Origin of the sequence: Streptomyces sp. NWU339 (assembly GCF_003143855.1) — a bacterium.
In the GTDB taxonomy this organism is placed as follows: domain Bacteria; phylum Actinomycetota; class Actinomycetes; order Streptomycetales; family Streptomycetaceae; genus Streptomyces.
This window is the reverse complement of record NZ_QFRK01000026.1, coordinates 1-115,011: the sequence shown is the minus strand read 5'-3', so window position 1 is coordinate 115,011 and position 115,011 is coordinate 1. Positions and strand designations below refer to the sequence as shown.

98 protein-coding genes, 1 rRNA gene and 2 pseudogenes (1 of these 101 only partly in view) are annotated in these 115,011 nt (G+C 71.2%); 66 read left to right on the top strand and 35 right to left on the bottom strand.

The features are described from left to right. Positions 1–587: the 5' portion of an undecaprenyl-diphosphate phosphatase gene (locus DIZ27_RS27050; protein ID WP_109381067.1), read on the bottom strand. It extends 289 nt beyond the left edge of the window; only the first 587 of its 876 coding nucleotides appear in the window; the start codon lies at positions 585–587; its stop codon lies beyond the left edge, outside the window. A 217-nt stretch (positions 588–804) separates the two neighbouring features. After that, entirely contained in the window at positions 805–1,605 is an 801-nt protein-coding gene (locus tag DIZ27_RS27045; RefSeq protein ID WP_109381066.1) for a TVP38/TMEM64 family protein, read from the bottom strand. Between the two features lie 49 nt (positions 1,606–1,654). Here DIZ27_RS27045 and DIZ27_RS27040 point away from each other — a divergent pair. The 3 genes and pseudogenes from DIZ27_RS27040 (at position 1,655) to DIZ27_RS27030 (ending at position 4,829) form a co-directional block, all read left to right on the top strand. After that, positions 1,655–2,385 (top strand): annotated as a pseudogene (locus tag DIZ27_RS27040) (DNA alkylation repair protein). Between the two features lie 307 nt (positions 2,386–2,692). Further along, positions 2,693–3,874, top strand: coding sequence for an elongation factor Tu (gene tuf / locus DIZ27_RS27035; RefSeq protein WP_109381065.1), 1,182 nt, complete (start codon positions 2,693–2,695; stop codon positions 3,872–3,874). A gap of 109 nt (positions 3,875–3,983) precedes the next feature. Continuing rightward, positions 3,984–4,829, top strand: a complete 846-nt coding sequence (locus tag DIZ27_RS27030; protein ID WP_109381064.1) for a spermidine synthase — start codon at positions 3,984–3,986, stop codon at positions 4,827–4,829. Here the strand turns inward: DIZ27_RS27030 and DIZ27_RS27025 are convergent. Both DIZ27_RS27025 and DIZ27_RS27020 read right to left on the bottom strand, forming a co-directional pair. Continuing rightward, positions 4,791–6,083 carry an MFS transporter gene (locus DIZ27_RS27025; RefSeq protein ID WP_109381063.1) on the bottom strand — a complete coding sequence of 431 codons (1,293 nt, stop codon included), beginning with the start codon at positions 6,081–6,083 and terminating at the stop codon, positions 4,791–4,793. The genes DIZ27_RS27030 and DIZ27_RS27025 overlap by 39 nt on opposite strands. A 92-nt stretch (positions 6,084–6,175) precedes the next feature. Continuing rightward, positions 6,176–7,174 carry a hypothetical protein gene (locus tag DIZ27_RS27020; RefSeq protein WP_109381062.1) on the bottom strand — a complete coding sequence of 333 codons (999 nt, stop codon included), beginning with the start codon at positions 7,172–7,174 and terminating at the stop codon, positions 6,176–6,178. Between the two features lie 179 nt (positions 7,175–7,353). Here DIZ27_RS27020 and DIZ27_RS27015 point away from each other — a divergent pair, with 179 nt between their 5' ends. Continuing rightward, positions 7,354–7,791, top strand: a complete 438-nt coding sequence (locus DIZ27_RS27015) for a DUF4442 domain-containing protein (protein WP_109381061.1) — start codon at positions 7,354–7,356, stop codon at positions 7,789–7,791. Between the two features lie 32 nt (positions 7,792–7,823). Here the strand turns inward: DIZ27_RS27015 and DIZ27_RS27010 are convergent, their stop codons facing one another. Continuing rightward, positions 7,824–8,288 (bottom strand): cyclic nucleotide-binding domain-containing protein, encoded by a 465-nt coding sequence (locus tag DIZ27_RS27010; RefSeq protein WP_109381060.1) that lies wholly within the window; start codon positions 8,286–8,288, stop codon positions 7,824–7,826. A 271-nt stretch (positions 8,289–8,559) separates the two neighbouring features. Here DIZ27_RS27010 and DIZ27_RS27005 point away from each other — a divergent pair, with 271 nt between their 5' ends. Then, positions 8,560–9,468 (top strand): universal stress protein, encoded by a 909-nt coding sequence (locus DIZ27_RS27005; protein WP_109381059.1) that lies wholly within the window; start codon positions 8,560–8,562, stop codon positions 9,466–9,468. Positions 9,469–9,542: 74 nt separating this feature from the next. Here the strand turns inward: DIZ27_RS27005 and DIZ27_RS27000 are convergent, their stop codons facing one another. After that, on the bottom strand, positions 9,543–10,076 hold the full coding sequence (locus DIZ27_RS27000; RefSeq protein ID WP_109381058.1) for a gamma carbonic anhydrase family protein: 534 nt from the start codon (positions 10,074–10,076) through the stop codon (positions 9,543–9,545). Positions 10,077–10,185: 109 nt separating this feature from the next. On the opposite strand from DIZ27_RS27000, the gene DIZ27_RS26995 reads away from it, so the two are divergent. From DIZ27_RS26995 to DIZ27_RS26985, 3 genes are all read left to right on the top strand, one after another. Continuing rightward, positions 10,186–10,959 carry an acyltransferase gene (locus DIZ27_RS26995; RefSeq protein WP_109381057.1) on the top strand — a complete coding sequence of 258 codons (774 nt, stop codon included), beginning with the start codon at positions 10,186–10,188 and terminating at the stop codon, positions 10,957–10,959. Between the two features lie 139 nt (positions 10,960–11,098). Beyond that, complete coding sequence (locus tag DIZ27_RS26990) at positions 11,099–11,671, top strand: helix-turn-helix domain-containing protein (protein WP_109381056.1); 573 nt, start codon at positions 11,099–11,101, stop codon at positions 11,669–11,671. Between the two features lie 43 nt (positions 11,672–11,714). Continuing rightward, positions 11,715–12,272, top strand: a complete 558-nt coding sequence (locus DIZ27_RS26985; RefSeq protein WP_109381055.1) for a YbaK/EbsC family protein — start codon at positions 11,715–11,717, stop codon at positions 12,270–12,272. A gap of 43 nt (positions 12,273–12,315) precedes the next feature. On the opposite strand, the gene DIZ27_RS26980 is transcribed toward DIZ27_RS26985, so the two are convergent. Continuing rightward, positions 12,316–13,341, bottom strand: a complete 1,026-nt coding sequence (locus DIZ27_RS26980; RefSeq protein WP_181383710.1) for a cation diffusion facilitator family transporter — start codon at positions 13,339–13,341, stop codon at positions 12,316–12,318. Between the two features lie 61 nt (positions 13,342–13,402). Here DIZ27_RS26980 and DIZ27_RS26975 point away from each other — a divergent pair, with 61 nt between their 5' ends. From DIZ27_RS26975 to DIZ27_RS26965, 3 genes are all read left to right on the top strand, one after another. Continuing rightward, positions 13,403–13,762 (top strand): metalloregulator ArsR/SmtB family transcription factor, encoded by a 360-nt coding sequence (locus DIZ27_RS26975; protein WP_181383709.1) that lies wholly within the window; start codon positions 13,403–13,405, stop codon positions 13,760–13,762. A 147-nt stretch (positions 13,763–13,909) separates the two neighbouring features. Then, positions 13,910–14,824 carry a zinc metalloprotease HtpX gene (htpX, locus tag DIZ27_RS26970; RefSeq protein WP_109381052.1) on the top strand — a complete coding sequence of 305 codons (915 nt, stop codon included), beginning with the start codon at positions 13,910–13,912 and terminating at the stop codon, positions 14,822–14,824. Between the two features lie 22 nt (positions 14,825–14,846). Then, positions 14,847–15,449 carry a hypothetical protein gene (locus tag DIZ27_RS26965; RefSeq protein ID WP_109381051.1) on the top strand — a complete coding sequence of 201 codons (603 nt, stop codon included), beginning with the start codon at positions 14,847–14,849 and terminating at the stop codon, positions 15,447–15,449. Positions 15,450–15,473: 24 nt separating this feature from the next. Here the strand turns inward: DIZ27_RS26965 and DIZ27_RS26960 are convergent, their stop codons facing one another. Further along, entirely contained in the window at positions 15,474–15,881 is a 408-nt protein-coding gene (locus tag DIZ27_RS26960; RefSeq protein ID WP_109381050.1) for a CoA-binding protein, read from the bottom strand. Between the two features lie 273 nt (positions 15,882–16,154). Here DIZ27_RS26960 and DIZ27_RS26955 point away from each other — a divergent pair, with 273 nt between their 5' ends. The 6 genes from DIZ27_RS26955 (at position 16,155) to DIZ27_RS26930 (ending at position 20,992) form a co-directional block, all read left to right on the top strand. Then, positions 16,155–16,868, top strand: a complete 714-nt coding sequence (locus DIZ27_RS26955; RefSeq protein ID WP_109381049.1) for a DUF998 domain-containing protein — start codon at positions 16,155–16,157, stop codon at positions 16,866–16,868. A 44-nt stretch (positions 16,869–16,912) separates the two neighbouring features. Further along, on the top strand, positions 16,913–18,187 hold the full coding sequence (locus DIZ27_RS26950; RefSeq protein WP_258308556.1) for a sensor histidine kinase: 1,275 nt from the start codon (positions 16,913–16,915) through the stop codon (positions 18,185–18,187). Continuing rightward, a complete protein-coding gene (locus DIZ27_RS26945) occupies positions 18,184–18,879 on the top strand; it encodes a response regulator transcription factor (RefSeq protein ID WP_109381047.1) in 696 nt (231 codons plus the stop codon). Before DIZ27_RS26950 ends, DIZ27_RS26945 begins: the two co-directional genes overlap by 4 nt. Before the next feature lie 188 nt (positions 18,880–19,067). Beyond that, positions 19,068–19,793, top strand: a complete 726-nt coding sequence (locus DIZ27_RS26940; RefSeq protein WP_181383707.1) for a hypothetical protein — start codon at positions 19,068–19,070, stop codon at positions 19,791–19,793. After that, positions 19,790–20,356 carry a histidine phosphatase family protein gene (locus DIZ27_RS26935; protein WP_109381045.1) on the top strand — a complete coding sequence of 189 codons (567 nt, stop codon included), beginning with the start codon at positions 19,790–19,792 and terminating at the stop codon, positions 20,354–20,356. Before DIZ27_RS26940 ends, DIZ27_RS26935 begins: the two co-directional genes overlap by 4 nt. A 9-nt stretch (positions 20,357–20,365) precedes the next feature. Continuing rightward, entirely contained in the window at positions 20,366–20,992 is a 627-nt protein-coding gene (locus DIZ27_RS26930) for a YigZ family protein (protein WP_109381044.1), read from the top strand. An 837-nt stretch (positions 20,993–21,829) separates the two neighbouring features. Here DIZ27_RS26930 and DIZ27_RS26925 read toward each other — a convergent pair. The 3 genes from DIZ27_RS26925 to DIZ27_RS26915 are packed head-to-tail and all read right to left on the bottom strand — an operon-like array spanning position 21,830 to position 25,561. Beyond that, positions 21,830–23,239, bottom strand: a complete 1,410-nt coding sequence (locus DIZ27_RS26925) for an amidohydrolase family protein (protein ID WP_258308555.1) — start codon at positions 23,237–23,239, stop codon at positions 21,830–21,832. Then, on the bottom strand, positions 23,236–24,495 hold the full coding sequence (locus tag DIZ27_RS26920) for a CoA transferase (protein ID WP_109381042.1): 1,260 nt from the start codon (positions 24,493–24,495) through the stop codon (positions 23,236–23,238). Before DIZ27_RS26920 ends, DIZ27_RS26925 begins: the two co-directional genes overlap by 4 nt. Beyond that, positions 24,482–25,561 (bottom strand): enoyl-CoA hydratase/isomerase family protein, encoded by a 1,080-nt coding sequence (locus DIZ27_RS26915; protein WP_109381041.1) that lies wholly within the window; start codon positions 25,559–25,561, stop codon positions 24,482–24,484. The genes DIZ27_RS26920 and DIZ27_RS26915 overlap by 14 nt, the downstream gene beginning before the upstream one ends. A gap of 198 nt (positions 25,562–25,759) precedes the next feature. Here DIZ27_RS26915 and DIZ27_RS26910 point away from each other — a divergent pair, with 198 nt between their 5' ends. Genes DIZ27_RS26910 through DIZ27_RS26875 form a run of 8 tightly spaced genes read left to right on the top strand, consistent with a single transcriptional unit; the run spans position 25,760 to position 34,869 of the window. After that, positions 25,760–27,709 (top strand): ABC transporter permease, encoded by a 1,950-nt coding sequence (locus DIZ27_RS26910; RefSeq protein ID WP_146228994.1) that lies wholly within the window; start codon positions 25,760–25,762, stop codon positions 27,707–27,709. Further along, positions 27,706–28,956: an ABC transporter substrate-binding protein gene (locus DIZ27_RS26905; RefSeq protein ID WP_109381039.1), complete on the top strand. Its 1,251-nt coding sequence runs from the start codon at positions 27,706–27,708 to the stop codon at positions 28,954–28,956. The genes DIZ27_RS26910 and DIZ27_RS26905 overlap by 4 nt, the downstream gene beginning before the upstream one ends. A gap of 42 nt (positions 28,957–28,998) precedes the next feature. Beyond that, entirely contained in the window at positions 28,999–29,772 is a 774-nt protein-coding gene (locus tag DIZ27_RS26900; RefSeq protein ID WP_109381095.1) for an ABC transporter ATP-binding protein, read from the top strand. Further along, positions 29,769–30,473 carry an ABC transporter ATP-binding protein gene (locus DIZ27_RS26895; RefSeq protein WP_109381038.1) on the top strand — a complete coding sequence of 235 codons (705 nt, stop codon included), beginning with the start codon at positions 29,769–29,771 and terminating at the stop codon, positions 30,471–30,473. The genes DIZ27_RS26900 and DIZ27_RS26895 overlap by 4 nt, the downstream gene beginning before the upstream one ends. 13 nt (positions 30,474–30,486) lie before the next feature. Continuing rightward, positions 30,487–30,879: a nuclear transport factor 2 family protein gene (locus DIZ27_RS26890; RefSeq protein WP_109381037.1), complete on the top strand. Its 393-nt coding sequence runs from the start codon at positions 30,487–30,489 to the stop codon at positions 30,877–30,879. A 17-nt stretch (positions 30,880–30,896) separates the two neighbouring features. Then, positions 30,897–32,405: an aldehyde dehydrogenase gene (locus tag DIZ27_RS26885; protein WP_219933652.1), complete on the top strand. Its 1,509-nt coding sequence runs from the start codon at positions 30,897–30,899 to the stop codon at positions 32,403–32,405. Between the two features lie 29 nt (positions 32,406–32,434). After that, positions 32,435–33,220 (top strand): SDR family NAD(P)-dependent oxidoreductase, encoded by a 786-nt coding sequence (locus tag DIZ27_RS26880; protein WP_258308554.1) that lies wholly within the window; start codon positions 32,435–32,437, stop codon positions 33,218–33,220. Between the two features lie 38 nt (positions 33,221–33,258). Further along, positions 33,259–34,869, top strand: coding sequence for a thiamine pyrophosphate-binding protein (locus tag DIZ27_RS26875; RefSeq protein WP_109381035.1), 1,611 nt, complete (start codon positions 33,259–33,261; stop codon positions 34,867–34,869). A gap of 921 nt (positions 34,870–35,790) precedes the next feature. Here the strand turns inward: DIZ27_RS26875 and DIZ27_RS26865 are convergent. The 5 genes from DIZ27_RS26865 to DIZ27_RS26845 all read right to left on the bottom strand — a co-directional run bounded on the left by DIZ27_RS26865 (position 35,791) and on the right by DIZ27_RS26845 (position 41,602). Then, positions 35,791–37,008, bottom strand: coding sequence for an acetyl-CoA C-acetyltransferase (locus tag DIZ27_RS26865; RefSeq protein WP_109381034.1), 1,218 nt, complete (start codon positions 37,006–37,008; stop codon positions 35,791–35,793). A gap of 32 nt (positions 37,009–37,040) precedes the next feature. Next, positions 37,041–37,517, bottom strand: coding sequence for a MaoC family dehydratase (locus tag DIZ27_RS26860; protein WP_375232007.1), 477 nt, complete (start codon positions 37,515–37,517; stop codon positions 37,041–37,043). Next, on the bottom strand, positions 37,514–38,407 hold the full coding sequence (locus tag DIZ27_RS26855) for an SDR family NAD(P)-dependent oxidoreductase (RefSeq protein WP_109381033.1): 894 nt from the start codon (positions 38,405–38,407) through the stop codon (positions 37,514–37,516). Before DIZ27_RS26855 ends, DIZ27_RS26860 begins: the two co-directional genes overlap by 4 nt. 462 nt (positions 38,408–38,869) lie before the next feature. Continuing rightward, positions 38,870–39,631, bottom strand: a complete 762-nt coding sequence (locus DIZ27_RS26850; protein ID WP_109381032.1) for an SDR family NAD(P)-dependent oxidoreductase — start codon at positions 39,629–39,631, stop codon at positions 38,870–38,872. A 150-nt stretch (positions 39,632–39,781) separates the two neighbouring features. Further along, a complete protein-coding gene (locus tag DIZ27_RS26845; protein WP_109381031.1) occupies positions 39,782–41,602 on the bottom strand; it encodes an FAD-dependent oxidoreductase in 1,821 nt (606 codons plus the stop codon). Between the two features lie 367 nt (positions 41,603–41,969). On the opposite strand from DIZ27_RS26845, the gene DIZ27_RS26840 reads away from it, so the two are divergent. From DIZ27_RS26840 to DIZ27_RS26750, 19 genes are all read left to right on the top strand, one after another. Further along, positions 41,970–42,464, top strand: a complete 495-nt coding sequence (locus DIZ27_RS26840) for a nuclear transport factor 2 family protein (protein WP_181383706.1) — start codon at positions 41,970–41,972, stop codon at positions 42,462–42,464. Between the two features lie 26 nt (positions 42,465–42,490). Beyond that, positions 42,491–43,756, top strand: a complete 1,266-nt coding sequence (locus DIZ27_RS26835; RefSeq protein WP_109381029.1) for a cytochrome P450 — start codon at positions 42,491–42,493, stop codon at positions 43,754–43,756. Between the two features lies 1 nt (position 43,757). Next, on the top strand, positions 43,758–43,964 hold the full coding sequence (locus tag DIZ27_RS26830; RefSeq protein ID WP_109381028.1) for a ferredoxin: 207 nt from the start codon (positions 43,758–43,760) through the stop codon (positions 43,962–43,964). 14 nt (positions 43,965–43,978) lie between these two features. Beyond that, positions 43,979–45,208: an acyl-CoA dehydrogenase family protein gene (locus tag DIZ27_RS26825; RefSeq protein ID WP_109381092.1), complete on the top strand. Its 1,230-nt coding sequence runs from the start codon at positions 43,979–43,981 to the stop codon at positions 45,206–45,208. After that, the gene (locus DIZ27_RS26820; protein ID WP_109381027.1) at positions 45,205–45,960 is read left to right on the top strand and encodes an SDR family NAD(P)-dependent oxidoreductase; all 756 of its coding nucleotides are present in this window, start codon (positions 45,205–45,207) and stop codon (positions 45,958–45,960) included. Before DIZ27_RS26825 ends, DIZ27_RS26820 begins: the two co-directional genes overlap by 4 nt. 38 nt (positions 45,961–45,998) lie before the next feature. Next, a complete protein-coding gene (locus tag DIZ27_RS26815; RefSeq protein WP_109381026.1) occupies positions 45,999–47,309 on the top strand; it encodes a CaiB/BaiF CoA-transferase family protein in 1,311 nt (436 codons plus the stop codon). 1 nt (position 47,310) lies between these two features. After that, positions 47,311–48,528: a CaiB/BaiF CoA-transferase family protein gene (locus DIZ27_RS26810; RefSeq protein WP_109381025.1), complete on the top strand. Its 1,218-nt coding sequence runs from the start codon at positions 47,311–47,313 to the stop codon at positions 48,526–48,528. Then, a complete protein-coding gene (locus DIZ27_RS26805; RefSeq protein ID WP_109381024.1) occupies positions 48,525–49,706 on the top strand; it encodes a lipid-transfer protein in 1,182 nt (393 codons plus the stop codon). Before DIZ27_RS26810 ends, DIZ27_RS26805 begins: the two co-directional genes overlap by 4 nt. After that, positions 49,703–50,146 (top strand): Zn-ribbon domain-containing OB-fold protein, encoded by a 444-nt coding sequence (locus DIZ27_RS26800; protein ID WP_109381023.1) that lies wholly within the window; start codon positions 49,703–49,705, stop codon positions 50,144–50,146. Before DIZ27_RS26805 ends, DIZ27_RS26800 begins: the two co-directional genes overlap by 4 nt. A gap of 11 nt (positions 50,147–50,157) precedes the next feature. Further along, the gene (locus DIZ27_RS26795; RefSeq protein WP_109381022.1) at positions 50,158–51,474 is read left to right on the top strand and encodes an acyl-CoA dehydrogenase family protein; all 1,317 of its coding nucleotides are present in this window, start codon (positions 50,158–50,160) and stop codon (positions 51,472–51,474) included. A 3-nt stretch (positions 51,475–51,477) separates the two neighbouring features. After that, the gene (locus DIZ27_RS26790) at positions 51,478–52,572 is read left to right on the top strand and encodes an acyl-CoA dehydrogenase family protein (protein ID WP_109381021.1); all 1,095 of its coding nucleotides are present in this window, start codon (positions 51,478–51,480) and stop codon (positions 52,570–52,572) included. Beyond that, a complete protein-coding gene (locus DIZ27_RS26785) occupies positions 52,569–53,747 on the top strand; it encodes an NAD(P)/FAD-dependent oxidoreductase (RefSeq protein WP_109381020.1) in 1,179 nt (392 codons plus the stop codon). The genes DIZ27_RS26790 and DIZ27_RS26785 overlap by 4 nt, the downstream gene beginning before the upstream one ends. Positions 53,748–53,793: 46 nt before the next feature. Next, entirely contained in the window at positions 53,794–54,822 is a 1,029-nt protein-coding gene (locus DIZ27_RS26780) for an LLM class flavin-dependent oxidoreductase (protein WP_109381019.1), read from the top strand. Further along, complete coding sequence (locus tag DIZ27_RS26775; RefSeq protein WP_109381018.1) at positions 54,819–55,613, top strand: FadR/GntR family transcriptional regulator; 795 nt, start codon at positions 54,819–54,821, stop codon at positions 55,611–55,613. Before DIZ27_RS26780 ends, DIZ27_RS26775 begins: the two co-directional genes overlap by 4 nt. Positions 55,614–55,737: 124 nt before the next feature. Further along, positions 55,738–56,847 carry a phosphotransferase family protein gene (locus DIZ27_RS26770; RefSeq protein ID WP_109381017.1) on the top strand — a complete coding sequence of 370 codons (1,110 nt, stop codon included), beginning with the start codon at positions 55,738–55,740 and terminating at the stop codon, positions 56,845–56,847. Positions 56,848–56,911: 64 nt separating this feature from the next. Beyond that, the gene (locus DIZ27_RS26765) at positions 56,912–57,202 is read left to right on the top strand and encodes a hypothetical protein (RefSeq protein ID WP_109381016.1); all 291 of its coding nucleotides are present in this window, start codon (positions 56,912–56,914) and stop codon (positions 57,200–57,202) included. 8 nt (positions 57,203–57,210) lie between these two features. Beyond that, positions 57,211–58,698 carry a class I adenylate-forming enzyme family protein gene (locus tag DIZ27_RS26760; RefSeq protein ID WP_109381015.1) on the top strand — a complete coding sequence of 496 codons (1,488 nt, stop codon included), beginning with the start codon at positions 57,211–57,213 and terminating at the stop codon, positions 58,696–58,698. Between the two features lie 136 nt (positions 58,699–58,834). Then, positions 58,835–60,493 (top strand): FAD-dependent oxidoreductase, encoded by a 1,659-nt coding sequence (locus DIZ27_RS26755; protein ID WP_109381014.1) that lies wholly within the window; start codon positions 58,835–58,837, stop codon positions 60,491–60,493. Positions 60,494–60,511: 18 nt separating this feature from the next. Further along, the gene (locus DIZ27_RS26750; RefSeq protein ID WP_109381013.1) at positions 60,512–61,693 is read left to right on the top strand and encodes a thiolase family protein; all 1,182 of its coding nucleotides are present in this window, start codon (positions 60,512–60,514) and stop codon (positions 61,691–61,693) included. A 357-nt stretch (positions 61,694–62,050) separates the two neighbouring features. Here the strand turns inward: DIZ27_RS26750 and DIZ27_RS26745 are convergent, their stop codons facing one another. From DIZ27_RS26745 to DIZ27_RS26735, 3 genes are all read right to left on the bottom strand, one after another. After that, on the bottom strand, positions 62,051–62,911 hold the full coding sequence (locus DIZ27_RS26745; RefSeq protein ID WP_109381012.1) for a 3-hydroxybutyryl-CoA dehydrogenase: 861 nt from the start codon (positions 62,909–62,911) through the stop codon (positions 62,051–62,053). A gap of 284 nt (positions 62,912–63,195) precedes the next feature. Then, on the bottom strand, positions 63,196–66,423 hold the full coding sequence (gene icmF / locus DIZ27_RS26740) for a fused isobutyryl-CoA mutase/GTPase IcmF (protein WP_109381011.1): 3,228 nt from the start codon (positions 66,421–66,423) through the stop codon (positions 63,196–63,198). Positions 66,424–66,614: 191 nt separating this feature from the next. Continuing rightward, complete coding sequence (locus DIZ27_RS26735; RefSeq protein ID WP_109381010.1) at positions 66,615–67,463, bottom strand: enoyl-CoA hydratase; 849 nt, start codon at positions 67,461–67,463, stop codon at positions 66,615–66,617. 136 nt (positions 67,464–67,599) lie between these two features. Between DIZ27_RS26735 and DIZ27_RS26730 the strand changes: the two genes are divergently transcribed. Continuing rightward, a complete protein-coding gene (locus DIZ27_RS26730) occupies positions 67,600–68,394 on the top strand; it encodes a FadR/GntR family transcriptional regulator (RefSeq protein WP_109381009.1) in 795 nt (264 codons plus the stop codon). A 49-nt stretch (positions 68,395–68,443) separates the two neighbouring features. Here DIZ27_RS26730 and DIZ27_RS26725 read toward each other — a convergent pair whose 3' ends face one another. Continuing rightward, positions 68,444–69,220 (bottom strand): enoyl-CoA hydratase/isomerase family protein, encoded by a 777-nt coding sequence (locus tag DIZ27_RS26725; RefSeq protein WP_109381008.1) that lies wholly within the window; start codon positions 69,218–69,220, stop codon positions 68,444–68,446. 384 nt (positions 69,221–69,604) lie between these two features. Further along, positions 69,605–70,348, bottom strand: coding sequence for a TetR family transcriptional regulator (locus DIZ27_RS26720; protein ID WP_109381091.1), 744 nt, complete (start codon positions 70,346–70,348; stop codon positions 69,605–69,607). A 192-nt stretch (positions 70,349–70,540) separates the two neighbouring features. Between DIZ27_RS26720 and DIZ27_RS26715 the strand changes: the two genes are divergently transcribed. Then, positions 70,541–71,707, top strand: coding sequence for an acyl-CoA dehydrogenase family protein (locus DIZ27_RS26715; RefSeq protein WP_109381007.1), 1,167 nt, complete (start codon positions 70,541–70,543; stop codon positions 71,705–71,707). A gap of 241 nt (positions 71,708–71,948) precedes the next feature. Then, positions 71,949–72,314, top strand: coding sequence for a four-helix bundle copper-binding protein (locus tag DIZ27_RS26710; RefSeq protein WP_109381006.1), 366 nt, complete (start codon positions 71,949–71,951; stop codon positions 72,312–72,314). 75 nt (positions 72,315–72,389) lie between these two features. Here DIZ27_RS26710 and DIZ27_RS26705 read toward each other — a convergent pair whose 3' ends face one another. Next, positions 72,390–73,664: an LCP family protein gene (locus DIZ27_RS26705; protein ID WP_109381005.1), complete on the bottom strand. Its 1,275-nt coding sequence runs from the start codon at positions 73,662–73,664 to the stop codon at positions 72,390–72,392. A gap of 117 nt (positions 73,665–73,781) precedes the next feature. Between DIZ27_RS26705 and DIZ27_RS26700 the strand changes: the two genes are divergently transcribed. Then, complete coding sequence (locus DIZ27_RS26700; RefSeq protein WP_258308553.1) at positions 73,782–74,339, top strand: acyl-CoA thioesterase; 558 nt, start codon at positions 73,782–73,784, stop codon at positions 74,337–74,339. A 171-nt stretch (positions 74,340–74,510) separates the two neighbouring features. Here the strand turns inward: DIZ27_RS26700 and tnpA are convergent. Next, positions 74,511–74,955, bottom strand: a pseudogene (tnpA, locus tag DIZ27_RS26695) (IS200/IS605 family transposase); the annotation flags it as partial. A 23-nt stretch (positions 74,956–74,978) separates the two neighbouring features. Between tnpA and DIZ27_RS26690 the strand changes: the two are divergent. After that, entirely contained in the window at positions 74,979–76,259 is a 1,281-nt protein-coding gene (locus DIZ27_RS26690) for an RNA-guided endonuclease TnpB family protein (RefSeq protein ID WP_109381090.1), read from the top strand. Positions 76,260–76,293: 34 nt separating this feature from the next. Here the strand turns inward: DIZ27_RS26690 and DIZ27_RS26685 are convergent, their stop codons facing one another. Continuing rightward, positions 76,294–77,655: an LCP family protein gene (locus tag DIZ27_RS26685; RefSeq protein ID WP_109381003.1), complete on the bottom strand. Its 1,362-nt coding sequence runs from the start codon at positions 77,653–77,655 to the stop codon at positions 76,294–76,296. Between the two features lie 293 nt (positions 77,656–77,948). On the opposite strand from DIZ27_RS26685, the gene DIZ27_RS26680 reads away from it, so the two are divergent. Continuing rightward, positions 77,949–78,986, top strand: coding sequence for a glycosyltransferase family 2 protein (locus DIZ27_RS26680; RefSeq protein ID WP_109381002.1), 1,038 nt, complete (start codon positions 77,949–77,951; stop codon positions 78,984–78,986). 61 nt (positions 78,987–79,047) lie between these two features. Here the strand turns inward: DIZ27_RS26680 and DIZ27_RS26675 are convergent, their stop codons facing one another. From DIZ27_RS26675 to DIZ27_RS26655, 5 genes are all read right to left on the bottom strand, one after another. Further along, complete coding sequence (locus tag DIZ27_RS26675; RefSeq protein WP_109381001.1) at positions 79,048–80,670, bottom strand: LCP family protein; 1,623 nt, start codon at positions 80,668–80,670, stop codon at positions 79,048–79,050. 152 nt (positions 80,671–80,822) lie between these two features. Then, positions 80,823–82,535 carry an LCP family protein gene (locus DIZ27_RS26670; RefSeq protein ID WP_109381000.1) on the bottom strand — a complete coding sequence of 571 codons (1,713 nt, stop codon included), beginning with the start codon at positions 82,533–82,535 and terminating at the stop codon, positions 80,823–80,825. A 281-nt stretch (positions 82,536–82,816) separates the two neighbouring features. After that, positions 82,817–84,631, bottom strand: coding sequence for an LCP family protein (locus DIZ27_RS26665; protein WP_109380999.1), 1,815 nt, complete (start codon positions 84,629–84,631; stop codon positions 82,817–82,819). A 239-nt stretch (positions 84,632–84,870) separates the two neighbouring features. After that, positions 84,871–86,160: an LCP family protein gene (locus tag DIZ27_RS26660; protein WP_109380998.1), complete on the bottom strand. Its 1,290-nt coding sequence runs from the start codon at positions 86,158–86,160 to the stop codon at positions 84,871–84,873. A gap of 219 nt (positions 86,161–86,379) precedes the next feature. Continuing rightward, positions 86,380–87,135: a TIGR03089 family protein gene (locus DIZ27_RS26655; RefSeq protein WP_109380997.1), complete on the bottom strand. Its 756-nt coding sequence runs from the start codon at positions 87,133–87,135 to the stop codon at positions 86,380–86,382. Positions 87,136–87,264: 129 nt separating this feature from the next. Here DIZ27_RS26655 and DIZ27_RS26650 point away from each other — a divergent pair, with 129 nt between their 5' ends. Next, on the top strand, positions 87,265–88,575 hold the full coding sequence (locus tag DIZ27_RS26650) for a peptidoglycan recognition protein (protein ID WP_109381089.1): 1,311 nt from the start codon (positions 87,265–87,267) through the stop codon (positions 88,573–88,575). 130 nt (positions 88,576–88,705) lie between these two features. Beyond that, positions 88,706–89,788, top strand: a complete 1,083-nt coding sequence (locus tag DIZ27_RS26645; RefSeq protein WP_109380996.1) for an NDP-sugar synthase — start codon at positions 88,706–88,708, stop codon at positions 89,786–89,788. A gap of 99 nt (positions 89,789–89,887) precedes the next feature. Here DIZ27_RS26645 and DIZ27_RS26640 read toward each other — a convergent pair whose 3' ends face one another. The 4 genes from DIZ27_RS26640 to DIZ27_RS26625 form a co-directional block, all read right to left on the bottom strand. Beyond that, positions 89,888–90,889, bottom strand: coding sequence for a DNA-3-methyladenine glycosylase (locus DIZ27_RS26640; RefSeq protein WP_109380995.1), 1,002 nt, complete (start codon positions 90,887–90,889; stop codon positions 89,888–89,890). Between the two features lie 154 nt (positions 90,890–91,043). Next, positions 91,044–92,378, bottom strand: a complete 1,335-nt coding sequence (locus tag DIZ27_RS26635) for a coenzyme F420-0:L-glutamate ligase (RefSeq protein ID WP_109381088.1) — start codon at positions 92,376–92,378, stop codon at positions 91,044–91,046. Positions 92,379–92,437: 59 nt separating this feature from the next. Then, complete coding sequence (locus DIZ27_RS26630; protein ID WP_109380994.1) at positions 92,438–93,481, bottom strand: 2-phospho-L-lactate transferase; 1,044 nt, start codon at positions 93,479–93,481, stop codon at positions 92,438–92,440. Between the two features lie 42 nt (positions 93,482–93,523). After that, a complete protein-coding gene (locus tag DIZ27_RS26625) occupies positions 93,524–94,072 on the bottom strand; it encodes a cysteine dioxygenase family protein (RefSeq protein WP_109380993.1) in 549 nt (182 codons plus the stop codon). 782 nt (positions 94,073–94,854) lie between these two features. On the opposite strand from DIZ27_RS26625, the gene DIZ27_RS26620 reads away from it, so the two are divergent. The 3 genes from DIZ27_RS26620 (at position 94,855) to DIZ27_RS26610 (ending at position 100,732) form a co-directional block, all read left to right on the top strand. Continuing rightward, complete coding sequence (locus DIZ27_RS26620) at positions 94,855–95,118, top strand: WhiB family transcriptional regulator (RefSeq protein WP_109380992.1); 264 nt, start codon at positions 94,855–94,857, stop codon at positions 95,116–95,118. Positions 95,119–95,387: 269 nt separating this feature from the next. Beyond that, positions 95,388–99,134 (top strand): glycosyltransferase family 2 protein, encoded by a 3,747-nt coding sequence (locus DIZ27_RS26615; RefSeq protein WP_109380991.1) that lies wholly within the window; start codon positions 95,388–95,390, stop codon positions 99,132–99,134. Then, entirely contained in the window at positions 99,131–100,732 is a 1,602-nt protein-coding gene (locus tag DIZ27_RS26610) for a DUF5719 family protein (protein WP_109380990.1), read from the top strand. Before DIZ27_RS26615 ends, DIZ27_RS26610 begins: the two co-directional genes overlap by 4 nt. Positions 100,733–100,766: 34 nt before the next feature. On the opposite strand, the gene DIZ27_RS26605 is transcribed toward DIZ27_RS26610, so the two are convergent. Then, positions 100,767–101,216 carry a metallopeptidase family protein gene (locus DIZ27_RS26605; RefSeq protein WP_109380989.1) on the bottom strand — a complete coding sequence of 150 codons (450 nt, stop codon included), beginning with the start codon at positions 101,214–101,216 and terminating at the stop codon, positions 100,767–100,769. 369 nt (positions 101,217–101,585) lie between these two features. On the opposite strand from DIZ27_RS26605, the gene DIZ27_RS26600 reads away from it, so the two are divergent. The 9 genes from DIZ27_RS26600 (at position 101,586) to DIZ27_RS26560 (ending at position 111,867) form a co-directional block, all read left to right on the top strand. Next, the gene (locus tag DIZ27_RS26600; protein ID WP_181383704.1) at positions 101,586–101,954 is read left to right on the top strand and encodes a DUF3499 domain-containing protein; all 369 of its coding nucleotides are present in this window, start codon (positions 101,586–101,588) and stop codon (positions 101,952–101,954) included. Positions 101,955–102,188: 234 nt separating this feature from the next. Continuing rightward, positions 102,189–103,805, top strand: a complete 1,617-nt coding sequence (locus tag DIZ27_RS26595; protein ID WP_109380988.1) for an L-lactate permease — start codon at positions 102,189–102,191, stop codon at positions 103,803–103,805. Positions 103,806–103,987: 182 nt separating this feature from the next. Continuing rightward, the gene (locus DIZ27_RS26590) at positions 103,988–105,352 is read left to right on the top strand and encodes a phosphomannomutase/phosphoglucomutase (protein ID WP_109381086.1); all 1,365 of its coding nucleotides are present in this window, start codon (positions 103,988–103,990) and stop codon (positions 105,350–105,352) included. A gap of 160 nt (positions 105,353–105,512) precedes the next feature. Beyond that, positions 105,513–105,683: a Trm112 family protein gene (locus DIZ27_RS26585; RefSeq protein WP_109380987.1), complete on the top strand. Its 171-nt coding sequence runs from the start codon at positions 105,513–105,515 to the stop codon at positions 105,681–105,683. Positions 105,684–105,761: 78 nt separating this feature from the next. Next, positions 105,762–106,898: an SIS domain-containing protein gene (locus DIZ27_RS26580; protein WP_109380986.1), complete on the top strand. Its 1,137-nt coding sequence runs from the start codon at positions 105,762–105,764 to the stop codon at positions 106,896–106,898. Between the two features lie 187 nt (positions 106,899–107,085). Continuing rightward, complete coding sequence (gene manA / locus DIZ27_RS26575; RefSeq protein WP_109380985.1) at positions 107,086–108,237, top strand: mannose-6-phosphate isomerase, class I; 1,152 nt, start codon at positions 107,086–107,088, stop codon at positions 108,235–108,237. A 145-nt stretch (positions 108,238–108,382) separates the two neighbouring features. Further along, positions 108,383–109,357 carry a cation diffusion facilitator family transporter gene (locus DIZ27_RS26570; RefSeq protein ID WP_109380984.1) on the top strand — a complete coding sequence of 325 codons (975 nt, stop codon included), beginning with the start codon at positions 108,383–108,385 and terminating at the stop codon, positions 109,355–109,357. Positions 109,358–109,643: 286 nt separating this feature from the next. Beyond that, the gene (gene ahcY, locus DIZ27_RS26565; RefSeq protein WP_109380983.1) at positions 109,644–111,101 is read left to right on the top strand and encodes an adenosylhomocysteinase; all 1,458 of its coding nucleotides are present in this window, start codon (positions 109,644–109,646) and stop codon (positions 111,099–111,101) included. Between the two features lie 151 nt (positions 111,102–111,252). Continuing rightward, positions 111,253–111,867 (top strand): hypothetical protein, encoded by a 615-nt coding sequence (locus tag DIZ27_RS26560; protein WP_109380982.1) that lies wholly within the window; start codon positions 111,253–111,255, stop codon positions 111,865–111,867. A 32-nt stretch (positions 111,868–111,899) separates the two neighbouring features. Here DIZ27_RS26560 and DIZ27_RS26555 read toward each other — a convergent pair whose 3' ends face one another. Then, on the bottom strand, positions 111,900–112,856 hold the full coding sequence (locus tag DIZ27_RS26555; protein WP_109380981.1) for an RDD family protein: 957 nt from the start codon (positions 112,854–112,856) through the stop codon (positions 111,900–111,902). A gap of 188 nt (positions 112,857–113,044) precedes the next feature. Between DIZ27_RS26555 and DIZ27_RS26550 the strand changes: the two genes are divergently transcribed. Both DIZ27_RS26550 and DIZ27_RS26540 read left to right on the top strand, forming a co-directional pair. Next, on the top strand, positions 113,045–114,052 hold the full coding sequence (locus DIZ27_RS26550) for a stage II sporulation protein M (RefSeq protein WP_109380980.1): 1,008 nt from the start codon (positions 113,045–113,047) through the stop codon (positions 114,050–114,052). 566 nt (positions 114,053–114,618) lie between these two features. Next, a 16S ribosomal RNA gene (locus tag DIZ27_RS26540) occupies positions 114,619–115,011 on the top strand; the annotation flags it as partial.

Here is a 115,011-nt window from a genome sequence, read left to right as displayed (position 1 = left end):
TCACGCCGGTATCCCATGAACAGGCCGCCGCTGATGGTGGCGCCGGATCGGGAGACACCCGGGATGAGCGCCAGGGCCTGGCAGAACCCGTAGATCAGGCCGTCCTTGACGGTCAGGTCCTTGAGTTCCTTGCCCTGCTTGGGAGTGCGGTGCCGGCCGCCGCTCTCGTCCCGCGCCGCCAGCCGGTCGGCGACACCGAGGACGATGCCCATGACGATGAGCATGGTCGCGGTGAGCCGCAGGTCGCGGAACGGCCCTTCGATCTGGTCCTTCAGCGTCAGGCCGAGAACACCGATCGGGAGCGAGCCGACGATGACCAGCCAGCCCATCCGCGCGTCGTGGTCCCGACGCATCTCCTTGTCGGTGAGCGAGCGGGTCCAAGCCGACAGGATCCGCCCGATGTCCTTGCGGAAGTAGATGAGCACGGCTGCTTCCGTACCGATCTGGGTGATCGCGGTGAAGGCCGCGCCCGGGTCCTCCCAGCCGGAGAAGGCCGCGGTCAGCCGCAGATGCGCGCTGGAGGAGATGGGGAGGAACTCGGTCAGCCCCTGGACGAGTCCGAGGATGAGAGATTCAAACCAAGACATGAGGCAGCGGTGTCCAAGTGCCGATCGTGGGAAGGGACGACAGGCACGCCGAAGCACGGTGTGCGGTGATCAGGCGTGCCGGGGTCGAAGCGTAGCGCCCCAAGATGACGAACCCGACGCCAGGTGCCGCACGGGCCTTCGACCCCTGAAGCCGACGCGATGGTGCCGAAACGGCCATGGCGTGGTGGCGGCGGATCCTCCCGGAGCGCCGGAGGCGTCAACGGCCGCGCAGTTGGCGCCGCTTGCGCCACGCGATCACCACGCCCAGCAGGCCCGGCACGGTGATGCAGGCCAGCGCGATCAGGAAGGCGGGGGACGTCGGTGCCGAGGCGCGGGCGCCGGCGACGGCGTAGGCGGCGGTGTTCGGGATCGAGCCGAGCCCCGTCGCCAGCAGGAACGGCAGCAGGCCCATCCGGGAGACGGCGGCGCAGTAGTTCGAGGCGGCGAACGGCAGCCCCGGGAAGAGCCGAGCCGCCAGCATCGAGCGGAAGCCGTGCCGGCTCAGCTGGTCGTCGGCCGCCTTCAGCCAGCGCCCCCGCAGGAGCGGGCGCAGTGCGTCCTGGCCGAGTGCACGGCCGAGGCAGAAGGCCAGCCCGGCGCCGAGCACCGTGCCGGACAGGGCGGCACCGAGCCCCAACTGGCTGCCGAACAGCGCGCCCGCGGCGAGGTTCAGCAGCGGGCGCGGCACGAACGCCACCGTGCACACCCCGTAGGCCACCGCGTACGCCACGACCGCCGCGGCTCCGCCGAGCTGCGGCGGCCAGCCGTCGGTCAGCAGCTTCTGCGGCTCCAGGAGCAGCATCGCCGAGGCCGCGGAGGCGAGCAGCACGACCAGCAGGGACAGCCGTGACCAGGGCGACAGCAGGGCTCTGGCGCAGCGGGCGGTGAGACCCGTGGCGGGCACGGGCGGGAGCACGGACGCCGACGCGGGGACGGAGACGGCGGCGGTGAGTTCCGTGGCGACGGCCCGGGGAGAGGCCGTCGCGGTGCCCCCAGAGCGGTTGGTGGCATCGAGCATTCGGTGACAGTAACCGACGAATATGTCCGGTCGCCGTAGTGTGCGTCTCATGAGCGTCACAGCGGCCGGAACGCCGGGGGTGCCGGGCAGCGGGCTCGCCGGCACCGTGCTGGACCGGCTCACCGCCACCTACGGGGCGGCGGCCGATCCGGAACGGGCCGTCGCCATGCGGGCGTACATGAAGGACGTGGCTCCCTTCCTGGGCCTGGCCACCCCGGTCCGCCGCGCCCTGTCCCGCACCGTGCTGGAGGGCCTGCCCCGACCCGACGAGGCCGACTGCGCCGCGATCGCCCTGCGCTGCTGGGAACTGCCCGAGCGCGAGTACGGTACTTCGCCGTGGACCTGCTGCGCCGCCACGCGCGCCACTGCTCCTCCGGGTTCCTGCCCGTCGTCCGGCACCTCGTCACCACCGTCCCGTGGTGGGACACCGTCGACCTGCTCGCCGCCCACGTCGTCGGCACGCTGGTCGCGGCCGACCCCGCACTCACGACGGACATGGACGACTGGATCGGCGGCGACGACCTGTGGCTCGTCCGTACCGCCCTGCTCCACCAGCTGCGCTTCAAGGAGCGCACCGACACCGGGCGCCTCTTCGGGTACTGCCTGCGCCACTCCGGCCACCAGGACTTCTTCGTCCGCAAGGCGATCGGCTGGTGCCTGCGCGAGTACGCCAAGACCGACCCGGACGCCGTACGGGCCTTCCTGGCGCGCGAGCAGGAGCGGTTCGCGCCGCTGTCCGTACGCGAGGCACTGAGGACTCCGAACAACACCGCCGTGTGACCGCCCGGCTTCCGTGACCTCGCGGAAAACCATTCGACGCGGGGCGGGTCGTCGGCAATGATCGACGCCATGTTCCGGTACGCCTTCCACCTCGCAGCATCCGCGGTCGCGGATGCCCCGGAGGCTGCCGTTCCCGCTTTCCCCGCCGCTGTCGACGGCGCCCGAAGCTGACCCTCCCCGGATCGTCCGGCGGACCCCCAGGGGGAGGGTCGGCCAGGTTTCCGGGGTCCCGTACCGGCCGCGCGCCGATCCGCCGCGCGGCCGGGGCCGATCACGCATCACCATCGAGAGGCTTCGAGGTACCGCCATGTCCAAGACGGCGTACGTCCGCACCAAACCGCATCTGAACATCGGCACGATGGGCCATGTCGACCACGGCAAGACCACCCTGACCGCCGCCATCACCAAGGTCCTCGCCGAGCGCGGCTCCGGCGGTTTCGTCCCGTTCGACCGCATCGACCGGGCGCCGGAGGAGGCCGCGCGGGGCATCACCATCAACATCGCGCACGTCGAGTACGAGACCGACACCCGGCACTACGCGCACGTCGACATGCCCGGCCACGCCGACTACGTCAAGAACATGGTCACCGGAGCCGCGCAGCTCGACGGGGCGATCCTCGTCGTCTCCGCGCTCGACGGGATCATGCCGCAGACCGCCGAACACGTCCTGCTCGCCCGCCAGGTGGGCGTCGACCACATCGTGGTCGCGATCAACAAGGCCGACGCCGTCGAGGACGGCGAGGACACCGTGCTGACCGACCTGGTCGAGCTGGAGGTCCGCGAACTGCTCTCCGCGCACGGCTACGGCGGTGACTCCGCGCCCGTCGTACGGGTTTCGGGACTCAGGGCGCTGGAGGGCGACCCGCGCTGGACGGCGTCGATCGACGCGCTGCTCGACGCGGTGGACACCTATGTGCCCATGCCCGAGCGGTACGTGGACGCGCCGTTCCTGCTGCCGGTGGAGAACGTGCTCACCATCACCGGCCGGGGGACCGTGGTCACCGGCGCGGTGGAGCGCGGCACGATCCGCCTCGGCGACCGCGTCGAGGTGCTCGGCGCCGGGCTGGAGTCGGTGGTCACCGGCCTGGAGACCTTCGGCAAGCCGATGGAGGAGGCGCAGGCCGGGGACAACGTGGCGTTGCTGCTGCGCGGGGTGCCGCGGGACGCGGTGCGACGCGGGCACGTGGTGGCCGCCCCGGGCAGCGTGGTGCCCGGCGGGAGCTTCACGGCGCGGGTGTACGTGCTGTCGGCCCGGGAGGGCGGCCGTACGACACCGGTGGCGACCGGGTACCGGCCGCAGTTCTACATCCGCACCGCGGACGTCGTCGGCGACGTCGACCTCGGCGAGGTGGCGGTCGCCCGGCCCGGCGACACGGTGACGATGACCGTGCGGCTGGGGCGCGAGGTGCCGCTGGAGCCGGGGCTCGGCTTCGCGATCCGCGAGGGCGGTCGCACGGTCGGCGCCGGGACGGTGACGACCGTCGGCTGAACGACGGGCGGCGACGGCCGTTCGAGAGGCGGTGCCGGGTGCCCGCCCCACCCCGCGCACGGGGTGGGGCGGGCACCCGACCGGTGTCACGACGGCACAATGGGGGACTGTGAACGAGCCGATACCCGTGACCCGTGCCGTCGGTCACGGCACCGCGAAGCTGATGCCCGACATCGACCGTGAGCGGGCCTGGCTGCTGACGGTCGACGGGGCGCCGCAGTCGTACGTCGACCTGGACGATCCGGCTCATCTGGAGTTCGAGTACGTCCGGCGGCTCGGGCACGTCCTGGACACCCTCGCCGAGCCGGGGCACCCGCTGGACGCGATCCACCTCGGTGGCGGCGGGCTCACCCTGCCCCGTTACCTGGCCGCGACCCGCCCCGGCTCCCGGCAGGACGTCGTCGAGTTCGACGGGGAACTGCTGGACCTGGTCGCCGAGCAGTTGCCGCTGCCCGAGGGGGCGGACGTCACGCTGCACGCGGCGGACGCCCGCGTCTGGCTGGAGGCCGCTCCCGACGCCTCCGCGGACGTCCTCGTCGCCGACGTCTTCGGCGGTTCACGGGTCCCGGCGCACCTGACCTCCGTCGCCTACGCCCGGGAGGCAGCGCGCGTCCTGCGGGACGGCGGCGTCTACCTCGGCAACCTCGCCGACGCGGCCCCGTTCGCCTTTCTGCGCTCTCAACTGGCCACGCTCGGCACGGTCTTCGAGGAGCTGGTGCTGATCGCCGAGCCGGGAGTCCTGCGCGGGCGCCGCTTCGGCAACGCCGTACTGGCCGCCGCGCACCGCCCCCTCGACATCGCCGCCCTGGCCCGGCGCACCGCCGCCGACGTCTTCCCCGCCCGCGTCGAGCACGGCGCGGCCCTGCGGGACTTCACCGGCGGAGCGAGGCCGGTGCGGGACGAGGACGCCGTACCGTCACCCGAGCCCCCCGACGGCGCTTTCGGCATCGGCTGACTCGGTGCCCCGGACCGCCCCGGCGACGGGCACGGTCCGGCGGCGCAGGTTGCGCACGTCCGGCACGCACAGCACCGCCGCCGTGACCACGACGACCAGCGCCGCGCAGCCCCACAGCGCCTCCGTGCGGCCGAACGCCGACTCGGCGGGGCCCGCCAGCGCCATCGTGGCCGGCACCAGCGCCACCGAGCCGAACCAGTCGTAGGCCGACACCCGGGAGAGTTTCTCCTCCGGTATCTCCTGGTGCAGGGCCGTCATCCAGGAGACGCCGAACACCTCCACGGTCACCCCGGTCACGCACATCACCGCACACAGCACCGCCACCGGTACCGGAACGGCGAGCGCGGCGGACGGCAGGGCCAGCGGGAACACGCACAGGGTGCCGACGAACAGCAGGCGGCGCGGTTTCCAACGCGTCATCAGCAGCGCGCCCAGCACCGTGCCCCCGCCGAAGAAGGCCAGGGCCAGGCCCCACGGCGCGGCACCGCCCAGGTGGTCCCGGGCCACGAGCGGACCGTAGACCGCGTCGGCGGCACCGACGACCGCGTTGGCGATGGAGAACTGGACGACGATGCCCCACAGCCAGGGTCGGCCGGAGAACTCCCGCCACCCGTCCCGGAGGTCGGCGAGCAGACCGCCGCCCGGCGCACGCGGCGGGATGTGCTTCACGTCGAGGAAGGTGCGCAGCGCCGCCGCGACCGCGAAGGCGGCCGCGTCCGCCGCGAGCACCCAGCCCGGCCCCATCGCGGCGATCATGAGGCCGCCCAGAGCGGCGCCGCCGAGCGTCGCGCCCTGCATCGCCATCCGGAACACCGCGAACGCCCGGCCGGCCTGTTCGCCCTCGACCGAGGAGAGCAGCATGCCCTCGGCGGCGGGGCCGAAGAACGCCTGGCCGACTCCGCCCAGGCCGCTGAGCAGCATCATCTGCCACAGCTGGGCCTCACCGGCCAGGACGAGGGCCGCGAACGCGGCCTGCGAGAGGCAATTCAGGACATTGGCCGCGACCATCACATGGTGGCGCGGCAGCCGGTCCGCGACGGCACCGCCGATCAGCAGGAACAGCACCAGCGGCAGGGTGCGGGCGGCGGCCACCAGGCCCACGTCGCCGGCGTCCCCGCCCGCGGCCAGCACCGCGAACGCGGAGGCGATCAGCGCACCGTGACTGCCCAGGCTCGTCACCACCGCGGACGCGGTCAGCAGCGTGTAGTTGCGGCCCGCCCAGGCGGGACGGCGACGGGAATCGATGGTCGGCACACCGTGACTATCGCCGGGGGGCAGCCGACTTGCCAAATGTGCCGAGGGCCGCTCCGCCCGTTTCCCGCCGTCCGCCGTCCGCTACGACCCCGTCACGACTCGGTCGGCGGCTCCTCGGTGAGCCGCACCGTGCTGAGGATCTTCTGCACGGTCTCTTCCGGGATCTCGTCCTTGACGCCCTTGGCGCCGTACAGGTTCCAGGTGACGAAGTCCCCGGCACCGTTCTTGAACGCGAAGGTGATCGCCTTGCCCTCGCTGTCGCACTTGCCGTTCTGCGGCGTGCCCTCCGAGTGCGCGGTGGCGACGCTGCCCTTGAGGCCCGAGGCGGTCGTGTACGCCTTCGGCTTCTCCGTCTTCACGCTCTTCTTGTCGGGCTGGGTGTAACCGCCGAAGATCCACCACGGCACACGGGTCTCCGCCGCCATGTCAGTGGTCTTGGCGCCGTTCTCACCACGGGTTCCGGCGGTGACGAGGGAGGTGTCCTCCTTGCGGCCGTCCTTGTCGTCGTCGCTCGTGCACCACTTGGACTTCAGATAGGCCGGGGCGGTGACGGTGGTGCGGTCCGTCTCACCGTCCTCCTCCTCCCATTCGAAGCCCACGCTGGTGTCGGGGTTCTCTATCTCCCAGTCGGCCGGAACGTCGAACTTGGTGCCGAAACGGGTGTTCGTGACGACCTGCCAGCCCGGAACGGTCGCCTTCTCCGCCTCACCGCCCCGCGGGTTGTCCTCGGAGCCGGATTCGGATGTGCTCGGCTCCGCGGACGCGCTCACGGACGGCTTCTCGTCCTTCTTGTCGGCCGTGTCGTCCTTGTCGCCGCCCAGCACCAGGAAACCGGTGACGCCGGCGGCCACGACGACAGCCGTCGCCGCCACGACGGCCACCAGCTTCGTCCGGTTCCCGCCGCCCCCGCCCTGCGGCGGCCGGGGCATGCCCACAGTGGCCGGCGTCCCCCACTGCTGCTGTGCGTAGGGGTTGGGTTGCTGGACACCGGGCTGCTGATACGGATTCGGCTGCTGGTATCCCGGCTGCTGATACGGATTGTTCGACTGCGGGTTCTGCTCGCCCCCGGGCGGCTGGTTTCCTGGCCACATGGTCAGCCACCCTAGTCCTGCCAGGGAAACGATCAGGTCACTGTCCTTTGGCAGGGACGTAGCAGCCAGGGGGTGAGCGCCGCGCGGCGGGCCGCCGGTGCGGGCCGTCGGAGAGCGGGGGCAGAGCCTGGTCAGCATGTTCTACTCGTGGGTAACATGCGGCCATGAGCCAAGACCAGATGACCATCGGCGAGATGCTCGCCGCCACGGTGCCCATGGCCCGGACCCTCAACCTCGAGTTCCTGGAGACCACTTCGGAACGGGCCGTGGTGTCCCTGCCGGACCAGGGCGACTACCACAACCACGTGGGCGGCCCGCACGCCGGTGCCATGTTCACCCTCGGTGAGTCGGCGAGCGGCGCCATCGTGCTCGCCGCCTTCGGGGACCAGCTCGCGCGAGCCGTACCACTGGCGGTCCGCGCCGAGATCGCCTACAAGAAGCTGGCGATGGGCCCGGTCACCGCCACCGCGACCCTCGGCCGCCCGGCCGCCGAGGTCGTGGCGGAACTGGACGAGGGCCGGCGTCCCGAGTTCCCGGTGTCGGTCGCCATCCGGCGCGAGGACGGCGCCGTGACCGGGGAGATGACGGTCGTCTGGACCCTCCGGCCCAACGGCTGACCAAGGTGGCGGGCGGCGGTGGCGGGTTCGGTTCAGACGCCGCTGCCCGCCCCGTAAGGGCCGTACAGGTCCAGCAGCCGGATCCGGGCGGCGTGCAGCCGGTGGGCGACCACGTTGCCCACCCACCGGGAGAGGTCCCGCCCGAGGGCCGGCTCCTCCTCGCTCAGCGCGTGGACCGCCGCGGCGTCGAACTCGTAGGCCCGCACCGGAGTGGCCGCCTCGGCGCCCAGATGCCAGACGTGCGGGCTGTACAGCCAGGACCAGCCGACGAGTTCGTTGTGGCCGAGACGTTCGATGACGGCGGCCCGGCGGCCGGGCACGTGCATGTCGAGTTCGACGGTGCCGGTACGGACCACCCAGAACCGGTCCGCGTGGCCACCCTCCTCGAACAGCCGGGCCCCTTGCGGGAAGGACACCTCCCGAGCGGTCTGCAGGAGTTTCACCCGGTGCTCGGCGGGCAGAGCGCGCGGCATGCTGGGGGACGGGGGAGCGAACATCGCGGGCCTCCCATACGGGGTGCGGGAACTGCCGTTGTGATCCCAGCCTCCTGCGGAACCCCGTCCGTGGCCATGGGCCGTACGGCCCTGATGCTTCACGTCCGTCCCGTGCGAGGCCGCTCCCGCACGCCGATGGGATCCGGTGGCCCGGCCGCTCGCTTCTCCGTGGGACGGGACCTTCGGCACCCGTGGGGGACCTGCGGTCCCTGTCGTCGGGCTATTCTCCCGCCCGACGCTGTGGATGATCCACCGACAACAGGAGGCGCACGTCATGTCCCGCACCATCACGGTCGGCTTCGACGGTTCGGCCGAGAGCCGGGCCGCGGCCGAATGGGCGGCCCGCGAGGCGAAGCTCCGTGGTCTGCCGCTGCGGCTGCTCGAGGTCCGCGAGCCCCTTCCGGAGCCTGTGGCCCGGGCACCGTTCCTCGGTGCGGAGAGTTCCTCCGCCGCCGACTGGGACAGTGCGCGGCGTGAGGCCGCCGAGGGGTTGCGGCTGCGCCACCCCGGCATCGAGGTCGCCGCGGAGCAGGCCGCCGGCCGGCCCCACGAGGTGCTCGCCGAGGCGGCCGAGGACGCCGAACTGCTCGTGCTGGGCTCCCGGGGGATGGGCGCCCTCGCCGGATTCCTGGTCGGCTCCGTCGGTCTCGCCGTCGTGGCCCGTGCCGAGCGGCCCGTCGTCCTGGTCCGCGCCGGGGAGCAGGCCGCCGACGAGCACGAGCCGGACCCCACGGGCATCCCGTCCGCCGCGACCCGCTACCGGCCGGTCCTCCTCGGCGTGGACGCCGACCGGCCCGACGACGCGGTGATCCGGTTCGCGTTCGCCGAGGCGGCCCGCCGGGGCACCGGCCTGCGCGTCGTGCACGGCTGGAACCTGCCGTCGTACTACGTCCACGGGCTGCCGGCCGACCCGGACACGTACCAGAAGGTCAGCGCGGAGCAGGCCGCGACGCTGACGAAGGCGCTCGTCCCCTGGCGAGCGGAGTTCGGGGACGTCGAGGTGACGGAGGAGTCCTTCGGCGGCAGCCCGTCCATCCGGCTGATCGAGGCGTCCCGGGAGTCCTCGCTCGTCGTGGTCGGGCGCCGCGTCCGCCGGAACCCGTTCGGCATCCGCGTCGGACCCATCGCGCACGCCGTGCTGCACCACTCCGCGGCGCCCGTCGCCGTCGTCGCGCACGACTGATCCGGCAGAAGGCGGGATCGGGGAGGGCACACCGTCCGACGCGCACGGGCGCCGGACGGTGCCCCGGTCCCGCCCTAGGGCGTGCCGTGCGCGTCGCGGTGCGCCTTCGCCAGTTCCGCGTACCTCGTCCCGTTGAGCGTCAGTCCCGCACGCTCCTCCTCCGTGAGCTCCCGCCGGACCTTCGCCGGGACCCCCGCGACGAGGGAGCCCGGCGGCACCTCCATGCCCTGCGGCACCAGCGCCTGTGCGGCCACCAGGGAACCGGCGCCGATCACCGCGCCGTTGAGCACCGTGGCGCCCATGCCGATCAGGCAGTCGTCCCCGACCGTCGCCCCGTGCACCACGGCGTTGTGCCCGATGGAGACCCGCTCGCCGACGGTGACGGGGAAGCCGGGGTCGGCGTGCAGCGTGCAGTTGTCCTGGACGTTGCTGCTCGCGCCGACGGAGACGCTCTCCACGTCACCGCGCAGGACCGCGCCGTACCAGACACTGGTGCCCGCCCGCAGTGTCACGTCCCCGATCACCGTGGCGGTGGGTGCCACGAAGGCCTCCTGGTCCACCTGCGGCTCCCTGCCGCCGATACCGGTGATCAGTGCCCTGTGCGTCATCGTCGCCTCCTGGTCGGGTTGATGTCAGGCACCGTACGCCGGCACGGTGGGGTGAAGATCACAGGGCGTCCGGCTCTTCGGCGGCGCGCCCGCCGACTACGGTGAGCGGGTGCCGAAGAGCAGGAACACGTTCTCGTCCTGGCTGCGCCGCCTCGCGCAGCGCGCCGTCCACGCCGGCTGGGCGTGGGCGCAGCGCACGGGCTCGGTGACCGCCGAACACCCCGGCCGCTTCCGGTTCGGCGCGATGGGAACGGGCACCAGGCTGGCCTTCCCGCTCGGCACCGTCTTCGGTGAGCCCTGGATCCATCTCGGCGCCCACTGCATCATCGGCGAACAGGTCACCCTCACCGCCGGCCTGATGCCCGGTCTGGAGCTGGGCCCCGCCCCGATCCTGCGCCTCGGTGACGGCGTCGTCCTGGGCCGCGGCAGCCATGTCATCGCCGACACCACCGTCACCATCGGCAGCGACTGCTACTTCGGGCCGTACGTCTACATCACGTCCACCAACCACTCCTACGACGACCCCCACGAGCCCATCGGCAAGCAGTGGCCGCGGATGGACCCGGTGGAGATCGGTCCCGGCTGCTGGGTCGGCACCGGGGCGGTGATCCTGCCGGGCGCGCGGATCGGGCGGAACGTGGTGGTGGCCGCGGGCGCGGTGGTCCGGGGCACGGTGCCCGACCACGCCGTGGTCGCGGGCGCCCCGGCCCGCGTCGTACGCCGCTGGACTCCGGCCGACGGATGGCAGCCGCCGCTGCGCACTCCGGCGCCGGTGCCGATCCCGGAGGGCATCACCCCGGAGCAACTGCGGGCGCTGGCGACACTGGACGCCGAGGACGCCGAGGATCCAGCCCGGCTGGTCGAGCTGGAGCCCGAGAGCTGACCCCCGCCCCCAGCGGGCCGGTGGCCAGGGCGAAGGCCGCTGCCGCGGCGAGGCGCGCAGTACAGTTCGGTGGACGATCGGGTGCACCGCACCGCAGTCGAACGAGTGGAACGCTGTCATCCGGAATATTGGACGGAACGTGTCGGATCTCGACCTGCTGACCCAGTCGCTGGCGCGCAACGTCAAGCGCTGGCGCACCGAGCGGGCCTTCACCCTGGACGCGCTCGCGGCGCGGGCCGGAGTGAGCCGCGGCATGCTCATCCAGATCGAACAGGCCCGCACCAACCCGAGCATCGGCACCGTCGTCAAGATCGGCGACGCGCTCGGCGTCAGCATCACCACCCTGCTCGACTACGAGCGGGGCCCCAGGGTCCGCATCGTCCCCGCCGACCGGGCCGTACGGCTCTGGCACACCGAGGCCGGCAGCTGGAACCGGCTGCTCGCGGGCACCGAGGCCCCCGGACCGGTGGAGATGTGGGACTGGCGTCTCATGCCGGGCGAGAGCAGCGACTCCGACCCGCACCCGGTCGGCACGGTCGAGCTGATCCACGTCACGGCCGGGCAGCTGACGCTCACCGTCGACGGCACGGAGCACCGCGTCCCGGCCGGTGCCAGCGCCTCCTTCGAGGCCGACACCCCGCACACCTACGGCAACCAGGGCGACGAACCCATGGAGATGGTCATGGCGGTCTCGGTCCCGCCCGTGCGCTGAGACGCCCCACCGACGCCCGCCGAGCGGCTGTTACGGTGCCGCCATGCGCGCACCCATCGGCTCCTTCGGCCACGCCACCCCCGCCCCCGACTGCCTCGACCAGCTCACCGCGCCGGTCGCCGCGGCCGTCCGTGCCTGGAACGGCAGCGTCCCCGCCGAGCAGATCCTCTACGTCGACACGGACCCGCGCTGGGCCGACACCGCCGTCTTCGTGGAGCACTACGGCCAGGACCTGCTGGAGCGGTCGGCGAACTGCGTGGTGGTGGCGGGCAAGCGCGGCGGCGAAACCATCCTCGCCGCGTGCCTCGTCCTGTCCACCACCCGGGCCGACGTCAACGGAGTCGTGCGCCGCCGACTCGGCGCCCGCAAGGTGTCGTTCGCCCCGATGGACACGGCCACGGGGGAGAGCGGCATGGAGTACGGGGGCATCACCCCGATCGGGCTCCCGGCCGACTGGCCGGTGCTGGTGGACGCGGCCGTCGTCGACCTGCCGTACGTGCTGGTCGGCAGCGGGCGCCGCCAGGGCAAACTGCTCGTGCCGGGCAAGGCCTTCGCCGAACTGCCGGGTGCGGTCGTGCTGGAAGGCCTGGGAGTGGCCTGAGCGGGGCGCCGTGCCCGGCTCAGGCGGAGCAGGGGCGTGCCGGTCACGCCGTCGCGTGGTGGGCCAGGGGCAGGTGCGGGTCCCGCTCGCCGGGGACGGGTTGCGGGTCGGTGTGGACCAGGGCCGCGGTCAGCCGGGGCACGGCGTGCAGCAGGGCGTGCTCGGCGTCGACCGCGATGCGATGGGCCTCCCGTACCGGCGCCCCGCCGTCCACCACGACCGCCACCTCGGCGCGCAGCCGGTGCCCGATCCAGCGCAGCCTCAGCTCGCCCACGCCGCGTACCCCGGGGACCCGGGTCAGTGCCTGCTCCGCCCGGTCCACGAGCGTCGGGTCGACGGCGTCCATCACCCGCCGGAACACCTCCCGCGAGGCGTCCCGCAGCACCAGGGTGATCGCCGCGGTGATCGCCAGTCCCACGACGGGGTCCGCGAGCTGCCACCCCAGAGCCGATCCGGCGGCCCCCAGCAGCACGGCGAGTGAGGTGAACCCGTCCGTCCGGGCATGCAGTCCGTCGGCGACCAACGCGGCCGAGCCGATGGCACGGCCGACCCGGATGCGGTAGCGGGCCACCCACTCGTTGCCCGCGAATCCGACGAGTGCGGCCACGGCGACCGCCGGGACATGGTCCACGGGACGCGGTTCGAGCAGCCGGCCCACCGCCGTCCAGCCGGCGAACGCCGCGGAGGCGGCGATCGTCAGCACGATCGCGATGCCGGCCAGGTCCTCGGCCCGGCCGTAGCCGTAGGTGAAACGGCGGGTGGCGGCGCGCCGGCCCAGCACGAAGGCGAGGGCGAGCGGTACGGCGGTCAGCGCGTCCGCGGTGTTGTGCACCGTGTCGCCGAGCAGCGCGACCGAGCCCGAGGCGACCACCACGACCGCCTGGGCCAGCGCCGTCACGCCGAGCACCGCCAGCGAGATCCACAGTGCCCGCAGGCCGCGGGCCGAGGACTCGAGGGCGGAGTCGACCTTGTCGGCGGTCTCGTGGGAGTGCGGGGCGAGCAGGTGGCGGAGGCGACGGCGCGGGGACGTTCCGGGGTGCGGGTGCGGGTGCTCGTGCCGGAGGCTCACGTGGATCCCCTTCCGGTGGGCGGGGTGGACGGGGTGCCGCCCGGGGGACCATTATGTGCGTATGAGTGCACGCATGCACCTCTCACCTGCGCACGATGCGCACCCACGCACTCCCGGCGACCAGCAGTTCGCGCTCGCGGCGGAACTCCTCGCCCTGCTCGGTGACCGGACCCGGCTGACCCTGCTGCACGCCCTGGCCGGCGGCGAGGCCGACGTCAGCACGCTCACCGAGGTGTGCGGGGCGGCGCGCCCCGCGGTCAGCCAGCACCTGGCACGGCTGCGCCTCGCGGGGCTGGTGGGCACGCGGAAGGAGGGCCGCAGGGTGATCTACTCACTGCGTGACGGACATCTGCGCCGGCTGGTGGACGAGGCGCTGAACCTGGCCGACCACCGGACCGGCGACCCTCCCTCGCACGCCTGACGGCAGCAGCGGGTGCAGACGCCTCGTGCCGTGCACATCGGTCCGGGTCGGCGGGTTCCGCACCGGGCCCCGTCGTGCGGGGAAGGGGCACACTGGCAGGAGAGGGATGTGCATTGTGGCAGTGCATGTTCACTGGAGGTGATCCGGATGCCCAAGACCCGGTCGCATTCGCGGTACGCCCCGGACCGGGGCCTCACCACCCGCATGGTGACGACGATGTTCCTGATCGGACTGCTCTATGTCGTCTTCGTCGGAGTTCTGCTGGCCCTCCTGAAGAACGCGTGGCCCGTCATCCTGCTGATCGCGGGCATCCTGTTCGTCGCGCAGTTCTGGTTCAGTGACCGGATCGCGGCCTTCAGCATGGGCGCGCGCGAGGTCACCCCCGAGCAGGCTCCCGGGCTGCACGGCTCCGTGGACCGCATCTGCGCCCTCGCCGACATACCCAAGCCGCGGGTGGCTATCGCCGACAGCGACATACCGAACGCCTTCGCCACCGGCCGCAACGAGAGAACGGCCCTGGTATGCGTCACCACGGGTCTGCTCCGTCGCCTGGAACCGGAGGAACTGGAGGGCGTCCTCGCCCATGAGCTGTCGCACGTCGCCCATCGGGACGTCGCCGTGATGACCATCGCCTCGTTCCTCGGTGTCCTGGCCGGTGTCATGACGCGTACCGCGCTCTACACCGGGCTCGGCCGCACCAGCCGCGACAGCACCACCGCCCTCGTGGCACTCCTGATCCCCCTGGTCAGTGCCGTCGTGTACGTGATCAGCTTCCTGCTGACCCGGCTGCTGTCCCGCTACCGCGAACTGTCCGCCGACCGCTCCGCCGCGTTGCTCACCGGCCGCCCGTCCGTACTCGCGTCCGCGCTCACCAAGGTGACCGGCGAGATGGCGAGGATCCCGACGAAGGACCTTCGCCGGGCAGAGCCGTTCAACGCCTTCTGGTTCGCACCGGCCTTCTCCTCCCGGGAGAGCCTGAGCCGGCTGCTCTCCTCCCACCCCACCCTCGAACAGCGCCTCGACCAGCTCGGCCGGATCTCGGCCCAGCTCGGCCGGGCATGACGATGCATGGAGGTGCCGCGCCGTGGGACTCCTCGACGCCATCCTCGGCCGCAGCAAACCGGTGCGCCCGGACCTCGACCAGCTCTTCAGCCTGCCCGCGGCCGCGATCACCGTGCAGGCGGGGGCGGGGTTCACCCCGACCGGGACCGGATCGGTCTGCTTCGCGAGCGTGGAGGGCGGCGCCTTCGACCGGCTCCAGCAGGAGGTACGGGACCTGCTCGACGCCGACACCGGCCGGGGCGGCACGCCCGTCGAGTGCACCAAGGACGCGTACGGGTACACGTGGCTCCTCGTCCGTCAACCCGCCGACGACACTGCCTCACTGGTCAACGATCTGCACGCCGTCAACACGCTCCTCCAGGACGCGGGCTTCGGCCCGCAACTCCTCTGCTCCCTGATCGGGTTCCAGGCCACGCCGGACCACCGGGCCCTGGCGCTGGTCTATCTCTACAAGCGCGGCACCTTCTACCCGTTCGCGCCGCTCCCCGACGGCACGGAGCGGCGCGACAACGCGTTGGAACTCCAGATCAGGGCGCTCCTCGCGGACGACCTGCGCATCGAGGGCGATCTGGCCCGCTGGTTCCCGGTGTGGGGCGCCCCGGGGCTCGCGGGGCCCCGGCCCTGAAGTCTGCCGCCGGCCCGGCCCCGGCTAGCCCAGGCGCGGTATCTCGATCGCCGGGCAGCGGTCCATCACCATGTCCAGGCCCGCCGCGCGGGTCCGCTCGTAGGCCGCCTCGTCGATGACGTCCAGCTGGAACCACACCGCCTTGGCGCCCTTGGCGACGGCCTCGTCCGCGACCGCTCCGGCCAGGTCGCCGTTCACGAACACGTCGACGACGTCCACCTCGAAGGGGATGTCCGCGAGCGCGGCGTACCCCTGCTGGCCGTGCACCGTCTCGGCCTTCGGGTGCACCGGCACCACCCGCTTGCCGAAGCGCTGCAGCACCTGGGCGACGCCGTACGCCGCGCGCTGCCGGTTCGACGACAGGCCCACCACGGCCCAGGTGTCGCCCGTCTCGGACAGGATTCTGCGGACCGTGGCACTGTCACCGTACATGGACGCCTCCTGCGGATACGTGATCTCGATGCTGTGACAACCCCATGAGTGCCGCGGCTATTTCGCTTCGGCGAGCAGCGACCGGTGCCCTCCGCCGGGTGGTGGAGGCCGCCTGCCCGAAGCGACGTCCGTACCACGAACGATGTACGGCGTGCTCATGCGGAGTACGAGCAGGTGACTGCGTGGGCGGGATGTCGTCGCGGCCCCCGGTTCCTAGCGTGAGCGGCCTCGGACGGAGGTGCCGTCCGGGGGAGCGCTGAAGAGGAGTCGCCTGTGCGGACCGAGATCTTTCCCGAGGTGAAGGACCGAGAGGCCGACGGCGGCGGTGCGGCGCATCCGACGGCTCCGCCGCGTATGTCTTTCCGGTGGCTGCCGGCCGGGATCGGCGGCGCGGTGGCCGCGATCGGCGCCGCCGACCTGCTGAACCCGCAGTACAGCTGGGTGAGCGAGGTGATCAGCCGGTATGTGAACGGCACCGCGGGCTGGCTGATCACGGTGGCGCTGCTGCTCATCGCGGGCGTGTCGGCCGTGCTCGCCGTACGGCTGCGGCGGGCGGGTGCGCCGCGGGCGGGACGGTGGGCGCTGAGGGTGTGGACCGCCGGGGTCCTGGTGGCCGGAGTGTTCCCGGCCGATCCGCCCGGGCAGTGGGGCCGGCCGTCGACCGCGGACATCGTGCACGGCACGGCGGCCGTCTGGGCCTTCCTCGCGCTGCCTGTGGCGGCGCTGGTGCTGCACCGGTGGCTGGTCGGCCGATGGGCGCGGGGCGCCGCCGTACCGCGGGTCGTGCTCGGCACACTGCTGGTCTCCACGGCCGTGCTCCTGGTCTGCCTGGTGGACGTGATGGACGGGCCGTCGCTGGGCGTCGGCGGTGTGCCGACCGTGGTCGGACTGGTCGAGCGGGTCGCGTTCGGCGCCGATCTCGTCTGGCTGGCGCTGGCCACCGTCGCGGCCTCCCGGCCTGCGGTTCGGCCCGCGGCCCGCTCATGAACCCGTGGAACAGCCGTACGACTGTGCAGAATTGGTCGGTGACCATGGATCGCACCGACGTGCCGGGAAATGAAACGGGGTTCGTGCCGGGCCTGTTGACCACGAGAGCCAAGGACATCGCGGTGGCCGTGTCGGTCGTGGTGACGGTGGTCGCCCTCGTCACCGCGGAGGCCCTGGTGGGCAAGGGACCCACGTTCGGCGGAACGCTGCCGCTCGTCACCGGGCTCGCGGTGGCGCTGCTCGCCGGCGGCCGGTGGCCGCGTGCCGCGTTGCTGGTCAGCGTGGGGTCGGTGATCGCGTTCCGGGCCGCCGGGTTGTCGGACACCGGCTGGATCTGGCCGGCCTCTGCCGCGTACTTCCTGGTGGCCGCCGGGAGCCGGTCGTCGCGTGACCGGGGGCGCGCGGGGGCCGGGCGGACGGCTGCCGGACCCGCGTTCGCGGTCGCTGTCGGCCTGCTCCAGGTCGCGTTCGCCGCCAACTGGGAGCTGTTCGTGGCCGGGACGGCGGGCCGGGAGGCGGTCGCCGAGCTGGGGGCGGAGAGCCTGTGGCTGGCGCTGGTGCTTGCCGCGGCGACCGCCTGCCGGAACTGGGTCGGCTGGCGCGGCGAGGTCGCCGCAGGGCTGGAACGTGCCGCGCGGGAACGGGAACTGGAGGGGCGTCGACGGGCCGAGGCGGAGCGTCTGCAGATCGCGCGCGAGCTGCACGACGTGGTCGCGCACACCCTGACCGTGGTCGGCGTGCAGCTGCGCGTGGCCGTCGAGGCCCTGGAGGACGAGCCGGTGGAGGCGCGGGCCGCGCTGGAGACCGCTCAGGAGGTCCGCGCGACGGCAGTCGCCGATCTGCGCTCGCTCCTCGGCGTCCTGCGCGATCCGGGCGAGCGGGGCACGGGTGGCCCGGCCATGGAGCTGGCGCCCGAGCGCGGACTGGACGGGGTCGGCGAGCTGGTGGCGCGGGTACGGGCAGCCGGGCTCGCGGCGGATGTCGAGACCGCGGGGGATCCGGCCGCCGTGCCCGCGCCCGTTGCCCTCGCCGTCTACCGGATCGTCCAGGAGTCGTTGACCAACGCCGTCCGGCACTCCGGGGGCACCCGGGTCGCAGTCCGGCTGGGGTACGGCGCCGAGCAGGTGAGCGTGGAGGTCGTCGACGACGGCCCGGGGGAGGCCGGTGACGGCGGGGAAGCGGCGGGCGGGTCCGGACACGGCGTCGACGGGATGCGCGAGCGGGTCTCGGTGCTCGGCGGGGAATTCGCCGCGGGGCCCGAAAAGGAGGGCGGCTACGCCGTCCGGGCCCTGATTCCTGTGCCAGGCTGGCGATCATGACGATCTCGGTTCTGCTCGCCGACGACCAGTCCCTGGTGCGGGCCGGCTTCCGCAGCCTGCTCCGCCGGACACGCGACATCGAGGTGGTGGGCGAGGCGGCCTCCGGCGACGAGGCCGTACGCGCCGTTCGCGCCCTGCGCCCCGACGTCGTACTGATGGACATCCGGATGCCGGGGACCGACGGGCTGACGGCCACCGAGTCCGTCACCCGCGACCCGGAGCTGATCGGCTGCCGGGTGATCGTACTGACGACGTTCGAGACCGACGAGTACGTGTTCGCGGCGCTGCGGGCGGGTGCGAGCGGCTTCCTCACCAAGGAGATCGAGCCGGACGACCTGCGGCAGGCGATCCGGGCGGTGGCGGCGGGCGACGCGCTGCTGTCACCGAGTGCGACGCGCCGGGTGGTCGAGGAGTACGCGCACCGACCGGTCGCCCCGGCGGTGACCCCGGCCCGGCTCGCGGCCCTCACCACCCGTGAGCGCGAGGTGGTGGCACTGGTCGCGGCCGGGCTGTCGAACGACCGGATCGCCGCGCGGCTGGTGATCTCCCCGCTCACGGCCAAGACGCACATCGCCCGGGCGATCACGAAAATGGGCGTCCGCGACCGCGTCCAGCTCGTCGTCCTGGCCTACGAGACCGGGCTGATCCAGCCCGGCCACACTGCCGGTGACGCCCTGCCGGAAGACCGCTGACCTCCACAAGCTCTCGGCTCGGCACCACGGTCACGGATTCCTGCCCGGCCCTGCCTCCGGACGGTTCGACCGGCAGGGCACGGGAGTGCGGTGCTTCCCGGGGGCGAGGGTACGTCCCCGGAGCCACGGCGGGCCCGAAAAGCGTGCTAGAGCCTGCGCGGGCCCGCTTGTGCGCCTACGCTCGCCTCGTGCTGCGCATCACCGACGCCCGGACCGGCGAACCCGTGGACGCCACCCCCGCCCGGCGGGGCCTCACCCGCGTCGAGGCCCACACGCGCGGATTCGACCCGACGAACCTGCGGGTGCTGCTCGTCGCCGACCTGCTCGTGCGTGCCCTGGAACTCGGCGGCACCCCGGTGTGGGCGCTGCTCGTGGGCGAACGGGACCTGCCCGAACTGCACGCGGCGGGCGCGGCCCTCGGCGTACGGCCCTTCGAGGACAGCCGGGACGCCGGCACGGGGCTGGGCGAGGCCCAGGTCCTGCACGTGGTGGGCGAGGGCGGCGAGACACCCGACGGAGTCCGGGTCGCCGTCGCGCCCGTCCGTCCGGAAGCCCCCGGCGCACCGGGCGGCACCGACCCGACCGTTCTGCGCCTCGCCCTGCTCGCGCACCCCAGGAGCAGCCCGCTGCGGCTCGGCCCGGCCGCCCTGGACGACGCCACCGGCACCCTCGCGCGCTGGCGCGGCGCGGTCGCCGCCTGGGCGCACCGGCCCTCACGGCCCATCCCCGACGAGGTGCGCGCGGACCTGCGCACCGCCTGGGAGGACGACCTGGACGCGGTCGGCGTCCTCCGCGTGCTGCGGGACGTGGAGACCGCACCGGACCTGCCGGACGGCGCCCGCTTCGAGACGTACGTCTACGCGGACCGGCTGCTCGGCCTCGACCTCGCCCGAGACCTGGGAGCCCCGGCGTGAGCGGGGCGGCGGGGACCACCGGGGCGACCGGGCGCACCGGTGCGGGACGGACGCGACGGCTGGTCGTCCTGCGGCACGCCAAGTCCGCCTGGCCCGACGGCGTCGCCGACCGGGACCGCCCGCTGGCCGCGCGCGGCCGCCGGGACGCGCCCGCAGCCGGACGCGCGATCGCCGAGACCGTCGGCCTGCCCGGTCTCGTGCTGTGCTCCACCGCCGTCCGCACCCGCGAGACCTGGGAGCTGGCGGCGGCGCAGTGGGACACGTCCGTGCCGGTCCGGCACGAACCGAGGCTGTACGCCGCCGACGTCCCCGCGCTCCTGGCCGTGCTGCACGAGGTGCCCACCGATGTCGGCACCCTGCTGCTGATCGGCCACAACCCGGGTTTGGCGGACCTCGTCGTGGCACTGGCGGGCGAGGGCGTGGACGACACGCTCGACCGGGTCCGCACCAAGTTCCCGACCTCCGCGATCGCCGTACTGTCCTGGCGCGGCGCCGGGTGGCCGGACCTCGTCCCCGGCACCGCCCTGCTGACCGCCATGACCGTGCCCCGGGGCGCCGCATAGGCTGGCCGGATGCAGGACGAGTACCGCACCGTCGCCCGCGCGGGTGTGCACGAGACCGAGATCAACCGCTCCCGCTTCCTGTGCGCCCTCGCCCCGGCGGCCACCGAGCAGGAGGCGCAGGAGTTCATCGCCGGCGTCCGCAAGGAGCACGCCGCCGCCACCCACAACTGCTGGGCGTACGTCATCGGCGCGGACGCCTCCGTCCAGAAGGCCAGCGACGACGGGGAACCCGGCGGCACCGCGGGCGTCCCCATGCTCCAGATGCTGCTGCGCCGCGACATGCGGTACGTCGTCGCGGTCGTCACCCGTTACTACGGCGGTGTCAAGCTCGGCGCGGGCGGGCTGATCCGCGCGTACGGCGGCGCCGTCGGCGAGGCACTGGACACCGTCGGCACGCTCACCCGCCGCCGGTTCCGGCTGGCCACGGTGACGGTCGACCACCAGCGGGCCGGCAAGATCCAGAACGACCTGCGCTCCACGGGGCGCGTGGTGCGGGACGTGCGCTACGCCGAGGCGGTCACGATCGAGATCGGCCTTCCCGACTCCGACGTGGACGCCTTCCGGTCCTGGCTCGCGGACGCGACCGCCGGGACCGCCCGCTTCGAGCTGGGCGGCGAGGCATACGGGGACGCGTGACCACCACCGAGTCACACTGCGGTCATCGGGCTCATGGCGGGCGCACGGGTCCCGGGTCGTGCCGGGTGATACAGGAGTTATCCGCCGTGATGTCGGACCCGGCCGATACTCTCGGGGGTCATGAGACTGCTGCACAAATTTTCGAGGCGCTGCGTCCCGTAAGTGCACTGATTCGGCAAAGGGGTGGGTCGGAAGGGCGTCGCTCCGTCAAGGAGGGGCTCGTCGGTGGTGCCGGTGCCGGTGCCGGTGCCGGTTCGGTGCTGACCTGTGGGCACCCCTCGTCGTCCCTGGTGACCTGTTCCGTGCTGCTTCCGTGCTGGGCGGGGAGGGCTTCGGGTTTCGGGCGGTGGAGCGGGGTCCGGCAGCCGCCCGGTTCGCGGTCGCCGAGTTGGGGGCGAGGCGGCTTCTGATGGACCGGTTTTCATGGGCCTGCGCCGGTGACGCCCCCATCAGGACAGTTGTCCCCGGCAGGCGGAGTTGTGAGCGGCGTTCCGATCCGCGCCGGTCGTGCCGGACATGATGCGTCGGACGACGCGTTGCCGGGCTCGGGGAGGGGTGAGGAGCGTGTGCGGGCTTGTGCCGTCCTGGTCTGGAGTGGTGTGCGGAGAGCTTTGCCCGATTCCGTCGTTCTGAGGTCCGTCGGGAGTGGTCATGCCTGAGGCCGGTCTTCTGTGTGCCGGTCGAGACGGTGATCAGTTCCACTGTCACGGGGCGGCTCGGCAGGTGCTGAAGCTGCTGCTGCCAAGTGCGGCTCTCACCGCGATCGCCATCGAGGGCGACGTCTCCGACCAGGCCGGACAGCGAAACGCTGCCGGAGTGCCAGTCGGCGCAGTGAACTCAGCGGGACCAGGCGGGACGACCGTCGACCACGGTCATCCGCACTGCCTCCGAGCAAGGCGCGGCGAGCTGCTCGCGGTAGGACACCGAGAGCAGGCAGAGGTCGGCCGGTGCGCCCGGCGCCACGCGGCGCGGTGCACCGCCCGGGTTTTCGAGGGGGGTGAGCAGCGTATCCAGGGCCGGCGCCGAGGCGATTCGCTCGCCGGCGCCGATCGCCGCTCCGGAGCGGGTGGTGCGGTCCCGTGCCGACCTGATGACCTGCCATGGGTCCGGGTCGCCGAAGGGCGCGTCGGAGGAGCCGGCCACGCGGATGCCGGCCCGGCACAGGCTCGCCCAGCGGTAGAGGTGCGGCAGATCGTCGACGTCGACCTCGGCGAGGTAGGTGTCGCCGCGGCTGCGCAGGAAGTCGGGCTGCGTCACGACGGTGAGCCCGAGCCGCCGTAGGTCGCCGTCGAGCTCCGGCGGGATGATCGCACCGTGCTCGATGCGATCGCCGGGGCAGGCGCCCAGGTCGGCGAGTACCGCAACGGTCAGGACGAGCGACTCCCGCGAGACGCAGTGGACGGCGACGGCGCGCCGCCGACCGTCGGCGCCTACCTGGTCGATGAGGGCGCGCAGTGTGTCGTAGTCGGGCAGATCGTGGTCTCGCAGCAGCAACTTACGTGGTCCGCGGCTCACGTTCGCCGGAAGGTCGAGCGTGTCACCGACACCGAGCGCCTGTACGTGGAGTGGTGCCACCAGGGCCAGTTCGCGGACGCCCGCCTCGTCCAGGTCCGGCGTCGCGTCGGTGACGCCGGTGATGCCGGACCCGAGCAGCTGGTCGCGGACCTCGCGCAGCGCCACGCGGTGGGAGTCGTCGACGCCTGCGAGGTGCCCTCGCAGGCGGCGGTCGTAGCGCCACAGCCGGCCGTTGGGACGCCCCTGCGCGTCTCGCTCGATGTCGGGGGAGCCGAGGTCGAGCGCCCCGGCGACCAGGTCGAGCGCCTTCGAGTTCAGCATCCACAGCGCCCCGCTTCGGTGCTGAACCCGCAACGGTCGGCCCGGAAGCAGCCGGTCGAGCACGTGGCGGTCCAGCTCGCCGGCGACGGACTCGTGGTAGCCGACGGCGCGAAGCCAGCCGTCGCCCTGCGGAGCGGTCTGCAGCGCGCGGGCCAGACCTGGCAGGCCGCTCACCCGATCGGGTCCGACATCGAGCGAGTGCCGCGCGGCGGCGAGGGCGTGCAGATGGAGATGGTGGTCGTGGAGCCCGGGGAGCAGTGCACCCCCTCGGCCGGCGATCACCAGCTCGCCGGCGGGCCGCAGCCCGGGAGCGACCTCGATGATCCGCGGACCACGGGTGCGTACGTCGACGAGCGTCCCGCCCAGGTCCACCTCGGTGAGGAGCAGGCCGAGGGCTTCCGGGCCCGTCACCGGAGCACCTCTTGGGTGTGCGCACCGGCTGCGGCGGCCGGTGCGGCAGGCCGGCGGGCTTGAGGAGGGGCGACCTCCACGATGTCTTCGCCGGTGTCGAGCCGCCATCGGCCCGACCTGTCCATCGTGACGCGCAGCCGGTGCCGGTCGTCGGCACCCGCGGCGGCGACGTGGCGGCAGACATCGTGCATGGAGACGTCGACGAGCACCGCCCGCTCCTGCTCCAGGGCTTCTGCGGCGGCCCTGGACGCGACCACGCCGGTGAGCGGATCCGCGAGGGCGTCGCCGCAGGGGAGGACGTCGTCCCGGTCGAGGAGGTACAGCCCTGCGCCGACGGACACGTCGTCACCGAAGCCGACGCGCTGGCTGCCCCTGCCCCGAGCCGAGATGGAGAGCCAGCTGACGCCGTCCGCGACGAGCTCGTCGGCGTGCAGGCCCCAGGAGGCGAGTGCGCGCGGGCGTGAGGACTCCAGTACGAGGTCCGCGGATCGGACCAGTCGGAGCAGGGCGTCCCGCGAGGCCGGGTCGTTCTGGTCGATCACGACGGAGCGGTGCCCGCCGTGCAGCAGGTCGAAGAAGGCGCGAGGACCGTGACGGGCACCGTCGAGGCGGGTGCTGCTCTCGACCTTGACGACCTCCGCGCCCGTCAGCCCGAGCAGGTGCGCGCACAGCGGGCCCGCCCACAGCGCCGTGAAGTCGATGATCAGCGGGCGCTCACGGACGTGTGGGCGGGTTCCGCCCGGAGTCAGCTCGACAGGGTCCCGGTCACCCGGTGGAGGCTCATGGCGGGGCACGGCCGTACCGGGCAGACCCAGCAGCTCCATCCGGTCGGCGGCGTCCGAGGTCGAGGTGCCGCGCGCCCAAGCCGACACCGCTTCCCACGGGTCGGTGATCTCGTCGGTCATCACCAGGGCGGGCACCATGTCGAGGTCGCTGTCGCGCGCGAGGGACAGTCCGATGCGGCCGTCGAGGGTGGGCAGGGTCCGGAACGTGCCGGAGCACGAGAGCGGGCCGCGACGCCCCAGGCCGGCGATGGCGGCGCGTTCGGAGAGCAGGCGGACGTCGGGGAGTGTCGGGGCGCGGCCGGTGCGCCTGCGCGCGGACCGTGACAGCCGGGCCAGCTCCTCGGCGACGGTGGCCGCGGGGAGACCCGGCGCCGGCCGGGGCGGCCCGCCGGCCCGCCCGGTCAGCGACATCGCTCCCGACGCGGCCCAAAGGCGTGCCTCCGCGGAGGCCGCGTCCTCAGTACCGTTCATCGACCAGGCCCCAGTCCAAGGCCGTGGCCACGTCGATCCGCTGCCCGGTGAGGGCCAGGAACGCCGTGCGCCAGCGGCCGATGCGCCGCGGGATGCCGACGGTTCCGCCGGCCCCCGGGACAAGTCCCATCGACAGCTCGGGGAGCTGGAACCAGCTCCCCTCGACCGCGCGCACACGGCTCGCGAACGCCGGGATCTCGATGCCCGCCCCGATGCAGGCACCGTGGAGCGTCGGCACGACCCGCTCCCGGAGGAGATGGACGGCGTGCCCCACGCTCTGCTCCAGCCTGACCAGATGGGCGGCCGCGGGGGAGTCGCACGAGCCGAACTCGTCGAGGTCGCCGCCGCTGCAGTACGAGGGTCCGCGACCGCGCAGAAGGATCTCGGCGATGGAGTCGTCGGCCAGCGCGATCGAGAGCGCCTCCAGCACTCCGTCGCGCATCGCGCGGTTGAAGGCGTTGTGACGAGCGGGTCGGTTCAGCTCGACCACGAGCGACGACCCGTCGCGCTCGACGACGACGGCCGCGGGCTCGGAGCTCGGTGTTCCGCGCGGGGTTCGCCGCCGCCAGTCGGCGAACTCGGTGGAGGCCAGCAGCATCGAGTAGGCGGAGGACTCCAGCTCGAGTGCGGCGACGACCGAGAGGTCCTCGCTCGCGCGCAGGATCCGGTCCAGCACACCCGACGCGACCGGTGCGCGCGAGAAGGTGGACACGACCGCCTCGACGGTCTCGTCGACCGGGGCGTCGACCCAGGAGCGCCCGACCCCTCCCGGCGCGATGGTGAAGGCCAGCGACCTCGACAGCGGAGCGACGGCCGGCCCCAGGACCGAGGTGGAGACGCCCACCAGGATCGGGTCGAGGCCAGGGCGGACCGGCGGTAGCCCGGGGGTCCCTTCGCGTACGACGTCGTCGAGGTCGACGAGCACGGGACGACGCGGCATCGGGCCGTCGGCGTACCGCAGCGACGTCAGGAACTCGGCGAGTTCACCGGCGCCGACCCGCTGCACGGTGCACACCCGCGACGGGCGTGCTGCGGCCTTGGCGGCGCGACGGGGTTCGGCGGTCATGACTCTCCTGCCTCCTGTGACGCACCGCACAGTATTTGTCATGAGGAATGGGTGCGTCAAGGGTTCGATCGGGAGCCTCAATGCTCATGAGAAATATTCATCATGAGTATTGACGCACGGCTCCGGTGCTGGTGAGACTCCTCGCGGCGCCAGTCACACCGCGAATCGCCTTCGCGGCGGACAGACGGGAGTGAGAACGTGGAATTGCTGCGCATGGCGGTGCTGGGCCTGGGCTTGGGAGGCGCGTACGCCCTCCTGGCCCTGGGGGTGGTCGCGATCTACCGCGGAACCGGCGTGCCGAACTTCGCCCAAGGGGCCGTCGGCATGTTCAGCGCCTATGTCTTCTTCGGGCTCCGCGATGACGGAGGGGTCCCGGCCGCGTTGGCGGTCGTCATCACCGTCGCGACCGCCTCTCTGGCGGGCGTGGCGTTCTACCTCCTCGTGATGCGCCAGCTCCGGAACGCACCGATCCTGGCCCGGATCACCGCGACGCTGGGACTGCTGCTGGCCCTGCGCGGACTGGCGATGGCGCTGTTCGACGTCGCCTCCCGCACACCCAGGGGCGAGCTGCCCTCCCACGTGCTCCAGTTGGGCAGTGTCGCCCTGCCGGTCGACCGCCTGCTGATCGCGTGCCTGGCGGTCCTGCTCGGGATCGTGCTCAGCGTGGTGTCCGTGCGGACTCGGCTCGGTCTCGCCGTCCGCGCCGTGGCCGACAACGAGAAGGGCGTCCAGCTCGTCGGGCTGTCCCCCCAGTTGCTGGGGGCCCTGACCTGGGCGATCGGATTCGCGCTCGCCGCCGTGGCGGGCATCGTCCTCAGCCCGATCTCCGGCCTCGACGCGGACGCGCTGACCATGCTCATCGTCCCGGTGTTCGGAGCGGCGCTCCTGGCGAGGTTCAACTCGTTCATGCTCGCCGTCGCGGGCGGCCTCGGCATCGGCATCGCCCAGTCGATGCTCGCCCTCGTCCAGGACCACCAGGGCTGGTACTCCATCCTGTGGGCCGGGATCGGCCGCTCCCAGGCATTCCCGGCCCTCGTGGTCATCCTCCTCATCGTCGCGTCGGGCCGGCTGCTCCCCGCACGGGGCGATGCCGCCACGGGCCGGCTGCCGGTCGCCCCCCTTCCGCGCTACCGGAAGTCGGGCCCTGTCATCGCACTCGCGGTGGGGCTGCTCCTCATCTACACGTCGTCGACCCCGTGGCTGTCGGCCGGCATCGTGACCCTCTGCGGCATCCTCATCGGCCTCTCGGTGGTCGTGGTCACGGGATATCTGGGCCAGATCTCGCTCGCGCAGTGCGCGACCGCGGGCATCGGTGGGCTGGTCACGGCGCGCCTCGCCGCCGGCCTGCCGCTGCCCCTGGTCATGCTGATCGCCGCCGCCGTGGCGGGTGTCATCGGGATCATCCTGGGGCTGCCGTCGGTGCGGGTGCGCGGACAGAGCCTCGCTCTTGTCACCCTCAGCGCCGCGTACATCTGCGAGCAGGTGGTCTTCCAGGACCCGCGGTTCACCGATGCGGAGTACGGCTACCCGCTGATCCCCGCTGCGGCGCTGTTCGGCAGACAGCTGGACATGACCTCGTTCGCCGTGCTGGTCCTCGTCGTCGTGATCGCCGTGGCCTCCGTCGTCGGAGCCCTGCGGGCGTCGAGCCTGGGCCGACGTGCCCTGGCGATCCGCGAGAACGAGGCGGCGGCGATCGCGGCGGGCACCAACGTCCCTCGCTACAAGCTGGCGGGCTTCGCACTGGCCTCGGCGATCGCCGGCCTCGCGGGATGCCTCCTCGGCTACCACGCCATGGTCTTCGCTCCGAACGGCTTCACCACGTTCGCCTCGCTGAACGTCGTGGTCATGGCCTACATCGGCGGCATCGCGATGATCGGAGGCGCGATCTTCGCCGGTATCGGCGCCGCCGGCGGCCTCTTCGCCCAACTCCTCGCCGTCAACGGCTGGGCCAGCTATCACGACCTGATCGGTGGACTCGGCTTGCTGATCGCGATCCAGCTCCACCCCAACGGGATCGCATCTCTTGGACATGATCTGCGCCACCGTCTGCGATCGCGTTCAGGCAACTCGAAGGTGCCTCCGCCACCCCCGGCGGAACGCAGCACCAGTGTCGCTACCGATTCAGAAATCGAAGGGCTCGTCCGATGAAGCACAAGACTTTCAGAACCCGTGTCGCCCTCGCCGCGGCGGGACTGCTGACCATGAGCGCGCTCACCGCCTGCGGAGGCGGCGCGGCCTCCGCGAGCGGCTCCGGACCGATCGTCCTCGGATCGCTGCTGACGATCGACAACCCGTTCTGGAGCAACGCGGACGTCAAGGCGACGAGCGAGGCGTGGGAGAAGTACATCAACAAGGAGCTCGGCGGGATCAACGGCCGCGAGGTCAAGGTCGTCACCTGTGACGACAAGGGTGACAGCGCCGCCGGAACCACCTGCGCCAACAACCTCCTGGCGGAGGAGCCCGTCGCCTTCGTGAACAACGCCTCCCTCGTGGTCGGCCAGGTGGTCCTTCCCCAGTTCACGCAGGCGAAGGTCGCCACGCTCGGCGCCTGGCCGATCTCGCAGCAGGAGAACGAGAACCCGCTGCTCTTCCCGACCACCTCCGGAGCCTCCGGAACCTACCCCGGGCTCGCGGTCTACCTCCGCTCGATCGGCGTCGAGAACGTGGCGCTGGTGTTCGAGGACAACGGTGCCGCGAACGCGGTCGCCAAGTCGCTGGCGGACCTGTGGGAGACGCTCGGCGGCAAGAAGTCGAGCATTTTCTCCTACGGTCTGCGCACGCCGGACTTCACGCCGCTCGCCTCGCAGGTGGCCGCGTCGAAGCCGGAGGCCGTGATCGCGGGAATCGGGGCGGGGGACGCGGTCCGTGTGCTCAAGGCGTTCAAGGCCGCGGGCGTCGACGTCCCGATCACGACCACCCAGACTCCCGCGGTGAAGACAGTGCTGGAGAGCTCCGGAGGGGCCGCCGAAGGGGTCTACTTCTCGTTCGTCTGCTCGCCCACCAGCGGCAACGGCAAGGACGCCGAGCTGTACGAGCACGTGATGAAGACGTACGCGCCGGACAGGGAGCTGACCGGTCAGACCTGTGCCGCGTCCTCGGGGATGCAGTACGCCCTGTCGGTGCTCCAGGGCATCAAGGGCGACATCACCAAGGAGTCCGTCCTCGCCCAGGCCCAGAAGTCGACCGACTGGCCCGGCTTCATGACTCACCCGATGGAATCGGGCGCGGCGGCGAAGGAGGCCCCGGCGATCCGTAACCCCTACGTCACGGTCGCGCAGTACAAGAAGGGCGAGTTCGTGCCGGTCACCGTCGACGGCGTCCCCGCGAATCTGAAGCCCTACGTGAACGTCCGCGACGGCATCCCGTGGTTCCGCGGCACGCTGCCGGCGTCCTGAGCACCGTGCGGCAGTCTGTCGGAACGAGAATCGGAGTTGACGATGGCGATCATCGAGCTTGACCAGGTCGGTGTCCGGTACGGCGGTGTACAGGCGCTCACGGACGTCTCCTTCACGGTCGAGGAGGGCAGCATCACCGGCCTGATCGGCCCGAACGGAGCCGGCAAGACGACACTGATCGACACACTCACGGGCATGACCTCGTACACCGGCTCGATCAGGTACGAGGGTGAGGCCATCGACAGGTGGGCGGCGCACAAGCGCAGCCGGCACGGCTTGGTCCGCAGCTTCCAGTCGGTGGAGCTCTTCCACGACCTCACCGTCCGCGAGAACATGCAGGTCTACGCCGACCGGCATGGGATCCGCAACCGGATCCGGAACTTCCGCAAGGGCGCGGGGACGGACGAGTCGATCGAGGAGGCACTCGATCTGTTCGGCGTGGGCTGGACCGTCGATCGCTTTCCCGGCGACCTGCCGCACGGAATCCAGCGCGTGGTCTCGATCGCCCGCGCGCTGGTCTCCCGGCCGAAGGTGCTGCTGCTCGACGAGCCCGCCGCCGGCCTCGAGGCCGGTGAGACGCGTGAGTTGGCGGAGCACCTCCGGGCCGCCGTCGAGAAACTGGGCGTCACCGTGTTCCTGATCGACCACGACATGGACCTCGTCCTCGGGCACTGCGAAACGGTCCATGTCATCAACTTCGGCCGCTGGATCGCGTCCGGCACCCCCCAGATGATTCGGGAGGATCCGGCCGTTCTGCAGGCTTACCTGGGCGCGCCGGCGACTGTTCCGGCGGGCAGCGAGGAGGGTGCACGATGACCGGAAAGAGCCTGACCGTGAGCGGACTCAGCGCTGGGTACGGCGGTGTTCCGGTCGTGCACGGCGTCGACCTCTCCGTCGCCCCCGGCGAAGTCGTGGCGCTGGTCGGTCCCAACGGCGGCGGCAAGTCGACGATCATGCTGACCTGCTCCGGACTGGTGAAGCCCCTCGGCGGGCAGATCCGGCTGGGCGACGAGGTCCTCAACGGGAAGTCGCCGAACGAACTCGTGGGCAAGGGCGTCGTGCAGGTGCCCGAGGACCGGTCGCTGTTCTACAGCCTCACCGTCGAGGAGAACCTCCGTGTGGCGTCGTCGGCACCTCCTCGGGTCGACGCCTACGACCTGTTCCCCGAGCTGAAACGTTTGCGCAGGCGTCGCAGCGCGCTGCTCTCCGGCGGAGAGCAGCAGATGCTGGTGATGGCCCGGGCGCTCTACTGCAATCCCTCGATCCTGCTGGTGGACGAGATGTCACTGGGGCTGGCGCCGCTGATCGTCGAGCGGTTGTTCGACGCCCTGCGGTCGCTGTCAGCCGAGTTCGGCATCGGTGTGCTGGTGGTCGAGCAGCACGTCCACCTGGCGTTGAAGCACGTGGAACGCGGCTACGTCATGTCCGGCGGCCGGATCACGGCTGAGGGCGGTGCCGCGGACCTCGAGCGTCGCTGGCCGGAGATCGAGGCGTCCTACCTGGGCGTCAGTGCCTGAGAGAGGAGCCGACATGACGGCGGCGGACACGACGAGTGTCACAGAGGAAGTACTGGCGTTCGAGGACCGGCGATGGCAGGCGCTGATCGCGCAGGACATCGGCACGCTTCGATCGCTCTTCGACGAGGAACTGTCGTACACCCACTCCAACGGGCTGGTCGACACGGCGGCGTCGTACCTCGGATCGCTGGAGGCTGGCACGGTCCGCTACGTCGCCGTGGACCGCAGCGACACCCGGGTCACGGTCTACGGGCCGACCTCCATCGTGACCGGCGAGGCGAGGATCTCCGCCGAGCTCAACGGCGACGTGATCGAGATCCGTTCGAGGTACTCGGCGGTCTGGACGACGGCGAACGGCACCTGGCGATTCATCTGCTGGCACGCGTCGCCGGTGCTCGCCTCGTAAGAAGAAAGGGACGGAAAGTGACCACCACCCCGTATTCCGGCGAGGTCGAGTTCGGCAGCGCCAGGATCTCCGCAGAGGCACACCGGCTCATCTCCGCGGGAACCGTGCCTCATCTCATCGGGGGGCGCGAGGTGCTCTCCGAGTCCGGGGCGACGCGTGACATCGTCAACCCGTCGACGGGGAGCGTGCTGGGACACGTGGCCGCGGGCGGTGCGGCCGAGCTGGATCGCGCGGTCCTCGCCGCACGCGAAGCCTTCGACGACGGCCGGTGGCGCAACCTCGTCCCGCGCGAGCGGGAGCGTCGGCTCGTGCGGCTGGCCGAGCTCATCGAGCAGAACGCGAGCGTCATCGGAGACCTCGACACGCTGGACGCGGGCATTCTCCGGCGCTACGCGGACTACATCGCGACCTACTCGGCGAACGCGCTGCGCTACTTCGCCGGTTGGCCGACCAAGATGGCGGGCTCGCTTCCGCCGGTCGGTCCGGACTACGTCGTCCAGGAGCGGATCGAGCCGGTCGGCGTCATGGGCGTCATCAAGCCGTGGAACGGGCCGGCCGCCGTCTTCGCGCAGTGCGCCCCCGCGCTGGCGGCGGGTAACTCCGTGGTGCTCAAGCCGGCCGAGCACACGCCGCTCAGCGCTGCGTATCTCGGGACGCTCGCGCTCGAGGCGGGCATCCCCGACGGGGTCTTCAACATCGTGCACGGCGATGCGGCCGTCGGCCGCGCGATGGTCGAGCACCCGGGCGTGAACCGGATCTCGTTCACGGGATCGGTCGGGACCGGACGGGCGATCGCCGCGAGTGCGGCGCACACCTTCAAGAAGGTCAACCTCGAACTGGGCGGCAAGAGTCCCGTCCTGGTGTTCGCTGACGCCGAGCTCGCCACCGCGGCGCAGATGGCGACGCACTCGGTGTGGAACAACTCGGGACAGGTCTGCACGGCCGGAACCCGCACCTTCGTGCAACGGTCGATCTACGAGGAGTTCCTCGACGAGGCCGTCCGCTACTCGAGCGACAAGAAGGTGGGCAACGCCTTCGATCCGCAGACCGATCTGGGGCCGCTGATCACGCCCGAGCAGCAGGCCAAGGTACAGCGCTACATCCAGGTCGGACAGGAGGAGGGTGCCAGCCTGAGGTACCTCGGCGCGGTCGGCTCCGCGACCGGAGGCAACTACGTGCCTCCGGTGATCTTCGCGGACGTCCGCAACGACATGACGATCGCCCGCGAGGAGATCTTCGGGCCGGTGATGTCGGTGATCCCCTTCGAGGACGAGGCCGAGGCCTACCGGCTGGCCAACGACAGTCAGTTCGGTCTCGCCGCCGGTGTCTTCACCCGGGACATCGCCAGGGCACACCGAGCAGCCGATGCCCTCGACGTCGGCACCGTGTGGATCAACTGCTACCAGGTCACGGACGCCGCCGTGTCGTACGGCGGCGCCAAGAGCTCCGGCTACGGGCGGAGTCTGGGCCGGCCGGCGCTCGACGAGTACACGCGGTGCAAGAGCGTCTGGTCGCGGAACTACTGAGCCCGACTCCTTGCGTGAGGAGTGGCGGAATGGAGAGCAGGTCATTGGAACGCTTTGCGGACCGTGTGGTCCTGGTCATTGGTGCAGGGTCGGGCATGGGGCGCTCGGCCGCTCTTCGGATCGCCTCCGAAGGCGGCCATGTGTGGGTCGCGGATATCGACGAGGACAGCGCGAAGAAGGTGGCAGCAGAGATCGATGAGGCGGGCGGCCGTGCGGTGGGCGTCCGGCTCGACGCGGCAGACGTCCAAGCGCTCACCGACCTCTACGCCAGGATCGACAGGGAGCACGGAGTCCTCCATGCCGTGCACTACCAGGTGGGCATCCCCGGTCCGGCCGGCCTCGCGGTGTCCGAGGACGAGTGGCAGCGGACCATGGACGTCAACATGAAGTCGGCGTACTACGCGACCACCCTCTGCTTCGACCTGCTCGAGAGGGCGGGAGGCAAGGGCAGCATCACGATGACCAGCACCGCTGCCGCGATCATCGGCTCACCGCGCAGCCCCATCTACTCCATGACCAAGGGGGCGATCCTGCCGTTCGCCCGTTCCTTGGCCCTGATCGGAGCCAAGCGCGGGATCCGCGTCAACGTCGTCGCGCCGGGAATGGTCGAAACGCCCATGCTGTCCTCGTTCTTCCCGGGTGCGCGGGACAAGGACCCCGCCGAGCTGATGGCATCGTTCCGGTCCTCGGTGCCGCTCGGTCGCGGGGCGCAGCCGGAGGAGATCGGCAACGTCATCGCGTTCCTCAACAGCGACGACGCCAGCTACCTGACCGGCGTGACGATCCCGGTCGATGGTGGCGCAACCATCGCCTGAGCCGCGTCGAACCGAACTAGAGAAGGATCCCAGTCGCAATGCTCTTCCACGAAGCAATCGCCCGGTCGCTCGCCGACCAGGGTGTCACCGAGATCTTCGGTCTGCTCGGTGACGCGAACCTGTACATGATGGACAGTTTCGTCAAGGTGACCGGTGGCACGTTCTACTCGGTCTCGAACGAGGCCGGCGGCGTTCTCGCGGCCAACGGCTACGCCCGCGCCACAGGCGGACTCGGCGTCGCCACGGTCACGCACGGGCCCGCGCTGACCAACACCGTGACGGCACTGGTCGAGTCCGTGCGCGAGCGGACGCCGCTCCTGCTGGTGGCGGGCGACACGGCAGTCGTGGACAACGAGAACTTCCAGAACATCTCCCAACGCGACGTCGTCCTCCCGACGGGCGCCGGATTCGAGCAGGTCCGTTCGGTCGACACGGCGTGCGAGGACGTCGCCGTCGCGGTGCGTCGTGCGTTCACCGAGCAACGGCCCATCGTTCTCAACGTCCCGGTGGAATTCCAGTGGCAGGAGACGACGTACACCCCGGCGTCCGGCCGGCGTTGGCACGCACCGCAGCCGTTCGTGCCTTCTCTGGGGTCGCTCGACGCGGCCCTCGGGATCGTGGCTTCGGCGAAGCGGCCGGTGGTGCTGGCCGGTCGCGGTGTCTGGGACGAGGAGGCCCGCGCCGCAGTGCTGCGCTTCGCGCGTCGCATCGGCGCCCCGGTGGCGACGACGCTTCGCGCTCGTGACCTCTTCCGCGGCGACCCCCACAACCTCGGCGTGCACGGAACCCTGTCCCACCAGATCGCTCTCGACACGATCGACAAGGCCGACTGTCTGGTCGCCTTCGGCGCGTCGTTGAACAAGTGGACGACGGCCGAGGGTGCGCTGCTCGACGGCAAGGCGGTCGTGCAGGTCGACTCCGACCCGGCGGCCCTCGGGCGCCACCAGACGGTCGATGCGGTCGTCCACGGAGACAGCGGGGCCGTCGCCGACCTCCTGATCGAGCAACTGGACGAAGCGGAGATCAAGCCGACGGGCTTCGCCACTCCTGAGCTCGCCCAGCGGCTCAGTGAGCGGAGCGATGCGGATTTCAAGGACCTCGGCACCGACACCACGGTCGACATCCGGTCCGCGATCCTCCGGATCGATGCGGCCTTCCCCCAGGACCGTTCGCTCGTGTTCGACGCGGGCCGCTTCATCTTCAACTGCTTCACGATGTTCCACGTGGAGCATCCGCGCGACTACCACCACACCATCAACTTCGGTTCGATCGGCCTCGGCATGGGCAACGCGATCGGAGCCGCGGCCGGAGGCGGCAAGCCGACGCTGCTGGTCACCGGCGACGGCGGATTCATGCTGGGCGGCCTCGCGGAGTTCAACACCGCTGTGCGCCACGGCCTGGACCTCGTCGTGGTGATGTTCAACGACAGTGCCTACGGCGCCGAGCACATCCAGTTCCGCAACAAGGAGATGGACCCCACCCCGTCGATGTTCGACTGGCCGGAGTTCGCCCCGGTGGCCGACGCGCTCGGCGGCAAGGGCTACACCGTCCGCAACCTGGCGGAGCTCGACGCAGTCCTGGCGGAGCTCCCCCACCGTGACCGGCCGGTGCTGATCGACATCAAGGTCGACCCCGACCGGGTCGCCTGAGGCGTAGCCGGCAGGCCCGGGAAACATCCCGGGCCTGCCGGCTGCCGTGGGCGGTCACCCGCGGCCGCCGCAGCACGGTGGTGCTGATCAGGCTGCGAGCAGTGTGTGCAGGCGCTCGGCCGGGTTTTCCCGGCCGAGCGTTCTGCGTGGGCGGTCGTTGAGTCCGGTGGCGGAGGCTGGATGCCCGGGGCTGTGGACGGACGGGTCGGTTCCCTGGGGGAAGCAACGCCGCAGCAGGCTGCTGGAGCATGACGTGGCGAGTGGCGCGCTCGACCGGTGTGCCGATGGCCGGCTTCCCGTCCTCGCCGATGACGAGGTCGTCCTGCCGGTGGCCGGGAAGGCACGGTCCGGAGGCTGCCGCGGTCGTTCACTGATCACGATCACGGGCGTCTGGTGAACCGTGGCCGGCGGGAGGCGGCCTGACAGTGGGGTGTGCGGTGTGCGCGGCCTGAGCGCAGAGCCCGGGCGTGCCGGTCGGCGAGGTGGACACGGTCCGCCTCGCACGGATACCGGGACGGCACAGAAGGCGCCGCCACCGCGTCGAGCGGTGCCGGCGCCTTCCTCTGTGTGCCAGTGGGCTGACGTCCGTGGAGCCACTTCCCGCCCGTGCGGGGGTCGATGCCGAAGGTGCGGCTCTCTTCCCGAGAGCCGTGGCCCTGCCGCATGGGCCGGGAGTGTGCCTCCCGCTCTTCGGCCCGACTTTCCGGGCCCTTGAGGGGCCCGGTCCCGCCGGATCCCGAAGTCCGTCGCCACCCCTGAACCGCGGGGTGTTGCGCCGACCACCGGAACCCGGGCGGGCCGGGCGGCGGCCCCTCGGAGCGGGGCAAAGAGCTGCGTCACCGCAGGGACGCGTCCGGCCTCGGCCTTGGTGCCGGGTGGTTCGCATCCGGCTGTCCCCGGTGGGAGACAGCGCGCCGGCCGTCAGTTGAGGCGCTGAACGATCATCGCCATGCCCTGCCCGCCTCCGACGCACATGCTGATCATCCCGATCTCGCGGTCCTCCCACCGCAGCGCGTTGAGCAGCGTCGTGGTGAGTCGCGCTCCGGTCATGCCGAACGGATGCCCGACGGCGATCGCCCCGCCGTGCACGTTGACCCGTTCCTCGTCGAGGCCGAGCTCCCGGACCGAGGGCACGACCTGGGCCGCGAAAGCCTCGTTGAGCTCGACCAGGTCGACGTCGGAGACCTTCATGCCGGCCCGTCCCAGGGCCTGGTGGCACGACTCCACGGGGCCGAGCCCCATGATCTCGGGCGACAGGGCGCTCAGCCCCGTGCTGACGATCCTGGCCAGCGGGGTGATGCCCAGGTCGCGCGCTCGCTGCGCGGACATGAGCACGAGCGCGGCGGCGCCGTCGTTGAGGGCACAGCAGTTGCCGGCCGTCACGGTGCCGTCCGGACGGAATACCGGCTCCAGTGCGGCCAGGGACTCGGTGGTGACGCCGGACCGGGGTCCGTCGTCGGCCGACACCACCACGCCGTCGGGGCGAGTGACGGGGGTGATGTCATCGGCCCAGAACCCGCTCGCGATCGAGGCCTGCGCGCGTTGCTGACTGCGGGCGGCGAAGGCGTCCTGGTCCGCGCGTGAGACCCCCATGAACCGGGCCACGTTCTCCGCGGTGTGGCCCATCGCGAGATAGAGGTCCGGGAGGTCGCCGGCTTCGCGAGGATCGGTCCAGGTGCCGCCGTTCCCGGCCAGCCGCTCGGACCTGGCGGCCGCTTCGGCGAACCGCGGGTTGCGGGTCTGCGGCAGCCCGTCGGCCTTCCCGTACTGGTAGCGACTGACCATCTCGACACCGGCGGAGACGAAGACGTCACCTTCGCCGCCCCGGATAGCGTGGAGTGCCATCCGGGTGGTCTGCACGCTGGAGGAGCAGTAGCGGTTGACGGTGGTGCCGGGGACGCCGTCGAGGCCTGCCAGCACGGCGACCGCGCGGCCCATGTTGTAGCCGTGCTCACCGGCCGGCTGCGCGCAGCCGAGCATGAGATCGTCCACCTCGGCCGGGTCGAGGGCCGGCACCTGCGCGAGCGCGGCCGTCACCATCTCGGCGGCGAGGTCGTCGGGGCGGAGGTCGCGTAGGGACCCCTTGTTGGCCCGCCCGATGGGCGAGCGGGCGGCCGCGACGATGACAGCGTCCTGCATGATGCTCCTTCTTCGGTTGGGCGGCCGACGGCTCAGGGGACGAGCACACGCACCGTCTCGGCGACGCAGGCCGGCTTGTCGGCGCCCTCGATCTCGATCGTGTAGCGGACGACCGCCTGCACGCCGGCAGGCACATCGGTGACCTCGACGAGTGTGGCGACCGCGCGAACCCGGGAGCCGGCGGTCACCGGGTGGGGGAAACGCACCTTGTTGAGGCCGTAGTTGATCGCCATCCTCGGCCCGTCGACGCGGAAGATGTCGCCGCCGAGGCGGGGGATCAGCGAGAGTGTGAGGAAGCCGTGCGCGATCGGTGCGCCGTAGGGGCCCGCCTTGCTCCGCTCGACGTCGACGTGGATCCATTGCCAGTCCTCGGTCGCATCGGCGAAGTCGTCGATCCTCTGCTGGCTGACCTCGAACCAGTCGCCCACGCCGAGGAGTTCGCCCTCGACGGCCCGGAACGCCGCGATGTCCTCGAAGACCCTGGTTGCGGGAGCGATGTCGTTCCTCACGGTCGCGGACTCCCGTCGATCCGGCTGTTCGGCCGTGCCTGGGCGACCAGTTGGTGGAGCATGCCGCCGATCTCGGCGACCTCCCAGCGCTCTTCCTTTTCGGCGCGCGGACCCTTGACCCAGGTCTCCGCCACAGCGATCTCGCCGCCCTTGACCGTGAAGACCCGGCCCGTGATGCCCTCTGATGCGGGGCTGCCCAGGTAGACGACCAACGGTGCGATGTTCGCCGGCGAGCCGGAGTCGAAGCCGGTGCGCTCGAAGGTCTCGCGCACCTGCGCGACGTACGCGTCGAGCCCCGCCGTCATGTCGGTCAACGCGGTCGGGGCGATCGCGTTGACGCCCACGGAAAGCCGGGCGAGCTCGTCGGCGGCGATCAGGGTGAAGGAGGCGACCGCTGCCTTGGCGGCGCCGTAGTTCGCCTGCCCGATGTTGCCGAACAGCCCCGAGGGGGAGGAGGTGTTCACGATGCGCGGCGCGGGGACGGGGTCTCCCGCCTTGTACCGCTGACGCCAGTGGTCGATTGCGTGCCTGGTGACGCAGAAGGTGCCCCGCAGGTGCACCTTGACGACCGCGTCCCACTGGGCGACGTCCATGTTGACCAGCATCTTGTCGCGCAGGATGCCGGCGTTGTTCACCACGGTGTGCACCGTGCCGAAGGCGTCGAGGGCCGTCCTGATCAGGCGCCCCGCGTCGTCCCAGTCGGAGACGTCGTGGGTGCTCGGTACCGCCTGACCCCCCATGTCGAGGATCTCCCGCACGACGGGCTCGGGGTCGGCCACGTCGTTGACCACCACCCGGGCTCCCTGCCGCGCGAACTCGAGTGCGTGCTCGCGGCCGAGGCCGGCGCCCGCGCCGGTCACCACGGCGACGCGGCCCTCACAGATTCCCATCAGCTCACCTTCTCCTTCACCTGCGCTACGGCTGGCGACGAAACTAATTTCTCATGATGAATTAGTCAAGGGTTCTCGGAGCCCGGCGACCGGGGGCCGGCGAGGGCGCGGGAACGCCCGGCCCGGCGGTGGGAGTGAGCGGTGGCGTGCACCGGAGTCGGAGGCGGAACCCGGCGATGGCGAGGCCGGTGACCGTGACGACGCCGTGCGCGCCCAGCCCCCGCCACAACCGCCGGGCAACGGACCGCCTGTGGGGATGAGCCCGTCGTGACACACCTGGTGAAGGCTCATCACGCGCTCATCACGCGCCCGCGAGGGCTCCCCTCGTTCTCCTCTCGGCCCGGCGAGATGCGGGAAGGGCGCTTCCAGGGCAGGGCCATGACGCCCCGTGCGCGTCGGTGGACGGCCGGCCGAAGGTCTGCTCGAGTCGTCCGGCCCGTGCACGGGGCGCTGAACGACCCGTCACTGCGCCAGGTGCCCGCCGTCGACCGCGAGGCAGTGTCCGGTGACGTAGGACGACCTCCCGGAGCTCAGCCACAGGTTGGCCTGTGCGACCTCCTCCGGCGTGCCGAGCCGGCCGAACACGCTGAGCGAGAACTCGTCCACGGGCGTGCGACCCGCCCGTGAGGCGCGGATCATCGGGGTGTCGACGCCGCCGGGCAGGACGGCGTTCACCCGGATCCCCTCCGCGCCGTGCTCCAGCGCGGCGACCTTGGTCAGGCCGACGACGGCGTGCTTCGCGGCGACGTACGCCGCGTTGCCGACGCGTGCGCGCACCGAGCTCACCGATCCGATGTTGACGATCGTCCGCGGCCCCTCGCCCTGTCGGACGAACTGGCGCAGCTCGTGCTTCAGGCAGAGCGCGACAGCCCGGAGGTTCACCGAGACGATGCGGTCGAAGGCCGACAGGTCGAGGTCCACGAGGCGGGCCGCGTCGGGGGCGACCGCCGCGTTGTTCACGGCGCAGTCGAGCCGGCCCCAGCGTTCCACCGCGGTGGCCACCGCACGTTCGACGTCTTCCTCGACCGAGACGTCCGTGCGCAGGAAGACGGCGTCGCCGCCTCGGTCGCGGACGGCCCGCGCGGTCGCCTCCCCGAGTTCCCGGTCGATGTCGGCGACGAGAACGCGTGCGCCCTGCTCGGCGAACAGCAGGGCCGTGGCCGCGCCCATGCCCGACCCGGCCCCCGTCACCAGGGCGCAGCGGTCTTCGAGTTCGCGATGCATGTCCACCTCTCATCGGTGGTGCGGACGGCCTGGCGCCGTTCGGGCCCGGCCGCGATCACCGGGGTACGGATCCGCGGGCGGGCGCGTGGCCGCCCGCCTCCGGCGAGGCGGGCGGCCACGGCCCGTGCCGTGAGTGACTGAGGGCCCGCCTCAGCGCGCGGCGGCGTCCTCTCCCGCGAGGTATCCGAAGGCGACGCCGAGGACGATCGTGCCGCCGGCCCCGCCGTAGAAGCCTTGCGTCGTCGCACCTCCGACATTGCCCGCCGCGTACAGCCCGGGGATGGTCGTCCCCTCGGTGTCGACGACACGGCCCTTGGCGTCCGTGCGCGGCCCGCCGATGGTGCCGATGGCGCTGGCCTCGACCTTCACCGCGTAGTACGGCGCGGTGTCGACGGGCCCGATGGCGCCCGTGGCGGGGTTCTTCAACGCGGGACGCATGACCATGGCCAGGGGACCGACCAGCTGCCTGCGCATCCGCTCCGGATTCCGGGCCTTCGCGATGTTGCCCATGATCCGGCCGGCGACCGGCCCGATCAGCTTCGCGATCAGGGCACGTCCGCGCTCGGCCGCAGCGGGAGCCCAGGCGTTGATGGAGAAGCGTCCCAGGAAGGGGTTGTGGTCGCCGAAGAAGCGCTCGAACGTGGTGGTGCCGCGTCCGAACCGGGGGTCGCGGCCCTTGGCGGCCTCAGGGTTGAACTCCCGGACCGTCCGGGTGAGACCGTCGGGGTCGATCCCGCACTTGTGGGCGAGCTCCTCCAAGGTGGCGGCCTTCTGGACAACGGCCGGGTAGTCGCCGCCGGGTGGGGTGCTCAGGAAGCCGTAGCGCCGGTGGTAGTACTCGTCGAAGATCATCCAGGCGGTGGCGTTCGGCATCTCGCCGCTTGCAGGATCCACCTCGCGCATCACGGCACCGAGGTCGTTGTACGACGCCGCCTCGTTGCCGAAGCGCTTGCCCTCGGCGTTCACCATGATCGTGTGGGGCAGCGCCCGTTCGCCCTGGACGAGGCGGCTGATCGGCGCACCGTCGAGCTCCTCTCCCGGGATGCTGATCCCGGGCATCCACCACGCCTGGTCGGTGCCGACCATGTCGGCCCCGACCTCCTCCACCATGCGCATGGCGTCGCCGACGTGACCGCGGGCGCTGGTCTGGATCGGGAAGGGCGCACCGAGGTGCTTCGCGGTGAGATCGTCGTCGCCCTCGAAGCCGCCGCTGGCGAGGATGACGCCCTTCGAGGCCCGGACCGTCTCCCGGCCCGCGCCGGTGTCGACGACCACGCCGGTGACGCCGGTGGAGTCCTTCAGGAGCTGCGTCGCGCGAGCCCCGGTGCGGACCGCGACCCCGTGGTGCAGGCAGCCTTCGAGGAGTGCGCCGATCATCGCGTACCCGGCCATCCACACGCCCTGGATCCCGTTGATGAGCCACAGGGGCAGGGGGTTGCGGGCCATGCCGGATTTCTTGGGCGGTCGCACGAGGCCGGCCGCATCACCCAGGACGGACGGGGAGAACGGGCCGGGGAAGAGCGAGCGGAAATTCGACGCGCCCGGGATGTCGGACGTGTAGTCGGGCCACGCCACGGGGATCCAGCTCAGATACGTCTGCTCCTCGATGAAGCGGGCGACCTTCGGCGCGGTCTCGATGAACGTGTCGACGGTGTCGTGGTCGAGGACCTGGTCGCGGCCCTGGCCCAGCAGGTAGGTCCGCGCCTGCTCCGGGGAGTCGTCCGCCTTGAGGGCGCCGTAGGAGAGGCGGTGGTGGGGAACCCATATCGCTCCGCCGGAGATCGCCGACGTCCCGCCGACCAGGTGCTCGGACTCCAGGACGAGCACGTCGGCGCCGTTCACCGCGGCGCTCAGGGCGGCTGTGAGTCCGGACGCGCCCGACCCGACGACGACGACGTCGACCTGCTCCGGCAGGCCGGACTCCGTCGCCTTGCCGACAACGCCTGTGAGTTTGCGCGCAGTTGATGCCATCGAGACCTCGCTTGACCTGCCGTCCGATTGTGTCCTGTGCCACACCCTAGCCTATTCATCATAAGGAATTAAGAGTCCGGCGACGGCTTCCCGAGTGGGCCGGGGCGGGGCACGCCGGGCGTCTCGCGAGTCGAGGGGTCTCGATCTTGCGGGCAATACATCATGAGGAATATGCTGCGCCGGTCGTCGCGCGGGGCGGCCGGTACCCCGGCGTGCCCGCGCTCGATGAGCGCGGGAGGCGGGGGCCGCCTGGCCGGAGGGTGACTCGCGCGGGCGACGTGCCGCAAGGGCCTCTCCTCCCCCTTGACCTAATTATCATGACGAATTAGCGTGCGCTGTGCCACACCGTGAGCCGAAAGGAGCCAGCGTGGACACCACCGAGCACCTCGTGGAGCGACTCGCGCGGGCCGTCGACGACCTCGAGATCCGTCGCGTCATCACTGACTACGCAGCCCTCGTGGACGCTCGCGAGTGGGAGGGACTCGCCGGGATCCTCGCGGACGAGGTCGTGGCCGACTACCACAACGGCCGGACGGTCGTGACGGGTGCGCGGGCGATGGTCGACTACATCCGCGACAACACGGCCCACCTGGCGTGGCAGCACCACATGGTCGCGCCGTACGGCGTCGACGTCGCCGGCGACCGGGCCACCGCCCAGGCGTACCTGGTGTCCCACCAGATGCTGAAGGACGACCCGTCACACGTCCTGATGATGGCGGCGACCTACGACCTGGAGTTCGACCGAGGGGAGCGCGGCTGGGTCCTGTCGCGCATGGTCCACACGATCAAGGTCGCCAACCACCTCCCGATCACCACAGCGCCGCCGAACGGCGCCGCAGTCCCCCCAGCCGTCAGTCACTGAGACCGTCCACCGAGCGAGGAGCGCCGATGCACACCACGACCAGCGGGCAGTACGACGAGGCCGCCGAAGCCGCCGAAGCCGCCGAGCGGCTCGAGCGAGCGAAGGCCGCGGGATGCCCGGTCGTCCACTTCGACTACACGAACCCGAAGCCGGCGCTGAGCTACTTCGAGGAGTTCGACAAGCTCCGCCACCAGGGTCCGACGGCCTACTCGACGTACGGCCCCGGCTTCTGGATGCTGCTGACCTCCGATCTCGTCGGCGAGGCGTACCAGACGCCGGAGATCTTCAGCAGCAGCGCCACCATCCCGACCGTCCCGCACCCGGACTGGACCTGGATCCCGACGATGATCGATCCGCCGCTGCACAGCGAGTACCGGCGCTTCGTCAGCATCGCCTTCTCCCCGCGTTTCGTGAAGGCCATCGAGGATTCCATCCGCCAGGACTGCATCGACACCATCGAGTCGTTCCTGGCCGACGGCCAGTGCGACTTCCTCGAGCAGTTCGCGAAGGTGTTCCCGACCAAGGTCTTCCTGCGCATCCTCGGGCTCCCGCTGGAGCACACCGACATGTTCATGGGGTGGGTCGAGACGATCTTCGAGGGCCTCGGTCACTTCGGCGAGGAGGCCGAGGACCAGCTGCAGGCGCAGCGGGACATCCACACCTACTTCGCGGGCGTCCTCAAGGACCGCCGGGAGAACCCGCCGGCGAACGCCGAGGACGACTTCTTCACGATCCTCGCGAACGCCCAGATCGAGGGTCGGCCGATCCGCGACGACGAGTTCCTGAACATGTCGGAGGTGATGCTCCTGGCCGGCCTCGACACGGTGAAGAGCCAGCTGAGCTACATCTTCTACTGGCTGGCCACACACGACTCGGATCGTGAGTGGATCACGCGTGAGCCGGAGATCATCCCGAACGCGGTCGAGGAGTTCCTGCGCGCGCACAACATCGTGATGACCGCCCGTCAGGTCGCCGAGGACGTCGACTTCCACGGCTGCCCGATGAAGAAGGGCGACATGGTGATGGTCGCCAACCCGTCGGCCTCGCGCGACGAGGCCGTGTACGACGACCCGACCGAGATCCGCCTCGACCGCCAGGTCAACCGCCACTTCTCGTTCGCGGGCGGCCCGCACCGCTGCGCCGGCGCACACCTCGCCCGGACCGAGCTCGCCATCACCCTCGAGGAGTGGCACAAGCGGATCCCGAACTACCGCGTCACGAACACCGAGGGCCTGGTCGAGAGCGGCCCGCAGGTCGGCATCGAGAAGCTGCAGCTTGCCTGGGAGGCCTGAGATGAAGCGCATCACCGTCGACACCTCGAAGTGCAGCGGCCACGGCCGTTGCTACACGCTCGCGTCGGCCTTCTTCGACTACGACGACGAGGGCTTCCCGGTCATCCTCGACGAGCGTGTTCCCGACGACCGGGACGGTGTCGCGGACCTGCTGTCGGCCGTCGACAACTGCCCCGAGCGCGCGATCTCGGTGAGTGACGGGGCGTGACGATGGCGATCGACATGACCGTCGGGACTCCGACGATCGAGGAGTTCCGCGAGCGGGCCCGGGCCTGGCTGAGGCAGAACGCTCCTGCCCGATCGGCCGTGCGGGACGAGCACGACGTCTCGGTCTTCCACAATCTCGACCACGACGCCGAACTCGAGGTCCTGCGCGAGCTGCGGGAGTGGCAGCGGCTCAAGTTCGACGCCGGCTACGCGGCACTCTCGTGGCCGACGGAGCTGCACGGTGCCGGCCTGCCCACGGAGTACGCCGACGCCTTCAAGGACGAGGAGACCGCCGCGGTCGCTCCGACCCGACACGAACTCTTCTCGGTGACCGTCAATCTGATCGCCCCCACCGTGCGGATCTACGGGTCGGACGAGCTCAGGTCCCTGCTGCTCCCGGGGCTGCTCGACGGCTCACTGCTCGCGTGCCAGCTGTTCTCGGAGCCGGGGGCCGGCTCGGACCTCGCGGACATCTCCACCCGGGCCGTGCGCGAAGGCGACGAGTGGGTCGTCAACGGGCAGAAGGTGTGGACGTCCGGTGCGCAGTTCGCCGACTGGGGCCAGGCGATCGTCCGGACCGAGGCCGGCTCGAGCCGCAACCGCGGTCTGACCACCCTCATGATCCCCATGGACGCGCCGGGTGTCGAGGTGCGCCAGATCCGGCAGATGTCGGGTGGGACGAGCTTCAACGAGGTGTTCCTGACCGACGTGCGCGTTCCGGACGCGTACCGGATGGGCGACGTCGGCGACGGGTGGGGCGTCACCCGGGCGACCTTGGGCTTCGAGCGCGCCAACGCCTCCAACAAGGCCGGCGTCGGCGGGTCGTTCGAGCAGTTGGTCGACCTCGCGCGACGAACCCGCTCCCTGTCCCACCGCGACGTCAGGCTCGCACTGGCCGATGTCCGGATGCGGGAGGTCGCCGCCGAGATCGCCCTCCGGCGCGACAAGCGCGCACGCGATGCCGGCGAGGCGCCCGGCGCCGCCGGCTCCATGCGCAAGCTGCAGTGGGTCGCGAAGCTCAACCGGGTCTCCGACCTGGCGCGCACCCTACTGGCCGACCGGGCGGTCGCCGACCTCGGCGAGCCGGGCACGTTCTCGTGGAACGCCCACGTCCTCGGTGCTCCCGGCTACCGCATCGCAGGCGGAACCGACCAGATCCAGCGGTCGATCGTCGCCGAGCGGCACCTGAACCTGCCACCCGAGCCCAAGGTGTCCAAGTCCCGGTCAGAGAAGGAGGGGCCATGAGCGTGTCGATCGACCTGACCGGCCGGGTCGTACTGGTGACCGGCGGCAGCCGTGGCCTCGGCCTGGAGATGTGCCAGGCGTTCGCCCGGGCAGGAGCCAATGTCGTGGTCGCGAGCCGCAAGGCCGACGCGTGCCGGGAGGTGGCGGAGAAGCTGACCCGCGACAGCGGTGTCCGCTCCGTCGGGGTCGGCGCCCACGTCGGCGACTGGTCCGGTGGCGAGGCGCTCGTCGACACCGTCTTCGAGGAGTTCGGTCGTCTCGACGTACTGGTGAACAACGCCGGCATCGCCCCGATGTACGAGAGCCTCGAGACCGCGACGGAGCAGCTGTTCGACAAGACCTTCGACGTCAACCTCAAGGGTCCGTTCCGGCTCAGCACCCTCGCGGCTCCACGGATGTCCGACGGCGGGTCGATCGTCAACGTGAGCTCGATCGCCTCGGTCCGCCCGAAGACCTCCGACCTCGTCTACGCCGCGGCGAAGGCGGGGTTGAACACCCTGACCAAGGGCCTGGCCCAGGCCTACGGCCCGCGGATCCGCTGCAACACGATCATGGCCGGGCCCTTCCTGACGGACCTGAGCGACGTCTGGTACACGGACGAGTGGCGCGAGCGCGCGAAGTCGTTCCCCCTCGGCCGTGCCGGGGAACCGCGCGAGATCGTCGGAGCCGCCCTCTACTACGCCTCCGACCTGTCCTCCTTCACCACCGGAACGGTGCTGCCGGTCGACGGTGGACGCACCGCGATGTCCTGAGCCACCCCGATCCCCCTCACAGAGAGCGAGCAACCTGCATGACGTCGGTGAACGAGTCTCCAGCACGTCCCGCCCACCGCACGCCGGTGCCGCGGGTCGGACCGCTCGCGGGTGTCCGCGTGGCCGACTTCTGCTGGATGGGCGTCGGCTCCGTGGCCACGCGCATGCTCGCGGACTTCGGGGCCGAGGTGATCAAGATCGAGAACAGGCGCCGGATCGACCGGCCCCGCCTGCTCCCGATCTACAAGGGCGAGGCGCGCAACTACGGTGAGGAGGTACCCGACGCCGACCCGAACCGCGGAGGACTCCACAACAACTACAGCCGCAACAAGCTCGGCATCACGGTCGACATGAAGTCACCGAAGGGGCGCGACCTGGTCGACCGTCTGATCTCGGTGAGCAGCGTCGTGACGGAGAACTTCGCCCCGGGCGTGATGGAGCGCTGGGGACTCACCTACGAGCGGCTGGACGAACTGTCACCGAACGTCGTCTACGGACGCATGAGCGGGTTCGGGCACTCGGGCCCGCACGCGCACTTCAAGTCCTACGGACCGATCGTCCAGGCGGTCAGCGGACTGTCCTTCATCAGCGGACTTCCCGGCCGCGAGCCGTCCGGATGGGGGCTGTCCTACATGGACAACCAGGCGGCGTACTACAACTCGGCCGCACTCATGATGGCGATCCTGCGACGGAACAAGACAGGGCGCGGCGCCGAGGTCGACGTCTCCGCCGTCGAGGTCGGCATCTCGATGATCGGGCCCGACATGCTCGACGTGACCGTGAACGGCCACCACACCAGGCGTCCCGACTTCCCCCGCGGGAACCGGCTCGAGCATCCGCCCGCAGCGCCCCACGGGGTGTATCCGAGCGACAGTGACGATCGCTGGATCGCGATCGCCGTCTTCGGGGACGACGACTGGACGCGGTTCGTCGAGGCGATCGGACGGCCGGCCTGGACCGAGGATCCGCGGTTCGCGACCGAGGGGTCGCGCCGTGCCCACCAGGACGCGCTGGACGAGCACGTCACGGCCTGGACCCGGCAGCGCAGTCCCCGCGAGGCCATGCTGCTCCTGCAGTCGGCGGGTGTGGCCGCCGGTGCGGCGCAGACAGCCGAGGAGATCAACGAGTGGGACCCGCAGCTGCGGGAGCGCGGAATCTTCTTCGAGCTCGATCACCCGGTGATCGGCGAGGCCCGGTTCGAGGGGACGCCCGTCACGTTCTCGCGGACGCGCCAGCACACCTGGCGCTCCGCGCCACTGCTCGGTGAGGACAACCACCACGTGTTCGGCGACATGCTCGGGCTGACCGGCGACGAGATCGCAGAGCTCGAGTCGGAAGGGGTGATCTGACATGTGGGACGGCCCCACGTCGGAACTGACGTACAGCGGTCTGCGAGTCGTCGAACTCGCTCAGGATCCCCAGGGCGAGATCGTCGGCAAGCTGCTCGCCGACCAGGGCGCCGACGTCGTCAAGGTCGAGCCCCCCGGCGGATCGGCCGGCCGCAGGATCGGCCCGTGGGCACAGGGCCACGAGGGCGACCCCGACCACAGCCTGCACTTCTGGACGTACAACACGGGCAAGCGCAGTGTCGTCGTGGACACGTCCACAGCCGAGGGGCGTCAGGAGCGCGGGGCGCTCATCACCGACGCCGACGTGCTCATCACGTCGGCCGGCCCGCGCGACCTGGAGGCTGACGGACTCGATCTGCACGCGCTCGTCGACGAGTTGCCGCACCTGATCGTCCTGTCGGTCTCTCCGTTCGGGTTGACAGGCCCCTGGGCCGAGTGGCGTTCGAGCGACCTCGTGGCACTCGCCGCCGGCGGGATCCTCATGAGCTGCGGCTACGACGACCACACGATCCCGCCGATCAGGCCGGGTGGGAACCAGGCCTTCCAGATCGCGGCGAGCTTCGGCCACTGCGGGGTACTCCTCGCCCTGCTCGAACGGCAGGCCACGGGACTGGGTCAGCTGGTCGACGTCTCGATGCACGAGGCCGTGGCGGTCAGCGGGGAGCTGGCGAACCCGTACTGGTTCTACCCCCGGGTCCTCCTCGAACGACAGACGTGCCGGCACGCGCAGCCGTCGCCGACGCAGCCGGCTCTGTTCGAGTGCGCCGACGGCGTCCAGGTGTACTTCGCGCTGATCCTCAGCGACGACCGGACGTGGACGACGCTGGTCGAGTGGCTCACCACGCTGGGTCTCGACCTCGACCTGGGAGGTGAGGAGTACCTCTCGCTGGCGTACCGGCAGGAGCACTTCTCCCACATCCAGACGATCATGGAGTCGTTCTTCCTGATGCAGGACTCGGTCACGGTCTACGAGGAGGCCCAGCGCCGTGGCCTGCCGATCGGTCCGGTCTTCGCGCCCGAGCAGCTCCTCGACGATCCGCACCTGCGAGAGCGCGGCTTCTTCGTCCCGGTCGCGGCCGGTGACGGTGAGCCGGCTCTGTTCCCGGGGGCGCCGTTCCGGTTCTCGTACGGAACCGGCGGGCCGAAGGCGCCTCCGCGCCTCGGAGCGGACACCGCCGCGGTGGTGAGCGGTCTCGCCGCCGGCGAGGTGGCGTCGTGAGCGACACCTGGGTGCCGGACCGGTGCGCGGTCGTCGGCATCGGCACGACCGCGTACTCGAAGGCGTCCGGCGTCAGCGTCACCTCACTCGCTGCCGAGGCGTCGCTGGCCGCCATCGCGGACGCCGGGCTGGTTCCCGCCGACATCGACGGACTGATCCGCAGCGACTACGACGAGACGTCCCAGGTGGCACTGGCGGACGCGCTCGGCATCGACGACATCGCGTACTGGGGCCAGAACGGTCCCGGCGGTTCCGGCCCGGCGGCGATGGTCGGGCAGGCGGTGGCGGCGATCGTGTCCGGCCAGGCCACGAACGTCCTCGTCTACCGAGCGCTCAACGGCCGGTCGGGGCGGCGGCTGGGCAAGGGCGTGTCGGTCGACGGCGGCGTCGGGGGGAACTCGAGCTACCTCGAGCTGTTCTCACCGTACGGCGTCACCTCGCCCGGCCAGTTCTTCGCCATGATCGCCCGGCGCTACCAGGAGGAGTGGGGCCTGACGTCGGAGGCGCTCGCCGAGATCGCCATGGTGTGCCGCCGGCGAGCCAACGCGAACCCGGCGGCACAGATGTACGACCGTCCGTTGACGCTCGACGACTACTACGCGTCGAGGATGATCTCCGACCCACTGCGCCTCTACGACTTCTGTCTGGAGACGGACGGCGCGGCGGCGCTGGTCGTCACCTCGGCGGAGCGGGCGCGCGACTGCGCGCAGCCGCCGGCGATGATCCGTTCCGTCGCACAGGGCACGGGGACGCGGGTCGGGCCGGGACAGATGTATCCGGTGCTGATGGGGGAGAGCCTCGACACCCTCACCTCCCGGCGCGTCGCCGAGCGGCTCTACGCGCGTGCCGGCCTGACGGCGAGCGACGTCGATGTGGCGCAGCTCTACGACTGCTTCACCATCACGGTGTTCCTCCAACTGCCGGACTACGGATTCTGCGACCGGCTCGACGCGTCGGCCTTCGTCGAGGGCGGCGCGCTCGACGTCGGCGGACGGATCCCGATCAACACGGCAGGAGGCCAGTTGTCCGAGGCGTACATCCATGGCATGAACCACATCGTCGAGGGCGTCCGCCAGATCCGCGGAACGTCGACCGCTCAAGTCCCCGGGGCCGAGGTCTCGCTGGTCACCTCGGCGCCTCCGCCGGGGGCGAGCGCTCTGCTGCTGGTGTCGGCATGAGCGGGCTGGGAGGAGGGATCGGACTGCGTCCGATCACGGATGACCCCGACACGTCGGGATTCTTCGCCGCGGCCCGGGAGCACCGGCTCGTGGTCCAGACATGCCGCGCCTGCGCGCATCAGCAGCAGCCGCCCCGCCCGCGGTGCCGTTCCTGCCGCGGTGACGACCTCGGGTGGGAGGAGGTGCCCGGCGAGGGCAGGGTCCACACGTGGACCGTCGTCGAGCACCAGATCAACCCCCACTTCCCGGTTCCCTACACGTCGGTCCTGGTCGATGTCGAACCGCGACCCGGGGACCCGACCGTCCGTTTCCTCGGTCACCTGCCCGGCCGGCCGCACCTGCGCGTGGGCACGCCCGTGACCGTCGAGTTCATCGACCTCGGAGAGGACGTCGTCCTGCCCAACTGGGCGGTCGGCGCATCCGAGCCGTCCGCCACCTGAAGGAGAACACCATGGCGTGGGACTTCCAGACCGATCCGGAGTACCAGGCGAAGCTGGACTGGGTCGAGCAGTTCGTCCGCGAGGAGGTCGAGCCGGCCGATCGCATGTACGAGCACCCGCTCGACATGGCCGACCCCGTCCGAAACGCGATCATCAAGCCCCTGCAGCAGAAGGTGCGCGAGAAGGAGCTGTGGGCCTGCCACCTGGACCCGGAGCTCGGTGGCCCCGGCTACGGTCAGCTCAAGCTCGCGCTGCTCAACGAGCTGATCGGCACGACCCTCAGCGGCCCCGTTGTCTTCGGCACCCAGGCACCGGACTCGGGCAACTCGGAGGTGCTGGCGCACTTCGGCTCCGAGGAGCTCAAGCGTCGCTACCTGACCCCGCTGCTCGAGGGCGAGATCGCGTCGTGCTTCTCGATGACGGAGCCGACGGGAGGATCGGACCCGACGTCGTTCCGATGCCGGGCCGTGCGCGACGGCGACCACTACGTCGTGAACGGCGAGAAGTGGTTCTCGTCGAACGCCCGGTTCGCGAGCTTCCTCGTCCTCATGGCGGTGACCGATCCGGACGCACCGCGCCACCGTCGCGCGTCGATGTTCATCGTGCCGTCGGACACGCCGGGAATCGAGATCGTCCGCAACGTCGGCGTCACCGGCCACGCCGGTCACGAGGGGACGCACGCCTATGTCCGGTACAACGACGTGCGCATCCCCGCGGACCACCTGCTCGGCGAGGAGGGTGACGGCTTCAAGGTCGCGCAGGTGCGCCTCGGAGGCGGGCGCATCCACCACGCGATGCGCACCGTCGCGCTGGTGCGCCGCTCGCTGGACCTGATGCTCGAGCGGGCGGTCTCGCGCGAGACCCGTGGCCGGCGGCTCGGAGACCTGCAGCTGGTCCAGGAGATGATCGCGGACTCGTGGATCCAGCTCGAGCAGTTCCGGCTGTTCGTGCTGCGCACGGCGTGGAAGATCGACCAGGCCAAGGACTACAAGCAGGTCATCAAGGACATCGCAGGCGTGAAGGTCGCGATGCCGAGGGTGCTGCAGGACGTCGCCGGCCGTGCCCTGCAGCTGCACGGCTCGCTGGGGGTCTCGACCGAGATGCCCTTCGGCAAGTACGTCCTGGAGAGCTTCCACATGGCGATCGCCGACGGCGCGACGGAGGTGCACAAGCAGTCCGTGGCCAAGCAGCTGCTGCGCGACGTGACTCCCGCCCCCGACCTCTTCCCGTCGATGCACGTGCCGCGGCTCCAGGTCCAGGCGGAGGAGAAGTACGCCGGCCTCCTCGCGTCACTGCGGACGGACGCCCCGACCTCCGTGGAGGTGTGACGGATGATTCTGCAGGATGTCGAGGCGGCCGAGTTGCGGTCGGAGCTCACCGAGTGCGTTGCGCAGCTGGCCGAGCGCGTCGCGCCCCGCAGCGACGCGGTCGCCCGGGCCGATGTCGCGGCCGAGGGAGCGTTCGACCGTGAGCTGTGGGAACGCCTGATCCGCGAGGTCGGCATCCTCGGACTCGCGGTGCCGGAGGAGCAGGGCGGCGCCGGCGCGACCCACGCCGAGCTGGGCGCGGTCGTCGAGGTGTTGGGCCGGCGAACCGCGGCGGTTCCGCTGTTCGGCGCGGCACTGGCCATCGAGGCGCTCGTGACCGCGCTCGAGTCGCCGGCGGCCGGCGTGTGGCTGCCCGCACTGATCGACGGCAGCGCTCACGGCGCCGTCGCCTTCGCCGGCGACCTCCGCGCGGTCGAGGTCGACGGCGCCTGGCGGGTCACGGGATCGGCTCCGGCCGTCGTCGACGGATCCGTGGCAGACGTCCTCATCGCCGAGGCGTCGACCCCGGCCGGAGCGCGCTGGTTCGGAGTTGACGTCGCGGACGCGACCCGGGACCGGCACGAGACCCTGGACCTCGTCCGGGACATCACCACGCTGACCGTCGACGGTGCCCCCGCGACAGACCTCGGCGACGCCGTCACGGAAGGGCTGCGCAACAGGATCGAGGCGGTCGCCGATCTCCTGCTCGCCTGCGAACAGCTCGGCGTCGCCGAGCAGTCGCTGGAGGACGCCGTCGAGTACGCCAAGGTCCGCGAGCAGTTCGGCAGGGTCATCGGCTCCTTCCAGGCCGTCAAGCACGTGCTCGCCGACGTGGCGGTCGAAGCCGACCTGGCCCGGTCGCTCGTGGAGCACGCGGTGTGGGCGGCGGTCCAGAGCCCGCGGGACCTCCCGGAGACCTCGGCCATGGCCCTGTTGGCGGCGTCCCGCGCCGCCGTCCTCGCCAGCAGCGAGAACGTCCAGGTCCACGGTGGGATCGGGTTCAGCTGGGAGCACTCCGCTCATCTGCTGTTCCGGAAGGCGCGCAGCAACGAGATGATCCTGCACCCGCCGGCCGACCTGGCCGATCGGGTGCTCCGTGCGGAGGGGGTTCTCGCATGACGTACGCCGGAGCGGCTCCGCGGAGGGTCGTCGTCGTCGGTGGTGGAATCGGCGGCGGACGGACCTGTGCGGCGCTCCGATCGGCAGGCTTCGACGGCGAGATCGTACTGATCGGCGACGAGCTCCACGAGCCGTACGACCGACCGCCGTTGGCGAAGGCGTTCCTGCACGGCGACATCGACCTCGGCCTGGGCCTGGACCTGGCGGAGCTGGGGGTGGACTTCGCCCGCGGCGAGCGCGCCACGGGCCTGGACCTGGCACGGCGGCGTGTGACGACCGACCGGTCGGCACACGACTACGACTTCCTGGTGATCGCCACCGGGGCGCGCCCGGTCACCCTGCCCGGTGACGGGCCGCAGGTGACCCTGCGCACCCGTGAGGACGCCGAGCGCCTCCGCGAGTCCCTGGTGCCCGGCGCCCGGCTCGTCGTCATCGGCGCGGGCTGGATCGGTGCCGAGGTCAGCACCGCCGCGCTGACGCGCGGATGCCGGGTGACGTGCGTGGAGCTCGGCGCGACGCCGCTCGAGGGGCCGCTGGGCCCGGAGGTCGGGCGTCGGTTCCTGCCGTGGTGGCAGGAGGTGGACCTGCGCACGTCGACCGGGGTTCGCGAGGTCTCGGCGGACGGGGTGGTGCTCGCCGACGGCGAGCTCATCCCTGCGGACATCGTGGTGACGGGGGTGGGCGTGCGCGCCGAGACCGACTGGCTGGCCCGCGCCGGTCTCGCCGTCGAGGCAGGGGGAGTCGCCGTCGACGCGGACCGTCGGACCAGTGACCCCCACGTGTTCGCGGTGGGCGACGTGGCCGCGCGGTGGAGCGACCTGCTCGGTCGGCGGGTTCACTCCGGGCATTGGGACGAGGCGGTGAACGGTGCGCCGGCCGCGGCCGGCGCGATCATGGGCACGCCGAAGTCGGCCGACGACGTCCCCTACTTCTGGTCGGACCAGTTCGGCAGGAAGCTGCAGTATGTGGGTCAGCATCGCCCTGGGGATCGCATGTTCTTGAGGGGGCACGACGACCCGGAGCGGTGGGGCGCCGCCTGGATCGACGCCGAAGGGCGGCTCTCCGCACATCTCTCGGTGGGATTCCCGCGCTCGATGGTGCAGGCCCGGGCCGCGATCGCCGAGCGCAGGATCGTTGACCTGAGCCGGGTCGGATCGCTGACGGAGTCGTTCTGACGTGATCCGTCCTCCTGCTCCTGCGCTCCGCCCGTGGCGGGGCGGCATGAGGGGTGTCCGACTGAGCCCGGGCGGGTGGGTCGTTCCGGGTGGGGCACTCGTCGAGCCGGCCCGGGACGGCGAGTCCGCCGGATTCGGCGCGCGGTGGGCCGGTGACCGGGTGGTGCACCCCGTCGGCCGCGGATCCGCGCACCCGAGCCCGGGTGGACCGCGGCTCCCGCACAGGCCGGGTACGGCCCTCCTCGACGAACGGACGCCCCTGGCCGACCCGTTGGCCGCCCTGGCCGCCGTCGCAGGGGCGACCGGCACGACCGGGCCGGGGACGGCTGTGCTCGTCGCCGTGCTCCGGCACCCGCTCCTGGCCGCACGGGCCGTCGCGACGCTGCACGAGGTCTCGGGCGGGCGCTTACGGCCGGGGGCCGGCGCAGGCCGGTCGCAGGGGGAGTTCGCGGCGCTCGGTGCGCCGTTCGCCACGCGTGGCCGCGACGGCGACGACGAGATCGCCGTGCTCCGCCGGGTTTTCGCCGACGACCCCTCGGGCGACCGGCCGGACCGATGGGCGTTCGATCCCGTTCGGGTGAGCGCTGTGGTGCCCGGTGGGACGGCACTCGGCGGCTCAGTGATCGCGGGCGGCACCTCCCCGGCGGTCCTGCGCCGGGGAGCCGCTGCCGGAGACGGCTGGATCGTCTCCGGCGCGCCGCCCCCGGCGGAGGCGGCGCGGGCCAAGGCGGACATCAGCGAGATCCGCCAAGTTCCGGAACGGACCGGCCCGTTCATGTACATCGAGAGAGCCGACAGCGCGGACCGCGGACTGGTGGCGGAGCACGCCGCCGACGGGTTCGACGAGGTGATCGTGCGGGCCGACCGGATCCGGCGCGCCAGAGCCGTCGATGAGCGCCGGCAGACCCTCACGGAAGCGCCCTCGTCCATCGGTTGCGTACGGGATCATCCGCGTGCGGGCGTGGCATCAATTTATGGGAATGAATTCTTACGGGAGTGTCCTCGTCGTGCCAGTGGCCCCGGCGGAGGCACGAACGACAAGGTGCAAGCGAACTCCGAAGGGGAGTGGTCATGAGCAGCAAGGTGACGTCCGGAGACGGTGGGCGCGCGGGAATCCCCATCGCGGCCGGTGGATCGGTTCTTCGTCCGCTCAAGGCGGCCGAAGTCGTCGCCCGCGACGTGGTGCGCACGGTCCGGTCGCACGGACTGTGCACGGGAGACGGTCTCCCCTCCGAGGCGGAGATGCTGAAGTTGTACGGCGTGGGCCGGGAGTCGCTTCGTGAGGGACTTCGGCTTCTCGAGGTCCAGGGCATGATCTCGATCCGGCGCGGCCCCGGCGGAGGTCCATTGGTCGGCACGGTCGATTCGGCGAACCTGGGCCGGCTGCAGGCCCTGTACTTCCATCTGGCGGGCGCCTCCTACGACGAGCTGTTCGAGGCGTGGATCTTCGCCGAGTCGACCTTGGCGCGTCTGGCCGCCGCCAACCCCGACGCAGCGGCACGGGAGGCGGCGATGACTCCGTACCTGTCCGGTGACGTCGACGACGTGGCACACGACGATCTTGACGTGTACATGTCCGGACATGAGGGCTTTCACGGCGCGTTGGCGGCCCTGGCCGGCAACCGGGTCATCCAGGTGACGTTCCGGGCGTACGGTCAACTGGTCGCGCACCACTTCGCGACCGTCGGCGACGTTCGGACGATCCACGCCGCGCTCGTCGACGACCACCTCAGATTGGCCCAGGCGGTGCTGGACGGTGACGAGTCGGCTGCCGAGTCCTTGATGGAGTCGCACCTCGCCAACGTCCTGAACCTGCACAAGGAGCAGCTGGGTGATCTCCTCGACGGGGACGTCGAGTGGCTGTGACTCCTCGGCGTGTGCCCGGCGGCCGTGGAGGCCGTGAACCACGCCGCGATGCACCTTGACCTATTCATCATGATGAATTAGCTTGTGGTGACGTTCACACGCCACCACAGGAGGGACTCCGTCCATGGCCACCGTCCACGAGCCCGCCCCGACGCACGACGTCGCCGCCGTCCGGGCCGGTGACGAGTTCGACGAGCCGGCGCTTCGTTCCTGGCTGGTCGAGCACCTGCCGGGCCTGGACGGCGACATGGCGGTGATGCAGTTCCCGCGGGGCTCGGCGAACCTGACGTACCGGGTGTCCTTCGGCGACCGGCACCTCGTCGTGCGGCGCCCGCCGCTCGGCACCGTGGCCGCCGGGGCTCACGACATGGCACGCGAGCACCGGGTGCTGTCGCGTCTGCACGAGGCGTACGACCGCGCGCCCCGGGCGTTCCTCCACTGTTCGGACCCCGCGGTGATCGGGGCCGAGTTCTTCGTCTCGGAGTACCGCTCGGGATACGTGGTCTGGGAGCGCGTGCCTTCCGAGGTCAGCACCGACGTCGACGCGACCCGTCGCATCGGCCTTGCGGTGATCGACGCCCTGGCCGAGCTGCACGAGGTCGATCCCGCCTCCTGCGGACTCCAGGACCTCGGTCGGCCCGACGGATTCCTCGAGCGCCAGGTCGCCGGCTGGACCAAGCGCTGGCGGGCGGTCGCCGAGCAGTCGAACCTCCCGGACGCGGCCTCGACGAAGGCACTGGTCGACGAGGTCGGGGGTCGACTGGCCCGCACCATGCCCAGGAGCCAGGCGGCTGGGATCGTCCACAACGACTTCAAGATCGACAACTGCCAGTTCGCGGCAGGCGACCCCGACAGGGTCGCGTCGGTCTTCGACTGGGACATGGCCACCCTCGGCGACACGCTGGCGGACTTCGGGACCCTGCTCAACTACTGGCCCGACCACACGCTCCCCGCGGGAGACGTGGGTGCCTTCGTCGCCGCGTCCGCGACCCGCGGACTCGACCTGCCAAGCCGTGGCGAGGTGATCGAAAGGTACGCCGGCACCAGCTCGTACGACCTGTCGGACATCGGCTGGTACGAGGCGTTCGGGTGCTGGCGGACCGTGGTCATCCTCCAGCAGCTCTACGCACGCCACGTGCGCGGCGAGAGCCCGGATCCGCGGATGGCACAGCGAGGAGAAATGGTCCGGCCCCTCGCGCGCCGGGCGTTGGCCCTGCTGGGTGGTGCGGTGTGAGTGACCGACGAGCCCGATGTGAACACGAGAACTCCCTCCCGAGAGACGAACGAGGAGCAGGACGATGAAGACAGGGACCCGAGTGGTCAGCGCCGTGTGCGAGACGGAGGTGGTGGTCATCAAGGGCGCGGACGTCGTGCTGGAGTGCGGGGGCGTCGCCATGGTGGCCGCCCGGGACGGCGTCCGGGGCGAACCCGCCGCCGGGCACGATCACGGCACCCTTCTGGGGAAGCGCTACACCCACGAGAGCTCCGGACTCCAGGTCCTCTGCGTGAAGCCCGGGGCCGGAAGCCTGAGCGCCGACGGTGGGGCCCTGACCGAGCTCGCCGCCAAGAAGCTGCCCTCCTCGGACTGAGGCCGCAGATGAATGTGACAATGATCCTCGAGATGGTCTCGCAGGCAGCCGGCGACCGCGCGGCCGTCGTGTCGGGTGACCTGTGCTGGAACTACGACGAGCTGGCCGACCGCGCCCGCGCGCATGCCGCTGCCATCCGGGAGCGGGCCGTCACGTCGGTCGCCTACCTCGGTGAGAACTCGCCGGAGACGATCGCGCTGTTCTTCGGTTGCGCGATGGCGGGGGTCTCCTACGTCCCGGTGAACTATCGATGGACCGATGACCAGCTGGCGGAGGCGCTGCAGCGCATCGCCCCCGTCGCGGTGGTCACCGACGAGCGGTCCGCCTCCCGGGTGCCGGGCCTGCCCGGCGTCGAGCCGCTCCTCCTCCCCGGCGGTGGGGCACCGACCGAACCCCAGGACACCGACGGTGAGTTTCCCGCCGTGCTGCTGTTCACCAGCGGCACCAGCGGGACGCCGAAGGCGGCCGTCCTGCGGAACCGGCACCTGGTGCCGTACGTCGTCACGACCGTCGAGTTCCTCAACGCGTCCGAGGACGAGGCGATCCTCGTGTCCGTTCCGCCGTACCACATCGCAGCGGTGAGCTCGCTCCTCACCTCGGTCTACGCCGGCCGCCGGATCGTCCTCATGTCCGCGTTCGATCCGGCCGCCTGGGTGGAGGCCGCACGCCGCCACAAGGTGACGCAGGCCATGGTCGTCCCCACGATGCTGAACCGGATCCTCGACGAGGTCGAGCGTGACGGCCGGGGCCTGCCGGCACTGCGTCACCTCTCGTACGGTGGTGGCCGCATGCCCGTCGAGGTCATCGAGCGGGCCATGAGCCTGCTCCCGTCGCTGGACCTGGTGAACGCCTACGGGCTGACCGAGACGAGCTCGACCATCACGCTGCTGAGTCCGGACGATCACCGCGAGGCCGCGGCGAGCGACGATCCGTCGGTTCGCGCTCGCCTGGGTTCGGTCGGCCGGGCCCTGCCCACCGTCGAGATCGAGATCCGCGACGAGGACGGCCGGGTACTCGGTCCCCACGAGACCGGTGAGATCTGGGTCCGGGGCGACCAGGTCTCGGGCGAGTACCTCTCGCACTCGGCGGTCGGCGACGACGGCTGGTACCCGACCCGCGACCACGGCCATCTCGACGTGGACGGCTTCCTCTTCCTCCACGGCCGTGCCGACGACGTGATCGTCCGCGGCGGCGAGAACATCGCTCCCGGTGAGATCGAGGAGCGGCTCCGGTCGCACGCCTCGATCAAGGACGTCGCGGTGATCGGCGTCCCCGACACGGAGTGGGGGGAGCGGATCGAGGCCTTCGTCGTGCCGGCCGCCGGTGCCGCTGTCGTCGAGGACGACCTGCGCGAGTGGGTGCGGGAAGGGCTGCGGTCGACCCGGGTCCCGCAGAACTTCCACGTGCGCGAGGAGCTGCCCTACAACGAGATGGGCAAGCTGCTGCGGCGGGTGCTGAGGGCCGAGAGGGTCGCAGCCCTGGCGACGTCGCCGTGACCGGCTTTCCGGGGACGGGACGCGTGGAGCGGGGCCGGGAGACGCCGACGGGGGCCGGAACGGTCTCCGTCGGCGGCGTCCGATTGCCGGGAACGTGGACCGGGGCCACGATTGATCATGAGAAGTTGAGGATGCCATGACATACGTCATCACCCAGAACTGCTGCAACGATGCGTCCTGCGTGCCTGTGTGTCCGGTCAACTGCATCCACCCGACTCCCGAGGAGCCGGGGTACGGCACGACCGAGATGCTCTACATCGACCCGGACGGTTGCATCGACTGCGGGGCCTGTCTCGACGCCTGCCCGGTCAGCGCGATCGAGCCCGACTACGACCTTCCCGCGGAGTCGCTGCCGTTCCTCGAACTGAATGCGGCGTACTACCGGGATCCCGCCCATCGGGACTACGACCCGACGCCGTACAAGGAGCCCGCGCCGCGCACCTGGACGGGCGCGCCGACCGGCCCCCTGAAGGTGGCCGTCGTCGGCACCGGGCCCGCGGCGAGCTACGCCGTCCAGCACCTGCTGTCGCAACGCGGCGTCGACATCGCGATCGACGTCTTCGAGCGGCTGCTCACGCCATGGGGGCTCGTCCGGTTCGGCGTGGCGCCCGACCACCTGTCGACGAAGAACGCGGCCGAGCCGTTCGGCAGGGCGCTGCGCAGCAGGAACGTGCGGGTGTTCCTCGACGTCACGGTCGGTGAGGACGTGACGCACGAGCAGCTCGCCGAGCGCTATCACGCCGTCATGTACGGGGTGGGCGCGTCCCGCGACCGCCGACTGGGAGTCGAGGGCGAGGACCTGCCGGGGAGCCACGCCGCGACGGACTTCGTCGGCTGGTACAACGGCCATCCCGACCATGCGGCCTCCGAGTTCGACCTCGCCGTCGAGCGGGCGGTGATCGTCGGCAACGGGAACGTCGCGCTCGACGTCGCCAGGGTGCTCGCGAAGGATCCGGAGGCGCTCGTCGCGACCGATATCGCCGAGCACGCCCTCGAGGCACTGAGAGCGTCGTCGATCAAGGAGATCCGCGTGGTCGCCAGACGGGGGGCGGACGCCTCGGCCTTCACGACCCCCGAACTGATCGGTCTCAAGGAGGCGTTGGGGCCGCGGCTGATCCGGTCGGCCGACCTCGGGGCGCTCGGCGCCGGCGGGGCGCCACTCGACCGGTACAAGCGCGATCTCATCGAAGGGCTGCCGACCGAGGTACCGGACGGCGACCGGCCGGTGGTCGTCCTGGACTACTGCAAGACGCCGGTCGCCATCGTCGGCGACGAGCGAGTCGAGGCGGTCCGGTTCGCGCGGACGCGGATCGATCCCGGGACCGGCCCGACCTCGGTGACCGACGAGACGGACGACGTGTCCGCCGGCCTGGTCATCCGCTCCGTGGGCTACCGGGCGCAGCCGATCAAGGACCTGCCCTTCGACGAGGAGCGGGCGGTCGTGCCGAACGAGCACGGGCGGGTCGTCGACCCGTCCACGGGCACGACGGTCCCGGGCGCCTTCGTCACGGGCTGGGTCAAGCGCGGGCCCTCGGGCGTCATCGGAACCAACAGGCGATGTGCGCGTGAGACGGTCGACGCCCTGCTCGAGGACTGGGAAGTGGGACGGCTCGGCGAGCCGACCGATGCCACCGACGTCACATCGATCCTGCCGCGCGTCACCGACCTGGAGGCGTGGAAGGCCCTGGACGCCCACGAGAGGACGAGCGGCCGAGCCGCGGGCCGCCCGCGCGCCAAGGTGGCGGACAGGGACGCCCAACTGGCCGTGATCGCGGCAGCACTTTCGACCGACTGAACGAACCAGGAGACGGACGTGGACGAACGCATCGTCGTCATCGACGGGGCGCGGACCCCGATCGGCAGCTTCGGCGGCCGGTTCAAGGACGTGCCGGCGCACGAGCTCGGTGCGGCGGCGGTCACCGAGGCGATCAAGCGCTCGGGTGTGACCGTCGACGACCCCGCCGAGGTCGTGATGGGCTGCATCGGCCAGGTCGGCCCGGACGCGTACAACGCGCGGAGGGTGGCGATCGAAGCCGGCCTGCCGAAGTCGGTGCCGGCCTTCACCGTGAACAGGTTGTGCGGCAGCGGGCTGCAGGCGATCTGGTCCGCGGCGCAGGAGATGGTCTGGAACGGCCTGGACTTCACCGTCGCGGGCGGCGACGAGTCGATGACGCGGATGCCGTTCTACGACTTCGGCGCCCGGTCGGGCTACAAGCTGGGCAACCGGCCGCTGGTCGACGGAACCGTGGCGATACTGACCGACCCGTTCGGCGGCGTGCACATGGGCGTGACCGCCGAGGCGGTCGCCGAGAAGTACGGTGTCTCGCGCGAGGAGCAGGACGCGTTCGCGCTGCGGTCACAGCAGCGTGCGGCCTCGGACGCCGCGAAGGCGGCGTTCGAGGAGGAGATCGTCGCTGTCGAGGTGCGCGGCCGCCGTGGGGCGACCGTGGTCGACACGGACGAGCACCCCAAGCCCGGGACGACGCTGGAGGGTCTGGCCGGCCTGCGCCCGGCCTTCACCGAGGGCGGCACGGTGACAGCGGGCAACGCCTCGGGCATCAACGACGGCGCCGCCGCGGTCGTGCTGGCCAGGGAGTCCGTGGCGCGCGATCGTGGTGCGACCGGCCTGGTGGCGCTGGAGCAGGTCGCGACGGCGGCGATGGAGCCGGGGCTGATGGGGTACGCGCCCACGTTCGCGCTGCGCTCTCTGTTCGAGAAGACCGGTCTCACGCCGGCCGACATCGACATCGTCGAGCTGAACGAGGCCTTCGCGTCGCAGGCCGTCGCCGTGGCACGCGACACAGGCCTGGATCCGGAACGCACGAACCCGTACGGCGGCGCGATCGCGCTGGGCCACCCGGTCGGTGCGACCGGCGCGATCCTGTCGCTGCGAGTGGTGAAGCACCTGCGCCGCACTGGCGGTGAGTTCGGCATCGTCACCATGTGCATCGGCGGCGGCCAGGCCCTCGCCGCCCTCTTCCGCCGCCTCGACTGAGGCGAGACGCCGAGGCGTTCGGCGTCCCCGCCGCCAGGAGTGCGGTGGGGACGCCCACTCCTGTGGAGTCGCGATGCCGCACGCGGGAGGGGCCGACGGGCGTGTGCGTTCTCCCCTCCGCGGCCCGGGCCCGGAGGGCGGTGCCGTCCTCCGGGCGGGAAGAGCGGCTCCGGCCGCTGGAGGCCCGGGGCCGGCCTCGAGTCGGGCTGTGCGCCGGCCGCGGTGCTGCTCACCCACTGCCGACGTGAGTGCCGGCGTTCTGGCGGGCTGGAGCAGTCATGCGGCGGGACTGTCGAGGCCGGCTGCCGCGGTCCATGCCTGCCGGCCGGTGTGGATCTCCGGATCGGTGGGCCGGTCTCAGGCGTCGTAGGTGTAGAAGCCGCGGCCGTTCTTGCGGCCGAGGTGGCCCGCGGCGACCATGCGGCGCAGGAGGGCGGGCGGTGCGTACAGCGGTTCTTTGAACTCTTCGTACATCGACTCGGCCACCGCTTGGGCGGTGTCGAGACCGATGAGGTCGAGCAGGCGCAGCGGCCCCATGGGGTGGGCGCAGCCGAGTTCCATGCCCCGGTCGATGTCGTCCGGGCGTGCGGCGCCCGACTCCAGCATCCGCACGGCGCTGAGCAGATAGGGCACGAGCAGTGCGTTGACCACGAAGCCGGAGCGGTCGGGTGCCTGGATGGCCCGCTTGCCCAGTTGCCCGGCGAGGTCACGGGTGCGCTGCACGGTCTCCTGGCTGGTGGTGAGGGCCGGGATGAGCTCGACCAGCTGCTGCACGGGCACCGGGTTGAAGAAGTGCATGCCGATGACCTGCCCGGGGCGCTCGGTGGCGACGGCGAGGTCGACGATGGGGATCGAGGAGGTGTTGGTGGCCAGGATCGCCGCGGGGTCCTCGACCGCCTTGTCCAGGGCGCGGATGACGTCGGTCTTGATGTCGCGGTTCTCGGCGACGGCCTCGATGACGAACTGACGGTCGGCCATGTCGCCGAGGTCGTGGGTGAACGAGAGCCCGGCGAGGGCCTGGTCGCGTTGCTCCTCGCTGAGCTTGCCGTGGCGCACGCCCTTGTCGAGGGAGGCGGTGATACGGCGGCGGCCTGCCTCGGCGGCGTCATGGGTGGACTCGGCGACGCGGACGTCGAGGCCGTTGCGGGCGGCGACTTCGGCGATGCCGGAGCCCATCAGGCCGCAGCCGATGACACCGAGACGGGTAACGGGATCCATCTGAGGTCCTATCTGACGAAGAGCGCAGTCTTGCTTCCGGCCGGGTGAGGCACGGACGTCGCGGCGGTACCGGCCTCCGGCAACGGCCTTCGGCGGTCGGTTGAAGGGAAGGGAAGGGACGCGGGTGGTGTCCTCGAGGCCGGCGCCCATGGGACCGGGTACGGGTGGCGCGGCAGGCGGACGCCGGAGCGGCTGCCTGCCGACTTGAGCACGTCAGGGCCGAGGTGCGGCGGCACCCCGCTCGGATGCGGCGGGGTGCGGACCGCGGCCGTCGTACCGGCGGGTCAGACGTTGCGCCGGTATTGGCCTCCGACCTCGAAGAACGCCTCGGTGACCTGCTGCAGCGAGCAGACACGGGCGGCATCCATGAGGACCTCGAAGGCGTTGTCACCGTTGATCGCGGCTTCCTTGAGCCGGGCGATCGCCTTCGCGGCCTCCTCGCTGTGCGTGATCTGGAAGTCGTGGACCCGCTTGAGCTGGGACTCCTTCTCCTCCTCGGTGGCGCGGGCGAGTTCGAGCTCCTGGGGCTCGGCGTCGCCGCCGGGCCGACGGAAGGTGTTCACCCCGATGATGGGCAGCGTGCCGTCGTGCTTGCGCTGCTCGTAGAGCATGGACTCGTCCTGGATGCGGCCGCGTTGGTAGCCGGTCTCCATGGCGCCGAGTACGCCGCCGCGTTCGTTGATCCGGTCGAACTCGGCGAGCACCGCCTCTTCGACCAGGTCGGTGAGCTGGTCGATGACGAACGAGCCCTGCAGCGGGTTCTCGTTCATCGCCAGGCCCCACTCCCGGTTGATGATGAGCTGGATCGCCAGCGCGCGGCGTACGGACTCCGCGGACGGAGTGGTGACGGCCTCGTCGTAGGCGTTGGTGTGCAGCGAGTTGGCGTTGTCGTAGATGGCGATCAGCGCCTGCAGGGTGGTGCGGATGTCGTTGAAGTCCATCTCCTGGGCGTGCAGGGAGCGTCCGGAGGTCTGGACGTGGTACTTCAACTTCTGGGAACGCTCGTTGGCGCCGTACTTCTCCTTCATCGCGACGGCCCAGATCCGGCGGGCGACCCGGCCGAGCACGGAGTACTCGGGGTCCATGCCGTTGGAGAAGAAGAACGACAGGTTCGGCGCGAAGTCGTCGATGTGCATGCCGCGCGCCAGGTAGGCCTCGACGTAGGTGAACCCGTTGGCGAGGGTGAACGCGAGCTGGCTGATCGGGTTCGCGCCGGCCTCGGCGATGTGGTAGCCGGAGATCGAGACGGAGTAGAAGTTGCGGACGTGCTGATGGATGAACCACTCCTGGATGTCGGCCATCATCCGCAGGCTGAACTCGGTGGAGAACAGACAGGTGTTCTGGCCCTGGTCCTCCTTCAGGATGTCGGCCTGCACCGTGCCGCGCACGTTCGCCAGCGCGTGCGCGCGCAGCTCGGCCGCCTCCGAGGGCGAGGGATCGCGGCCCTCGGCAGCGCGGAACTTCTCGACCTGCTGGTCGATGACGGTGTTGAGGAAGAAGGCCAGCACCGTGGGCGCCGGACCATTGATCGTCATCGACACCGAGGTGGTGGGCGCGACCAGGTCGAAGCCGTCGTAGAGCGTCTTCATGTCCTGCAGCGTCGCGACGGAGACGCCGGAGGTGCCGACCTTGCCGTAGATGTCGGGACGTTCGTCGGGGTCACGGCCGTACAGGGTGACCGAGTCGAAGGCGGTGGACAGCCGGGTGGCCGGCTGGTCCTCGGAGAGCAGCTTGAACCGCCGGTTGGTGCGGAAGGGATCGCCTTCGCCGGCGAACATCCGGGCCGGGTCCTCGCCATCGCGCTTGAACGGGAACACCCCGGCGGTGAACGGGAAGTAGCCGGGCAGGTTCTCCCGGCGCCAGAACCTCACCAGCTCTCCGTGGTCGGCGAACGCGGGCAGCGCCACGCGGGGGACCTTGTTGCCCGACAGGGACTCGCGGGTCAGCTTGGTGCGGATCTCCTTGTCCCTGACCTTCACGACCTGCTCGTCGCCGGAGTAGGACTCCACGACGGCGGGCCAGTTCGCGATCTGCTCCGCGACCTGGTGGGGGAGCTGCTTGCGTGCCTCTTCCAGCAGCGCGGCCACGTTGCCGGCGTCGGACCCGGCCCGGACGAGCTCGCCCTGGACGATGTCCAGGCGCTGCACCCGCCGGGCCGCCTCGGCGACTCGTCCGGTCTCGGCGTGGTAGGCGCGGACCGTTTCGGTGATCTCGGCGAGGTAGCGCACCCGGTCCGCGGGCACCACCTGCCGGATGCCGGAGGAGTGGCGTACGTCGACCGTGGGCAGCGTGCCCTCGGACAGCGGAAGCCCCTTCTCGCCCAGGGCGGTCCTCAGGTGCTGGTAGAGCGCGGTGACACCGTCGTCGTTGAACGTGGCCGCCGCGGTGCCGAACACCGGCATGTCCTCGGGCCTCTTGTCGAACGCCTCGCGGTTGCGGACCAGTTGGCGGGCCACGTCGCGCAGGGCGTCCTTGGCACCGCGCCGCTCGAACTTGTTGATGGCCACCACGTCGGCGAAGTCGAGCATGTCGATCTTCTCCAGCTGCGAGGCGGCGCCGAACTCCGGCGTCATCACGTACATCGGGATGTCGACGAACGGCACGATCGCCGCGTCGCCCTGGCCGATGCCCGGCGTCTCCACGATCACCAGGTCGAACCCGGCGGCCTTGACCACGTCGATCACATCGGCCAGGTGCTCGGGCAGCTCGTGACTGCCGCGGGTGGCGAGGCTGCGGAAGAAGACCCGTTCCCCGTCCAGGGAGTTCATCCGGATCCGGTCACCGAGCAGTGCGCCGCCGCCGCGGCGGCGGGTCGGGTCGACGGCGATCACCGCGATCCGCAGCCTGTCCTGCTGGTCGACACGGAACCGGCGCACCAGTTCGTCCGTCAGCGACGATTTCCCGGAGCCGCCGGTTCCGGTGATACCGAGAACGGGCGTGACCCGCTCCGCCGCAGCGGCGCGCAGCCGCTCCAGGAGATCCATGGGCAGCTTGCCGAGCTCCGCGCCCGTGATGGCACGAGCGACCGCGAACCGGTCGCCGGCGAGCACGGCGGCGGCGTCGGTCGACCTGCCGTCCCAGAGGTCGAAGTCGCAGTCCCGGATCACCGAGTTGACCATCCCGGCGAGGCCCATCCGCTGGCCGTCCTCGGGGGAGAAGATGGTCACACCGCTCTTGCGCAGTCGGGCGATCTCCTCGGGCACGATCACGCCGCCGCCACCGCCCACCACGCGGATGTGCTTCGCCCCCCGCTCGCGCAGCGACTCGACCAGGTACTCGAAGTACTCGACGTGCCCGCCCTGGTAGGACGAGACCGCCACGCCGTGTGCGTCCTCCTCGAGTGCCGCGTCCACGACTTCCCGCACTGACCGGTTGTGTCCGAGGTGGATCACCTCGGCGCCTTGGGACTGGAAGATGCGCCGCATGATGTTGATCGACGCGTCGTGCCCGTCGAACAGGGCCGAAGCGGTGACCAGGCGGACGGGATGCACGGGGCGGTGCAGTTCGTTCATGGAGGCCTTCCCGGACGGTACGGGGGAGAGTTGGCTGGAGAAATACTAGGACGCCCTAGTAAATTGCAGCAGGTGATGGTTGTGTGACGGCAAGCACAGGCCAGGGGTGTTTCCGGTGATCGGGACCGTGCGGGCGCACCTCGCCGAGCAGCGTCACGACGCTGGTCGGACCCCGCGCGGCAACGGGCCGTTCAGCGGGCCCTCATGGCCCGGGCGTCGAACCCGCCGAGCGCGTCGGCGCCGACCTCGGCGTTGTGGGCGTGCGCCATGTGGTGCAGACCGAAGACGGAGTCCATGCCGGCGCGCATGCCCTGGAGGTCCTCAGCCTGGTTGACTGCCTTCTTGGTCAGGGCCAGGCCGAAGGCGGGCATCTGCGCCATCCGCTCGGCGATGGCGAACACCGTGCCCTCGAGCTGTTCGCGCGGCACAACGTGGTTCACCATGCCGAGCTCGTGCGCCCGTGCGGCGGAGAACCGATCGCCGGTGAAGAGGAACTCCTTGGCTGCCCGGGGGTTCATCATCCACGGGTGGGCGAAATACTCCACCCCGGGGATGCCCATCCGGACCACGGGATCGGAGAAGAAGGCGTCGTCGGAGGCGACGATGAAGTCGCACGACCAGGCGAGCATCAAACCACCGGCGATGCAGGCCCCGTGAACCATGGCGATAACGGGCTTGGGAATCTCGCGCCAGCGTCGGCACATGCCGAGATAGACCTCGGACTCGCGGGCGTACCTCGCGTCGACGCCCTCGCGGTCGACGTGGTCCCAGTGGATGATGGCGCGACGGTCGAACGACTGGTGGGCGTCGCGCCCCGGTGTGCCGATGTCGTGGCCGGCGCAGAAGTGCTGTCCGGCCCCGCGGAGGACGATGACTCGCGCCGAGTCGTCGTTCACCGCCCGGGTGAACGCGTCGTCCAGGGCGTACGTCATCGCGGAGTTCTGGGCGTTGCGGTACTCGGGCCTGTTCAAGGTGATCAGCGCGACGGAGTCGCGTCGTTCGTACGTGATCGGGCCGGAGCCGGGGATAGCGTCTGCCATGTGCGGACGCTAGCACGAGATCGCTAATTCGTCATGAGGAATAGGGGGTGCCGGGGAGGGTTTCGTGTCAACGGACCCGAACTTGTGCTCGCGAGCGGTTTCAGTATGAAGTTGGGAGCGAGACCCAGTCGGAAGGATGCGCCAGGTGAGTAGCAGGAACGGGAGTGGCTCGGCGGCGATCCCGATCGCCACAGGTGGGTCGGTCCTCAGGCCCCTCAAGGCCGCAGAGGTGGTTGCTCGCAATGTCGTGCGCGCGATCCGGGCGCAAGGGCTGCAGCCGGGAGACGGCTTGCCCTCGGAGGCCGAGATGGTGAAGCAGTACGGCGTGAGCCGCGAGTCGTTGCGGGAGGGGTTGAGGCTCCTCGAGGTCCAGGGAATGATCACCATCCGCCGTGGGCCGGGTGGCGGGCCGCTCGTGGGAACCGTCGACTCCGCCAACCTGGGCCGGATGGAGGCGCTCTACTTCCATCTGGCGGGAGCGACCTATGGCGAACTGTTCGATGCGTGGCTGTTCGCGGAGCCGACGCTCGCGCGCATGGCTGCCGCGAATCCGGACGCCGCCCTGCGGGAGTCCGCGATGGCGCCCTACCTCTCGGGCGACGTCGAGGAGGAGGCGCACGACGATCTCGACATCTACGTGTCCGGGCACGAGGGGTTCCACGGTGCCGTCGCGGCGCTGTCGGGAAACAAGGTCTTCCAGGTGACCTTCCGCGCCTACGGGCAGTTGGTGGCCCACCACCTCGCCACCGTGGCGGATGTGCGGACCATCCATCAGACGCTGGCGCACGACCACGTCAAGCTGGCCCGGGTCATCGTCGACGGCGACCCCAAGAAGGCGGAGGCCATGATGCGCACGCACCTGACGAACATCGTCAATCTGCACCGGGCCAGTATGGGCGATCTGCTCGAAGACGACGTGGAGTGGCTCTAGCCTCCGCGTTTCAGTTGGGCTCGCTCGCCCGGGCCCACGCTCCTTGCCCTCACCGGCCGGTGAAGGAGGCGAGGAGCGCGACGGCCTCCTCACGCCCGACCGCCTCCCCTATCACGCGGGCCTCCTCCCGCCCCATCTGCTCGCGCGGCATGTGCCAGGCGCGCAACAGGCGCTTGGCCTGACCGAGGGCGAACGCCGGTCCGGACGCGAGCCGTTGACCGAGCTCGAGAGCCCTCTCCTGGAGAACCTCGTCGTTCACCACCTCGGTGACCAGCCCCCACTGGTGTGCTTCGGCAGCGGTGAGCGTACGGCCCGTCAGAGCCAGCTCGAGGGCGCGGACCTGACCGATGGCCCGCGGAAGGAGGTAGGAGGTGCCGCAGTCGGGGGTCAGGCCGACCCCCGCGTAGGCCATGAGGAACTTCGTCGAGGCGGCTGAGACGATCACGTCGCAGCTGAGCATCAGGGCCAGCCCGGCTCCCGCCACGGACCCCTGTACTGCGGCAACGACGGGTGTGGGCAGGGCGGCCAGGCGCTGCAGGGCCTGGTCGAGAGTGTCGGCCAGCTCCTCCAGGTAGCCCGATCGGTCCGCCGCGGCTGCCATCGCCGCCACATCCCCTCCGGCACAGAACCGCCGGCCCTCGCCGCAGATGAGCACCGCCCGCACGGCGGGATCGTCGGCCGCCCGGTCCACCGCCGCGCCCAAGGCACGAGCAGTGGGCAGGTCCACCGCGTTCGCCCGGTTCGGCCGGGCCAGCGTGATGCGGGCCAGGCCGTCCTGGCGTGCGTAACGGACGAGGTCCTCGGTCCGGTCGTGGTTCTGCGTCATCTGTGTGCTCCTTCCTGGTCGAGGGGGTGCGGACTGGGCGGGCAGTACCGCAGGTGTAGAAGTGGGGGAGAGCGCGGCCGACGCATGGCCACCGCCACGCATGGTCGCCACGCCCGGCTCCGGGTGACGCCGGACGAGGTCCTTGGCGGGCCGATCACCGTCAGGGGGTGACTGTGCTCGGTAAGGGCGCCCACGTCAACATCGGACTGATCGTCCCGCACGCGACATGGCCCGGAAGACGTCTGCTGGAGGGCGAGGAGGAGGACCACGCTGCCCACCGCAAGGACCGCGCGCCCACGCCGGGCACCCGTTGCGGCCCGTGCGCATCCTATGGTGCTGAGTTCCCTGTGTAAAGGAACTGAGTTTCATTCCTCGGGGTGGTGATCAGCTCTCGTGGAGAGTGGATTCGATCTTGCGAACCACGTGCCACAGCGGCGTCTTGCGCGTGGTGATCAGGACGACGACGTCGTCGCCCTCTCCGCTGTCGCCCGCAGCCGCGGCCGCGGCCGGGCCTTCCGGGCCCCAGGAGTTCTGCACGAACGCGAGAGCGGCGTCCATGCGCGCCGAGACGTCTCCCTGGCCTCCGGAACGGAGCCATGAACGAAGCGCGTTGTTGTGGGCAGCCACCACGGAGGCGGCGATGACATCCGCCCGCAGGGTTCCGTCGGATCGGCTCGCGAAGCGTCGGCGGAGGTAGGCGGCGAGGGTGCCCTCGTATCGCCGCACCACGGACAACTCGTGGTTGCGGAGCGCCGGCACGCTCTTGGTGAGGCGATACCGCTGGATGGCGAAGGTGGGGTTGCCGGCGTACATCCGCATGACGAGGCGAGCGGCGTCACAGACCCGGGTCACCGGTTCCACGTTCTCGCCGCTGCTGTCCTGGAGGAAGGTCGTCATCTCGGCCAGACAGCCCTCATGATCGGGGAAGACCACGTCCTCCTTGGACGGGAAGTACCGGAAGAAGGAGCTGCGGCCCACGCCGGCGAGCCGGACGATGTCGTCGATCGTGGTCCGCTCGAAGCCGCGCTCGAGGAACAGTTGGAACGCCGCCGCGATCAGGGCGTCCCGCTTCGGTCGCTTCACGGAGTTGCCGCCGACTGTCCGGCCGTGTCCCTGCGCCTCGTCCATGGAGGGGAACATAACACCCGCCTGAGTCGATCCCGGCGGGCGAGCTCGGGTGTGCGTGGTCACAGAGAAGGGCTGGAAAAAATGGAACTCGGTGTGCATAATTTCGATACTGAGTTCCATCGCTAGGTCATCACCGGTTTCTGTACGCTCCGGCCGTTTTCACGGCCGGAGCAGAGTTGGGACGTCCTTGTCATGAGTCAGGACTTCGACCTGTACCGCCCGTCCGAGGAGCACGACATGCTCCGCGACGCCGTCCGCTCGCTGGCCGAGGCGAAGATCGCGCCGTACGCCGCCGCGGTGGACGAGGAGGCCCGCTTCCCCCGGGAGGCGCTGGACGCGCTGACCGCCAACGACCTGCACGCCGTGCACGTGCCCGAGGCGTACGGCGGCGCGGGCGCCGACGCGCTGGCCACCGTCATCGTGATCGAGGAGGTSGCCCGGGTCTGCGCCTCCTCCTCGCTGATCCCCGCGGTGAACAAGCTCGGCTCCCTCCCGGTGCTCCTCGCCGGCTCCGAGGCGCTGAAGAAGCAGTACCTCACCCCGCTCGCCCGGGGCCGGGCGATGTTCTCCTACTGCCTGTCCGAGCCGGACGCCGGCTCGGACGCGGCCGGCATGAAGACCCGGGCGGTCCGCGACGGCGACACCTACGTCCTGAGCGGCGTCAAGCGCTGGATCACCAACGCCGGCGAGTCCGAGTTCTACACGGTGATGGCGGTCACCGATCCCACCAAGCGCTCGAGGGGCATCTCCGCCTTCGTCGTGGAGAAGTCCGACCCGGGCGTCTCCTTCGGCGCCCCGGAGCGGAAGCTCGGCATCAAGGGCTCGCCGACCCGCGAGGTSTACCTGGACCAGGTCCGCATCCCCGCCGACCGGATGATCGGCGCGGAGGGCACCGGCTTCGCCACCGCGATGCGGACCCTGGACCACACCCGCRTCACCATCGCCGCCCAGGCGCTGGGCATCGCCCAGGGCGCCCTGGACTACGCCAAGGGCTACGTCACCGAGCGCCGGCAGTTCGGCCGGCCGATCGCCGACTTCCAGGGCGTGCAGTTCATGCTGGCCGACATGGCCATGAAGATCGAGGCCGCCCGCCAGCTCACCTACGCGGCCGCGGCCAGGTCCGAGCGCGTCGCCGCCGGAGGTGGAGAGGGGGGCCTGACCTTCCAGGGCGCCGCCGCCAAGTGCTTCGCCTCCGACGTGGCCATGGAGGTCACCACGGACGCCGTCCAGCTCCTCGGCGGCTACGGCTACACCCGTGACTACCCGGTGGAGCGGATGATGCGGGACGCGAAGATCACGCAGATCTATGAGGGCACCAACCAGGTCCAGCGGATCGTCATGGCCCGCAACCTGCCGTAGCGGCCGACGGACCGAGGACCGAAGGGTGCCCGGCGACCGGGCACCCTTCGCTTTTCACCGGGCGCCTCGGGGCGCCCGCGCACCTTCTTGTCGCCGTCGGTGCTTCCAGCAGGCGTCGGGTGCGTCGTGTCCCGTACCGGAGCGGGGGCCGGGGGCCCCTGTGGTGGTCATGGAGGGAGAGGCGTAGGACGGAGGAGCGGGGGTCGAACCCCCGGCCCTCGCGGTCCCCCCGGGAGGAGCCATGACCCAGCAGTCAGCCGCCGCGACCCCGATGAGCAAGGAGATGCAGGACTGCATCCAGGCGTGCATGTCCTGCCACGGTGTGTGCGAGGAGACCATGAGCTCGTGTCTGCAGATGGGCGGCCAGGCCCAGATGCCGATCATGCGGGCGCTCATGGACTGCTCGGAGATGACCCGTATGTGCGCCGACATGATGATGCGCCGTTCGCCGCTCGCGGGCGAGATGTGCGCGACGTGTGCGCGGGCCTGCGACCTGTGTGCCGAGGCGTGCATGTCCATGCCGGACGACGAGCAGATGATGCGCTGCGCCGAGGCGTGTCGCCGCTGCGCCGAGTCCTGTCATGCCATGGCGGGCGCCACGATGTGACACCGCGTGACAGCGCCGACGGACATGGCCGAGGGCACCCCGCGGGGTGCCCTCGGTCGCGGTCCAAGTCGCGGGTCAGTTGCCCTTGACGGTGACCTTCTCGTCGTTGTTCAGCTGGGTCACCAACTGCTTGACCTTCGCCTTGTCCCAGAGCAGGTTGCCGCCGGAGGAACCCGCGATGGGCATGTTCATGGAGGTGCCGTCGCCGCCGCTGACGCCCTTCATCGCCCAGAACATGCCGGCCAGGTCGAACAGGCCCATCTCCTCGTCGACGATCAGGGAGTCCAGGCCCGCGCCCATGGTCGGGTACAGCTTGAACGGGTTCAGGACCGTGCTCGGCGTCGCCACCTGGCTCGAGAGGGCGGAGAGGAACTTCTGCTGGTTCTTCGTACGGTCCAGGTCGGAGCCGGCCAGCGCGTACCGGGTGCGGACGAAGGCGAGGGCCTCCTCGCCGTTCAGGGTCTGCTTGCCCTTCTTGAAGTCGGCGCCGGACTTGGTGTCCTTGATGTCCTGCGGTATGTCCATCTCCACGCCGCCGACCGCGTCCACGATGTTCGCGAAGCCGGCGAAGCCGATCTCCACGTAGTGGTCGATGTGCAGGCCCGTGTTGAACTCGACCGTGCGGACCAGGAGTTCGGGACCGTCCTCCGCGTACGCGGCGTTCAGCTTCACCTGCCGGCCCGTGCCCTGGAACGTCTTGCCGGACTCGGAGCCCTTGAAGGTGGGTATCTCCACGTTCGAGTCGCGGGGCAGCGAGATCAGGGTGGGACCGTTGCTGCCGGTGTGCAGGATCATCATCGAGTCCGTGCGCTTGCCCTCGGCGGACCCGGTGCGCAGCTTCTTCTTCTGCTCGTCGGTCAGCCCGGCCCGGCTGTCGGAGCCGACGATCAGGTAGTTCGTGCCCTCGCCCGCCTCCGGCCGGTCGATGACGATGGACAGGTCGACCTCGCGGTTGAGCTTGGAGTCGGCCCAGAAGTAGGTGCCGACGGTCGTTACGACCAGCAGCGTCGCGACCGTGATCGCCGTCAGCTTGATGCGACGGCGCCAGTCCGGCGCGGGACCGCTCGCGTAACGGCCGTCGTCGCCCGGTCCGCCGTGGCCGCCCCCGGCGGGGGACCCGTAGACCTGGCCGGTGTTGTAACCGCTGTCGTAGCCGCCGTGCCCGCGGCCGTCCACGTACGACGCCTGCGGCGGCACTCCGCCGCCGTGCGCCCCCTGGCCGGGCGGGACCGCCGAGCCGCGGCGGACCTGTCGCATGACGCGGGCGCTCTCGGGCTGCGCGCTCCCGCTTCCGCGTCCGTAGCGGGCGCCGCGGTCGTCCTGGGGCCATGCCTCGGGCCAGTTAGTCATGCGCAACAGTGTGCAGGTCCGGGCCGCGTGCCGTACCAGTCACCGGGAAATAACAGCAGCGCTGTTGCCAAGCTGACACAAATTCCCCGGATGCGACCTCGGCATAAGGTGGAGGCCATGACAGATCAGGCTCCAGCCGCACCCACGGAGAGTCCCGACATCCCGGGCAAGCCCACCTCGGCGTCGCGGACGACCCTCAGCCACATCATGACCCACAACGACACCAACCTGCTGGGTACGGTGCACGGCGGCGTGATCATGAAACTGGTCGACGACGCGGCGGGCGCGGTCGCCGGCCGCCACTCCGGAGGACCCGCCGTCACCGCCTCCATGGACGAGATGGCCTTCCTGGAGCCGGTCCGCGTCGGCGACCTGGTCCATGTGAAGGCACAGGTCAACTGGACCGGCCGGACGTCCATGGAGGTCGGCGTGCGGGTCCTGGCCGAGCGCTGGAACGAGTCCGCCCCGCCCACCCAGGTCGGCTCCGCCTACCTCGTCTTCGCGGCCGTCGACGCCGACGGCAAGCCGCGCCGGGTGCCGCCGGTGATACCGGAGACCGAGCGGGACCGGCGCCGCAGCCAGGAGGCCCAGATCCGCCGCACCCACCGCCTGGCCCGTCGCCGCGCCATCATGGAGCTGCGCGAGAAGCGGGCGGCGGACGGGATCTCCGACTGACCTCGCGCCCCGCGTCCCGCGCCTACGCGCATCTCCGCCGTGTCCCTCCGCCGCGGGTCTACCTTTCGTCTTGCGCAGTGCTTCCCCATTTACGGGGGAGGTGCAGCGCATCTCAAGACCGCTCTGACCCGCGCGTGGGCACGGGTCCGCACTGTTCCTCCCCCCCACGGGTCGCTGCTGCTCGATGTACTGACGCACGACGGTCAGTGGCGCCACGCCACAGCTTCCGGCGAAGGAGGAGCCGGACCAGAAGTGCCCGCCCCACAGGTACCGGCGGACATGCGCGTTGTACTCTCCCCCAGCCTTCGGCCGGGAGGTGCCCCCAGGCGGAGCTGCGGGAGCTGACGCCCTTGAGGGAGTTGACCAGCTTGGAGAGCCGGACCTTGGACGGGTGGTACACGAGCAGGTGGACGTGGTCGTGTTCGCCGTTGAACTGTTTCAGCTCGGCCTCGAAGTCGGCGCAGACCTCCCGCATGATCTCTTTGGTGCGGGTGAGCATGGCGTCGGTGAACGCCTTCCGTCGGTACTTGGTGACGAAAACCAAATGAACGTGCAGGTTGTGGACAACATGGCGACCCGTTCTGACATCGGGGTCAGGGTTCCAGCGCGGTGACATCGACCACCGCTATGGTCTCGATCGTGAGTCAGGACACCTTGGCCAAGCGGCAGTTCGGGCATCGTGCCCGGCTTGCGCTGTCGCCTGCCGGGGTTCGCGCGGCGGATGATCAGGCGCACGCGGCCCGCACCCTGTGGAACCTGCTCCATGCCTGGTGGCGGATGATGCCGAAGGAGAAGCGGACTCTCCAACAGGCGGATGCCGCGATCCGACAGGCTCGCGAGGACATCGACTTCCTTGCTGTCCTCCCCGCGCAGGCCGCGCAAGCCGTCCTCAAGACGTACGTCCGGGCGTGGAAGAACTGCTGGGAGGGCCGCGCCGACGCCCCGAACTTCAAGGGCCGATTCCGCACGGTGCTGTCCGTGGACATCCCGCAGGGCCGCGACCTGAACATCGCCCGGGTGCACCGCCGCTGGGGCATGGCCAGCATTCCCAAGGTGGGCCGGGTCCGCTTCCGCTGGACCAAGGACCTTCCGGTCGGCAAGCGCGCCGACGCGGAGAACCGGATCACCGGAGCACGGCTGATCAAGGACACCCTCGGCTGGCACATCGCCTTCCGTGTCCAGACCCTGGAGGTCAAGCCCGGGCCCCACCAGGGCGCCGAGGTCGGCATCGACATGGGCGTCACCGTGCCCATCGCCTGCTCGGACGGCGAAACCTACGGGCACGGCGAATGGCTGACGGAGAAGGAGAAGGCCCGGCTTCTCCACCTGGAGCAGCGCGCCGCCCGGCGCAAGCGGCACCAAAGGCCCGGCGAGCGCACCAGCCGCCGGCTGCACCGCACCTACGACCGGATCGCAGGACTGCGCGCGAAAGCCAAGCGCCGGGCCCTGGACTGGCAGCACAAGACCACCACCGTCATCGCTCGCACCTACGGCGCCGTCGTGGTCGAAGCACTCACCATCCCGAACATGGTCAAGTCGGCCAGGGGAACCATCGAGGAGCCGGGCAGGAACGTCGCCCAGAAGTCCGGGCTGAACCGCTCCATCAGCGGGGAGGCATGGGGCCGCACGGTCACCCTGCTGACCTACAAGACCGCCCGCCACGGCGGCACCCTGCACAAGGTCCCCGCCCCCGGCACCTCCCGGCGCTGCTCGGCGTGCGGCGTCACCACGCCGGGCAGCCGGGAGTCCCAGGCCGTGTTCGTGTGCAAGAACCCGGACTGCGGCTGGTCGGGCAACGCCGACCACAACGCGGCCCGCAACGTCTTGCACCTGTACCGGACGGGCCTCGCGCTCGTCCCGGCTGCCGGGAGGGCAGTCGTCAGGCGCGCCAAGCGCGTCAAGCCCGCTGCCGCAAGGTAGGCGGGAATCTCCCGGCCTCAGCCGGCAGAGCACTTCAAGAGCACCCCACCTCGTCACCCCGCACGACTCCGAACTCGTCCTTCCCGGGGTCCTCGGCCCGGACCTTGCGGACCTTCTCGAAGTCGCTGCCGGCGATCACCTTCAGGGTGGCGCCCTGGCCCTTCACCGCACGCAGTTCACTGCCCGGCAGGGCGGCGGCGAGGGACTTCGCGGAGCGGTCCCAGCGGGGATCGTGGGCGACGACGGTCCGCCGTACGGAGCGGTCCGCCGCGTTGACGGGGGTGCGGGTGGTGTTGAAGCCGGTCGCCGCGAGGGCCGCGTCCACGCGGCGGCCGAGCCCCTGGACCCCGGTGCCGTTCTCGACCTGGACGTGGATCTGCCGGGGGTCCACCGGGACGCGCAGCGCCGCGTCGGGCGAGGAGTGCGTGGAGAGCGGCTTGTCCTCGCGCAGCGCATCGAAGATCTGCTTCGACTTCTCGGGGTGCCACTTCAGGGTCGAGCCGAGGCCCTTGACCGCGACTCCCGTCCTCGCGAGCGGCACGGTGGTGAACTCGGAGGAGGAGGGCGAGAAGTTCCGCATCGCCCGCCCCAGGTCCAGCAGTTCGTCGGTGCCGAAGCCCTTGTCGGCGCGGACCGAACCGAGCACCGCGCGGGTCACGTCCCGGAACTTCATCGGGTTCAGCAGGACCCCGGAGGACGTGGCCCGGTCCACCAACGCCGCCATGAAGCGCTGCTGGCGTTTCATCCGGCCGAGGTCGGCGGCGCCGTCGACGTACCGGGCGCGTACGTACTGCAGGGCCTCGCCGCCCCGCAGGGTGTGCCGGCCGGCGGGCAGGTCGAGGCCGGTGTGGCTGTCCTTCAGCGGTTCGGTGGTGCACAGTTCGACACCGCCGACCACGTCGACGGTCTTCATGAAGCTGGTGAAATCGAGCTCCAGGTAGTGGTCGATCTTCACCCGGGTCATCTTCTCCACCGTGCGCACGGTCAGCTGCGGCCCGCCCTCCGCGTACGCCGCGTTCAGTTTGACGGGGTGCCCCTCGTGCTCCTCGCCGCTCACCCGGTCGGTGTGCGGGGGCGTCATGGCGTACGAGTCGCGCGGCAGGCTGACGACGCTGGCCCGCTCCCGGTCCTCCGAGATGTGCACGATCATGATGGTGTCGGTGCAGTTGCAGGGCGCCCCGCCGAGCCGGTACTTCCGCCGCTGCTCCTCGTCGAGCTTCTCGCGGCCGTCCGTGCCGACGAGCAGGACGTTCATGCCGTGGCCCGCTTCGGGACGGTTCTTCATGTCCCGGAACGGGTCGACCCGGTCGATCCCCGAGTCGAGGCTGGTGACCACCGCGTGCCCGATCCCGGCGGAGGCGAGCACCACGACCGACAGCGTGGTCACCGCCCGCATGCCCCAGCGGGGCTTCCGGCGCCCCACCGGTCTCGGCCCGCCCCGGCCGGGCGGTCGCGGACGGCGCTGCGGCCCGGTGCGGGTGCGCGGGCGGGGGCGGGGGGACGGTGGCTGCGGGGGCAAAAGGAGGACACCTCCGGACGAGGGCCGTACGAGGGCCGCGGGACCGTACGGGGCCGTACGGAGCCGTGCCCGGGATCCCGAGCACCGTAGGCCGATACGATCTGCGGCCCGGTGCAGCCGCACCCGGCGCGCGCAGCGCTGTCCCTCGTTCGCGGTAACGTGAGGCCCCTATGAACGCCAATCCCGACGTGCGGCACCCCGCCGTTTCCGTGATCATGCCCGTCCTCAACGAGGAAAGGTATCTGCGTGGCGCCGTCCACGCGATCCTCGCCCAGGAGTACGCCGGCGAGATGGAGGTCGTGATCGCCCTCGGTCCGTCCACGGACCGCACGGACGAGATCGCCGCCGAACTCGTGGCCGAGGACCCGCGGGTGCGTACCGTGCCCAACCCGACCGGTCGCACCCCGGCCGCCCTCAACGCGGCGATCAAGGCCTCGCGCCATCCGGTCGTGGTCCGCGTCGACGGGCACGGAATGCTCTCGCCGGGCTACATCACCACCGCGGTACGGCTCCTCGAGGAGACCGGCGCGCAGAACGTCGGCGGCATCATGCACGCCGAGGGGGAGAACGACTGGGAGCACGCGGTCGCCGCCGCGATGACCTCGCGGATAGGCGTCGGCAACGCGGCCTTCCACACCGGTGGCGCGGCGGGCCCCGCCGAGACCGTCTACCTCGGGGTGTTCCGGCGCGAGGCGCTGGAGCGGCAGGGCGGCTACAACGTGGAGTTCATCCGCGCCCAGGACTGGGAGCTGAACTTCCGTATCCGCGAGGCCGGCGGGCTGGTCTGGTTCTCGCCGGAGCTGAAGGTGTCGTACCGGCCCCGGCCGAGCGTGCGGGCGCTGGCCAAGCAGTACAAGGACTACGGCCGTTGGCGGCACGTCGTCGCCCGCTACCACTCCGGTTCCATCAACCTGCGGTATCTGGCCCCGCCGGCCGCAGTGTGCGCGATCGCGGCCGGAACCGTGGTGGGCGCGGCGCTCACGCCGTGGGGCTTCGTGGTGCCCGGCGGGTACCTCGCGGCGATCGTGCTGGGCTCCGTACCCGCCGGCAAGGGGCTGCCGCTGAAGGCCCGGCTGCGGATACCGGTGGCGCTGGGCACCATGCACATGTCGTGGGGCTGGGGCTTCCTGACCAGCCCGCGCTCGCTCGCGAAGAAGGTCATCGCCTCCCGGCGGCCCGCGGTCCACGCGGACGCCCCTGCCACCTGACCCGCCTTCACCGCGGACACCGCAGGGCCCCTTCCCGCGCTCGGGAAGGGGCCCTGCCGTGTCAGGACCAGGTGAAGGCCGGGTTGACCTTCATGCAGGCCGTGTCGTCCGCGCCGTTGAGGGCCTCGGCCGACTCGGGGGTGGTGTCGTCCTGTTCGGGGGCCTCGTACGTCGTCCCCTCACGCCAGTCGGCGCCCACGACGAGCGTGACCCCGGAGACGTCGGTGGACCGCCGCACCGAACTCTCCGGAATCCCCAGGACCTCGGCGACACGATGCGCGTCGCCCTCCAGGTCGGCGCTCGGGTACCGCACCACCGTCCGCTCCCTGCTGAGGGAGCCGGCGGTGCCGGCGAACGCACCGGTGAAGCCCTTCTCCCACAGGATTCCGGTCACGGTGCTCGCGCGCCCGGACGCCGCGGCCAGGGCGTCGGTGCGGGTGCCGTTGACGACCTGGACCGCGATCCGGGCGTCGGGGGCGGCCGGTTCGGTGGACGTGGCCTTCTCCTCGGCCTCCGTCGGCTTCTCGTCCTTGCCGTCCAGCGCGATGTCCTCGCGGACCAGCCGGAAGAGCTGCTCGGCGTCCTCGGTCGGCTCCACCCGGGCGCCCACGTACCGGTTCGGCATCGTGGTCATGGTGACGCGCTCCGGCTCCACCTTGCGCAGCTCGTTGCTGAGGTCGTACAGCTTCTTGACGGTGTCGAGGCCGGGGTCGACGGTGAGCGCCCGGGTGGCCTCCTCGGCCAGCCTGCGCAGCTTGTTGGGGCTGCTCAGGGTGGCGTTCTCCCGCAGCTCGCGGACGAGTGAGTTCATGTACATGTGCTGGGCCTTGGCGCGGGCGAGGTCGCTGCCGTCCTCGAAGCCGTAGCGTGTACGCAGCCACTGCAGGGCCTGCTTGCCCTTGACCGGGTGGGTGCCCTCGCGCAGCTTCAGCCCGGAGCCGTGGCCCTTGCTGTCGCGGGAGAGGATGTTGGCGTCCACGCACACCGGGACGCCGCCGACGGCGTCCGCCATGGCGACCACGCCGGCGAAGTCGACCATGACGAAGTGGTCGATGTGGATGCCGGTGAGCTCCTGCCAGGTGGCCACGGTGCAGCCCGGACCGCCGTGCCCGAGGCTCTGGTTGGTCATGGTCCGCCCGTTGCTCGCCTCGTACACGGTCCCGTCCTCGGGGTCGGTGCACTGGGGGATCTGGACGAGGGTGTCGCGGGGCATGCTGATCACGGACATGTTGGTCCGGTCGGCGGACAGGTGCAGCAGCATCTGCACATCGGCCAGCGGTGTCGAGCCGAACGTCTCGCGGGCGCCGCCGAGTTGCTGGTTCTCCTCGCTGTCCCGGGCGTCGGAGCCGATCAGCAGGATGTTCAGCGGGGTCTGTCCGGCGGCGTTCGGCGTCGGCTCGGCGACCTTGTGGTCGCCCAGGTTCAGCGGGTTCTGCTTGATGTTGCCGTTCAGGTGCCGGTAGTAGACGTAGCCGGCTCCGGCCGAGCCGACGAGGAGCAACGCGAGGACCGCCGCGAACCACTTGAGCATCCGGCGCCGCGGGCGGTGGCCGCCGTCCGCGCCGGACGCCGGTATGTCCCCGCCGTCGCCGTCGGACGCTTTGTCGGCCGGGCCGTCGGTCGAGCCGTCCTCCGGCTCACGCCGGTCGTCGCGGAGTGTCCTCCGTGCGGCGCTCTGCGTCACTGCCGCCGTCCTCCCCACCCCTGGTACTCCTCGCGTCATGGAACAAGGCCCGTCCTGCGTTGTGTTAGACGCACGAAGGGCCCGTCAGTTGCGCGCGGAACGCAACCGATTCAACAACTTTTGGTGAGGGTTCGCACTCGCTCGGCTGAACGTCAGCTCGCGCACTCCACCTTGTCGGCCGTGGACTTCTCCACGTCCGGCGCCCCGGCCGCGGAGCCGTCGAGCTGTGCCCCGGCGTCCGTGAAGTCCTCGCCGAGGGTCAGTGTCATCGTGGGCAGTCCCTGGGCGTTGGTGGCGCTCTCGCCGGGCTTCATCCCGGAGCCGGACAGGCCGAGGATGTCGGCGAGGCGGCGGGCCTGGTCGGCCTGGTCGGGCGCGTACTCGAGGGTGGTCTTCTTCAGCGTCTTCGGGGCGTTGCCGGCGTTCTCCGACTTGCTGACGCCCTCCTCGAGCTGGAGCCGGTTGAGCATGTCCTGGGCGCTGCCCGACGGGGCACCGCCGTTGAAGACCCGCACCCGGACCTCGGAGGCCTCTGCCTTGGGGCCCTTGAGGCGGGCGGCGACGGCGGTCTTCTTCTCCTTCTTCTCCTGCTGCTCGACCTCGGTCAGCGACACGTCGTTCGCGATCGCCGCGAAGAGCTGGGGTGCCTTGGCCTCGTCGAGGACGACGGTGGCCTTCACCGTCTCCGCGGGGTTGTCCTTCACCGGGACCGTGGTGAAGGAGATGTTCTTCGTCGGTACCTTCTTCAGCTCCAGGGCGACGTCCTTGAGCGTGCTCACCTTGCCGATACCGGTGTCCACGGTCAGCGCGTCGGTGGCGGCCTCGGCCAACTTCACCAGCCTGGTGGGACTGGTGAGGGTGTCGCTGGAGGACATCTTGCGCATCAGCGAGGCCAGGAAGTGCTGCTGCACCTTGATCCGGTCGAGGTCGCCCTCGTTGCCGAAGCTGTGCCGGGTACGGACGAAGGCGAGGGCGTCCTCGCCCGCCACCGTCGACTCGCCCGCCGGCAGCTTCAGCTTCGACTGCTTGTCGTCGACCGCGTGCTCCAGGCACACCTTGACGCCGTCGACCGCCGTGGTGAGGGTCTTGACCGCGTTGAAGTCGGCCATCATGAAATGGTCGACGGAGATGCCGGTGGCCTCCTCCACAGTGCGCATCGTGCAGCCCGGGTCCCGGCCGCCCTCGCCGAGACTGCGGTTGAACCGGGCGCCCTGCAGCCCCGGGATCACCTTCTCCGTCCCGTCCTCCAGCTTCGTCGGACAGTCGGGGATGTCGACGATGAGGTCGCGCGGGATGCTGAGCGCGGTGGCGTTGGTGCGGTCCTTGGAGACGTGCAGCAGGATCGTGGTGTCCGCGTGCCCGACGCTGTCCTTGTCGCCGTAGCCCTCGTTGCCGGAGCCGGTGCGCTTGTCGGTGCCGAGGACCAGGATGTCGAAGGCCTCGTCCTTGCTGAAGTCACCCGAGCCCGCGTCGCCGACGTCGGTCGTGTGGACGTTGCCCTCGAGGTGCTTCAGATAGACGTAGCCGGCCGTGCCGGTGGCGAGCACCACGAACGCCATCGTCCCGCCCGCCCACAGGAGGGCCTTCCTCGCCCTCGGCCCCCGCTGCGCCGGCCGGTCGCCGCGCCGTCCGGGCGGCGCGGCGGGGGCGCCGCGCCGCCGCGGCGGGGGGACCTCACGGCCGGGCGCCCGGGTGCGGCCGGGCACGGCATCGTACGCGTGGTGGCCGCTGTGGCGGGGGCCCGGGACGGGTGACTGCGGTGCGGAGGGGCCCAGTCGCAGTTCGTATTCGCCGGTGGCCGGGTTGAGTATCCATTGGTCTGCGGGGTCGACGTTGTCCGCCCGCCCACGGCTCTGCGCGTCCACGCTCGTCCGAATCCTCCGTCCGGGCCACGCGGCATCCTCCCCCTCCAGAGGGTGTCCGCGCGTACTGGTTACCACCGTGCGCGACGCCAGGACGGTCCTCGCGGCCGGGGCGCTGGAGCGTTCACATTAGCCGCCCGCCTGAGCGAGGAGTGGCTTCAGTGACGAATTCCTCGTCCCCGGAACGGGGCAAATCGCCCTATTGGGTGGGGAAATGGCGCTGTCGGCTCCCTGCCTGCCGTGGGACCCGCCCTACAGGGGCACCCGGTGGCCTGCCCGGCAGGTCATTCGGCGCACTCGACCTTGTCCGCCGTGGACGTGTCCTTGACGACTTCGTCCGGTGCTTTGGACGGAGTCGTCAACGATGTGCCCGCACCCTTGAAGTCCTCGCCGAGGGTCAGTGTCATCGTGGGCAGTCCCTGGGCGTTGGTGGCGCTCTCGCCGGGCTTCATCCCCGAGCCGGACAGGCCGAGGATGTCGGCGAGGCGGCGGGCCTGGTCGGCCTGGTCGGGCGCGTACTCGAGGGTGGTCTTCTTCAGCGTCTTCGGGGCGTTGCCGGCGTTCTCCGACTTGCTGACGCCCTCCTCGAGCTGGAGCCAGTTGAGCATGTCCTGGGCGCTGCCCGACGGGGCACCGCCGTTGAAGACCCGCACCCGGACCTCGGAGGCCTCTGCCTTGGGGCCCTTGAGGCGGGCGGCGACGGCGGCCTTCTCCTTCTTCTCCTGCTGCTTGACCTCGGTGAACGACACGTCGTTCTTGATCAGGTCGAACACCTGCGTCGCTTTGGGCTCCTGGAGGACGACGGTCGCCTTCACCGTCTCCGCGGGGTTGTCCTCCACCGGGATCGTGGTGAAGGTCAGGTTCTTGGTGTTGAGCTTGCCCAGCTCCAGACCGAGGTCCTTCAGCTTGTTGATTTCGTTCAACTGGGTATCGACAGTGAGCGCCTTGGTGCCCGCATCCGCCAACTTGAGCATCTTCGAGGGGCTGGTGAGGGTGTCGTTGGACTTCAGCTTCCTCATCAGCGCGCTGAGGAACTGCTGTTGCAGCCCGATCCGGCTCAGGTCGCCGCCGGTGCCGACGGAGTACCGGGTGCGCACGTACGCCAGCGCCTCCTCACCCTCGATGGTGTGCGTGCCCTTTTTCAGATTCAGATGGGATTTCGGGTCGTCGATGTCCTTCGCCACGCAGACCTCCACGCCTTCGACCGCCGTGGTGAGAGTCTTGATCGCGTTGAAGTCGGCCACCATGAAGTTGTCCGGCGTGATCCCGGTCAGCTCGGTGACGGTCCGCATGGTGCAGCTCGGCGTACGTTCGCCCTCGCCGAGGCTGCGGTTGAACCGGGCGCCCTGCAGCCCCGGGATCACCTTCTCCGTCCCGTCCTCCAGTGTCGTGGGGCAGTCGGGGATGTCGACGATGAGGTCGCGCGGGATGCTGAGCGCGGTGGCGTTGGTGCGGTCCTTGGAGACGTGCAGCAGGATCGTGGTGTCCGCGTGCCCGGCGCTGTTCTTGTCGCCGTAGCCGTCGTTGCCGGAGCCGGTGCGTTTGTCGGTGCCGATCAGCAGGATGTTGATGGCCTTGTCCTTCTGGAAGCCACCGGTGCTCGCGCCGTCGTCGGGGATGGAGTCGATGTTGTCGTTGAGGTGCTCCAGATACAGGTAGCCGGCCGTGCCGGTGGCGAGCACCACGAACGCCATCGTCCCGACCGTCCAGAGCAGGACCTTCTTCGCCTTCGACTTCTTCTTCACCGGCCGGCGTCCGCGCCGGCCCGGCGGCGGCTCCTCCGGCGCACCCCGGCGCCTGCGCGACGGCGGTGCCTCACGTTCGGGTGTCCCGCGCTCGGCCGCCCCGCGCTCGGCCGTCCTGCGGCCGGCGGGGCGCTCCGCCGTGCGCCCGGGCGCATCGGTACGGCCGCGCGGCGCACCGGCGCCGGTGCCCTTGCCCGCACCCGTGCCGGAGGGGCGCGGTCTGCGGGGAGAGGGGATCGGTGACTGCGGTGCGGAATCGTTCAGCCGCAGTTCGTAATCGCCGGTGTCCGGGTTGAGCACCCACTGGTCTGCGGGGTCCATCTCGTTGCCCCGCCCACGGCCTTGCGCGTCCACGGTCGTTTGCGTCCTCCGTCGGTGCCACGCGGCGCCCTTCCCCTCCTGGGCGCCCGGTCGGTCACGCAGTGCGCGACTGCAGGACGAACCTCGGGTGCGCGCGCACCGGAGCGCTCACACTAACGGCACGGAATGACTTCCGGCGACGCCGGTGGCGCATTCCATGTTCCTACAACTGGGCAATTCGCCCATATCCCTTGACATGACTTCACAGTCTTGGAGTTACCTGTGTGTCGGCTTTACGTGCAGCCGTCCTCGGCGGCCGTGTTTCCGGAGAATGTGGGCGTGGGGGAAGGGGCCCCGGACGGCTCCGCGGATTCCTTTTGAGTGACCTTTCCGTCACTTTCCGTGCTTCTGTCGTCCGAATTCCCGGACGGTGTGCCGGAGTCGGTTCCGGAGTCGGCTCCAGCGCCGGGATCCTGTGCCGCCTCCTGTGCGACCGTCACCGAGGCGTCCCTGCGCAGCCGCGCGAACAGCGCCTCCGCCTCGGGCTGGGCGAGTTGGTCCCGATTGGCGTCGGCGGCATACGGCTCTCGTGGGACGGTGAGGAATTGCACGTGTTCCGTGGGGATCTCGCGCAGCCCGCGGACGAGTTCGTACAAACCGCGCAGACTCGCCAGTTCCGGGTCGGTCGTCAGTGCCGAAGTGGCCGCGTCCAGAAGGGGATACAGCTTCACCGGATTCAGCAGAACGTCATTGCCGCGCACCTTGTTGGCGAGCGCCCCGAGGAACCGCTGCTGACGTTCCATACGGTGCGTGTCGCTGCCGTCACCGAGCGATTTGCGGGCGCGGACATAACCGAGGGCCTGTTCCCCGTTCAGCGTCACCCGGCCCGCGGGCAGTCTCAGTTTCGCCGCCTTGTCGTCGATGGGTTCGCGCAGGCACACCTCGACGCCGTCGACCGCCTCGACCATCTCCTTGAAACCGTGGAAGTCCACGACGATGTGATGGTCCACGCGAATGCCGGTGAGTTTCTCGACGGTGCGGATGGCACAGGCCGAACCACCCCGCTGGAAGGCCTGGTTGAACATCGCGAACACGGGCTCGGCACGGGTGCCGTCCCCGCGCAGGCAGCCCGGCACGGCCACCATCAGGTCACGGGGCAGGGACACGGCGGTGGCGCTGCGCCGGCCCGCCGACAGATGCAGCAGGATCGCGGTGTCGGACCGCTCCGTCCCCGAGTCCCGGCCGTAGCGGCGGTTGTCGTCCCCGGAGCGCGAGTCCGAGCCGATCAGCAGGATGTTTTGGGCCTCCTCGACCAGCGCGGTGGGCCGTTCCTTCTCGAACCGCGCGAGTTCGGCCGCGGCTGCCTCGTCCGGCGTGATGTTCCCGTCGAGCTTCACGTACACCGCCCACCCGGTCCCGGCGGCCAGGGTGAGCAGCGTGGCGAGACCGAGCCCGGTGCCCCGTACCCACCGTCGCCGCCTGCGCCGCGCCAGCCCCGTTTTGCTCGCCGAGGCTCCCGTCCCCGGCCCGAGGGCGCGTCCGTCCCCCGCGCCCGCGGGGGACGTGCCTGCGGTGTCGCTCATGACCGTTCCACCCCTCGCTGCGTACGGCGTGCGGTGGAGGCCGTACGTGCCGTGCGTGCCGCTGATACGACGATGACCCGGATGCGGGGCGGAGGCGGGTACTGCTGAGCCGTACGGGGGACGGGGTGCGGGGCACGGCGAACGGAGCACGGCCCGGCGGGTTCGGTTTGGACGAGTCCGTCCGCGTCGAGCGGGGCCGGGCCGCGGCGAAGCCGCCCGCTAGCGGGAGATGACCGTGACCCGTTCGCTTTCGACGCGCTTGTCCAGGGCCTCGTCCCCGAGCCGGTCCAGGTGGCGGCACAGCACCACCGAACCGCCGGTCGCCAGCGGCCCGTACAGGCCCGCGTGCAGGCCCTCCCACGTGTCGTACGACAGGCCCGACAGGATGCGCGAGCCCGGTCCGGTCAGTCCGAGGTCCGTAGCCTCCGCGCGGGCCCGTTCCACCACCTCGGCCCCGGTGAACTCCCGCCCCGCCGCGATCAGCGCCGGAGCTTCGGGGTCGACCGGCGCGTACGGCGCGAACCGGTCGCCCTGCCCCGGCACCTCCACGGCGTAGTCGGCGAAGCCCTCCGGAGGCTGCGGGAAGCGTCCCCCGAGCGGTCTGAGCGCCAGCGCGATCCGCGCGCCCGAGCACGCCCGCGCGGCCTCCAGCGAGTCCGGCCCGCTCACCACGACGTCGGCGGCCGCCGGGTCGCCGGACACGTCCGCGACCGCGCCCACCGACGCGCACGCCAGCAGCCACACGGCCGTCTGCCAGTGCGCGGGCAGCAGGAGCGACACGCGGTCGCCCGGCTCGGCGGACAGTTCGTCCTGGAGCAGGTTCGCGGTCTTGGCCACCCAGTTGGCGAAGGTGGCCACGGACAATTCGACGCGTTCGCCCGTGGCGTCGTCGTAGAAGGTCACCAGGGGGCGGCCCGGGTCCGCGGCGAGTGCGGAACCCAGCAGGTCGGCGGGGGTGCGGTCGGTGGCGTTCACCCGCGCAAGCGTACGCGGACGCGGCTGTGCGCACCGGGTGGCGGGGGCACCGGTTCGGTGGAACGGACCCCGACAGTCCGTCAATTCCCCGATGGACATATTTGTGTGGCTATGTCCAAGATCAGGGGCATGCGTAGAATTCCTGCTTCCGCCATCGGTGTCACCTGCGCGACCGCTCTCGCGCTCCCCCTTGCGCCGTCCGCCGGCGCGGCGACCGCGGGGCCGGGGCAGCCGACCCGGGCGGCTCCGCGTGCGGCGGTGACGGCCGGGTCCGGTACCGCGGGCAGCACCGAGTCGCTGCCCCTGCAACCCCTCGACCCCGACCGTGCCTCCGGCGCCGCCACGTTCGGTCTGACCCCCCGGTCCGTAAGGAACTTCTCCCTCCTCGGCGTCGTCTGGGACGACCCCGCCGCCGAACTCCAGGGCCGGGTCCAGGTCCGCACCCGCGCGGCCCGCACCGGTTCCTGGTCCGACTGGCGGGACGTCGAGGCCCGCAACGCCGACCACGCGGCCGACCCCGGCACCTCCGACAGCGGGGAACGCGCCTCGGGCCGGGTCCGCGGCGCCACCGCACCGCTGTGGGTGGGCGACTCGGACGGAGTGGAGATCAGGGTCCTGGCGGAGTCCGGAAGCCCGGGGCGCACCGGTACGGCTGACGAGAACCCTGAGAGCGCCGAGAGCGCCGAGAGCGCCGAGAACACAGCCCTGCCGCTGCCGTCCGGGATGCGCCTCGAACTCGTCGACCCCGGCGAGGGCACCCCGTCGGCGGACGGCACGGCAGGCGGCACCGGCGCGCAGCGGAAAGGAACGGTCGCGCGGCAGCGGGCGAATCCGTACATCGGCCCGCGGCCCGACGTCGTCACGCGGGCCGACTGGGGGGCGGACGAGAGCCTGCGGGCGGAGGGGTTCGTCTACACGGACGAGGTCGATGCGGCCTTCGTGCACCACACCGCCTCCGGCAACGACTACACGTGCGAGGAGGCACCCTCGCTCATCCGCGGTATCTACCGCTACCACACGGAGAGCATGGGCTGGCGGGACATCGGCTACAACTTCCTCGTCGACAAGTGCGGAAAGGTCTACGAGGGCCGTGCCGGGGGAGTGGCGGAGCCGGTCCTGGGCGCCCACACTCTGGGGTTCAACTCCGACACCATGGGGGTGGCGGTTCTCGGCACGTACGACTCCACGGAACCGTCGGACTCGGCGGTGAAGGGCGTCGCCCGGCTCACCGCGTGGAAGCTCGGGCTGTACGGCGTGGATCCGAACGCGAAGACATATCTGACGTCCGGCGGTGGCAATCTCTACGCAAAAGGCACGAAGGTACGACTGAACGTGATCTCCGGTCACCGGGACGGGTTCAACACCCTGTGCCCAGGGGGGAAGCTCTACGACCAGCTCGGCACCACCCGCTCCACGGCGGCCGGTTACCAGGGCCGCTGATCTGCGCGGAGCCGCCGGGCCGGATCCTTCCTGCCGGAGACACACCGTCGAAAGCGCTGTGGAACGGTCTGCATAAACTGGCCGGCCGAAAGACAGTTCGGCCGGTCCCGGCAGGAAGCAGAGACGACAGGTGACAGAAGCGATCCTCCTGGTCGGCGGCAAGGGCACGCGGTTGCGCCCGCTCACGGTGCACACACCGAAGCCCATGGTCCGGGCTGCCGGGGTGCCCTTCCTCACGCACCAGCTGGCGAGAGCGAGAGCGGCGGGCGTCGAGCACATCGTCCTGGCCACGTCCTATCTGGCCGAGGTCTTCGAACCGTACTTCGGCGACGGGTCGTCGCTGGGGCTCCACATCGAGTACGTGACGGAGGTGGAGCCGCTCGGCACGGGCGGCGCGATCCGCAACGTCGCCTCCCGGCTGCACTCCGGCCCGGACGAACCCGTGCTGATCTTCAACGGCGACATCCTCACGGGCCTGGACATCCGGGCGCTGGTGCGCACCCACGAGACGACGGGCGCGGACGTCTCGCTGCACCTGACGAAGGTGACCGACCCACGGGCGTACGGACTGGTGCCCACGGACGACACGGGCAGGGTCCTGGCGTTCCTGGAGAAGCCGCAGACGCCCGAGGAGATCGTCACCGACCAGATCAACGCGGGGGCGTACGTGTTCCGCCGCTCGGTCATCGACACGATCCCGACGGGCCGGCCGGTGTCGGTGGAGCGGGAGACGTTCCCGGGCCTGCTGTCGGCGGGGGCACACCTCCAGGGTCTGGTCGACTCCACGTACTGGCTGGACCTCGGTACCCCGGCCGCCTTCGTCCGCGGCTCCGCGGACCTGGTGCTGGGCCGCGCCCCGTCCCCGGCGGTCCCCGGCCGCTGCGGCGACCGGCTGGTCCTGCCGACGGCGACGGTGGCACCGGACGCCAAGCTGGCGGGCGGGACGGTGGTGGGCGAGGGCGCGTTCGTGGCGGAGGGCGCGCGCGTCTTCGGCAGCACGATCCTGCCGGGTGCGGTCATCGAACCCGGCGCGGTCGTCACCGACTCGCTGATCGGCACGCGCGCGCGGGTGGGGGAGCGGTCGGTCCTCACCGGGACGGTCATAGGCGACGGCGCGGTCATCGGCGCCCGCAACGAACTCCGGGACGGGGTGCGGGTGTGGTGCGACGCACGGATACCGGCGGGGGCGGTGCGGTTCTCCTCGGACGAGTAGCCGGGCGGAAACCGGCCGCGTGCCGGGCCGGGGCGGTTGAGGGCTCGGGCGGTCGAAGGCTTGGACGGCTGGGGGCTCGGACGGCTGGGGGCTCGGGCCTCACAGCCGTCCGATGTCCCAGCGCGGCCTCTTCGGGGCCCGCCGAGCCGGCGTTCTTCCGCTCAGCAGGATCAGCCGGGCCGCCCGGTGCCGCTGCCCGGCATACGGCTCCAGCAGTTCGAGCATCGCCGCGTCGTCCGCGTCCCGGTCCCCGGCGAGGGCCCACCCCACGATGCCCGGCAGGTGCAGGTCCCCCACGGTCACCTCGTCCGCCGAGCCGTGACTGCGCTGCACCGTCTCCGTGGACGTCCACGGACCGATGCCCGGCACCAGCTCCAGCCGCGCCCGCGCCGCCGCCGGAGCCATCCCGGCCGCCTCCTCCAGCCGTGCGGCGACGCGGGCCGCCCGCAGGACCGTGGACGCCCGCTTGTCGTCGACACCGGCCCGGTGCCACTCCCAGGAGGGGATCAGCGCCCAGGTCCGGGGTGACGGCATCACCGACATCCGTTCGGGCGCGGGCCCGGGTGGCGGCTCCCCGTACTTCCGTACCAGCAGCCGCCACGCCCGGTACGCCTCGTCGGTGGTGACCTTCTGCTCCAGGACCGACGGGATCAACGACTCCAGCACCAGCCCGGTCCGCAGCAGCCGCAGTCCCGGACGCCGGTGCCCGGTGAGCGCCAGCACCTTGTGCCGGGGGACGAACGCCGCCGGGTCGTCCGCGGCCCCGAGCAGGTCCGGCAGCCGCTCCAGGAGCCAGTCGGCGCCGGGGCCCCAGGCCTCGCCCCGCACCTCGCCACCGTGCCGCGTCACCCGCAGCGTCCCCGGCCCGGTGGGCGTCAGGCTCGCCCGCCAGAAGGAGCCGTCCGGCAGCGCGCGGAACGCCGGGTCCCCGGGCCCGCGCCGCAGCGGCGCGAGGACCAGACCGAGGTCCAGCGGCCCGTCCGGCACCCAACTCCGCACCAGGGCGGGGGCCGGTGCCTGGCGGGGCACTCCCGTGGGTACGGCGGTCCGTCCGCCTCGCACGGTCGTGCGAGCGGGCCGGGGAGCGAAACGTCCTGCCACAGAGAGGATTCCGAGGAGTGGGGAAGCGGGAGATGGGGGAGAGGCGGAAGATGCGGGAAAGAGGAGGGAGAGCACGCGAAGCCCTACCGGAGCGGGGCTCCGCCCGGCCGGCGGGCGGGGACTCCTACGAGGGTAGGCGTCCCCCGCGTCCGGCTCACCGCACCTCGATGAACGCGCCCGCGTCCCGCTCCGGTCGTGGCCGAGGGTCCTCGGCGGGATGGCCGACCGCCACCGCGCCCATCGGGTCCCAGTCCGCGGGCAGGTCCAGGACCTCGCGGACCACGTCCCGGCAGAACATCGTCGACGACACCCAGGCCGAGCCCAGCCGCTCACCGGCCAGGGCGACCAGGAAGTTCTGCACGCCGGCGCCCGTCGCGACCACGAACATCTCCCGCTCGGCGGCGTCCCGCCGCGCGTCCCCGTAGGTGTGCGAGCCGTCCATGACCAGGCAGGGCACGACCAGGCAGGGCGCGTTGCGCAGGACGTCGCCGCGGCGGACGCGCTTGGCGATGGACTCCTCCGTCTTTCCGTCCCGGCGCAGGTCCGCGATCCAGGCGTCCCGCATGGCGTCCAGCAGGCGGAGACGGGACTCCGGGGACTCCAGCAGGACGAAACGCCACGGTGTGGTGTGGTGCGGTGCCGGAGCCGTCACGGCCGCGGCCACCGCGCGGCGCACCGACCCCGGGTCGACGGGCTCGTCGGTGAAGGCCCGTACCGTGCGGCGCCGGGTCACCGCCTGCCGTATCGCCTCCGACGTGCCGAGCCGGAACATGTCGTCGCGGGAGTCGCGGACCAGGGCCCGTGCGCCCTCGCCGTGGTCGTCGTCGGCCGTGACCAGACCGGGCAGCCCGCGGACGACGGCCACCGGCAGGCCGGCGGCCTTGCCCTTGACCAGGTCGCCCGCCGCGGCGAGTTCGTCGGCGGTGGCGACGACGGTGGCGCCGAGCGGATTGCCGTGCGTGTCCGTGCCGCCGCGCAGGTCGTTCAGTACGTGCACGCCCGCGGCGCCGATCGCGACGTCCGTCAGCCCCGCGCGCCAGGGGCGCCCGAAGGTGTCGGTGACCAGCACGCCGACCGTGACCCCCAGGGCGTCGCGCAGGCCCTCGCGGATCGCCCGCGCGGACCCGTCCGGGTCCTCGGGCAGCAACAGCACCGTGCCGGCCGGGGTGTTGGACGCGTCGACCCCGGCCGCGGCCATGACGAGGCCCTGCCGGTTCTCCACGATGCGCAGGGCGCCGCGCCGGGCCACCACCCGTACCGTCTCCGCGTCGATCGCGGCCTCCCGGTCGGACGCCTCCAGCATCCGGCCCTCCGCCTTGGAGACGATCTTGGAGGTGACGAGCAGCACATCGCCGTCGGCCAGCCCCGGCTCCGCGGCCGCGATCAGCTTGGCCAGGTCGTCCCCCCGACGGACCTCGGGCAGGCCCGCGACGGCCCACACCCGGTACCCCGTGGACGCCGCGCCGCCCGCGTGCGGGTCGTCGTGCACGCGTGCGTCGTTCACGTCGTCGTTCAAGCCGTTCGAGTCGTTCACGCGGGTGAAGTCGTTCAAACCGACCGCACCTCCTCCGCCAGCGCCAGCGCCTCCCGCGCCATCCGCGTGGTCGCGTCGACGTCGGTCATCATCAGCGGCACCGCCCGGCAGCGGATCCCGGCCTCCTCGACACGCTCCACACAGGCCGCGTCGACCGTGTCGACCAGCCAGCCGTCCAGCAGGCCCGAGCCGTAGTGCTCGGCCACCGCCGGTGCGGTGGACTCGACGCCGACCGCCGCGAGCACCTTGTCGGCCATGCCGCGCACGGGCGCGTCCCCGACGATCGGCGACAGGCCGACCACCGGCACGCCCGCGTCGGCGATCGCCTCACGGATGCCGGGGACGGCGAGGATCGTGCCGATGGAGACGACCGGGTTGGACGGCGGGAAGAGGATCACGTCCGCCCCGGCGATCGCCTCCAGCACGCCCGGCGCCGGCTTGGCCTGCTCCGCGCCGACCGGCACGACCGCCTCGGCCGGGACCGACGCCCGCAGCCGTACCCAGTACTCCTGGAAGTGGATCGCCCTGCGCTCGCCGGGTCCCGCGGCTCCCGCCGGCCCCGTCGTCGAGGTGGTCGAGTCCGCCGTGGTTCCCGCCGTGGCCCCCGCCGAGTCGTCGGCGGGCAGGGTGACGGCGACATGGGTCTCGACGCGGTCGTCGGTCATCGGGATCAGCCGGACGCCCGGCTGCCAGCGGTCGCAGAGCGCCTCGGTCACCGCGCTCAGCGGATACCCGGCGGCGAGCATCTGCGTCCGCACGATGTGGGTGGCGAAGTCCCGGTCGCCGAGCCCGAACCACCCCGGGCCGACGCCGTACGCCGCGAGCTCCTCCTTGAGGCGGAAGCTCTCGTCGGTCCGCCCCCAGCCCCGCTCCTCGTCGATGCCGCCGCCGAGCGTGTACATCACCGTGTCGAGGTCCGGGCAGACCTTCAGCCCGAAGAGGTGAATGTCGTCCCCGGTGTTGCCGATGACCGTGATGTCCGAGCCCGGCGCGGCCCGCTTCAGACCGCGCAGGAAACGGGCACCACCGATGCCGCCTGCCAGAACCACAATGCGCATGGGAAACAGTGTCTCAGCCGCCGGGCCGGCCGTGGCACCGTCTCAGACGGTCAGGGCCCCGGACACCGGCCGCGCCTCGCAGTGCGGGGCGAGGGGGCGCATCGGCATCTCGGTCAGGCCCGGGTAGTACACGTGCAGGCTGACCGCCGACTCCAGTGTGTCGTTGACGACCTCGTGCACATAGCCGGGTGGGAACACCCGCTCCGTACCCGTCGTCAACGCACGCGTGCCGCGCCCGGTGCGCTCGGTGAGGGTGCCGTCCAGGACGGTCATGACTCCGGAGGAGGGGCCGTGGCCGTGCGGTCCGCTGCCCTGGCCGGGAACCCAGGACAGCAGCCACACCTCGTAGCCGATCGGGGTCTCCCCGGCTCGAGCGGAGCCGGGGCCTCGGGGGACGGTGCGCAGCCGGTGGTACCAGCGGCTGGTCGCGTCGTACCGCACCAGGTGCTCCCACGAGGAGCGGTCGGCGGCGAGGGAGCGGGCCAGCCCGACGAACTCGGCGACGGTCGCCGGGTGCTCGCGCGGGGTCTGCAGCAGGTGTGGGACTTCGAGGATGTCGCCGGCGATCTGGAGGTCGCTGTCGCTGTTCATGGGATGAGGGGTTCCTCGGCGGAGAAGCGCTCGGTGAGCGGTGAGCGGTGAGCGGTGAGCGGGAAGGAGTGGGGAAGGAGAGGGGGACTACAGCGTGTGCTGTCGCGTGCGTCCGGGTCGCGGACGGCGGCGAGGAGTGCCCCGGTGGGAGCGGAAGGAGTTGGACTGGAGGGAACTGGCCTCAAGTCGAGGGTGACTCAAAGGGTCGGAGCGCGTTGGGCTCAACAACCGGAACAGTGACAGCTACAGCGAGCGCGGGCAGCACCGAGGGACCCGGCGGAGCGGGTCGAGGCGAGTGCCAAGTTCGCGAGCATGCCCACAAGGACAGCGGTTCACACCTCCAGTGTCAACTCGACGCCCGGATCGTGGGACACGGTTCACTCCATCCGGTTCACCTGTGGGACGAAAGGTTTGTTCACGTGATTCCGGGGACACAAGGTGCGCACGGCCGGGCACGCAAGTGCCGTTGCAATTCTGTGATCAGAATGTGATCCGACTTGCTGTGGCGCCGGTGCGACAACGGGGTGGGCCGACCGGGCGTCTCCCCTTGTGGAGGTCCCGCATGGGGCGGGAAGCTCTGCCGGGGTCGTCGGTGTGTCAAGGTTTATGGCGATTTGAACACTTTCGACTTGGGCTTGGTTCCGCAGAGTGAATAAGGGCGCCAATAGCAGATCTCAGCTTGACTCGCCCGGAGCAGCACACTTGTAATTTCACTCGTGTCGTTTAGCCGGGACAGGTAACGGCAGCGTCACGGGGACACGAAAGACAGACGAGGGGCGCACATGACGGAGCTGGTGCAGCAACTGCTGGTCGATGACGCGGACGAGGAACTCGGCTGGCAGGAGCGCGCGCTGTGCGCCCAGACCGACCCCGAGTCGTTCTTTCCCGAGAAGGGCGGTTCCACCCGGGAGGCCAAGAAGGTCTGTCTCGCCTGTGAGGTCCGCTCCGAGTGCCTCGAATACGCCCTCGCCAACGATGAGCGCTTCGGCATCTGGGGCGGCCTGTCCGAGCGGGAACGGCGTCGGCTGAAGAAGGCAGTGGTCTGAGGGCGCCGCCGGTGAACGGTGTGTCACATCCGGTGCGCCGCGTCCAGGGCGTCACATCCGTATGCGCGCCATGTCCGTGCATATGTCAGATGTTCGACATATGCACATGTTGTGCATATGTCGAGTGCGGCCCGTCGCGGGTGGGTTGTCCACAGGCGGCGGGCCGCCTTACCGCCCAGCCGATAGTGTGGGCGCTCGTCCGAGACGTCACGCCGCCCCACCGGGCACGGGCGTCCCCCACAGTCCACCGAACCGGGGCCCGTACCTCGATGTCCGTGCACAGTCACCCGGCAGCCCGTCAAGACGTAGCTGCCGCTCCAGAGTTCCCGCGTCATGTGGTGACCGCGGTCCTCGTCTCCCACGACGGAGCCCGCTGGCTGCCCGATGCGCTCGCCGGGCTACTCGGCCAGGAACGCCCCGTCCAGTTCGCCATGGGTGCCGACACCGGCAGCGGTGACGACTCCGCCCGACTGGTCACCGAAGCCCTCGGCGACGACCACGTCCTGCACCTCGCCCGGCGCACCGGCTTCGGCCAGGCCGTCGAGGAGTGCCACCACGCCGCGCCGCACCTCACCCCGGACGACCTGCCCTACCTGAAGCGGCCGAGCGGCTGGGACCCGGTCACGCGCAGCTGGCACGACGACGCGTACGACCTGCCCGACCTCCCGCACGGTGAGCCGGTGCAGTGGCTGTGGCTGCTGCACGACGACTGCGCCCCCGAACCCGACGCGCTGGCCCGGCTGCTGAGCGTCGTGGACAACGAGTACGAGCTCGGCCGTGACGACGTCGCCGTCGTCGGCCCCAAGCTGCGCGGCTGGTACGACCGCCGGCAACTGCTGGAGGTCGGCGTCTCCATCGCCAACTCCGGCCGCCGCTGGACCGGCCTGGACCGCCGCGAGCAGGACCAGGGCCAGCACGACCAGGTCCGGTCCGTGCTGTCGGTGTCCACCGCCGGCATGCTGGTCCGCCGCGACGTCTTCGACCAACTCGGCGGCTTCGACCGGCACCTGCCCCTGATGCGTGACGACGTCGACCTGTGCTGGCGCGCGCACACGGCGGGGTACCGGGTGCTCATAGCCCCCGACGCGGTCGTGCGGCACGCCGAGGCGGCCTCCCGCGAGCGCCGCGCCGTCGACTGCGTGGGCCGCACCGCCGCCTCCCCGCACAAGGTGGACAAGGCGGGTGCCGTCCACACCCTGCTCGTCAACACCCGCACCGCGGCCCTGCCCTGGGTGCTGCTGCGGGTCGTCCTCGGCACCCTGCTGCGGACCCTCGCCTACCTCGTCGGCAAGGTTCCCGGGCAGGCCGTCGACGAGATCCGCGGCCTCATGGGCACCCTGCTGCGGCCCGAGCGCATCCTCGCCGGACGGCGCCGCCGCGGCAGCCCGCAGGTCGACAAGGGCGAACTGCGGCCGCTGTTCCCGCCCCCCGGCGCGACCATCCGCGTGACCGTCGAGCAGGCCGCGAGCAGTCTCGTCGGCCGCTCCGACCCCGAAGCCACCTCCGGCGCCGGACGGCACGGCGGCGCCGTCGAGTCCGGACCCGGCGGGGACGACGCCGACTTCCTGCAGGTCGAGCAGTTCGCCCGGCTCAAGCGGATCGCCCGCAAGCCCGGACCGGTGCTCTTCCTGGCCCTGCTGTTCATCTCCCTCGCGGCCTGCCGTGAACTCCTCGGCGGCGGTGCGCTCACGGGCGGCGCACTGCTCCCCGTCCCCGCCGACTCCGCCGACCTCTGGGCGCGGTACACCGACACCTGGCACGCGGTGGGCGCCGGCGGCACCGGGTCCGCGCCGCCCTACCTCGCCGTCGTGGCGGCGCTGGGCACCCTGTTGCTCGGCTCCCCCGGAGTCGCCGTAACGGTCCTGCTCGTCGGCTCGGTGCCCCTGGCCGGCTTCAGCGCGTACTTCGCCTCCCGCCCGCTCGTCGAGTCCCGGCTGCTGCGCGCGTGGGCCGCCGTCGCCTACGCCTTCCTGCCCGCCGTCGCCGGTGCCCTGGCCGGCGGCCGGATCGGCACCGCCGTCCTCGCCGTGCTGCTGCCGCTGATCGCCCGCGCGGGCATCACCGCGAGCGGACTCACGAACCCCCCCGACGTCCGCGGCAGTTGGCGCGCGACCTGGGCGTACGCGCTGCTGCTCACCGTCACCACCGCGTTCACCCCGATCGTGTGGCCCGTCGCCCTGGTCCTCGGCCTCGGCGTCCTCGCCCTGCGCAGGTCCGACCTCCCGGCGTACGGGCTCCGCTTCCTCGCCCAGCTCGGCACGCCGCTGCTGGTCCTGGCCCCCTGGTCGCTGTCGCTGCTCCCGTTCGGCTTCTTCCAGGAGGCGGGCCTGGAGTACGGCCCCTCCGCCGCCTCCGCCCTCGACCTGCTCGGCGCGAGCCCCGGCGGGCCCGGCGCGGTCGGCGGGGCGGTGCTCATCGGCATCGTGCTCGCGGCCCTCGCCGCCCTGCTCCGCTCCGAGCGGACTCTCGCCATCCGCGCCGCCTGGACGGCCGCCCTGGTGGGACTCGTCTTCGCGGTCCTGTCCAACGGCTCCACCTGGGCGGGGCCCGCGACCCTCGTCTACGGCATCGCCCTGCTGGCCGCCGCCGCCCTCGGCGCCGACGGGGCACGCGCGCGGGTCGCCGAGCAGAGCTTCGGCTGGCGTCAGCCGGTCGCCGTCCTGATCGCCCTCGCCTGCGCGGTCGGCCCGCTGCTGGCCGCCGCCGGCTGGGTGATCCGCGGCGCCGACGGACCGTTGCAACGGCGCGACCCCGTGCAGGTGCCCGCGTTCGTCGCCGAGGAGAGCGGCACCCGCGACCAGGCCCGGACCCTCGTCCTCGACAGCGACTCCGCCGCCCGCGTCGACTACGTGCTGGTCCGCGGCTCCGGCGCCCGTATGGGCGACGCCGAGATCGCCGCCTCGAACAGCGGGAACAGCGGGCTCGACAAGGTCGTCGCCAACCTCGTCGCCGGCTCGGGCGCCGACCAGGCCGACCAACTCGACGGATTCGCGGTGCGCTACGTCCTCGTCCACCCGGGCGCGCCCCGCGACGTGACCCGCGTCCTGGACGCCACTCCCGGCCTGACCCGACTCAGCCAGCAGGCGGGCGGCGCGCTGTGGCGCGTCGACCAGGACGTGGCCCGCGCGAGCATCGTCCCCGGCAAGGGGAGTGAGGGCGAGTCGCAGCCCGTGGCCGCGGGCCCCGTCGAGATCCACACGAAGATCCCGAACGGCTCCGAGGGGCGTGTCCTGCGTCTGGCCGACTCCGCGGCCGAGGGCTGGGCCGCCACCCTCGACGGCAAGCCGCTGACCCCCACCACGGTCGACGGCTGGGCCCAGGGCTTCGAACTGCCCGCGACCGGCGGACGACTGGACGTCACCTACGACGACCCGATCACCCACACCGCGTGGCTGTGGGCGCAGGGTCTGCTCGCCGTCGTCCTCGTCGTCCTCGCCCTGCCCGGCCGGCGCCGCCACATCGACGACGACCTGCCCGAGGAACCGGCCGTCGGCGCCGAGGCGCTCGCCGGTGACGGCCGCCGCGCCCGCCGCCTGCGCGCCCAGGCCGAGGCGGAGGCCGCCGCGGAGGAGACGGGCACGCGCGGGGAAGCGGGTGAGGAGGCGGGCACGGAGGGCACGGGCACGGAGGACGACGGGTTCGACACCCCGCCGGAGCCGGCTCCCGCGGCCGTTCCGCAACAGCGGTCCTACGACGAGTGGGACGCGGCGAGCCACCCGGTCCCCGAGTACGGCGGCGCCTACCCCGTCGAGCAGTACCAGCAGCAACAGCAGTACGTGACGGACGACTACGGCCGGACGTACCCCGCGGATCAGTACCAGGACGGCCGGTACGACCCGTACGCCTACGACGGCACGCCCCAGCAGCAGCAGCCGCCGTACGACCCCGCGACGTACGGACAGGGCTACGAGGGCTACGACCAGACCTACGCGCAGGGCTACGACACGTCGTACGACCCCGAGCAGCCGCACCGCCCTCAGCCGGGCAGTGAGCGTTCCGACGGGAGCCAGCAGTGAACCGCACCACCCTGTCCCTGATCGCGGGAGCCACCGCACTCGCCGCCGTCACCGGCTTCGCGGTGCTGTCCGCGCCGGACCCCACGGCCGCGGAGGACGGCGTCGAGGCCGCCGCGGCGCACCTGCCCGTGGAACGCACCAGCCTGCTGTGCCCGACGCCCAGTACCTCCGACCTCGCCGAGACGACGTACACGTCCTTCACGCCCGTCACGAAGGGCGCGGAGGGCGAGGGCAGGGCCGAACTCCGGTCGGCCGTCGAGGGGCGGTCCGCGGCGGAGGACGCGAAGGACGGCGAAGGTGAGAAGGACGCCGACGGCGAAGAGACCGCCGAGGACGGCGAGAAGGACGCGGACGGCGAGAAGGTCACCGACGGCGAGAAGACCGAGAAGACCGAGAAGGCCGAGAAGCCGGTTCTCGAGCCCAAGGAGCCCGGCAAGCCGGTCGTCGCGGACGTCTCCGGAGGCGAGGGGCCGGCCCTCGTCGGCACCGCCGAGGGCCGCCTCGCCCCGGGGTGGACCGTGCAGCAGACGACCGAGGTCGCCGCGGGCACCGGCCGGGGCCTGCAGGGCGTCAACTGCGCCCCTCCCGACACGGAGTTCTGGTTCCCCGGCGCGAGCACCGCGCTCGAGCGCACCGACTACGTCCACCTCACCAACCCCGACGACTCCGCGGCCGTCGTGGACATCGAGGTCTACGGCGAGGACGGCGCCCTCGAGACGGAGGCGGGGGAGGGCATCACGGTCCAGCCGCACTCCGCCGAACCGGTGCTGCTGTCCACGCTCACCGACGAGCAGCAGACGAATGTGACCGTGCACGTCATCGTCCGCAGCGGGCGGATCGGCGCGGCCGTGCAGGCCCTGGACGCCACGCTCGGCGGTGACTGGCTGGCCGCGTCGGCCGACCCGGCGGGCAGCCTGGTCCTGCCCGGCATCCCCGAGGACGCCATCGCCGTGCGCCTGGTCGCCTTCTCCCCCGGCGGTGTGGACGCCGACCTGAAGGTGCGGCTCGCCTCGCCCTCCGGGCTGATCACACCGGCCGGCAACGAGACGGTGCACGTGAAGGGCGGCAGGACGACCGCCGTCGAACTCGGCGACGTGATGCGCGGAGAGGCGGGCTCCCTGGTCCTCACGCCGACGGACCGCTCGGTGCCGGTCGTGGCGGCGGTCCGGGTGCTGCGCGGCAAGGACGGCAACCAGGAGTCGGCCTTCGTCCCGGCAGCCCGCCCGGTCGGCCTGCGCGCCACGGCCGCCGGCAACACGGCCAAGGGCAGCACCCTCGCCGTGACCGCGCCCGAGGGCGCCGCCAAGGTCAAGGTCACCGCGTCCGCGGGCAGTGAGGGCGGTGACCCGGTGTCCGAGACGTACACGATCAAGGCCGGTACCACCCAGCACATCGAGCTCCCGGCCCCGGACGGTGTCAAGGGCACGTACGCCCTGACGATCGAACCCGAGTCGGACGGCACCCCCGTGTACGCGTCCCGGACCCTTGCCGTCACCGACGACGGCCTCCCGGCCTTCACCGTCCAGACCCTTCCCGACGACCGGGGCCTGGTGGCGGTACCGAAGGCGGAGGAGAACCTGTCGGTCCTGCAGAAGTAGGGGTTCTTCACGGCGCGGGCGCCGGAGCCGTCGTTCAGTCCTCCCCGTACCGGGGATCGACGGTCTCCGGCGTCAGCCCCAGCAGCTCGGCGACCTGCTCCACGACGACCTCGTGGACCAGCGCCGCCCGCTCGTCGCGTCCCTTGGTGCGTATCTCCACCGGCCGGCGATAGATCACGACCCGCGCGGGGTGCCCCTCCCGGCCCGGCACGGTGCCGCCCAGCGGCACCGCCTCGTCGCTCCACCGAAGTCCGGGCCCGTCCAGCCGCGGAACCTCCAGGACGAGGAAATCGATGTCGGCCAGCTGCGGCCAGCGCCGCTCCAGCCGCTCCACGGAGTCCTGCACGAGATCGGCGAAGGTCTCCGCGCGGCTGGCGGCGAGCGGCACCTGGGGCGGTGCGATCGGCCCGCGCATGCCCCGGCCGTGGCGATCACGGCGGCGGGGCCCGCGGTCGGCGGCACGGGGAGTCACAGGGGTGTCCATCAGGGTGAAGGGTAGTCTCCGCCGGTCCGGCGTGCCCGGCCCCCACACGGCCTCGGGGCCGCGACACCCGCATGGCGTCGGGGAGTGGTGTCGGTCCGCCCGGAACGGCATGTCGTCACATGACCATTCCGGCCAAGGTTCGGCTCGATTCGATATCTTTCACGGGCCGGTGATCTCAAGGTATTTGACGGTGTTTGTACCAACTGATGACCGGAACAGGGGGGCGCGGGTGCCTCGAACACAGGCGTCGGGGCAGGTCAACGGCGTGTGCCCACGGGGGCGGGTGAGGTGTTTCAGGCCACGACACGAGGGAATCCCGGGGCGGGGAGTCTTCGCGACCCGCTCAAGAGTGCGGTACCGTCCAACATCGTGAGCCCTGTACGTCGCTGTTCGCGCACCGCTTGCGGCCGTCCCGCCGTCGCGACGCTGACGTACGTCTACGCCGACTCGACCGCCGTCCTCGGCCCGCTCGCAACCTACGCCGAACCCCACTGCTACGACCTGTGCGCCGAGCACTCCGAGCGCCTCACCGCGCCGCGCGGCTGGGAGGTCGTCCGCCTGCTCGACGGTTCGGCTCCCGCGCAGCCCAGCGGGGACGATCTGGAAGCGCTCGCGGACGCGGTGCGCGAAGCCGCCCGCCCCCAGGAGCGAGCGGCCGGCGGCGCGGGGCGCGGCGCGGACCCGATGGAGGTCGCCCGTCGCGGCCATCTGCGCGTGCTCCGCTCTCCCGACAACTGACCGCACGACTGACTGACCGCACGACTGGCCGCGGCCGACCGCCGCCCCCTGAGCGCGGCCGCGTCGACGGCCGGGGTTCATCGCTCCCCGCTCCCTCGCTTCCTTCCCTCCTGTCTCACCTGCCCCGTCAGTAAGGTGCCGCACACCCATTGACGCGCGCTTGTCGGGGACACGACCATTCCGGGCACGTAGCGAGAAACCTCTTTCGCATTGCGGAATTCAGGAGGCGCGTCCGTGTACGTCCAGGAACTGGAACCAGTCGCCGGCTCACTCGGTCTCTCCGCCCTCGTGGCGGCATTACCCCTCGTGATCGTCCTCGTCCTGCTCGGCGGCCTCCGCATGAAGGCGCACCTGGCGGGCCTGACCGGACTGCTGGGCGCCGTACTGGTGGCCTGCCTGGCGTACGGCATGCCGTGGGGCCAGGCGGCTTCCAGCGCCGTCCAGGGAGCCGTCTTCGGCCTCTTCCCCATCATGTGGATCGTCGTCAACGCGCTGTGGGTGTACCGGATGACGGTCCGCACCCGGCACTTCGACATCCTGCGCCGCTCCTTCGGCCGGCTCTCCGACGACCCGCGGATCCAGGCCCTGGTCGTCGCCTTCTGCTTCGGGGCGCTGCTGGAGGCGCTCGCCGGTTTCGGCGCCCCCGTCGCGATCTCCGCCGTGATGCTCGTGGCGCTCGGCTTCGATCCGGTGCGTGCCGCGATCGTCGCGCTGGTCGCCAACACCGCGCCGGTGGCGTTCGGCGCCATGGGAACACCGGTGGTCACGCTCGCCCAGGTCACCGGACTGCCGCTGGACTCGGTGGCGTCCGTCGTCGGACGCCAGACCCCGCTGCTGGCCCTCGTGGTGCCGCTGGTGCTGGTCTGGCTGGTGGACGGGCGGCGCGGGCTGCGGGACACCTGGGTGCCCGCGGTGGTGTGCGGAGTCGCCTTCGCCGTCGCCCAGTTCGTCGCGTCCAACTACGTCTCCGCGCAACTCGCCGACATCGCCGCGGCCATGGCGGGCGCGGGCGCCCTGGTCGCCGTACCGCATTCGCGCGTGCCGGCCTCCGAGGCCGTACGCACCTCCGTACTGACCGGCGTACGCAGCGAGGAACTGGACGAGGAGGACCCGCGCGGCGAGGTCCTGCGGGCGTACGCCCCGTACGCGCTGATCGTGGTGGTCTTCTCCGTCGCGCAGATCCCGGTGATCAAGGACTGGCTGGCCGGGGCGACCCGGAAGACCGACTGGCCCTTCCTCGACGTCGCCGCACCGAACGGGGAGCCGGTCGGCGCCAACGTCTTCACCTGGCCGATCGTCTCGACCGGCGGCACCCTCGTCCTGCTCGCCGGGGTGGCCACCGCGGTCGTGCTCGGTGTGCACGCGCGCGTGGCGGTCAAGGAATGGGCGGCGACCGTGTACGAACTGCGCTTCGCCATCCTCACGGTGACCTCCGTGCTGGCGCTCGCCTACGTCATGAACCTCTCCGGCCAGGCGGCGACGATCGGCTACTTCGTGGCCGCCGCCGGTGCCGGACTGGCCTTCCTGTCGCCCGTGCTGGGCTGGTTCGGCGTCGCCGTCACCGGGTCGGACACCTCGGCCAACGCCCTCTTCGGCGCCCTCCAGGTGACCGCCGCCCGGGAGTCCGGGCTGTCGCCCGACCTGCTGGCGGCCGCGAACAGTTCGGGCGGTGTCCTCGGCAAGATGATCTCGCCGCAGAACCTCACCATCGCCTGCGCCGCCGTCGGGCTGGCGGGCAAGGAGGGAGACCTGCTGCGCAAGGTACTGCCCTGGAGCCTCGTCCTGCTGCTCGTGATGTGCCTGATCGTGGTGGGCCAGAGCACCGCGGTGCTGGGGTGGATGCTGCCCTGACCCGAGACCCGCCTGGAACGGCATCAGGGAGGACACCCGGGACGACAGCCGGGACGACACTGACGAGGGCACCCGGGAGGACGTCCCGTGAGCCCGATCGGACCACAGCGAACCGCCCGCAGCGGAGTGCCATCCGCTGCGGGTAGTTTGTGGTGACCACAGGACTTTCGGAAGGGTTGGCCGTGGCTGCTGATCTGTCACAGATCGTGAAGGCGTACGACGTACGTGGGATCGTCCCCGACCAGTGGGACGAGTCCCTGGCCGAACTCTTCGGCGCGGCCTTCGCCCGGGTGACCGACGCGAGCGCCATCGTCACCGGCCACGACATGCGGCCCTCCTCGCCCGGCCTGTCGGGCGCCTTCGCCCGCGGGGCCGCGGCCCACGGCGTCGACGTGACCGAGATCGGCCTCTGCTCCACGGACCAGCTCTACTACGCCTCGGGCGTGCTGAACCTGCCCGGCGCGATGTTCACCGCCTCGCACAACCCGGCCCGGTACAACGGCATCAAGCTGTGCCGCGCGGGCGCCGCCCCGGTCGGCCAGGACACCGGGCTGGCGGAGATCCGCGAACTCGTCGAGAAATGGAGCGAGTCGGGTCCCCCGGAGCCGGTCGGCCCGATGGGAACGATCACCCGGCGGGACACACTGGGCGACTACGCGGCACATCTGCGCTCCCTCGTCGACCTGACCGCCGGCCGCCCCCTGAAGGTCGTCGTCGACGCGGGCAACGGCATGGGCGGGCACACCGTTCCCACGGTGCTGGCGGACCTGCCGCTCACCGTCGTCCCGATGTACTTCGAACTCGACGGCACCTTCCCCAACCACGAGGCCAACCCGCTCGACCCGGCCAACCTCGTCGATCTGCGGCAGCGGGTCCGCGAGGAGGGCGCCGACCTCGGCCTCGCCTTCGACGGCGACGCCGACCGCTGCTTCGTCGTCGACGAGCGGGGTGAACCGGTCTCCCCGTCCGCGATCACTGCCCTGGTCGCCGCCCGTGAACTGGCCCGCAACGGCGGCAAGGGCACGATCATCCACAACCTGATCACCTCCTGGTCGGTGCCGGAGGTCGTAGAGGAGAACGGCGGCACACCGGTGCGCACGCGCGTGGGCCACTCCTTCATCAAGGCCGAGATGGCCACGCACGGCGCGATCTTCGGCGGGGAGCACTCGGCGCACTACTACTTCCGCGACTTCTGGAACGCCGACACGGGCATGCTGGCCGCCCTGCACGTCCTCGCCGCCCTCGGCGGCCAGCAGGGCACCCTGTCCGACCTGGTCGCCCAGTACGACCGCTACGCCGGCTCGGGCGAGATCAACTCCACGGTCGACGACCAGGCGGCCCGCCTCGCCGCGATCAGGGCCGCGTACGAGGGCCGCGAGGGCATCACCCTGGACGAACTGGACGGCCTCACCGTCACCGCCGCCGACTGGTGGTTCAACGTCCGCCCCTCCAACACGGAGCCCCTCCTGCGGCTGAACGCGGAGGCCCGCGACGAGGCCACCATGACCAGGATCCGCGACGAGGCCCTGGACATCATCCGAGGCTGAAGCCCCACGGCACCCGTCCCGCGCGCGTGGCCGCCCGGCGTCCTCGGGGCGTCCGGGCGGGCCGGGTGCCGGCCCGACGGCCGCTGTCCGCCCGCACCGGCGCCACCGGCGGTACCCTGACCAGGCACATCCGCATACGCCCGCCCCGAAGGGAACCCCCATGCCGCTGGAAACCGGCCTCCTGGAGATCCTCGCCTGCCCGGCCTGCCACTCCCCCCTCAAGGAGCAGGACAGTGAGCTGATCTGCACCGGCCAGGAATGCGGCCTGGCGTACCCGATCCGCGACGGCATCCCCGTCCTCCTCGTCGACGAGGCCCGCCGCCCCGTGTAACCGACGACCCGGCGACCCTGCGCACCAGCGACCCGCCGCCCCGCGTACCGACGCCCCGCCGTTCGAAGGCTGCCGCCCATGATCGACGAATCGCTGCTCGACTCACCGGAGGGCCTCGCCGAGGCCGACCACCGCGGGCTGCTCCGCGGCGCCGCCGAAGCGGGCGCCCGAGTCCGCACCGCCGCCCGGTACGCCGCCGAGGCCGGCGTCCACGACCTCAAGCCCGACGGCCGTCCCCGCGCCGTCCTGATCGCGGGCCCCGGCGCTGCCGCCACCCAGACCGCCGACCTCCTCGGCACCCTCGCCGGCGCCGGCAGCCCCGTCGCCCGGATCGCGCCCACCGGCGTGGCCCCCGCCGCGGGCGCGCTGCGCTGGGAGCTGCCCGGCTGGGCCGGCTCCGTGGACCTGCTCCTGATCGCCACCCCGGACGGCACCGAACCGGGCCTGTCCCTGCTCTCCGAACAGGCCTATCGGCGCGGCTGCACCGTCGTCGCCGTGGCCCCCGCCCGCACCCCGCTCGCCGACGCGGTCAACGGCTCCCACGGCCTGTTCGTCCCCATGGCGACCGCGCCCTACGAGCAGGACGAGCAGGAGGAGCCGCTCGCCTCCTCCGCCCCCGGAGCCCTGTGGGCGCTGCTCACCCCGCTGCTCGCGCTGCTGGACCGCACCGGTCTGCTCACCGCCCCGCCGGACGCCCTGGAGAAGGTCGCCGACCGCCTCGACCGCGTCGCCGAACGCTGCGGCCCGGCCATCGCCCTCTACAGCAACCCCGCCAAGAACCTGGCCGCCGAACTCGCCGACGCGCTCCCCGTCGTATGGACCGAGGGCACCTCGGCCGGCCCGGCGGGCCGCCGCTTCGCCGCCGCGCTCGCGGAACTGTCCGGCAACCCCGCCGTCGTCGCCGAACTCCCCGAGGCGCTCGGCGTGCACAGCGCCCTGCTGGCCGGTCCGCTCGCCGCCCGCGCCAACCCGGACGACTTCTTCCGCGACCGGGTGGAGGAGCTGCCCGCCCTGCACACGCGCGTGGTACTGCTCCGCGACCGTCCGATCGGCAGCCTCACCGCCGCCCCGGCCGCCCGCGAACTGGCCCTCAGCCACGACACACCGATCAGCGAACTGGAACCGGAGGAGGGCGGCGAACTGGAGACCCTCGCCGAACTGATCGCCGTCACGGATTTCGCCGCCGTTTACCTGGCGCTCACCTCGGGAGCCTGATCATGCCCGGGGCGGCCCGACCAGGGACGGCCTGACCCGGGCGGCCCGCCCGGACGTCCAGAAGCGGACGTCCGGACGGGCAAGCCCCGACGCGCAAGCCCCGACGTGGACGACCCGTGTCGGGCGGCCCGGCACGGGTGCCCCGCCCTCCGTACGAGAACCTGCCGAAGGACCCAGAGAGAACCCGATGGATCGCCTCGACAACACCATCCGCCCCTACGCCTGGGGTTCCACCACCGCCATCGCCGAGCTGCTCGGCGTCGAACCGACCGGCGAGCCGCAGGCGGAGATGTGGCTGGGCGCCCACCCCGGCGCGCCCTCGCGCACCGACCGGGGCACGCTGGCCGAGGTCATCGACACCGACCCGGAGCGGGAACTCGGCGCGGCCTCGGTCGCGAAGTTCGGCCCGCGCCTGCCCTTCCTCCTCAAACTCCTCGCCGCCGGAGCGCCCCTCTCCCTCCAGGTCCACCCCGACCTGGAGCAGGCGAAGGCGGGCTACGCGGACGAGGAGCGACGCGGTGTCCCCGTCACCGCCCCGCACCGCAACTACAAGGACGCCAACCACAAGCCCGAACTGGTCTGCGCACTCACCGACTTCGACGGCCTGTGCGGCTTCCGCGACCCGCGGCACGCCGCCGAACTGCTCGACGCCCTCGGCGTGGACTCCCTCAAGCCGTACGTCGACCTGCTGCGCGCCCGCCCCGAGGACGCGGCCCTGCGCGAGGTCCTCACCGCGATCCTTACCGCCGACCGCGACGAAATGGCCCACACCGTCACGGAAGCGGCCGCCGCCTGCGAACGCCTCGGCGGCGACCACGCCCCGTACGCCGAGATCGCCCACCACTACCCGGGCGACCCCGGCGTCATCGCCGCCATGCTCCTCAACCACGTCCGGCTCCAGCCCGGCGAGGCCCTCTACCTCGGTGCCGGCGTCCCGCACGCCTACCTGAACGGCCTTGGCGTCGAGATCATGGCCAACTCCGACAACGTCCTGCGCTGCGGGCTGACCCCCAAGCACGTCGACGTCCCCGAACTCCTGCGCATCGTCCGCTTTGAGCCCCGCGACCCCGGCGTGCTGCGCCCGGAGGCCGCACCGGACGGCGAGGAACTCTACGAAACCCCCACCGACGAGTTCCGGCTCTCCCGCTACGTCCTCCCTGCGGGCGGCACCACCCACGACCTCACGCTGGCCACCCCGCAGATCCTGCTCTGCACGGCCGGCTCGGTGCGGGCCGGTGAGCACGAGCTGTCCCCGGGTGCCTCGGTGTTCGTACCGGCGGGCGAAAAGGCCGAAGTCTCCGGTACCGGAACATTGTTCAGGGCAACTGTCGTCGTCTGACCGCCCGATGACGATGTTCTGACACGACGTCGCCCCATCGGACTGCAACAATGTCCCCCCGTCAAAGGGCAGTCGGAGCCCCGGGCGGCGTACGAAGACGTCCGCCCGGGCCCGTGAACGGCGTACGAAGGGACAACGCGGACACATGAGCGCGTCAGGCGGCACCAAGGCGATCGTCGCGGCACTCGCCGCCAACGCCGCGATCGCGGTAGCGAAGTTCGTGGCGTTCCTCTTCAGCGGCTCCTCGTCGATGCTCGCCGAATCGGTGCACTCCGTGGCCGACTCCGGCAACCAGGCCCTGCTGCTGGTCGGCGGCAAGCGGGCGCAGCGGCAGGCCACCCCGCAACACCCCTTCGGCTACGGCCGCGAGCGCTACATCTACGCCTTCCTCGTCTCCATCGTGCTGTTCTCGCTCGGTGGCATGTTCGCCCTCTACGAGGGCTACGAGAAGATCAAGAACCCGCACGAGCTCGAGCACTGGTACTGGCCGGTCGGCGTCCTCGTCTTCGCGATCATCGCCGAGGCCTTCTCCTTCCGCACCGCCATCAAGGAGTCCAACGCCCTGCGCGGCAAGCGCTCCTGGAAGGAGTTCGTCCGCCACGCCAAGGCACCCGAACTGCCGGTCGTCCTCCTGGAGGACCTCGGCGCCCTCGTCGGCCTCGTCCTCGCCCTCGGCGGTGTCGGGCTCGCCCTGCTGACCGGCGACAGCGTCTGGGACGGCATCGGCACCCTCTGCATCGGCGTCCTGCTCGTCCTGATCGCCCTGATCCTCGCCGTCGAGACGAAGTCGCTGCTGCTCGGCGAGGCCGCGGGCGCCGAGGAGACCCGGAAGATCGAGGCCGCCGTCGTCGACGGCGACACCGTCACCCGTGTCATCCACATGCGCACCCTCCACCTCGGCCCCGAGGAACTCCTGGTCGCCGCGAAGATCGCCGTACGGCACGACGACACGGCCGCGGAGGTCGCCGCCGCCATCGACGCCGCCGAGTCCCGCATCCGCGAAGCCGTCCCGATCGCCCGTGTGATCTACCTGGAGCCCGACATCTACAGCGAGGCCGAATCCGCCAGGGGCGCCGACGCCGAGGCCACCCCCGGCGGCCCGGCCAGGACGAAACACTGATCCCGGCCCCGGCCGCCCGTGTTCGGCGTTCGGCGTTCGGTCCGATGTGTTCGGTGACTCACTGGGGATGACCGGGCCCGTCGGTGTAGCTTGGGACGGAGCCAGACGTCGCTGCTGATGGCGGTCGGGCGGTCCCTGCGGACCGGCCGAGGGAGAGAGGGCCTCCGACGGACTGCGCTGCGCCGCACGCGGGCATGCCTGTGTCCTCCTCAGGGCACCCCTGTGTCCGCCGCCGCGCAGACCAGCCGTACCCACCTCGACCCACACCCCCGAGGAGCAGCTCTCCATGACGACTGTCGCCAACCGACAGGACTTCAAGGTCGCCGACCTCTCCCTGGCCGCCTTCGGCCGCAAGGAGATCACCCTTGCCGAGCACGAGATGCCCGGCCTGATGGCGATCCGCAAGGAGTACGCCGAGGCGCAGCCCCTGGCCGGCGCCCGTGTCACCGGTTCCCTGCACATGACGGTGCAGACCGCCGTCCTCATCGAGACCCTGACCGCCCTCGGCGCCCAGGTCCGCTGGGCGTCCTGCAACATCTTCTCCACCCAGGACCACGCCGCGGCCGCCATCGCCGTCGGCCCGAACGGCACGCCCGAGAACCCGCAGGGCGTTCCGGTCTTCGCCTGGAAGGGCGAGACGCTGGAGGAGTACTGGTGGTGCACGGAGCAGGCGCTGTCCTGGCCGGACACCCCCACCGGCGGCCCGAACATGATCCTGGACGACGGCGGTGACGCCACCCTCCTGGTCCACAAGGGCGTCGAGTACGAGAAGGACGGCAAGGTCCCCTCGCCCGACACCGCCGAGTCCGACGAGCACCGCGTCATCCTCGAACTCCTCACCCGCACGGTGGCCGAGTCGCCGCAGAAGTGGACCCAGCTGGCGTCCGAGATCCGCGGCGTGACCGAGGAGACCACCACCGGCGTCCACCGCCTGTACGAGATGCACCGCGACGGCACCCTGCTGTTCCCGGCGATCAACGTGAACGACGCCGTCACCAAGTCGAAGTTCGACAACAAGTACGGCTGTCGCCACTCCCTGATCGACGGCATCAACCGCGCCACCGACACCCTGATCGGTGGCAAGACCGCCGTCGTCTGCGGCTACGGCGACGTCGGCAAGGGCTGCGCGGAGTCCCTCCGGGGCCAGGGCGCCCGTGTGATCATCACCGAGATCGACCCGATCTGCGCCCTGCAGGCGGCGATGGACGGCTACCAGGTCACGACGCTGGACGAGGTCGTCGACAAGGCCGACATCTTCGTCACCACGACCGGCAACAAGGACATCATCATGGCCGCCGACATGGCCAAGATGAAGCACCAGGCCATCGTCGGCAACATCGGCCACTTCGACAACGAGATCGACATGGCCGGCCTCGCCCAGATCCCCGGCATCGTCAAGGACGAAGTCAAGCCGCAGGTCCACACCTGGACCTTCCCCGACGGGAAGGTGCTCATCGTCCTCTCCGAGGGCCGTCTGCTGAACCTGGGCAACGCCACCGGTCACCCGTCGTTCGTGATGTCCAACTCCTTCGCGGACCAGACCCTGGCCCAGATCGAGCTGTTCACCAAGCCCGACGCGTACCCGACCGGTGTCTACGTGCTGCCCAAGCACCTGGACGAGAAGGTTGCCCGCCTGCACCTCGACGCGCTCGGCGTGAAGCTGACCACGCTCCGCCCCGAGCAGGCCGAGTACATCGGTGTGACGGTCGAGGGCCCGTACAAGTCGGACCACTACCGCTACTGAGCCCACGCACCCGCCGTGGGGAGCACACCGGTCCACCGGCGCGCTCCCCGGCAGCTGACCCAACCGGGACAGGCCCCCGCACCCCCGTGTCGGGGGCCTGTCCCATGGGTCGGCCGGTGACCGGCCCAGCCCGTCAAGATCCAGGACCTCCATGCCCCGCGGCCGTTATTCGCTCCACGATCCGCACGATCACACCCCCCTCGCCGAAGAGCACTTCCAGTGCGCCCCCGGCCCCTCCGGCTGGCGCTACGTCTCCCAGCTCACCGCCCCCTCCGGCGATCACCTGGGCTCGGTCGACCTCGCCCTCGACGAACTCGGCCGCCCCATCCGACTCGAACTGCACGCCGCGAGCTGGCAGGTCCGCGGCGCCGCTCTCGACGGCGTCACCTGGGTCCGTACCGACCCGACCGGAACCCACGCCACCGAAGGCAATGCGCGCGCCCACGCCTTCACCGGCTCGTCCCCGGCATTCCTCGTCGCCACCGCTCGTCTGCTGCGCCTCACCCCCTCCGCGTCAGCCACCCGCGTACGCCTCGTCGCCCTCACCGATCCGGTGCTCGCCCCGCGCACCGTGGACCAGTCCTGGGCCTTGGTGAGAAGAGAAGCACACGCCACTGACAACGACCCCCTGATCGTGGACGAATACCAGGTCACAGCCCTGGACACGGGTGAGCAGCACACCGTGCACCTCGCCGGGGACGTGGTCCTTGCGGCCCCCGGCATCGAACTCGAGGACCTCGAATCGCCGCCCTCGTCCTTCGACTGACCGAAGACGCGAGCGACCGACCCGCGACCGGTCTACGCCGGTGGCACGAACCCGGTCGAGGGGCCCTCGGCCGGCGGCGTGGCGGGCGTGGCAGGTGTGGGGGGCACGGCGGGAGCGGCGGGAGCGGACGGGTACGGGGACGGCGGAGCCGCATGGTGCGCGGGCGGCCCGTACACACCCGTCGGCCCGTACGCACCCGCTTGGCCGACGGCGCCGACCGGCCCGCCCCCCGCTGCCGCGGCCTGTCCGAAGGCACGCCGTGCCTCCCGGGCCTGTCGCTCCTGCACCACCGCCGCCAGATACGCCGCCGCCGGTACGCCCTGCGGCACCGGCGCCCCGGTCCGGTCCGCCAGGTCCGCCGCCAACCGCTCCGCCATCGTCCGGCCCACCTGCGGGTCCAGCTGCCGCATCCGCGTCAGGTACTGGCGGACGGCGAGCCACAGACCGTCGGGCACCGCGGACAGATCGAGCCCGGAGAAACGACCGGCCAGCCAGGGCGGAGGCGGCGGTACGAACCCCATCGACCCGACCGGCAGCCTCTCCCGCACGACCAGGGTCCCCGCGAAGACATCCCCGAGCCGCCGTCCCCGCGACGACACCAGCGAGGCGATGCACGCGATGACGCCCATCGTCATGAGGATCTCGATCACACCGATCAAGCCCCGTACCAGCGCGTGCCGGAAGCGGATCGGCCCACCGTCGTCCCGTACGACCCGCAGCCCGCACGCCATCTTCCCGAGCGACCGCCCGTGACTGAGCGTCTCGACCGCGATCGGCCCGCCCACCAGCAACAACACGAACACCGCGATGAAGATCGCGGCCTGCGCCGCCTCGTCCAGGGAGGCCGTGGCGGCCACCAGTGCGATCGTCGCCGCGACGTACACCGTCAAGGCCGCAGCCAGGTCGAGCAGCACGGCCAGCGCCCTGCTGGGCACCTTCGCGGGGCGCAACTCCAGCGCCACCGCCTCGCCCGTCACCAGCTCACTCATGTCCGCACGTCCTTCCCCTGCCTGCCCCGAACACCGCCAGTCTGCCAAGCTGATGACACATCGCACCGCGGTACGACCAGCTGATCATGTCGTACGACTCATGCCGTACGACCAATGAGGCCGACCCGCACGACCGACGACGAGCCTTCGGCCCAGAGCCGACGAACAGCCGAGGAGCAGGCACACCGATGGACCTCGACGTCTTCGTCTCCGCCCACCGCGCGGAGTGGGACCGCCTCGACACCCTGCTCCGGCGCCAGCGCCGCCTGACCGGCGCCGAGGCCGACGAACTCGTCGTGCTCTACCAGCGCACGGCCACCCACCTGTCGCTGATCCAGTCCGCGGCTCCCGACCCGCAGCTCACCGGCAGGCTCAGCCAGCTGGTGGCACGCGCGCGCGGCGCCGTGACAGGAGCCCGCCGCGCATCCTGGCGGGACGTCACACACTTCCTCGCCCACAGCTTTCCGGCTGCCGTCTACCGAGCGCGCCACTGGTGGGTGCCCACCGCACTCCTCTCCACCGCCGTCGCGGCCCTCCTCGGCTGGTGGATAGGTACCCACCCCGAGGTCCAGGCGTCCATCGCCGCTCCCAGCGAACTGCGCGAGCTCACCCGCCCCGGCGGCCAGTACGAGACGTACTACTCCAGCAACCCCGCGGCCTCCTTCGCCGCCCAGGTCTGGACGAACAACGCGTGGGCCGCCGCCCTCTGCCTGATCCTGGGCGTCTTCCTGGGCCTGCCGGTGATCTGGATCCTCTTCCAGAACATGCTCAACCTGGGGATCGGCTTCGGCCTGATGGCCTCCGCCGGCCGACTCGACACCTTCCTCGGACTCGTGCTGCCCCACGGCCTCCTGGAACTGACCGCGGTCTTCGTCGCCGCCGGCACCGGTCTGCGCCTCGGCTGGACCCTTGTCGACCCCGGCCCGCGGCCCCGACGCAGGGCCCTTGCGGAGGAGGGCCGAGCAGCACTGGCCATGGCGATAGGCCTCGCGCTGGTCCTCTTCGTCTCCGGCGCGATCGAAGGCTTCGTGACCCCCTCGGGCCTTCCCACCTGGGCCCGCATCAGCATCGGCGTCGTCGCGGAGCTGCTCTTCCTCGTCTACGTCTATGTCGTGGGCGGACGTGCGGCGCGGGCCGGAGAGACCGGTGACCTGGAGGCCGCCGAGCGCAGCGCGGTCGTGCCCACAGCCGCCTGATGTGCGGACCGGTCGGCTGAGCTGCTAGTCTCCTCTTCGCCCCGCAGGAGCCGTTGACACGGACCGTGTGGGGAGGTAGATTCAAGCAGTTGCCTGGAGCAGGGTCCCTGGACCCGCAGCGGCAACGGTGAGCATCTGACTGCTTCTCGATACTTAAAACTTTCGACGAAGCCCCTCCCGATGAATCGGAAAGCTACGGCCGGTCAATCCGGCGCGAAACTTCTGATAAAGTCGGGTCCGCCGGAAAGGGAAACGCGGAAAGCGCGGCCCCGGAAGGCGAAAGCCCGAGGAAATCGGATCGGAAAGATCTGATAGAGTCGGAAACGCAAGACCGAAGGGAAGCGCCCGGAGGAAAGCCCGCAGGGGTGAGTACGAAGGAAGCGTCCGTTCCTTGAGAACTCAACAGCGTGCCAAAAGTCAACGCCAGATATGTTGATACCCCGTCTCCGGCCGTCCGGCCGGGACGAGGTTCCTTTGAAGAAAACACAGCGAGGACGCTGTGAACCGCCGGATCATTCCTCCGGCGGTTCCGCTCCCGTGTGTGTCACCGGGACATCCCGGAAGCATTCACGGAGAGTTTGATCCTGGCTCAGGACGAACGCTGGCGGCGTGCTTAACACATGCAAGTCGAACGATGAACCACCTCGGTGGGGATTAGTGGCGAACGGGTGAGTAACACGTGGGCAATCTGCCCTGCACTCCGGGACAAGCCCTGGAAACGGGGTCTAATACCGGATACCCGCCGCCGCCCGCATGGGCGGCGGCGGAAAGCTCCGGCGGTGCAGGATGAGCCCGCGGCCTATCAGCTGGTTGGTGAGGTAACGGCTCACCAAGGCGACGACGGGTAGCCGGCCTGAGAGGGCGACCGGCCACACTGGGACTGAGACACGGCCCAGACTCCTACGGGAGGCAGCAGTGGGGAATATTGCACAATGGGCGCAAGCCTGATGCAGCGACGC

What these genes read in the sequence shown, in the direction of transcription:
- DIZ27_RS27045 (WP_109381066.1), bottom strand. Translation starts at nt 1,605, where the DNA reads ATGCTCGATGCCACCAACCGCTCTGGGGGCACCGCGACGGCCTCTCCC.
- tuf (WP_109381065.1), top strand. Translation starts at nt 2,693, where the DNA reads ATGTCCAAGACGGCGTACGTCCGCACCAAACCGCATCTGAACATCGGC.
- DIZ27_RS27020 (WP_109381062.1), bottom strand. Translation starts at nt 7,174, where the DNA reads ATGTGGCCAGGAAACCAGCCGCCCGGGGGCGAGCAGAACCCGCAGTCG.
- DIZ27_RS27015 (WP_109381061.1), top strand. Translation starts at nt 7,354, where the DNA reads ATGACCATCGGCGAGATGCTCGCCGCCACGGTGCCCATGGCCCGGACC.
- DIZ27_RS27010 (WP_109381060.1), bottom strand. Translation starts at nt 8,288, where the DNA reads ATGTTCGCTCCCCCGTCCCCCAGCATGCCGCGCGCTCTGCCCGCCGAG.
- DIZ27_RS27005 (WP_109381059.1), top strand. Translation starts at nt 8,560, where the DNA reads ATGTCCCGCACCATCACGGTCGGCTTCGACGGTTCGGCCGAGAGCCGG.
- DIZ27_RS27000 (WP_109381058.1), bottom strand. Translation starts at nt 10,076, where the DNA reads ATGACGCACAGGGCACTGATCACCGGTATCGGCGGCAGGGAGCCGCAG.
- DIZ27_RS26985 (WP_109381055.1), top strand. Translation starts at nt 11,715, where the DNA reads ATGCGCGCACCCATCGGCTCCTTCGGCCACGCCACCCCCGCCCCCGAC.
- DIZ27_RS26975 (WP_181383709.1), top strand. Translation starts at nt 13,403, where the DNA reads ATGAGTGCACGCATGCACCTCTCACCTGCGCACGATGCGCACCCACGC.
- htpX (WP_109381052.1), top strand. Translation starts at nt 13,910, where the DNA reads ATGCCCAAGACCCGGTCGCATTCGCGGTACGCCCCGGACCGGGGCCTC.
- DIZ27_RS26960 (WP_109381050.1), bottom strand. Translation starts at nt 15,881, where the DNA reads ATGTACGGTGACAGTGCCACGGTCCGCAGAATCCTGTCCGAGACGGGC.
- DIZ27_RS26950 (WP_258308556.1), top strand. Translation starts at nt 16,913, where the DNA reads ATGGATCGCACCGACGTGCCGGGAAATGAAACGGGGTTCGTGCCGGGC.
- DIZ27_RS26945 (WP_109381047.1), top strand. Translation starts at nt 18,184, where the DNA reads ATGACGATCTCGGTTCTGCTCGCCGACGACCAGTCCCTGGTGCGGGCC.
- DIZ27_RS26930 (WP_109381044.1), top strand. Translation starts at nt 20,366, where the DNA reads ATGCAGGACGAGTACCGCACCGTCGCCCGCGCGGGTGTGCACGAGACC.
- DIZ27_RS26920 (WP_109381042.1), bottom strand. Translation starts at nt 24,495, where the DNA reads ATGAACGGTACTGAGGACGCGGCCTCCGCGGAGGCACGCCTTTGGGCC.
- DIZ27_RS26915 (WP_109381041.1), bottom strand. Translation starts at nt 25,561, where the DNA reads ATGACCGCCGAACCCCGTCGCGCCGCCAAGGCCGCAGCACGCCCGTCG.
- DIZ27_RS26905 (WP_109381039.1), top strand. Translation starts at nt 27,706, where the DNA reads ATGAAGCACAAGACTTTCAGAACCCGTGTCGCCCTCGCCGCGGCGGGA.
- DIZ27_RS26900 (WP_109381095.1), top strand. Translation starts at nt 28,999, where the DNA reads ATGGCGATCATCGAGCTTGACCAGGTCGGTGTCCGGTACGGCGGTGTA.
- DIZ27_RS26895 (WP_109381038.1), top strand. Translation starts at nt 29,769, where the DNA reads ATGACCGGAAAGAGCCTGACCGTGAGCGGACTCAGCGCTGGGTACGGC.
- DIZ27_RS26890 (WP_109381037.1), top strand. Translation starts at nt 30,487, where the DNA reads ATGACGGCGGCGGACACGACGAGTGTCACAGAGGAAGTACTGGCGTTC.
- DIZ27_RS26880 (WP_258308554.1), top strand. Translation starts at nt 32,435, where the DNA reads ATGGAGAGCAGGTCATTGGAACGCTTTGCGGACCGTGTGGTCCTGGTC.
- DIZ27_RS26875 (WP_109381035.1), top strand. Translation starts at nt 33,259, where the DNA reads ATGCTCTTCCACGAAGCAATCGCCCGGTCGCTCGCCGACCAGGGTGTC.
- DIZ27_RS26865 (WP_109381034.1), bottom strand. Translation starts at nt 37,008, where the DNA reads ATGCAGGACGCTGTCATCGTCGCGGCCGCCCGCTCGCCCATCGGGCGG.
- DIZ27_RS26855 (WP_109381033.1), bottom strand. Translation starts at nt 38,407, where the DNA reads ATGGGAATCTGTGAGGGCCGCGTCGCCGTGGTGACCGGCGCGGGCGCC.
- DIZ27_RS26850 (WP_109381032.1), bottom strand. Translation starts at nt 39,631, where the DNA reads ATGCATCGCGAACTCGAAGACCGCTGCGCCCTGGTGACGGGGGCCGGG.
- DIZ27_RS26845 (WP_109381031.1), bottom strand. Translation starts at nt 41,602, where the DNA reads ATGGCATCAACTGCGCGCAAACTCACAGGCGTTGTCGGCAAGGCGACG.
- DIZ27_RS26835 (WP_109381029.1), top strand. Translation starts at nt 42,491, where the DNA reads ATGCACACCACGACCAGCGGGCAGTACGACGAGGCCGCCGAAGCCGCC.
- DIZ27_RS26830 (WP_109381028.1), top strand. Translation starts at nt 43,758, where the DNA reads ATGAAGCGCATCACCGTCGACACCTCGAAGTGCAGCGGCCACGGCCGT.
- DIZ27_RS26825 (WP_109381092.1), top strand. Translation starts at nt 43,979, where the DNA reads ATGACCGTCGGGACTCCGACGATCGAGGAGTTCCGCGAGCGGGCCCGG.
- DIZ27_RS26820 (WP_109381027.1), top strand. Translation starts at nt 45,205, where the DNA reads ATGAGCGTGTCGATCGACCTGACCGGCCGGGTCGTACTGGTGACCGGC.
- DIZ27_RS26815 (WP_109381026.1), top strand. Translation starts at nt 45,999, where the DNA reads ATGACGTCGGTGAACGAGTCTCCAGCACGTCCCGCCCACCGCACGCCG.
- DIZ27_RS26810 (WP_109381025.1), top strand. Translation starts at nt 47,311, where the DNA reads ATGTGGGACGGCCCCACGTCGGAACTGACGTACAGCGGTCTGCGAGTC.
- DIZ27_RS26800 (WP_109381023.1), top strand. Translation starts at nt 49,703, where the DNA reads ATGAGCGGGCTGGGAGGAGGGATCGGACTGCGTCCGATCACGGATGAC.
- DIZ27_RS26795 (WP_109381022.1), top strand. Translation starts at nt 50,158, where the DNA reads ATGGCGTGGGACTTCCAGACCGATCCGGAGTACCAGGCGAAGCTGGAC.
- DIZ27_RS26790 (WP_109381021.1), top strand. Translation starts at nt 51,478, where the DNA reads ATGATTCTGCAGGATGTCGAGGCGGCCGAGTTGCGGTCGGAGCTCACC.
- DIZ27_RS26785 (WP_109381020.1), top strand. Translation starts at nt 52,569, where the DNA reads ATGACGTACGCCGGAGCGGCTCCGCGGAGGGTCGTCGTCGTCGGTGGT.
- DIZ27_RS26780 (WP_109381019.1), top strand. Translation starts at nt 53,794, where the DNA reads ATGAGGGGTGTCCGACTGAGCCCGGGCGGGTGGGTCGTTCCGGGTGGG.
- DIZ27_RS26775 (WP_109381018.1), top strand. Translation starts at nt 54,819, where the DNA reads ATGAGCAGCAAGGTGACGTCCGGAGACGGTGGGCGCGCGGGAATCCCC.
- DIZ27_RS26770 (WP_109381017.1), top strand. Translation starts at nt 55,738, where the DNA reads ATGGCCACCGTCCACGAGCCCGCCCCGACGCACGACGTCGCCGCCGTC.
- DIZ27_RS26765 (WP_109381016.1), top strand. Translation starts at nt 56,912, where the DNA reads ATGAAGACAGGGACCCGAGTGGTCAGCGCCGTGTGCGAGACGGAGGTG.
- DIZ27_RS26760 (WP_109381015.1), top strand. Translation starts at nt 57,211, where the DNA reads ATGAATGTGACAATGATCCTCGAGATGGTCTCGCAGGCAGCCGGCGAC.
- DIZ27_RS26755 (WP_109381014.1), top strand. Translation starts at nt 58,835, where the DNA reads ATGACATACGTCATCACCCAGAACTGCTGCAACGATGCGTCCTGCGTG.
- DIZ27_RS26745 (WP_109381012.1), bottom strand. Translation starts at nt 62,911, where the DNA reads ATGGATCCCGTTACCCGTCTCGGTGTCATCGGCTGCGGCCTGATGGGC.
- icmF (WP_109381011.1), bottom strand. Translation starts at nt 66,423, where the DNA reads ATGAACGAACTGCACCGCCCCGTGCATCCCGTCCGCCTGGTCACCGCT.
- DIZ27_RS26735 (WP_109381010.1), bottom strand. Translation starts at nt 67,463, where the DNA reads ATGGCAGACGCTATCCCCGGCTCCGGCCCGATCACGTACGAACGACGC.
- DIZ27_RS26730 (WP_109381009.1), top strand. Translation starts at nt 67,600, where the DNA reads ATGCGCCAGGTGAGTAGCAGGAACGGGAGTGGCTCGGCGGCGATCCCG.
- DIZ27_RS26725 (WP_109381008.1), bottom strand. Translation starts at nt 69,220, where the DNA reads ATGACGCAGAACCACGACCGGACCGAGGACCTCGTCCGTTACGCACGC.
- DIZ27_RS26720 (WP_109381091.1), bottom strand. Translation starts at nt 70,348, where the DNA reads ATGGACGAGGCGCAGGGACACGGCCGGACAGTCGGCGGCAACTCCGTG.
- DIZ27_RS26710 (WP_109381006.1), top strand. Translation starts at nt 71,949, where the DNA reads ATGACCCAGCAGTCAGCCGCCGCGACCCCGATGAGCAAGGAGATGCAG.
- DIZ27_RS26705 (WP_109381005.1), bottom strand. Translation starts at nt 73,664, where the DNA reads ATGACTAACTGGCCCGAGGCATGGCCCCAGGACGACCGCGGCGCCCGC.
- DIZ27_RS26700 (WP_258308553.1), top strand. Translation starts at nt 73,782, where the DNA reads ATGACAGATCAGGCTCCAGCCGCACCCACGGAGAGTCCCGACATCCCG.
- DIZ27_RS26685 (WP_109381003.1), bottom strand. Translation starts at nt 77,655, where the DNA reads ATGCGGGCGGTGACCACGCTGTCGGTCGTGGTGCTCGCCTCCGCCGGG.
- DIZ27_RS26680 (WP_109381002.1), top strand. Translation starts at nt 77,949, where the DNA reads ATGAACGCCAATCCCGACGTGCGGCACCCCGCCGTTTCCGTGATCATG.
- DIZ27_RS26660 (WP_109380998.1), bottom strand. Translation starts at nt 86,160, where the DNA reads ATGAGCGACACCGCAGGCACGTCCCCCGCGGGCGCGGGGGACGGACGC.
- DIZ27_RS26650 (WP_109381089.1), top strand. Translation starts at nt 87,265, where the DNA reads ATGCGTAGAATTCCTGCTTCCGCCATCGGTGTCACCTGCGCGACCGCT.
- DIZ27_RS26630 (WP_109380994.1), bottom strand. Translation starts at nt 93,481, where the DNA reads ATGCGCATTGTGGTTCTGGCAGGCGGCATCGGTGGTGCCCGTTTCCTG.
- DIZ27_RS26625 (WP_109380993.1), bottom strand. Translation starts at nt 94,072, where the DNA reads ATGAACAGCGACAGCGACCTCCAGATCGCCGGCGACATCCTCGAAGTC.
- DIZ27_RS26620 (WP_109380992.1), top strand. Translation starts at nt 94,855, where the DNA reads ATGACGGAGCTGGTGCAGCAACTGCTGGTCGATGACGCGGACGAGGAA.
- DIZ27_RS26615 (WP_109380991.1), top strand. Translation starts at nt 95,388, where the DNA reads ATGTCCGTGCACAGTCACCCGGCAGCCCGTCAAGACGTAGCTGCCGCT.
- DIZ27_RS26605 (WP_109380989.1), bottom strand. Translation starts at nt 101,216, where the DNA reads ATGGACACCCCTGTGACTCCCCGTGCCGCCGACCGCGGGCCCCGCCGC.
- DIZ27_RS26585 (WP_109380987.1), top strand. Translation starts at nt 105,513, where the DNA reads ATGCCGCTGGAAACCGGCCTCCTGGAGATCCTCGCCTGCCCGGCCTGC.
- DIZ27_RS26580 (WP_109380986.1), top strand. Translation starts at nt 105,762, where the DNA reads ATGATCGACGAATCGCTGCTCGACTCACCGGAGGGCCTCGCCGAGGCC.
- manA (WP_109380985.1), top strand. Translation starts at nt 107,086, where the DNA reads ATGGATCGCCTCGACAACACCATCCGCCCCTACGCCTGGGGTTCCACC.
- DIZ27_RS26570 (WP_109380984.1), top strand. Translation starts at nt 108,383, where the DNA reads ATGAGCGCGTCAGGCGGCACCAAGGCGATCGTCGCGGCACTCGCCGCC.
- ahcY (WP_109380983.1), top strand. Translation starts at nt 109,644, where the DNA reads ATGACGACTGTCGCCAACCGACAGGACTTCAAGGTCGCCGACCTCTCC.
- DIZ27_RS26560 (WP_109380982.1), top strand. Translation starts at nt 111,253, where the DNA reads ATGCCCCGCGGCCGTTATTCGCTCCACGATCCGCACGATCACACCCCC.
- DIZ27_RS26555 (WP_109380981.1), bottom strand. Translation starts at nt 112,856, where the DNA reads ATGAGTGAGCTGGTGACGGGCGAGGCGGTGGCGCTGGAGTTGCGCCCC.
- DIZ27_RS26550 (WP_109380980.1), top strand. Translation starts at nt 113,045, where the DNA reads ATGGACCTCGACGTCTTCGTCTCCGCCCACCGCGCGGAGTGGGACCGC.